Annotated in this window: 93 protein-coding genes, 2 tRNA genes, 1 other RNA gene, 3 pseudogenes and 1 riboswitch (2 of these 100 only partly in view); of the genes and pseudogenes, 42 read left to right on the top strand and 57 right to left on the bottom strand. The window is 70.8% G+C overall.

What is annotated here, in order from left to right; translation table 11 throughout:
* From JW613_RS06015 to topA, 4 genes are all read right to left on the bottom strand, one after another.
* A protein-coding gene (locus JW613_RS06015; protein WP_372447906.1) for an alpha/beta fold hydrolase crosses the window boundary here: on the bottom strand, positions 1-1,233 show its 5' portion. It extends 411 nt beyond the left edge of the window; the window shows 1,233 of its 1,644 coding nt (coding positions 1-1,233); it begins with the start codon at positions 1,231-1,233; the stop codon falls past the left edge of the window.
* 85 nt (positions 1,234-1,318) lie between these two features.
* Positions 1,319-2,530: a DNA polymerase III subunit delta' gene (locus tag JW613_RS06010; RefSeq protein ID WP_209209609.1), complete on the bottom strand. Its 1,212-nt coding sequence runs from the start codon at positions 2,528-2,530 to the stop codon at positions 1,319-1,321.
* 178 nt (positions 2,531-2,708) lie between these two features.
* Positions 2,709-6,164 (bottom strand): dTMP kinase, encoded by a 3,456-nt coding sequence (gene tmk / locus JW613_RS06005; protein ID WP_245225040.1) that lies wholly within the window; start codon positions 6,162-6,164, stop codon positions 2,709-2,711.
* Between the two features lie 86 nt (positions 6,165-6,250).
* Positions 6,251-9,154 carry a type I DNA topoisomerase gene (gene topA, locus JW613_RS06000; protein WP_209209608.1) on the bottom strand — a complete coding sequence of 968 codons (2,904 nt, stop codon included), beginning with the start codon at positions 9,152-9,154 and terminating at the stop codon, positions 6,251-6,253.
* Positions 9,155-9,393: 239 nt separating this feature from the next.
* On the opposite strand from topA, the gene JW613_RS05995 reads away from it, so the two are divergent.
* Positions 9,394-9,789, top strand: a complete 396-nt coding sequence (locus JW613_RS05995; protein ID WP_180289719.1) for a TM2 domain-containing protein — start codon at positions 9,394-9,396, stop codon at positions 9,787-9,789.
* A gap of 54 nt (positions 9,790-9,843) precedes the next feature.
* Positions 9,844-10,269, top strand: coding sequence for a DUF2752 domain-containing protein (locus JW613_RS05990; RefSeq protein ID WP_185017782.1), 426 nt, complete (start codon positions 9,844-9,846; stop codon positions 10,267-10,269).
* A 23-nt stretch (positions 10,270-10,292) separates the two neighbouring features.
* On the opposite strand, the gene JW613_RS05985 is transcribed toward JW613_RS05990, so the two are convergent.
* From JW613_RS05985 to bldG, 5 genes are all read right to left on the bottom strand, one after another.
* Positions 10,293-11,894, bottom strand: a complete 1,602-nt coding sequence (locus tag JW613_RS05985; protein ID WP_209209607.1) for a DUF7059 domain-containing protein — start codon at positions 11,892-11,894, stop codon at positions 10,293-10,295.
* A gap of 168 nt (positions 11,895-12,062) precedes the next feature.
* Entirely contained in the window at positions 12,063-12,635 is a 573-nt protein-coding gene (locus tag JW613_RS05980; protein ID WP_209209606.1) for a small secreted protein, read from the bottom strand.
* Between the two features lie 429 nt (positions 12,636-13,064).
* The gene (locus tag JW613_RS05975; protein ID WP_209209605.1) at positions 13,065-15,500 is read right to left on the bottom strand and encodes a sodium-translocating pyrophosphatase; all 2,436 of its coding nucleotides are present in this window, start codon (positions 15,498-15,500) and stop codon (positions 13,065-13,067) included.
* Between the two features lie 581 nt (positions 15,501-16,081).
* On the bottom strand, positions 16,082-16,669 hold the full coding sequence (locus tag JW613_RS05970) for an ATP-binding protein (protein WP_209209604.1): 588 nt from the start codon (positions 16,667-16,669) through the stop codon (positions 16,082-16,084).
* Between the two features lie 134 nt (positions 16,670-16,803).
* A complete protein-coding gene (gene bldG / locus JW613_RS05965) occupies positions 16,804-17,145 on the bottom strand; it encodes an anti-sigma factor antagonist BldG (protein ID WP_016473000.1) in 342 nt (113 codons plus the stop codon).
* 190 nt (positions 17,146-17,335) lie between these two features.
* Here bldG and JW613_RS05960 point away from each other — a divergent pair, with 190 nt between their 5' ends.
* Positions 17,336-19,933, top strand: a complete 2,598-nt coding sequence (locus JW613_RS05960) for a DEAD/DEAH box helicase (protein ID WP_245225039.1) — start codon at positions 17,336-17,338, stop codon at positions 19,931-19,933.
* Positions 19,934-20,082: 149 nt separating this feature from the next.
* On the opposite strand, the pseudogene JW613_RS36730 reads toward JW613_RS05960, so the two are convergent.
* The 7 genes and pseudogenes from JW613_RS36730 to ssd form a co-directional block, all read right to left on the bottom strand.
* Positions 20,083-20,280 (bottom strand): annotated as a pseudogene (locus JW613_RS36730) (Rv3654c family TadE-like protein); the annotation flags it as partial.
* Between the two features lie 55 nt (positions 20,281-20,335).
* Entirely contained in the window at positions 20,336-20,815 is a 480-nt protein-coding gene (locus JW613_RS05950; protein ID WP_307865800.1) for a TadE family type IV pilus minor pilin, read from the bottom strand.
* 7 nt (positions 20,816-20,822) lie between these two features.
* Positions 20,823-21,020 carry a DUF4244 domain-containing protein gene (locus tag JW613_RS05945; RefSeq protein ID WP_209209682.1) on the bottom strand — a complete coding sequence of 66 codons (198 nt, stop codon included), beginning with the start codon at positions 21,018-21,020 and terminating at the stop codon, positions 20,823-20,825.
* A gap of 135 nt (positions 21,021-21,155) precedes the next feature.
* Positions 21,156-21,827 carry a type II secretion system F family protein gene (locus JW613_RS05940; protein WP_307865799.1) on the bottom strand — a complete coding sequence of 224 codons (672 nt, stop codon included), beginning with the start codon at positions 21,825-21,827 and terminating at the stop codon, positions 21,156-21,158.
* Between the two features lie 179 nt (positions 21,828-22,006).
* Complete coding sequence (locus tag JW613_RS05935; protein WP_372447905.1) at positions 22,007-23,023, bottom strand: type II secretion system F family protein; 1,017 nt, start codon at positions 23,021-23,023, stop codon at positions 22,007-22,009.
* Positions 23,024-23,061: 38 nt separating this feature from the next.
* Positions 23,062-24,462, bottom strand: a complete 1,401-nt coding sequence (locus JW613_RS05930) for a TadA family conjugal transfer-associated ATPase (RefSeq protein WP_307865808.1) — start codon at positions 24,460-24,462, stop codon at positions 23,062-23,064.
* A 35-nt stretch (positions 24,463-24,497) separates the two neighbouring features.
* Entirely contained in the window at positions 24,498-25,715 is a 1,218-nt protein-coding gene (gene ssd, locus JW613_RS05925) for a septum site-determining protein Ssd (RefSeq protein WP_209209600.1), read from the bottom strand.
* A gap of 453 nt (positions 25,716-26,168) precedes the next feature.
* On the opposite strand from ssd, the gene JW613_RS05920 reads away from it, so the two are divergent.
* Positions 26,169-27,014, top strand: a complete 846-nt coding sequence (locus tag JW613_RS05920; protein ID WP_185017777.1) for an HAD family hydrolase — start codon at positions 26,169-26,171, stop codon at positions 27,012-27,014.
* A gap of 535 nt (positions 27,015-27,549) precedes the next feature.
* On the opposite strand, the gene JW613_RS05915 is transcribed toward JW613_RS05920, so the two are convergent.
* Positions 27,550-28,425 carry a Fic family protein gene (locus JW613_RS05915; protein WP_209209599.1) on the bottom strand — a complete coding sequence of 292 codons (876 nt, stop codon included), beginning with the start codon at positions 28,423-28,425 and terminating at the stop codon, positions 27,550-27,552.
* A 106-nt stretch (positions 28,426-28,531) separates the two neighbouring features.
* Here JW613_RS05915 and JW613_RS05910 point away from each other — a divergent pair, with 106 nt between their 5' ends.
* Positions 28,532-29,533 carry an ATP-binding protein gene (locus JW613_RS05910; protein ID WP_209209598.1) on the top strand — a complete coding sequence of 334 codons (1,002 nt, stop codon included), beginning with the start codon at positions 28,532-28,534 and terminating at the stop codon, positions 29,531-29,533.
* A 177-nt stretch (positions 29,534-29,710) separates the two neighbouring features.
* Here the strand turns inward: JW613_RS05910 and JW613_RS05905 are convergent, their stop codons facing one another.
* Entirely contained in the window at positions 29,711-30,952 is a 1,242-nt protein-coding gene (locus JW613_RS05905; protein WP_209209597.1) for a polysaccharide deacetylase family protein, read from the bottom strand.
* A 261-nt stretch (positions 30,953-31,213) separates the two neighbouring features.
* On the opposite strand from JW613_RS05905, the gene JW613_RS05900 reads away from it, so the two are divergent.
* From JW613_RS05900 to JW613_RS05875, 6 genes are all read left to right on the top strand, one after another.
* Positions 31,214-33,871, top strand: coding sequence for a bifunctional SulP family inorganic anion transporter/carbonic anhydrase (locus JW613_RS05900; protein ID WP_209209596.1), 2,658 nt, complete (start codon positions 31,214-31,216; stop codon positions 33,869-33,871).
* 454 nt (positions 33,872-34,325) lie between these two features.
* Positions 34,326-36,293 (top strand): acetate--CoA ligase, encoded by a 1,968-nt coding sequence (gene acs, locus JW613_RS05895; protein ID WP_209209595.1) that lies wholly within the window; start codon positions 34,326-34,328, stop codon positions 36,291-36,293.
* Between the two features lie 247 nt (positions 36,294-36,540).
* On the top strand, positions 36,541-37,956 hold the full coding sequence (gene nhaA / locus JW613_RS05890) for a Na+/H+ antiporter NhaA (protein WP_209209681.1): 1,416 nt from the start codon (positions 36,541-36,543) through the stop codon (positions 37,954-37,956).
* A 237-nt stretch (positions 37,957-38,193) separates the two neighbouring features.
* A complete protein-coding gene (locus JW613_RS05885) occupies positions 38,194-38,664 on the top strand; it encodes a phage holin family protein (RefSeq protein WP_209209594.1) in 471 nt (156 codons plus the stop codon).
* Entirely contained in the window at positions 38,661-39,605 is a 945-nt protein-coding gene (locus tag JW613_RS05880) for an alpha/beta fold hydrolase (RefSeq protein WP_209209593.1), read from the top strand. Before JW613_RS05885 ends, JW613_RS05880 begins: the two co-directional genes overlap by 4 nt.
* Before the next feature lie 167 nt (positions 39,606-39,772).
* Entirely contained in the window at positions 39,773-39,958 is a 186-nt protein-coding gene (locus JW613_RS05875) for a hypothetical protein (protein ID WP_099883217.1), read from the top strand.
* Positions 39,959-40,076: 118 nt separating this feature from the next.
* On the opposite strand, the gene JW613_RS05870 is transcribed toward JW613_RS05875, so the two are convergent.
* The 3 genes from JW613_RS05870 to nth form a co-directional block, all read right to left on the bottom strand.
* Positions 40,077-41,276: a MarP family serine protease gene (locus JW613_RS05870; RefSeq protein WP_209209592.1), complete on the bottom strand. Its 1,200-nt coding sequence runs from the start codon at positions 41,274-41,276 to the stop codon at positions 40,077-40,079.
* Between the two features lie 218 nt (positions 41,277-41,494).
* A complete protein-coding gene (locus JW613_RS05865; RefSeq protein WP_209209680.1) occupies positions 41,495-42,163 on the bottom strand; it encodes an NUDIX hydrolase in 669 nt (222 codons plus the stop codon).
* Positions 42,164-42,294: 131 nt separating this feature from the next.
* Positions 42,295-43,398: an endonuclease III gene (gene nth / locus JW613_RS05860; RefSeq protein ID WP_209209591.1), complete on the bottom strand. Its 1,104-nt coding sequence runs from the start codon at positions 43,396-43,398 to the stop codon at positions 42,295-42,297.
* A gap of 265 nt (positions 43,399-43,663) precedes the next feature.
* On the opposite strand from nth, the gene JW613_RS05855 reads away from it, so the two are divergent.
* The gene (locus JW613_RS05855) at positions 43,664-44,338 is read left to right on the top strand and encodes a Crp/Fnr family transcriptional regulator (RefSeq protein ID WP_019355551.1); all 675 of its coding nucleotides are present in this window, start codon (positions 43,664-43,666) and stop codon (positions 44,336-44,338) included.
* Between the two features lie 28 nt (positions 44,339-44,366).
* Here the strand turns inward: JW613_RS05855 and JW613_RS05850 are convergent, their stop codons facing one another.
* From JW613_RS05850 to sp36, 4 genes are all read right to left on the bottom strand, one after another.
* Positions 44,367-45,197, bottom strand: coding sequence for an MBL fold metallo-hydrolase (locus JW613_RS05850; protein WP_209209590.1), 831 nt, complete (start codon positions 45,195-45,197; stop codon positions 44,367-44,369).
* Positions 45,194-46,075, bottom strand: a complete 882-nt coding sequence (locus JW613_RS05845) for an NUDIX hydrolase (RefSeq protein ID WP_209209589.1) — start codon at positions 46,073-46,075, stop codon at positions 45,194-45,196. The genes JW613_RS05850 and JW613_RS05845 overlap by 4 nt, the downstream gene beginning before the upstream one ends.
* Positions 46,076-46,331: 256 nt before the next feature.
* Positions 46,332-46,796 carry a RidA family protein gene (locus JW613_RS05840; RefSeq protein WP_209209588.1) on the bottom strand — a complete coding sequence of 155 codons (465 nt, stop codon included), beginning with the start codon at positions 46,794-46,796 and terminating at the stop codon, positions 46,332-46,334.
* Positions 46,793-46,954 (bottom strand): Sp36 family protein, encoded by a 162-nt coding sequence (gene sp36, locus JW613_RS05835; RefSeq protein WP_003975360.1) that lies wholly within the window; start codon positions 46,952-46,954, stop codon positions 46,793-46,795. Before sp36 ends, JW613_RS05840 begins: the two co-directional genes overlap by 4 nt.
* A gap of 111 nt (positions 46,955-47,065) precedes the next feature.
* Here sp36 and bagA point away from each other — a divergent pair, with 111 nt between their 5' ends.
* Both bagA and bagB read left to right on the top strand, forming a co-directional pair.
* On the top strand, positions 47,066-48,064 hold the full coding sequence (bagA, locus tag JW613_RS05830) for an ATPase BagA (RefSeq protein WP_209209587.1): 999 nt from the start codon (positions 47,066-47,068) through the stop codon (positions 48,062-48,064).
* Between the two features lie 137 nt (positions 48,065-48,201).
* Complete coding sequence (gene bagB, locus JW613_RS05825; RefSeq protein ID WP_209209586.1) at positions 48,202-49,710, top strand: ATPase BagB; 1,509 nt, start codon at positions 48,202-48,204, stop codon at positions 49,708-49,710.
* Positions 49,711-49,998: 288 nt separating this feature from the next.
* On the opposite strand, the gene JW613_RS05820 is transcribed toward bagB, so the two are convergent.
* Entirely contained in the window at positions 49,999-50,349 is a 351-nt protein-coding gene (locus JW613_RS05820) for a WhiB family transcriptional regulator (protein ID WP_099883209.1), read from the bottom strand.
* Between the two features lie 346 nt (positions 50,350-50,695).
* Here JW613_RS05820 and JW613_RS05815 point away from each other — a divergent pair, with 346 nt between their 5' ends.
* Positions 50,696-53,035: a transglycosylase domain-containing protein gene (locus tag JW613_RS05815; protein ID WP_209209585.1), complete on the top strand. Its 2,340-nt coding sequence runs from the start codon at positions 50,696-50,698 to the stop codon at positions 53,033-53,035.
* A gap of 190 nt (positions 53,036-53,225) precedes the next feature.
* On the opposite strand, the gene JW613_RS05810 is transcribed toward JW613_RS05815, so the two are convergent.
* The gene (locus JW613_RS05810) at positions 53,226-53,690 is read right to left on the bottom strand and encodes a GatB/YqeY domain-containing protein (protein WP_185017766.1); all 465 of its coding nucleotides are present in this window, start codon (positions 53,688-53,690) and stop codon (positions 53,226-53,228) included.
* Positions 53,691-53,865: 175 nt separating this feature from the next.
* Between JW613_RS05810 and JW613_RS05805 the strand changes: the two genes are divergently transcribed.
* The 4 genes from JW613_RS05805 to JW613_RS05790 all read left to right on the top strand — a co-directional run bounded on the left by JW613_RS05805 (position 53,866) and on the right by JW613_RS05790 (position 56,351).
* The gene (locus JW613_RS05805) at positions 53,866-54,810 is read left to right on the top strand and encodes a metallophosphoesterase (protein ID WP_209209584.1); all 945 of its coding nucleotides are present in this window, start codon (positions 53,866-53,868) and stop codon (positions 54,808-54,810) included.
* Positions 54,811-54,901: 91 nt separating this feature from the next.
* Positions 54,902-54,975 (top strand) — tRNA-Pro (locus tag JW613_RS05800).
* A 328-nt stretch (positions 54,976-55,303) separates the two neighbouring features.
* On the top strand, positions 55,304-55,720 hold the full coding sequence (locus JW613_RS05795; RefSeq protein ID WP_209209583.1) for a hypothetical protein: 417 nt from the start codon (positions 55,304-55,306) through the stop codon (positions 55,718-55,720).
* A gap of 274 nt (positions 55,721-55,994) precedes the next feature.
* Positions 55,995-56,351: a hypothetical protein gene (locus tag JW613_RS05790; RefSeq protein WP_209209582.1), complete on the top strand. Its 357-nt coding sequence runs from the start codon at positions 55,995-55,997 to the stop codon at positions 56,349-56,351.
* Between the two features lie 25 nt (positions 56,352-56,376).
* Here the strand turns inward: JW613_RS05790 and JW613_RS05785 are convergent, their stop codons facing one another.
* On the bottom strand, positions 56,377-58,494 hold the full coding sequence (locus JW613_RS05785) for a nuclease-related domain-containing DEAD/DEAH box helicase (protein WP_245225038.1): 2,118 nt from the start codon (positions 58,492-58,494) through the stop codon (positions 56,377-56,379).
* A gap of 340 nt (positions 58,495-58,834) precedes the next feature.
* Between JW613_RS05785 and JW613_RS05780 the strand changes: the two genes are divergently transcribed.
* Positions 58,835-59,326, top strand: coding sequence for a histone deacetylase (locus tag JW613_RS05780; RefSeq protein WP_307865798.1), 492 nt, complete (start codon positions 58,835-58,837; stop codon positions 59,324-59,326).
* A 174-nt stretch (positions 59,327-59,500) separates the two neighbouring features.
* Here the strand turns inward: JW613_RS05780 and JW613_RS05775 are convergent, their stop codons facing one another.
* The gene (locus JW613_RS05775; RefSeq protein WP_209209580.1) at positions 59,501-60,409 is read right to left on the bottom strand and encodes a glycoside hydrolase family 16 protein; all 909 of its coding nucleotides are present in this window, start codon (positions 60,407-60,409) and stop codon (positions 59,501-59,503) included.
* Between the two features lie 91 nt (positions 60,410-60,500).
* On the bottom strand, positions 60,501-64,385 hold the full coding sequence (cobN, locus tag JW613_RS05770) for a cobaltochelatase subunit CobN (protein WP_245225037.1): 3,885 nt from the start codon (positions 64,383-64,385) through the stop codon (positions 60,501-60,503).
* A gap of 116 nt (positions 64,386-64,501) precedes the next feature.
* Positions 64,502-64,579: riboswitch (cobalamin riboswitch) on the bottom strand.
* A gap of 163 nt (positions 64,580-64,742) precedes the next feature.
* On the opposite strand from cobN, the gene cobG reads away from it, so the two are divergent.
* The 3 genes from cobG (at position 64,743) to JW613_RS05755 (ending at position 68,466) form a co-directional block, all read left to right on the top strand.
* Complete coding sequence (cobG, locus tag JW613_RS05765) at positions 64,743-66,146, top strand: precorrin-3B synthase (RefSeq protein WP_372447904.1); 1,404 nt, start codon at positions 64,743-64,745, stop codon at positions 66,144-66,146.
* A 122-nt stretch (positions 66,147-66,268) separates the two neighbouring features.
* Positions 66,269-66,904, top strand: coding sequence for a precorrin-8X methylmutase (locus JW613_RS05760; RefSeq protein ID WP_209209677.1), 636 nt, complete (start codon positions 66,269-66,271; stop codon positions 66,902-66,904).
* Complete coding sequence (locus tag JW613_RS05755) at positions 66,901-68,466, top strand: precorrin-2 C(20)-methyltransferase (RefSeq protein ID WP_209209578.1); 1,566 nt, start codon at positions 66,901-66,903, stop codon at positions 68,464-68,466. The genes JW613_RS05760 and JW613_RS05755 overlap by 4 nt, the downstream gene beginning before the upstream one ends.
* A gap of 39 nt (positions 68,467-68,505) precedes the next feature.
* Here the strand turns inward: JW613_RS05755 and JW613_RS05750 are convergent, their stop codons facing one another.
* The gene (locus JW613_RS05750) at positions 68,506-69,258 is read right to left on the bottom strand and encodes a cobalt-precorrin-6A reductase (protein WP_209209577.1); all 753 of its coding nucleotides are present in this window, start codon (positions 69,256-69,258) and stop codon (positions 68,506-68,508) included.
* A 17-nt stretch (positions 69,259-69,275) separates the two neighbouring features.
* On the opposite strand from JW613_RS05750, the gene JW613_RS05745 reads away from it, so the two are divergent.
* Positions 69,276-70,442, top strand: a complete 1,167-nt coding sequence (locus tag JW613_RS05745) for a cobalt-precorrin-5B (C(1))-methyltransferase (RefSeq protein ID WP_209209576.1) — start codon at positions 69,276-69,278, stop codon at positions 70,440-70,442.
* A gap of 115 nt (positions 70,443-70,557) precedes the next feature.
* Here JW613_RS05745 and cobM read toward each other — a convergent pair whose 3' ends face one another.
* Positions 70,558-71,307, bottom strand: a complete 750-nt coding sequence (cobM, locus tag JW613_RS05740) for a precorrin-4 C(11)-methyltransferase (RefSeq protein ID WP_099883177.1) — start codon at positions 71,305-71,307, stop codon at positions 70,558-70,560.
* Positions 71,304-72,578 (bottom strand): precorrin-6y C5,15-methyltransferase (decarboxylating) subunit CbiE, encoded by a 1,275-nt coding sequence (cbiE, locus tag JW613_RS05735; protein WP_209209575.1) that lies wholly within the window; start codon positions 72,576-72,578, stop codon positions 71,304-71,306. The genes cobM and cbiE overlap by 4 nt, the downstream gene beginning before the upstream one ends.
* Before the next feature lie 101 nt (positions 72,579-72,679).
* Here cbiE and JW613_RS05730 point away from each other — a divergent pair, with 101 nt between their 5' ends.
* Entirely contained in the window at positions 72,680-74,554 is a 1,875-nt protein-coding gene (locus JW613_RS05730; protein WP_209209574.1) for a S9 family peptidase, read from the top strand.
* On the opposite strand, the gene JW613_RS05725 is transcribed toward JW613_RS05730, so the two are convergent.
* The 4 genes from JW613_RS05725 to JW613_RS05710 form a co-directional block, all read right to left on the bottom strand.
* Positions 74,445-75,317 carry an SURF1 family protein gene (locus tag JW613_RS05725; RefSeq protein WP_209209573.1) on the bottom strand — a complete coding sequence of 291 codons (873 nt, stop codon included), beginning with the start codon at positions 75,315-75,317 and terminating at the stop codon, positions 74,445-74,447. The genes JW613_RS05730 and JW613_RS05725 overlap by 110 nt on opposite strands.
* Positions 75,318-75,408: 91 nt before the next feature.
* The gene (locus tag JW613_RS05720) at positions 75,409-76,686 is read right to left on the bottom strand and encodes a hypothetical protein (RefSeq protein ID WP_209209572.1); all 1,278 of its coding nucleotides are present in this window, start codon (positions 76,684-76,686) and stop codon (positions 75,409-75,411) included.
* Complete coding sequence (locus tag JW613_RS05715; protein WP_372447903.1) at positions 76,683-77,336, bottom strand: SigE family RNA polymerase sigma factor; 654 nt, start codon at positions 77,334-77,336, stop codon at positions 76,683-76,685. The genes JW613_RS05720 and JW613_RS05715 overlap by 4 nt, the downstream gene beginning before the upstream one ends.
* 378 nt (positions 77,337-77,714) lie before the next feature.
* On the bottom strand, positions 77,715-78,995 hold the full coding sequence (locus tag JW613_RS05710) for an aspartate kinase (protein WP_099883173.1): 1,281 nt from the start codon (positions 78,993-78,995) through the stop codon (positions 77,715-77,717).
* Positions 78,996-79,310: 315 nt separating this feature from the next.
* Here JW613_RS05710 and JW613_RS05705 point away from each other — a divergent pair, with 315 nt between their 5' ends.
* On the top strand, positions 79,311-80,105 hold the full coding sequence (locus JW613_RS05705; protein WP_209209571.1) for a vWA domain-containing protein: 795 nt from the start codon (positions 79,311-79,313) through the stop codon (positions 80,103-80,105).
* A gap of 33 nt (positions 80,106-80,138) precedes the next feature.
* On the opposite strand, the gene JW613_RS05700 is transcribed toward JW613_RS05705, so the two are convergent.
* The 5 genes from JW613_RS05700 to ffs all read right to left on the bottom strand — a co-directional run bounded on the left by JW613_RS05700 (position 80,139) and on the right by ffs (position 84,917).
* Entirely contained in the window at positions 80,139-80,801 is a 663-nt protein-coding gene (locus tag JW613_RS05700; RefSeq protein ID WP_099883171.1) for a DUF5063 domain-containing protein, read from the bottom strand.
* A gap of 99 nt (positions 80,802-80,900) precedes the next feature.
* Positions 80,901-81,500: a recombination mediator RecR gene (gene recR / locus JW613_RS05695; protein ID WP_099883170.1), complete on the bottom strand. Its 600-nt coding sequence runs from the start codon at positions 81,498-81,500 to the stop codon at positions 80,901-80,903.
* Positions 81,501-81,704: 204 nt separating this feature from the next.
* Complete coding sequence (locus JW613_RS05690) at positions 81,705-82,040, bottom strand: YbaB/EbfC family nucleoid-associated protein (RefSeq protein ID WP_099883169.1); 336 nt, start codon at positions 82,038-82,040, stop codon at positions 81,705-81,707.
* Positions 82,041-82,267: 227 nt separating this feature from the next.
* On the bottom strand, positions 82,268-84,625 hold the full coding sequence (locus JW613_RS05685) for a DNA polymerase III subunit gamma and tau (protein ID WP_209209570.1): 2,358 nt from the start codon (positions 84,623-84,625) through the stop codon (positions 82,268-82,270).
* 197 nt (positions 84,626-84,822) lie between these two features.
* An RNA gene (gene ffs / locus JW613_RS05680) (signal recognition particle sRNA small type) lies at positions 84,823-84,917 on the bottom strand.
* Between the two features lie 120 nt (positions 84,918-85,037).
* Between ffs and JW613_RS05675 the strand changes: the two genes are divergently transcribed.
* Positions 85,038-85,122, top strand: a tRNA-Ser gene (locus tag JW613_RS05675).
* Positions 85,123-85,553: 431 nt separating this feature from the next.
* Here JW613_RS05675 and JW613_RS05670 read toward each other — a convergent pair.
* Complete coding sequence (locus JW613_RS05670) at positions 85,554-85,718, bottom strand: hypothetical protein (RefSeq protein ID WP_209209569.1); 165 nt, start codon at positions 85,716-85,718, stop codon at positions 85,554-85,556.
* A gap of 1,292 nt (positions 85,719-87,010) precedes the next feature.
* Positions 87,011-88,057 (bottom strand): hypothetical protein, encoded by a 1,047-nt coding sequence (locus tag JW613_RS05665; protein ID WP_209209568.1) that lies wholly within the window; start codon positions 88,055-88,057, stop codon positions 87,011-87,013.
* A gap of 208 nt (positions 88,058-88,265) precedes the next feature.
* On the opposite strand from JW613_RS05665, the gene JW613_RS05660 reads away from it, so the two are divergent.
* The gene (locus tag JW613_RS05660) at positions 88,266-88,697 is read left to right on the top strand and encodes a DUF4913 domain-containing protein (RefSeq protein WP_209209567.1); all 432 of its coding nucleotides are present in this window, start codon (positions 88,266-88,268) and stop codon (positions 88,695-88,697) included.
* A gap of 68 nt (positions 88,698-88,765) precedes the next feature.
* On the opposite strand, the gene JW613_RS37100 is transcribed toward JW613_RS05660, so the two are convergent.
* The gene (locus JW613_RS37100) at positions 88,766-89,224 is read right to left on the bottom strand and encodes an RICIN domain-containing protein (protein ID WP_504739754.1); all 459 of its coding nucleotides are present in this window, start codon (positions 89,222-89,224) and stop codon (positions 88,766-88,768) included.
* A 224-nt stretch (positions 89,225-89,448) separates the two neighbouring features.
* Between JW613_RS37100 and JW613_RS05650 the strand changes: the two genes are divergently transcribed.
* The 4 genes and pseudogenes from JW613_RS05650 to JW613_RS05635 form a co-directional block, all read left to right on the top strand.
* A complete protein-coding gene (locus JW613_RS05650) occupies positions 89,449-90,615 on the top strand; it encodes an acyltransferase family protein (RefSeq protein WP_245225036.1) in 1,167 nt (388 codons plus the stop codon).
* A gap of 167 nt (positions 90,616-90,782) precedes the next feature.
* Positions 90,783-91,358 carry a TerD family protein gene (locus JW613_RS05645; RefSeq protein WP_209209565.1) on the top strand — a complete coding sequence of 192 codons (576 nt, stop codon included), beginning with the start codon at positions 90,783-90,785 and terminating at the stop codon, positions 91,356-91,358.
* Positions 91,359-91,457: 99 nt separating this feature from the next.
* Entirely contained in the window at positions 91,458-92,039 is a 582-nt protein-coding gene (locus JW613_RS05640; protein WP_209209564.1) for a TerD family protein, read from the top strand.
* A 97-nt stretch (positions 92,040-92,136) separates the two neighbouring features.
* A pseudogene (locus JW613_RS05635) lies at positions 92,137-92,549 on the top strand (CBS domain-containing protein); the annotation flags it as partial.
* A 37-nt stretch (positions 92,550-92,586) separates the two neighbouring features.
* On the opposite strand, the gene JW613_RS05630 reads toward JW613_RS05635, so the two are convergent.
* Positions 92,587-92,832, bottom strand: a complete 246-nt coding sequence (locus JW613_RS05630; protein WP_209209562.1) for a twin-arginine translocase TatA/TatE family subunit — start codon at positions 92,830-92,832, stop codon at positions 92,587-92,589.
* A 174-nt stretch (positions 92,833-93,006) separates the two neighbouring features.
* On the opposite strand from JW613_RS05630, the gene JW613_RS05625 reads away from it, so the two are divergent.
* The 3 genes from JW613_RS05625 to JW613_RS05615 all read left to right on the top strand — a co-directional run bounded on the left by JW613_RS05625 (position 93,007) and on the right by JW613_RS05615 (position 96,359).
* A complete protein-coding gene (locus JW613_RS05625) occupies positions 93,007-94,005 on the top strand; it encodes a sporulation protein (RefSeq protein ID WP_209209561.1) in 999 nt (332 codons plus the stop codon).
* 191 nt (positions 94,006-94,196) lie between these two features.
* Entirely contained in the window at positions 94,197-94,652 is a 456-nt protein-coding gene (locus JW613_RS05620; RefSeq protein ID WP_209209560.1) for a tellurite resistance TerB family protein, read from the top strand.
* A gap of 198 nt (positions 94,653-94,850) precedes the next feature.
* Positions 94,851-96,359: an LCP family protein gene (locus tag JW613_RS05615; RefSeq protein ID WP_245225034.1), complete on the top strand. Its 1,509-nt coding sequence runs from the start codon at positions 94,851-94,853 to the stop codon at positions 96,357-96,359.
* 140 nt (positions 96,360-96,499) lie between these two features.
* Here JW613_RS05615 and JW613_RS05610 read toward each other — a convergent pair whose 3' ends face one another.
* On the bottom strand, positions 96,500-97,291 hold the full coding sequence (locus JW613_RS05610) for a hypothetical protein (protein ID WP_209209559.1): 792 nt from the start codon (positions 97,289-97,291) through the stop codon (positions 96,500-96,502).
* A 149-nt stretch (positions 97,292-97,440) separates the two neighbouring features.
* Between JW613_RS05610 and JW613_RS05605 the strand changes: the two genes are divergently transcribed.
* The 3 genes and pseudogenes from JW613_RS05605 to JW613_RS36725 all read left to right on the top strand — a co-directional run.
* Positions 97,441-97,893, top strand: a complete 453-nt coding sequence (locus JW613_RS05605) for a BlaI/MecI/CopY family transcriptional regulator (protein WP_209209558.1) — start codon at positions 97,441-97,443, stop codon at positions 97,891-97,893.
* A gap of 3 nt (positions 97,894-97,896) precedes the next feature.
* Positions 97,897-98,835, top strand: coding sequence for a M56 family metallopeptidase (locus tag JW613_RS05600; RefSeq protein ID WP_209209557.1), 939 nt, complete (start codon positions 97,897-97,899; stop codon positions 98,833-98,835).
* A 126-nt stretch (positions 98,836-98,961) separates the two neighbouring features.
* A pseudogene (locus tag JW613_RS36725) lies at positions 98,962-99,174 on the top strand (cation transporter); the annotation flags it as partial.
* Between the two features lie 261 nt (positions 99,175-99,435).
* On the opposite strand, the gene JW613_RS05595 reads toward JW613_RS36725, so the two are convergent.
* Together JW613_RS05595 and JW613_RS05590 are read right to left on the bottom strand one after the other, a co-directional pair.
* A complete protein-coding gene (locus tag JW613_RS05595; protein ID WP_209209556.1) occupies positions 99,436-101,592 on the bottom strand; it encodes a serine/threonine-protein kinase in 2,157 nt (718 codons plus the stop codon).
* A 741-nt stretch (positions 101,593-102,333) separates the two neighbouring features.
* Entirely contained in the window at positions 102,334-103,752 is a 1,419-nt protein-coding gene (locus JW613_RS05590; protein ID WP_209209555.1) for an NAD(P)-binding domain-containing protein, read from the bottom strand.
* Positions 103,753-103,897: 145 nt separating this feature from the next.
* Here JW613_RS05590 and JW613_RS05585 point away from each other — a divergent pair, with 145 nt between their 5' ends.
* The 3 genes from JW613_RS05585 to JW613_RS05575 all read left to right on the top strand — a co-directional run bounded on the left by JW613_RS05585 (position 103,898) and on the right by JW613_RS05575 (position 105,953).
* Entirely contained in the window at positions 103,898-104,974 is a 1,077-nt protein-coding gene (locus JW613_RS05585) for a flavin-containing monooxygenase (protein ID WP_209209554.1), read from the top strand.
* Positions 104,975-105,081: 107 nt separating this feature from the next.
* Positions 105,082-105,438 carry an ArsR/SmtB family transcription factor gene (locus tag JW613_RS05580; RefSeq protein ID WP_209209553.1) on the top strand — a complete coding sequence of 119 codons (357 nt, stop codon included), beginning with the start codon at positions 105,082-105,084 and terminating at the stop codon, positions 105,436-105,438.
* A gap of 2 nt (positions 105,439-105,440) precedes the next feature.
* On the top strand, positions 105,441-105,953 hold the full coding sequence (locus JW613_RS05575) for a GNAT family N-acetyltransferase (RefSeq protein ID WP_209209552.1): 513 nt from the start codon (positions 105,441-105,443) through the stop codon (positions 105,951-105,953).
* Between the two features lie 177 nt (positions 105,954-106,130).
* On the opposite strand, the gene arsB is transcribed toward JW613_RS05575, so the two are convergent.
* Together arsB and JW613_RS05565 are read right to left on the bottom strand one after the other, a co-directional pair.
* Positions 106,131-107,231, bottom strand: coding sequence for an ACR3 family arsenite efflux transporter (arsB, locus tag JW613_RS05570; RefSeq protein WP_209209551.1), 1,101 nt, complete (start codon positions 107,229-107,231; stop codon positions 106,131-106,133).
* The gene (locus JW613_RS05565) at positions 107,228-107,542 is read right to left on the bottom strand and encodes an ArsR/SmtB family transcription factor (RefSeq protein WP_209209550.1); all 315 of its coding nucleotides are present in this window, start codon (positions 107,540-107,542) and stop codon (positions 107,228-107,230) included. Before JW613_RS05565 ends, arsB begins: the two co-directional genes overlap by 4 nt.
* Before the next feature lie 241 nt (positions 107,543-107,783).
* Between JW613_RS05565 and JW613_RS05560 the strand changes: the two genes are divergently transcribed.
* Positions 107,784-108,212 carry an arsenate reductase ArsC gene (locus JW613_RS05560; protein WP_209209549.1) on the top strand — a complete coding sequence of 143 codons (429 nt, stop codon included), beginning with the start codon at positions 107,784-107,786 and terminating at the stop codon, positions 108,210-108,212.
* Positions 108,213-108,612: 400 nt separating this feature from the next.
* Here the strand turns inward: JW613_RS05560 and JW613_RS05555 are convergent, their stop codons facing one another.
* The 6 genes from JW613_RS05555 to JW613_RS05535 form a co-directional block, all read right to left on the bottom strand.
* Positions 108,613-109,230, bottom strand: coding sequence for a restriction endonuclease (locus JW613_RS05555; protein WP_372447902.1), 618 nt, complete (start codon positions 109,228-109,230; stop codon positions 108,613-108,615).
* A 492-nt stretch (positions 109,231-109,722) separates the two neighbouring features.
* Positions 109,723-110,898 (bottom strand): hypothetical protein, encoded by a 1,176-nt coding sequence (locus JW613_RS05550; protein WP_245225033.1) that lies wholly within the window; start codon positions 110,896-110,898, stop codon positions 109,723-109,725.
* 2 nt (positions 110,899-110,900) lie between these two features.
* Entirely contained in the window at positions 110,901-111,206 is a 306-nt protein-coding gene (locus JW613_RS35605; RefSeq protein ID WP_245225032.1) for a helix-turn-helix domain-containing protein, read from the bottom strand.
* Positions 111,203-111,940, bottom strand: a complete 738-nt coding sequence (locus tag JW613_RS05545) for a hypothetical protein (RefSeq protein ID WP_209209547.1) — start codon at positions 111,938-111,940, stop codon at positions 111,203-111,205. The genes JW613_RS35605 and JW613_RS05545 overlap by 4 nt, the downstream gene beginning before the upstream one ends.
* A gap of 1,341 nt (positions 111,941-113,281) precedes the next feature.
* On the bottom strand, positions 113,282-113,908 hold the full coding sequence (locus JW613_RS05540; RefSeq protein ID WP_209209546.1) for a Crp/Fnr family transcriptional regulator: 627 nt from the start codon (positions 113,906-113,908) through the stop codon (positions 113,282-113,284).
* Between the two features lie 815 nt (positions 113,909-114,723).
* Positions 114,724-115,343: the 3' portion of a hypothetical protein gene (locus JW613_RS05535; protein WP_209209545.1), read on the bottom strand. 298 nt of this gene lie beyond the right edge of the window; the window shows 620 of its 918 coding nt (coding positions 299-918); its start codon lies off the right edge, out of view; its stop codon occupies positions 114,724-114,726.

Genomic DNA, 115,343 nt, shown 5'->3' with positions numbered 1-115,343 from the left:
GATGTTGCTGTACGAGCCGTCCGGGCCGCGCTCGTAGTAGTCGTCGGAGAGCGCCAGCAGGGGTGCCCCGTCGCCCTTCTTGGCCGCCGTCAGCGCCTCGCGCAGGCCGGGCCAGGAGCCCTCGTCGTACATGGCGCGGATCACGCCCGTGGTGGCCAGCGACTCGGTCAGGGTGCGCGAGGGGTCGTCGGTCTTGAGGGGCTTGCGGTCCACCCGCGCCAGGAGGGCGCTGAGGTTCTTGCCCGCCTCCTTGACGCCGTCCGTGCCCAGGGGGCAGTCGGACATGGCGACGCAGTCGCGCGCGAACGCCTTGAACGCCGTCTCGAAGCCCGCCGTCTGCTCCCGGTTGACCCGGCGCGCGGAGAGGGAGGGGTCCATGGCGCCGTCCAGGACGAGCCGGCCGGAGCGCTGCGGGAACAGGCCCGCGTAGGTGGCCCCCAGGTAGGTGCCGTAGGAGGCGCCGACGTAGTTGAGCTTCTTGTCGCCGAGCGCCGCACGGAGTACGTCCATGTCGCGTGCCGCCTCGGTCGTCGAGACATGGCCGAGGAGCTTGCCGGTGCGTTTCTCGCAGCCCTCGGCGAAGCGTCCGTACGCGGCGGTGAGCGCGTCGGTCTCCTTCGCGTCGTCCGGTGTCTGGTCGACCCGTGTGTACGCGTCCATCTGCTTGTCGCTCAGGCATGCGACAGGCTCGCTGCGGCCGACGCCGCGCGGGTCCATGCCGACCAGCGAGTAGTGCTCCCGCACCTGCGGCGGATACGCGAGGGCCGCCGACTGCTGCACGTACTCGATCGCCGAGCCGCCCGGACCGCCCGGGTTGACGTGCAGCGAACCGCCCTCGGGTTTGCCCTTTCCGTTCTGCGGTTTGGTGCGGGTCACCGCCAGGCCCACGGTCTCGGCGGCGTCCTTGAGGTCGTCGCCCGGCTTGTCGTAGTCCAGCGGCACCCGCAGCGTCGCGCACTCGAATTCGGCCGGGCCGCAACTGTGCCACGACAGCTTCTGTTCGTAGAAGGGGCGCAGGTCGTCGGGGATCTTCGCGGGCAGCGGCTTGAGCGGAGGTGCGTCGGCGCCCGCGTGGGTGCCCTTCGCGGAGGGGTCGGTGTCCGGCTCCCCGGACGAATCCCCGTTCGAGCAGCCGGCGAGCAGCAGGGCCGTGGCCATGAGCACCGCCGCGCTCCCGTGGCGGACCCGGGACGCGCCCCCGTAGCGGATACGGGAGGCGTGTGACTGACTCATGGGGCATCCCTCCGCCGTCCTGCACGTGCTGGGAGCGTACCCAGCCGGACATCGGCCCGTCGCCCGCGGGGGGCGCTGTGGCGCGTCAGCCCGCGCGCAGCGCCATCGTCATCGCCTCCACCGCCAGCAGCGGGGCGACGTTGCGGTCCAGCGCCCGGCGGCAGTCCAGCACCGCCTCGATGCGGCGCAGCGTCTGCTCCGGGCGCGAGGTCGCGGCCAGTTGCCCGATCGGGCCGGCCGCCTCGTCGTGCGACAGGGCGACGGACGAGCCCAACTGGCGGGCCAGCACGTCACGGTAGTAGGCCGTCAGGTCCGACAGGGCCAACTCCAGCGAGTCGCGCTGGGTGCGGGTGGACCGGCGCTTCTGCTTGTCCTCCAGCTCCTTCATCGCACCCGCCGTACCGCGTGGCAGCCGCTTGCCCTCCGTCGCGCCGAGGGCTGCCCGCAGATTCTCGGTCTCCTTGGCGTCCAGCTCCTCGGCCACCTGCTTGGCGTCCTCCGTCGCGGCGTCGATCAGCTCCTGTGCCGCACGGAGGGCGCTGCCGACATCGTCGACCCGCGTCGGCAGCTTGAGCACCGCCTGCCGTCTGGCGCGGGCCCGTTCGTCCGTCGCCAGCCGCAGCGCCCGGTCGATGTGCCCCTGCGTGGCCCGCGCCGCGAACGCGGCCATCTCCGGCTCGATCCCGTCCCGCCGCACCAGCAGATCCGCCACGGCGTCCACCGGAGGCGTACGCAGCGCCAGGTGCCGACAGCGCGATCGGATGGTCGGCAGCACGTCCTCCGTCGACGGCGCGCACAGCAGCCACACCGTGCGCGACGCGGGCTCCTCGACAGCCTTCAGCAGCACGTTCCCCGCGCCCTCCGTCAGGCGGTCGGCGTCCTCCAGGACGATCACCTGCCAGCGCCCGCCCGACGGCGACATCTGCGCCCCGCGCACCAGCGCGCGCGTCTCCTTCACACCGATGGACAGCAGGTCCGTACGGACGACCTCCACATCCGCGTGGGTGCCGACCATCGTCGTATGACACCCCTCGCAGAAGCCGCACCCCGGGCTGCCGCCCAGCGCCCGGTCCGGACTCACGCACTGGAGCGCCGCCGCGAACGCGCGGGCCGCGTGCTCCCGACCGGCGCCGGGCGGGCCCGTGAAGAGCCAGGCGTGGGTCATCGAGGAGCCGGAGAGGTCGGCGGAGCCGTGTGCCTCGGCCTCCGCCGTCACATACGCGTCGGCATCGCGCGCGGCAGCGACGAGCTGCTGCGCTGCCCTGTCCTGACCCACCAGGTCGTCCCACACCGCCATGGAGACCATTGTCGCGGATACCGGTGACAGCCCGGGACGGACCGGTGAGGGTGCCGTGTGGCGGACACCGGGCGCCCGGTGGCGGGTGGCAGACACCGGGCGCCGGTGGCGGGTGGTGCAAGGTGGCGCGCAGGTGGTCCGGCCAGGTGCTGTGGCGCCTGGCCGGACCGTCGGCGCTCTATCGGCGTCGGTGGTCCTCGCCGCCGTCGCCGTCGTCCTCGCGCGGGCCCAGCAGCTTGTCCGCGAGGGTGGGCGCGTCGTCGAGCGGATCCTCCGCCCAGGAGGGGCGAGGGCGCCGCTCCGTCTCGTCGACCTGCGGCAGTTCGCGCGTGCGGTCGTCGGGATCGGCGGCGGACTCGGGAACCTGCGGGAGAACCGCCGTCTCGCGGGTGTCGTCCGCCTCGGAGACGCGCGGCAGCACCGTCGTCTCGTCCTCGGGCGACGCCACCTCGGGACGCGGCAACTGCGTGGTGTCCTCCGCGTCCGGTCCGGAGTCCGCGTCCGGTCCGGCGGCCTTCTCGTCCTGCGGCCGGACCTGGGGGATCTGCGCCGTGTCGGCCTCCGACCCGTCGGGCGACGGTGCGGCCTCGGGGGCGGCCTCGGATGCGGTCTCCTCGGCAGCACCTCCGGCCTCGGGAGTCTCCGCCCCCTCAGCCGCCTCAGCGAGCTCCGCAGCCCCGACGCCCTCCGCAGCCTGGGCAGCCTCCGCAGCCTTCGCGGCCCCAGCAGCCTTCGCGGCCCCGGCAGTCTTCGTAGCCTTCGACGCCTGCGCGGCCTTCGCGGCCTCCGCTGCTTCCGCAGCCTCCGCCGTCTCCCGCTGCGCCCGCTCGGCAGCCTCTGCCTCGGCCTCCGCCTCGGCCTTGGCCGCCGCCTCCGCGGCAGCCGCCGCCCGCGCCTGCTCGGCCTTCAGCAGCGCTTCCTCGGCCTTGCGCTGCCGTTCCCGACGGCGCTCCTCGGCCTCGGCCCGCAGCCGCTTCTCCTCCTCGGCACGCTTGCGCAGCCGCTCCTGCTCCTCCTCGTAGGCGCGCTGCTCGGCCTCGCGGCGCTCGCGCTCCTCCTCGGCGATCCGGCGGGCTTCCTCGGCCCGCTTACGGGCCTCCTCGGCGCGCCGGGCCTCTTCCAGCTGGCGCGCCAACTCGGCCTCGCGGCGCTTGCGCTCCTCCTCCTCGCGGCGGAGCTTTTCCAGCTGCTCCTTGCGCTCGCGCTCCTTGCGCTCTTCCTCCGCCTTGCGGCGGGCCTCTTCCTCGGCCCGCTTGCGCGCTTCCTCCTCGGCCCGCTTACGGGCCTCCTCCTGGGCCTTCTTCTCGGCCTCGGAGAGCGGAAGCACCTGGTCGAGGCGGTGGCGAACGGCCGTGGTGACGGTCTGCGGCTCCTGCGCGGCGTCGACGACCAGATAGCGGGCCGGGTCGGCGGCGGCGAGGGTGAGGAATCCGGCGCGCACCCGCTGGTGGAACTCGGCCGGCTCGGATTCCAGTCGGTCCGGCGCCTCGGTGAACCGTTCACGCGCCGTCTCGGGCGGTACGTCGAGCAGCACGGTCAGATGCGGCACCAGTCCCTCGGTCGCCCAGCGGTTGATACGGGCGATCTCGCTCGGGGACAGGTCGCGTCCGGCGCCCTGGTAGGCGACGGAGGAGTCGACGTACCGGTCGGAGATCACCACGGCCCCGCGCTCCAGCGCCGGGCGGACCACCGTGTCCACGTGCTCGGCGCGGTCCGCGGCGTACAGCAGTGCCTCCGCGCGGTGCGAGAGCCCGGCCGAGGAGACGTCCAGCAGGATGGAGCGCAGCCGCTTGCCCACCGGTGTGGAGCCGGGCTCCTTGGTGACGACGACCTCGTGCCCCTTGGCCCTGATCCACTCGGCGAGCGCCTCCACCTGTGTGGTCTTGCCCGCGCCGTCGCCGCCCTCCAGTACCAGGAAGAAGCCGTTCTTGGCAGGTGCCTGCCGCAGCGGGCCGCCGCCGAACGCCTCCAGCAGGTCCCGCCGCAGCGGTACGCCCTGCCGGTCGTCGGTGCGGCCGAGCAGGATCGCGCCGACGGGCAGCAGTAGCGCGCCCACCAGCATCAGCGTGAACGAGGCCCCGCCGTGGTCGAAGACGAACGAGCCGTTCTCCACCCGGTGCGGTCCGATCAGCGCGGCCACCACCGGCGCCACGATCGCGCCCACCGCCAGCGACAGCCGTACCACCGCCTGCAGATGCTCGGTCGTACGGACGCGACGGAACTCCTCGGTCTCCTGATCGAGCAGGGTGTGCAGGGTGTTCGCCGCGATGCCGCCGCCCAGCCCGGCCAGCAGTGCCAGCCCGATGACGGTCGCGGTGTCGGGAACGAGTCCGGCCGCCAGCAGCACGATGCCGGTCAGCCCGATGGTGAGCGCGAGGAGCCGGCGCCGGGAGAGCGACGGCACCGTGTACGGCGCCATCCGGATCCCCGCGACGGTGCCGCCGGTCAGCATCAGCGCCAGCAGTCCGAATGCGACGGGGCCACCGCCGAGGTCGGCGGCGTGCAGCGGAGCGAGCGCGACAGCCGCCGCGACGGCGCCGCCGATCGCCCCGCCCGCGGCGACGAGTAGCGGTACGGCTCCGGTGCGGCCCTTGTCCGGTCCACCCTCGGTCGTCCTGGGCCTGCGCAGCCCCTCCAGCGGTGAGCGGGGGCGCGGGGTCCGCCCGTCCGGCAGTTCGAGGAAGTAGACGATGGCGGCAGCGGCCGCGAAGAGCCCGGCCGCCACGTACGAGGCGAGGGCGGCCTGGTGCGAGCCGAACCAGTCGATACCCGTACCGAACAGGTTGCTGATCAGCGTGACGACGACGAGTCCGGCGGCCGCGATCGGCAGCGCGACGAAGCCCGACCGCAGCCACAGCCGGCGCAGCGCCTCGTGGTGGTCCGGCAGCGGCCGTACGGCGGCGCCCTCGGGCGGCGTGGCCGGCAGCAGTGCGGGGGCCGCGCTGTCCCTCGTGACGGTGGAGATCCGCTCGGCCGCACCCGCCACGAAGACGGAGGCGAGGAGTACGAAGAACGCGCTGCCGGGCGTCCAGTCGATCCACAGCGGGGCGACGATCAGCGCGAGCGCGCGCAGCGCGTCGGCTCCGAACAGCGTCCAGCGCCGGTCGAGGACCTTCTTCCCGCTGCCGAGGACCTTCTTCCCGCTGCCGAGGACCTTCTTCCCGCTGCCGCCGTCGCTCGCTGCGGCCTTCTCACCGCTCCCGCTGCGAGCACTCTGCACGCTCTCCGGGGCCTGAGCGCCCTGTGCACTCTGGGGGCTCTTCGGGGTCTTCTCGTCCTTCGCGTTCTTGCCGCTCTCCTGGGCACCGCTGACCAGCGCGGAGATCGGACCCAACAGAACGGCGCCGAACAGCAGCGTGGACAGCAGCCGCAGTCCGAAGACGGCGGCCACGACGAGTGCCATCCCGCGGTACCCGCCGCCGAACACCGGGTCCCCCGCCACGCCACGCACGGCTGCTGCCTGCATCGCCAGCAACAGCAGCACCAGGAGACCAAGCATGTCGCCGATCCCACTGGTGAACTGCGCGGTCCACAGCCGCCGCAGCGGGGGGAAACGCAGCAACGCGGTCACGGCACCCTCGCGGGATTCCGCGGCGAGGGCGTCGTCCGGGGCAGTTGGGGGCGAAGACTTCATCCCGCCAGCGTATAGGGAGTGACCGACACCCCGGCTCCGTACCCGAACATCTGTATGCGCGCCGCTGCTCAGCGGCGCCTTCGGGGTCACTCCGGAGAAGTGTTCTCCGAAGAAGCGGACTTCTCGGCGGCCGACTTCTTGGTGGCGGTCTTCTTGGTGGTGGTCTTCTTCGCAGCCGTCTTCTTGGCCGCCGTCTTCGTCGCCGTGGTTTTCTTCGCCGCGGTCTTCTTCGCAGCCGTCTTCTTGGTGGCCGTCTTCTTCGCGGTGGTCTTCTTGGCGGCGGTCTTCTTCTTCGCGGGGCCCTTCGCCCGCTTGTCGGCCAGCAGTTCGAAGCCCCGCTCCGGGGTGATCGTCTCGACGTCGTCGTCCCGCCGCAGCGTCGCGTTCGTCTCGCCGTCCGTCACATACGGACCGAAACGGCCGTCCTTGACCACCACGGGGCGCTCCGTCTCCGGATCGTTCCCCAGCTCCTTGAGCGGCGGCTTGGCGGCAGCACGGCCGCGCTGCTTCGGCTTGGAGTAGATCTCCAGCGCCTCGTCCAGCGTGATGTTGAAGATCTGCTCCTCGCTCTCCAGCGAGCGCGAGTCGGTGCCCTTCTTCAGATAGGGCCCGTAGCGCCCGTTCTGAGCGGTGATCTCGTTGCCGGACTCGGGGTCGACGCCGACGACACGCGGCAGCGACAGCAGCTTGAGCGCGTCCTGCAGCGTGACGGTGTCCAGCGACATCGAGCGGAACAGGGAGGCGGTCCGCGGCTTGACCGCGTTCTTGCCCGTCTTCGGCGTGCCCTCGGGCAGCACCTCGGTGACGTACGGTCCGTACCGCCCGTCCCGCGCCACGATCGGGCGACCGCTCTCCGGGTCGGTGCCCAGTTCGAAGTCGCCGCTGGGCTTGTCCAGCAGTTCCTTGGCGTAGTCGACCGTCAGCTCGTCCGGGGGCAGGTCGTCGGGGACGTCCGCGCGCCGACCCGGCTCGCCCTCCTTCTCGCTGGGCCCCTCCACATACGGACCGTAGCGGCCGACACGCAGGGTGATGCCTTCGCCGACGGGGAAGGAGGAGACGCCCTTGGCGTCGATCGCGCCGAGGTCGGAGACGAGTTCCTTGAGCCCGCCGAGGTGATCGCCGTCGCCGTTGCCCGCTGCCGCGGCCTCACCGGTCGCGGACTCGCCGCCCTCGCCGAAGTAGAAGCGCCGCAGCCACGGCACGGCCTCGGCGCTGCCCGCCGCGATGCGGTCGAGGTCGTCCTCCATCTTGGCGGTGAAGTCGTAGTCGACGAGCCGGCCGAAGTGCTTCTCCAGCAGTCCGACCACGGCGAAGCTCAGGAAGGACGGCACCAGCGCGGTGCCCTTCTTGAAGACGTAGCGCCGGTCCAGGATGGTGCTGATGATCGAGGCGTAGGTGGACGGGCGCCCGATCTCCCGCTCTTCCAGCTCCTTGACCAGCGTGGCCTCGGTGTAGCGGGCCGGCGGCTTGGTGGCGTGGCCGTCGACGGACATCTCCGCGGCGCGCAGCGGGTCGCCCTCGGCGACCTGGGGCAGCCGCCGCTCGCGGTCGTCGAGCTCGGCGTTGGGGTCGTCGGCGCCTTCCACGTAGGCCTTGAGGAAGCCGTGGAAAGTGATGATCTTGCCGGTGGCGCTGAACTCGGCGTCCCGGCCGTCGGCGGAGCGACCGCCGACCTTCACCGTCACCGACTGGCCGACGGCGTCCTTCATCTGCGAGGCGACGGTCCGCTTCCAGATCAGCTCGTAGAGCTTGAACTGGTCGCCGGTCAGCCCCGTCTCGGCGGGCGTGCGGAAGCGGTCGCCGGAGGGGCGGATCGCCTCGTGCGCCTCCTGCGCGTTCTTGACCTTGCCGGCGTAGGTACGCGGCTTGTCCGGCAGGTAGTCGGCGCCGTAGAGCTGGGTGACCTGCGCGCGGGCCGCGGACACGGCGGTGTCGGAGAGCGTCGTGGAGTCCGTACGCATGTAGGTGATGAAGCCGTTCTCGTACAGCTTCTGCGCCACCTGCATGGTGGACTTCGCGCCGAACCCGAGCTTGCGGCTCGCCTCCTGCTGGAGGGTGGTCGTACGGAAGGGTGCGTACGGGGAGCGGCGGTAGGGCTTGGACTCGACGGAGCGGACCGCGAAGTCGGTGTCCTCCAGCGCGGCGGCCAGGGCGCGGGCGCCCTCCTCGTCCAGGTGGAGCACCGCGGACGGGTCCTTGAGCTGCCCGTCGGAGCCGAAGTCGCGGCCCTGTGCGACACGGCGGCCGTCCACCGTCGTCAGCCGGGCGCCGAACGTGCCCGGGTCGCCCGCGGCACCCGTTCCCGCCGAGGCATCCCCCGCGTGCCCCGTCGCGAACGTGCCGGTCAGGTCCCAGTACTCGGCGGAGCGGAACGCCATGCGCTCGCGCTCCCGCTCCACGACCAGCCGGGTGGCCACGGACTGCACCCGGCCCGCCGACAGCCGCGGCATGACCTTCTTCCACAGCACGGGTGAGACCTCGTACCCGTACAGCCGGTCGAGGATGCGGCGGGTCTCCTGTGCGTCGACCAGCCGCTGGTTGAGGTCGCGGGGGTTGCGGACGGCGTTTTGGATGGCGTCCTTGGTGATCTCGTGGAAGACCATCCGCTTGACCGGGACCTTGGGCTTGAGCACCTCTTGCAGATGCCAGGCGATGGCCTCGCCCTCGCGGTCCTCATCAGTGGCCAGCAGCAGCTCGTCGGATTCGGCCAGCAGCTCCTTGAGCTTCTTGACCTGGTCCTTCTTGTCGCTGTTGACGACGTACAGCGGCTCGAAATCGTGGTCGACATTGACGCCGAGGCGGGCCCAGGGCTCGCCCTTGTACTTCGCGGGAACCTCGGCCGCACCGCCCGGGAGGTCGCGGATGTGCCCGACACTGGCCTCGACAACGTAGCCGGGGCCGAGATAGCCCTTGATCGTCTTGGCCTTGGCAGGCGACTCGACGATCACAAGTCGGCGCCCCCCATTTGCTGTCTCGTGGGTCGGGGACAACTTCTGCTCTTCTCTCCGGTCGGTATCAGGTTCGGTATCAGGTTCGGTATGAGTCGGTATCAATATCGCTGCATTGCTATCGCTGCGGAGTGTGACGGTACCTCCCGCCCCCATGTCAAACGGGAAAAGTCCGCAACGCCACTCGAACGGTAACCCGACAACCAGCCGTCCCGCCGCCGGAAGGCTCTGGCAACATGTCGGGGGCACATCACCAGGTACCGCTCGACCTCGGAGGTCTTGTGTCCGACCCGAATCAGCCCGGTTACGGCTACCCGCAGCAGCCGGGCCAGAACCCGTACAGCCAGCAGCAGCCCGGCCAGCCGGGCTACGGCTACCCGCAGCAGCAGCCGATGGGCGCCGTCCCTCCCGGCCAGTACACCGGAGATCCGAACGCGCCGTACGGTTACGACCCGTACGGGCGTCCGCTCTCCGACAAGTCCAAGATCGTCGCCGGAGTGCTCCAGCTGTTCATCGGCGGTCTGGGCATCGGCCGCTTCTACACCGGTCACATCGGCATGGGCATAGCCCAGCTGTTCACCTGCGGTGGGATGGGCATCTGGGCGCTGGTCGACGGAATCATGTTCCTGACCAGCGACAGCCGCACCGACGCCCAGGGCCGTATTCTGCGTGGCTGAGGCTTCGCACGCCCCGGGGGAGGGCGACGCGACACGAGGGGAGGCACTGGCCACATGGCGATAACCAACGTCCCTGCTGCCGTGGGCCGACTCCGCGCCGCCCTCTCCCACCCGGCCGCCCCGCCGCTCGCCACGGCGGCGGCGGGCCTGGCAGGCGCCTGCTACCTGTGGGGCACCAACCCCCACGAGTCCGGCGCCTGGCTGCCGCGCTGCCCCTTCAACTGGGCCACCGGGCTGCTCTGCCCGGCCTGCGGGGGCACGCGTATGGCCTACGACCTGATGCACGGCGACCTGGCGGCGGCCCTGCACGACAACGCCGCACTGCTCACGGTCGGCCTGCCCGTCGCCTGCTACCTGTCGGGGCGCTGGCTCTACGAAGGGCTGCGCGGACGCCGCTACGCGCCCCGTATGACCACCCGCGGCAAAGTGGCCGTACTGAGTGCGGCCGTCGCCTGGACGGTGGCCCGCAATCTGCTCTGACCCGCACCGCGCTACGGCCGCCGTCAGTCCACCACCGGCGACAGGAACCCCTGCTCGACCAGGAGCCTGATCGACTCCGGCGTACGCGCCCGCAGCTCGGCCGGGTCCTCGCCGAGCAACTGGCCGATGGCGTCCAGGATCCGCCCCGCGCTCAGCGTCCCGTCGCACACCCCGGCGAACCCGGCACCGACCGTGTCCACCGTCGTCGCCCGCCGCATCCCGCGGTTCTGCCGCAGCACCACGTACTCGGGGTCCTCCGCGCCCGGCGCTCCCACCTGTTCCTGCACCACCTCGTCCGCGAGCACGAAGCGGTGCTCCAGCAGCGCCCCGTCGTGCGTACGGCGCAGAAAGTCCTGCCGCTCGAAGTGCTCCCGGATCACCTCGCCGAGAGGCTGCTCGACCGGGTGCGGCCACTCCTCGGCGAGCACCGAGGGGCGCTCGGCGTCCGTGCGCCGCAGCACGACCCAGCCGAAACCGACGGCCTTGGTGCCCCGCGCCGCGAACTCCTCCAGCCAGGCGTCGTAGCGCGCCGCGTACGCGGCCGGATCGCCCTGGTGGTCCCCCGCGTCGCGCAGCCACAGCTCCGCGTACTGGGTGACGTCCTGGACCTCCCGCTGGACGATCCACGCGTCGCACCCGGGCGGCACCCATCCGCAGACGCGCTCGCGCCAGTCCGCACCCTCCTGGTGCTCCCAGTTGGCCAGCAGCTGGCAGTAGCCGCCCGGGGCCAGCTGGCGGGCCGCCTGCTGGACGAGGGTGCGGCACATGTCGTCACCCGCCATGCCACCGTCCCGATAGGTGAGCCGGGCGCCCGGGGAGATCACGAAGGGCGGGTTGGAGACGATGAGATCGTACGGTTCCTCGTCCGCCACCGGCTCGAACAGCGAGCCCTCCCGCAACTCCGGTTCCGGGGCACCCGACAGCGCCAGGGTCAGGCGCGCGAACCGCAGCGCGCGCGCATTGACGTCCGTGGCGGTGACGTGCGTCGCGAAACGACTGGCGTGCAGCGCCTGGATCCCCGACCCGGTGCCGAGGTCGAGCGCGCGGGCGACAGGGGTGGGGACCATCAGCCCGGCAAGGGTCGTGGAAGCGCCTCCGACGCCGAGTACGACGTCCTGGCCGGGACTTCCCTCACCGGCCTCGCGCGGACCGCCCACGCCGCCGGCACCGCCGACTGCGCATACCCGGTCGCTGACGATCCACCAGTCCTCGCCCCCCGGGCCGCTGTAGGGGCGCACATCGACGGTGGCACGTACGGCGGCGGGGGTGTCGGTGGCCGCGGGGGTGTCGGCGGCGGCGTCGCCCTGGAGCGGGTCCGCACCCGGCGCCCGTTCCAGCCAGCGATCGGACAGCGCCTCGTCGACGGGCAGCACGGCCCGCGCGCTGCCGTACGGCACCGCCTGCTGCAGCAGGAAGAGCCGCGTCAGCGTCTCCAACGGGCCCCCGCCGCGGGTGGCGCGCAGCGCCGGGACGGTCTCACCACGGGCGAGCGCCGCGTAGGCGGAGGCGCCCAGTACGTCGAGGAGACCATCGGCGGTGAACCCGGCCGCGGTCAGCGCCTCCCGCAGTCGGCGGGTGCTCTCGGTCGTGGGCTCGGGAAGTGCGTCAGTGCTCACCCGCGCCATTCTCCTTCGCTCCCGGGCCGCCTTGCCTTCGGGGGCATGGGGGATCGCGCTTGCATGGGCATCAGGACCGCGCCTTCGACGGCCTGTGGAGCCTTCGACGACGTAGGGGCCTTCGACGGCGTGAGGGTTCGACGAGGCAGGGATTCGACGGCGTGGGTGACCGCGTCCTCAGGACCCGTCCTTGGTGACGCCCGTCTTCTTGCAGCTCTCCTGCTCGGCCATCGCCTTGCCGACCTCGCCCTTCTGGAGCCGCTGGAGCGCCTTGTCGCCGCTCTGCCCCAGGGACTTGAGTTTGGCCGCCAGCTTGTCGAGGCCCTCGTCGAACTTGTCGCCCGTGGGCAGCTTCTCGGCGGCGACCTTGAGTTCCTGGTACTCGCCGGAGATGCGGTTCAGCTCCTTGACGGCGTCCTTCTGGAGCTTCTCGCCGTCCTCCACGGGCGGAGCACCCGCCTTCTTGACCGCGCGTGCCATCGCCTTGTAGGCGTCGGAGACCTTCTGGAAACCGGCGGCGTCGGCCTTCTTGACCTCCTCGGGCGGCTTGCTCGCCTGTGACGCCTCCGCGATCGAGGCATTGGCCTGATCGATCTTGTTGAGCTGGGGCTGGAGGTCGTCGCAGACCTGCTTGGCCCAGTCGTCCGTCTTGCCACTGTCGTCGCTGCAACCAGTCAGCGCGAGCACGAGCGCCGCACCGCTGGACAGCGCCGCCGCGAGCTTCTTGTTCACCGGATCGGTCCCTTCCATGGCTGTTCGGCCCGGAACATACACGCCAGGGAGGGAGTGACGGCGAGCCGGAAGAACCCTATGTCTACTATTGCAGCCATTTGCACCAACAGTGCGGTGCGACATTGCAGACATTCTTCTGTACCCGGCGGGGGCACGCGGAGCATCCGACGGGGAGCGAACCGGGCGCACACAGCGGCGGGCGGGACGTCAAAACGCCCCGCCCGCCGACCGGTTGACTCTCGCTGTGCCACTTTCGTAGTGCGATTCTCGTTGTGCGGCTTTCGCTGTGCGACGTCCGCTGTGCGGCTTTCGCCGTGTGACTTTTCCTACGTGACTGCCGCTGTGCGATGGCTGCCCGCGTGCGACTGCCGTGCACGGCTGCCGCCACGAGCCGTCGCCGTGCCGGCCCATCGGTGTGAGCGACCGTCAGGTGACGCCGTCAGGTGGCTAGGAGGCAGCCACCGGGTCCACCGGGTCCGCCGGATCGGCCGGAGGCTGAGGCGGCTTGATCGTCCGCTCGGCCGGGCTCTCCTCCGTCACGGCGACACCGCGGCGCTTGGAGATGTAGACGGCGCCGACGATGACCGCCACGGCCACCATCGAGACCACCACCCGCACGCCCACGCTCTTGTCCTGGCCGTAGCTGAACTGCACGACGGCGGGCGCGATCAGCAGGGCCACCAGGTTCATCACCTTCAGCAGCGGGTTGATCGCCGGGCCTGCGGTGTCCTTGAACGGGTCGCCGACCGTGTCGCCGATGATGGTGGCCTCGTGGGCCTCGCTGCCCTTGCCTCCGTGGTGGCCGTCCTCCACCAGCTTCTTCGCGTTGTCCCAGGCGCCGCCCGAGTTCGCGAGGAAGACGGCCATCAGGGTGCCGGCGCCGATCGCGCCCGCCAGGAACGCCGCCAGCGCGCCCACCCCGAAGGTGAAGCCGACCAGGATCGGCGCCATCACGGCCAGCAGCCCCGGCGTCGTCAGCTCGCGCAGCGCGTCCTTGGTGCAGATGTCCACGACCCGGCCGTACTCCGGCTTCTCGGAGTAGTCCATGATCCCGGGGCGCTCCCGGAACTGCCGCCGCACCTCGTAGACGACCGAACCGGCCGAGCGGGAGACGGCGTTGATGGCCAGCCCCGAGAAGAGGAAGACCACCGCGGCCCCGAACATCAGCCCGACGAGCGTGCTGGGCTGTGCGATGTCCACCAGCTCCAGCATCTTGCCCGCTTCCTGGTCCGCGTCGGCCAGTGCGTGGGCCAACTCGGTGCGGTACGAACCGAAGAGCGCGGCGGCGGCGAGCACGGCCGTGGCGATGGCGATGCCCTTGGTGATCGCCTTGGTGGTATTGCCCACCGCGTCCAGGTCGGTGAGCACCTGCGCGCCCGCGCCCTCGACGTCGCCGGACATCTCGGCGATGCCCTGCGCGTTGTCGGAGACGGGACCGAAGGTGTCCATCGCGACGATCACACCGACGGTGGTCAGCAGCCCGGTGCCGGCCAGCGCCACGGCGAACAGCGCCAGCATCACGGTGCCGCCGCCCAGCAGGAAGGCTCCGTAGACGCTCAGGCCGATCAGCAGGGCCGTGTAGACGGCCGACTCCAGGCCCAGCGAGATGCCGGACAGCACGACGGTCGCCGGCCCCGTCAGCGAGGTCCTGCCGATGTCCCGTACGGGCTTGCGGGAGGTCTCGGTGAAGTAACCGGTCAGCTGCTGGATCACGGCGGCGAGCACGATGCCGATGGCGACGGCCACGATGGCCAGGATGCGCGGATCACCGCTGTGTCCGAGGATCTCCTGCGCGTCGTCGCCGGAGACGCCCTTGAGGTCCGCGTAGCTGGAGGGCAGGTACGCGAACGCGGCGATGGCCACCAGCACGAGCGAGATCACGGCCGAGATGAAGAAGCCGCGGTTGATCGCCGTCATCCCGCTGCGGTCGGCGCGGCGCGGCGCCACGGCGAACACCCCGAGCATGGCGGTGATCACGCCGATGGCGGGAACGATCAGCGGGAAGATCAATCCCTCGTTGCCGAAGACGGCCGTGCCCAGAATGAGCGCGGCCACCAGCGTCACCGCGTACGACTCGAACAGGTCGGCCGCCATACCGGCGCAGTCCCCGACGTTGTCGCCGACGTTGTCCGCGATGGTGGCGGCGTTGCGCGGGTCGTCCTCGGGGATCCCCTGTTCGACCTTGCCCACGAGGTCGGCGCCGACATCGGCGGCCTTGGTGAAGATGCCGCCGCCGACTCGCATGAACATCGCGATCAACGCGGCACCGAGACCGAAGCCCTCCAGCACCTTCGGTGCGTCGGCCGCGTAGACGAGCACCACGCACGCGGCACCCAGCAGGCCGAGCCCGACGGTGAACATTCCGACGACACCACCGGTACGAAAAGCGATCTTCATCGCTTTGTGGGAAACAGCGGTGAGATCACCGGACGGTTCCGCCGCACCCGGCGCCGGGGTCGCCTCACGCGCAGCAGCAGCAACACGCACATTGCTGCGTACCGCGAGCCACATGCCGATATAACCCGTGGCCGCCGAGAAACCTGCCCCGACCAGGAAGAACAACGAACGGCCGATCCGCTGTTCCATATCATCGGCCGGCAACAGCATGAGCAGGAAGAAGACAACCACCGCGAATACGCCGAGGGTGCGCAACTGCCGCGCCAGGTAGGCGTTCGCGCCTTCCTGAACGGCGGCAGCGATCTTCTTCATGCTGTCGGTGCCTTCGCCCGCGGCGAGCACTTGTCGTACCAACACCATGGCGACGCCGAGCGCTGCGAGCGCGACAACCGCGATCACGATCGCGAGTCCCCGGTTGCCACTGGTCAGTTCTGCGGCGTCCGCGAGGTGCTGGGGGTGGTGAAGTGGGCTGAGATGCCCCGCCATTCGTCCTCCTTGACGTTTGGCACATGGGCGCGCGCAAGCACGCTCAGGCGTCCTGCTGCAAAGATGTGGACGGATTGTAGGGAGCGCCACTAGATCAAAACAGAGCGCAGCAGCGAGAATTCGCCGGGATCGGCGAAGATCAGCCGTACGGGAAGCGGATAATTCGCTCGCACGAGGGAATGTGCAAATTCAACTGACCCCGGGAAAACGATCTATCGAGTGAACGAAGAAATCCGGTACGACTGGTTTAGGCGCTGGTCAGAAACAGCGAACGAGATCTTACGAAGATCGGAAACAAAGATCGCGGAAAAGCACGCGAAGGGGTGACCGAAGATCCAGAACCCCGCCCAGGCGTCGCCTCGATGTGGCGGGGTATGACGGGTGAGGATGTGGAGCTTCAGGGGGAGTTTTGGGGAGGACGTGCTTCGGGCCCGGCACAGACCGCCGTCCCGAGCTGCAGCCCTACCGCTTCGGGGCGCGCTTGCGGGCCCCGGGGACTCCGGGGCCCCGAGACGAGGACATGGCCCGCCCACGGCCCGGGTACGGGGGCACAGGGCTCCGATACGGGGGCACAGGGGGGCTCAGGGAAGGACGGGCTCCGTCGTGGGCCAGCTCATCCGGATGACGCCGCCGTTCTCGTCGGTCGTCACCTCGACGTCGTCCACCAGCCCGCTGATCACCGCGAGCCCCATCTCGCCGTCACCCTCGTCCTCCTCGGGTACCGGCTCGGGGATCTCGTCCCGCGCTCCGGGCATCAGCGCTCCGTCGGCTTCCACCAGACCGCCGCCGCCCCCGCCGGCGGGACCGTTGCCGTTCCCGTTGGCCGTGGCCTTCGCCTTGGCGTCGGACGTGGCTCCGGCCTGCGGCGGCGCCGAGGCTCCGGCGCCCAGAGTGCCGCCGGGCAGGGTGAAACGCCGGTGCGGCGCCTCGTCCCCCACCTCGATCGAGAACTTCTTCTCGTCCTCGATGAGCGACACCCGCACCGGGCTGCCGATGCCGTGGCTCATGTGCAGCCCCACGGCACGCGTGCACGCCTCGCCGACGGCCAGCCGCACCTCGTCGAGCACGGCTTCGTCGACCCCGGCCCGCCGCGCCACGGCGGCGGCCACCAGCCGCGCCGTACGGACGTGCTCCGGCAGCGCACTGAAGAGCAGCTCAACGGTGGCCATGCCATCCCCCTCGGTCTTCCCTGAGTGTCTGTGTGGTCCGTCCGGGGCTCGGAGCCCGATCCCGACGGCCGCCCACCAGTCAACCGGCAAGCCGCCGGACCACCCCACGCGGGGGCGGACCGACGGCCCGCACATCAGTCAGTGGCCGCTACGGCCTCGTCGACCGAGGAATGGATCGGGAACACCTTCGTCAGACCGGTGATCCGGAAGATCTTGAGAATGCGCTCCTGGTTGCAGACCAGGCGCAGCGAGCCCTCGTGGGCACGCACCCGCTTGAGCCCACCGACGAGCACGCCGAGCCCGGTGGAGTCGAGGAAGTCGACGCCCTCCATGTCCACGACGAGGTGGTAGCTGCCGTCGTTTACGAGCTCGACCAGTTGCTCGCGCAGCTTGGGCGCGGTGTATACATCAATCTCGCCACCGACCTCGACGATCGTGCGATCGCCGACGGTACGGGTCGACAGGGACAGGTCCACGGATCCTCCAGCACCTTGCTATCGAGCGGTCAGCCCCCTCGGTTCTCCCTCCCCCTGCCCTGACGGAGGGAGGTACCCCCAAAGGACAGGGGACGGATCGGCAGCCGCAGAGGCATTCAATCACTTACCAGCAGGCGAGGACGACGCCTTGCGGCCATTGTCCGCCTCGCCAGTGACACACTCGGTACCGATGGCCAACGAACAGCACACCCGGTCCGCGAGCGTACGCCCGCGAGTCGAGCCCCGCCGCTCGGCCTCCAGCGGCGACCCTCGGGATGTGCTGGCTCGTCTTACCAGGGGGCCGGACCGCGCCGGGCGTGTCACCCATACGGAGCACTTGCCCCCGCGAAACGGTCGCCATGCGCAATGGCCCGACCGGATCCGTCCGGAAGTGATCGATGCCGTGCAACACGCGGGCATCGACCGTCCCTGGGAGCACCAGGCCAGCGCCGCCGCGCACGCCCTGGACGGCGAGTCGGTGATCATTGCCACAGGCACCGCCTCCGGGAAATCCCTCTCCTACCTCGTCCCCGTACTGAGCACTCTGCTGGACGGCTCGGAGGCCCCGAACGGCCGCGGCGCCACCGCGCTCTACCTCGCCCCCACCAAGGCGCTCGCCGCCGACCAGCGGCGTGCCGTCACCGATCTGGCCGCCCCCCTGGGCACGGCGGTACGGGCCGCTGTCTTCGACGGGGACACACCGGTCGAAGAGCGCGAATGGGTGCGGCTGTACGCCAACTACGTCCTCACCAATCCCGACATGCTCCACCGCGGCCTGCTGCCCGGCCACACCCGTTGGTCCTCCTTCTTGCGCGCGCTGCGCTACGTCGTCATCGACGAGTGCCACACCTACCGCGGCGTCTTCGGCTCCCACGTGGCCCAGGTGCTGCGCCGACTGCGCCGACTGTGTGCCCGCTACGGCTCCGAGCCCGTCTTCCTGCTCGCCTCCGCCACCTCGGCCGCGCCGGGCGAGGGGGCCGCCCGGCTCACCGGGGTACGGCCCGTCGAGATCACCGAGGACACCTCCCCACGGGGTGAGACGGTCTTCGCGCTGTGGGAGCCGCCGCTGACCGAGCTGGAGGGCGAGCGCGGCGCCCCCGTCCGCCGCACCGCCACCGCCGAGGCCGCCGAGCTCCTCACCGACCTCACCGCCCAGGGCGTACGCACCGTCGCCTTCGTCCGCTCCCGTCGCGGTGCCGAGCTGATCTCCCTCATCGCTCAGGACCGCCTGGCCGCCGTCCCCGCCCCCCGCCGACCCGGCACCGCCGAGGAAGCCCCGACGGGGGCCGACGGGGCCAGCCGGGCCGACGGGGCCGGGCCGGCCGAGGTCACCGCCACGGTGCCGGACGAAGTCGGCGCTGCGGGGCCGGGCGAGGACGGAGCCGAGAGACCGGACAGGGGCGGAGCCGCGGGGTCCGGCCCGGGCGGCGTGGTGTCGGCGGGTGGTCGGCGAGGTGGGCTGTCCTCACGGATCGCGGCCTACCGCGGCGGCTATCTGCCCGAGGAACGGCGCGCCCTGGAGCGGGCACTGCACACCGGCGAGCTGCTGGGGCTCGCCGCCACGAACGCGCTGGAACTCGGCATCGACATCTCAGGGCTGGATGCCGTCCTCATCACCGGTTATCCCGGCACCCGCGCCTCCCTCTGGCAGCAGGCCGGCCGGGCCGGGCGGGCCGGCCAGGGGGCGCTGGCCATCATGATCGCCCGGGACGAACCGCTGGACACCTATCTCGTCCACCACCCCGACTCTGTCTTCCGCACCCCCGTCGAGTCCACCGTCCTGGACCCGCACAACCCCTATGTCCTGGCTCCCCACCTGTGCGCAGCCGCAGCCGAGATCCCGCTCACCGAGGCCGACTTCGACCTCTTCGGTCCCGAGACCGCACAGCTGCTGAGCAAGCTCGAACAGCGCAAGCTGCTCCGCCGCCGCAGCTCCGGCTGGCACTGGACCCGCAAGGAGCGCGCCGCCGATCTGACCGACATCCGCGGCAGCGGCGGAAAGCCGGTGCAGGTCGTGGAGGCCGGTACGGGCCGGCTGCTGGGCACCGTCGACGCCGGCGCCGCGCACACCACCGTCCACGAGGGCGCGGTCCATCTGCACCAGGGCCGTACCTATGTGGTGCGACAGCTCGACCTGGATGACTGCGCCGCGCTCGTCGAGGAAGCCAGCCCGCCCTGGACCACGATGGCCCGCGACACCACCTCGCTCGCCGTGCTGGAGACGGAGGCCGAGGTCCCCTGGGGCGAGGCCCGGCTGTGCTTCGGCTCCGTCGAGGTCACCAACCAGGTCGTCTCCTATCTGCGCCGCCGTCTGATCACCGGAGAGGTGCTCGGCGAGACCAAGCTGGACCTGCCGCCCCGCACCCTGCGCACCCGCGCCGTGTGGTGGACCGTCACCGAGGATCAGCTCGACGCCGCCCGGATCAACCCGGAGATCCTCGCCGGCTCGCTGCACGCCGCGGAGCACGCCGCCATCGGCATGCTGCCGCTGTTCGCCACCTGCGACCGCTGGGACATCGGCGGTGTCTCCATCGCCCTGCATCCCGACACCCTCCTTCCCACCGTCTTCGTCTACGACGGCCAGCCCGGCGGGGCCGGCTTCGCCGAACGGGCCTTCCACACCGCCCGTGCGTGGTTGACCGCCACCCGCGACGCCATCGCCGCCTGCGAGTGCGAGGCGGGCTGCCCCTCCTGCATCCAGTCGCCCAAGTGCGGCAACGCCAACGACCCGCTCCACAAGCGCGGCGCCATCCGGCTCCTCACCGAACTTCTCCGCTCCGCCATCTGACGTCCCTCCTCCACCCCGGCCGAACCGTCCCCGAACTCGCCTTCCGAGCCGTCGCCCCGCTGGGACGGAGGGTCACGCGGGTCGTCGGCCGGGCCCGCGCGGGACCGGACCCGTGAGCTGTACGGGCCCCAGCGCACCCCCGCGTCCAGGTCCGCGACCTCTCCCCGGACCGCGCACCGGGCCACCCGCGCATCCTGTGCCCGCGCCACCCGGCGCGCCGCCGCGCAGGCCCGTGCCGGGCCCGCCGCCGCCCGCTCGGCGGCCGCGAGCGCCGCCAGGTCGGCGACGGCACCCGCCCGGTGCCGTACATACACCGCCTGGCCGAACCCCAGCACCGCCGCGAACACCCCGCACAGCACCACCACGCTCAGCGCCGCCCACACCGAGGCCGACCCCCGGTCGCTACGGAGCCTCGCCACCCCCTGCCCTCCTCTCGTTCAAGGCGACCGCCTCCGACCGCAGCTCCACCGACAGCGGCCCCGGGCCGACCGTTCTCGCCCGCACCGCGACCCTCACCAGTTCGCCCTCCCTCGTCATCTCCACCCGGGCACCGGGCGGCCCCACCGACCGCACAGCTCGCGCCACGGCACCCTCGGGCTCGCCCCGCGCCGCCACCCGGGCCCCGGCCCGCGCGGCGTCCACACACTGGATTCGCGACACCGCGGCCATCAGCCCCCACAGCAGCCCGGCCACCAGCAGCACCAGTGCCGGAATCACCACGGCCGCCTCGGCCGTCACATAGCCCGCGCACGGATCGCTCCCCCGTAACCGTTCGCCCCGCCTCGCGTCCCGGCCCAGGCCCCGGCCCACGTCTCCGGGGCCTACGTCGCCGGGGTCGACGTTGCCGGGGTCGACGTTGCCGGGGCCGACGTCGCCAGCCACGGTCCGCTCAGAACGGCGCACGGAGTGCCCGCTCGACGAGCCCCTGCAACTCGGCACCCACCGGGCCGCTGTTGACGACCTTGTAGAGCACCGCGGCCAAGGCGACTGCCGCGAGCGTGCCCATCGCGTACTCCGCCGTACTCATCCCCCTGTCCCCGCAAGCCCTCCGTACCGCCCGGGCCCTCTCCCGCAACCGCCGCCGCATCTTCCCCAACACCGCCATGTCCTTCCTCACTTCGCACCCGGCTCCGCCGCCGACTCTTCTGCCGCTCTTCTGCTGATCTGCTGTCGGTCCGCCGGCGTCTGCTGCCGTTCTGGTTCCGGCGTTCTTCCGGCGGGCTCACCACAGCGACCGTGCGAGCCCCAGCAGTACGGGCACCACACCGACCGTCAGGAACGCCGGCAGGAAGCACAGCCCCAGCGGCCCGGTGACCAGCACCGCCGCCCGTCGCGCGCGGCTGCCGGCGGCCCGCGCCCGGCTGCCGCGCAGCTCGGCCGCCAGCCGGGTCACGGACTCCACCGCCGGCACCCCGGCCACCCCCGCCCGCTCCATGCACCGGGCGAACTGCACCCCCCACGGCCGTTCCGCGAACCGGCCCCACACCAGCGCCGGTTCGGCTCCCAGCCGCAGCTCCGTCGCGGCCCGCGCCAGCCGATCTCCCAACGGGCCTCCCAGCGAGCCCCCGACAGCCTCCGCCGCACGTTCCGGGCCGGCACCCGCCGCAAGGCAGGCGGCCATCAGCTCCGCGGCCAGCGGCAGCTGCGCCTCGGCGGCCCGCTCCGCCGCGCTCCGGGTGTCCTCCGCATCGGCCTGCCGCCGCAGCCATCGCCAGGTGCCCCAGGCAGCCGCGCCGCCCATCACCCACCCCACCGGGCCGCCGATCAACAACACCCCCAGCACCCCGGCACCAGCGACGCCCGCGCCCTCCCGCACCCGCCTCGCCCCCAGCGCTGCCTCCCACTTCCGTCCGGCCGCCCACCGGCGGCCCCGGCCCGGTGGCTCCCCCGCCACCACGCTTCCCCTCGCGGCGTCCCTCGCCGGACCGCACAACAGATGCGCTCGCCGGCGTACTGCCTTCTCCCGCTGGACCACCTCCACAACTCCCCGCACGCACCAGGCCGTCGCCAGCACCGCCGTTACGGTCGGGCCCCACATCCACACCCTGGGGACAACCTCCGCCCACCCGACACTCACCCCGACCAACTCCCCGTCGGGCCCGCCGCTCGCTCCGTCGGCGCCATCCCGCCCTTCGTCGGTGCCGCCCCGTCCCTCGTCGGTTTCGCGCCGTGGTCCGTCGGCTTCGCCTCGCTCGTCCTTCCGGGTTCCTCGGCGCCTTCGGCGGAGCGCACGATGCGGGCGACCCAGAGCAGCCCGGCCCACTCCAGCAACAGTCCGACCGTCAGACAGAGGAAACCGGCAGGGGTGTGCAGCAGGATCCACAACGGATCGGCCTCCATGGCCGCGCCCATGGCCAGTCCGAAGACGGGCAGCAGCGCGAGCACCAGTGCGGTGGAGCGGGGACCGGCCAGTTGTGTGCGCAACTCTTCGCGCTGCTCCCCTCGGGCGCGCACTGCTGCGGCCACCTTCTCCAGCCCCTCGGCCAGCCCCGCCCCGCCTTCGACCGCCACCTGCCAGCAGGCTGCTGCCCCGGCCAGCCCTTCGGCGCCGGGCAGCAGTGCCGCCTGCCGTAGCGCCCCGGGTACGTCACCGCCGAACCGGGCCGCGGCCAGAACCGCTGCGCCCTCGTCCCCGAAGCGCCACACCACGGTGCGGTCGACTGCCAGCAGCGCGCCGTCGGGCTGCCGTCCCGCTCGCAGTTCCCCCGCCGCTGCCGCACACAGCTCCACCACGGCTCCTTCGCGCTCCTGCGCCGCCCGGTCGGCGGCGCGCCGCCGCAGTCGGCTGCGTACCAGGGGAACAGCGGCCAGCGCGGCCAACAGCGGGATCCACGACCGCCCCAGCAGTGCCACCAGGACTCCTGCCGGCAGGCACCACCACTCGGGACCGGCCCGCTCGCCCAGGCGGCGACGCGCCGCCGCAGTGGCCTGCCGCCACCAGCGGGGCGGCTCGAAGGCCGACCGTCGTGCCGCTGCCTCTCCTCCGCCCGCGAGCAACAGCCTGGCCCGCCGCGCTCCGTTCTGCCGTCCCGTCATCAACCAGGCCGCCGCCCCCGCGCACACCATTGCCGCGTACGCGGCGTATGCCACAGCAGGCTCCGTCCCAGCCGGTCCGCCGGTCGCCCCCGTCATCGAACGCTCCTTTGAGATGGCGCCGCTGCCCACCGCTGCCACGGCCCCGCTGCCGCACCGCTCCGTGCACGGGCCGACTCTCCTGCCACGACCGCAGGCGACCGCCTGTCGGTGCCGCCGTGGGTGGAGTCGCCGGTGGTGCCGTCGTTCGGAGGGAGCACACTCCCCCCGCCGTCGTCGGCGTGGCGCCGTGCGCACAGCTCTTCCAGTTGCCGCCAGCCTCGTTCGGGTACGAATCCGCTCGCTGCGGCTGCGCTCCGACGGTCGTGCGGGCCGCTCCACACGGCGGCCGGTACCGTCGTCACCAGCCCGGCGGCATCCCGCTCCAGCACATGGATCTGTGCGATCCGGCGGGTGCCGTCGCGTCCCCGGACCAGATGCACGATCACATCCAGCGCGGCCGCCAACTGGCTGTGCAGCGCCGCCCTGTCGAGTCCCGCGGTGCTGCCCAGGGCCTCGAGCCGGGCCGGGACATCGGTGGCGGCGTTCGCGTGCACGGTGCCGCAGCCGCCCTCATGACCGGTGTTCAAAGCAGCCAGCAAGTCCGTCACTTCCGGCCCCCGTACCTCTCCCACGACGAGCCTGTCGGGCCGCATGCGCAGCGCCTGCCGTACCAGGTCGCGCAGTTCCACCCGGCCCACGCCCTCCTGGTTGGCCGGGCGTGCCTCCAGTCGCACCACATGGGGGTGGTCGGGGCGCAGCTCCGCCGAGTCCTCGGCGAGGACGATGCGTTCATCCGGGCCGACCAGCCCCAGCAGGGTGGACAGCAGTGTGGTCTTGCCACAGCCCGTTCCGCCGCTGACGACGAAGGAGAGCCGGGCGTCCAGCACGGCCCGCAGCAGCCGCTCTCCGCCGGGTGGCACCGTCCCCGCGGCGACGAGTTCGTCCAGGCCGAACGCCCGGGGGCGCACCACCCGCAGGGACAGACAGGTGGAGCCCACCGCCACCGGAGGCAGCACCGCGTGCAGCCGGGTGCCGTCCGGGAGTCGGGCGTCGACCCAGGGGCGGGCGTCGTCGAGCCGACGTCCTGCCGAGGTCGCCAGCCGCTGCGCGAGTCTGCGGATGGCGGCGGCGTCGGGAAAACGCACCCGGGTGAGCTCCAGGCCGCGCCCCCTGTCGACCCATACCTGGTCGGGAGCGGTCACCAGCACGTCGGTGACCTCCGGGTCCGCCAGCAGTGGTTCCAGCGGGCCGGCTCCGACGAGTTCGGAACGCAGAGCTTCGACGACGCCCAGCACCGCGCTGTCTCCCATCAGCCGGCCCTGTGCCCGCAGTGCGGCCGCCACCCGCGCCGGGGTCGGTTCGGCTCCGGCCTCGGCGAGGCTGCGCCGCACCGAATCCAGCAGCCGAGCGCCCGCTCCGGCGGTGTCGGTGGACGGCGGCGCCGCGCCCGGCACCCTGACGGCGCCCCGCAAGCTCTTGTCCACCCCGGTCACGCCGCCACCCCTCCCCCGCTGAGTACGCGCTCCCAGAACCCGCCGCAGAAGCGGGCCAGCGCGCCGCCCTTCGCGGAGCCGGGCGGCCTGCCCCGGTCGATGTCCTCCAGCAGGCCGCGCTCCCAGGGCAGTTCCCCGGCCAGTGGCAGTCCGAGAAGACCGGCGACCTCCGCGTCGTCCAGCCCGGAGCCGTGGCCGCGGGCTTCCTGCGGGCCGCCGGGGGGACGCACGACTGCCCGCAGATCGCGGACCACCAGTTGCGTCCGGGCCGCCACCCGGTGCGCCGCTGCGACGGCGCGCAGCTCGGCCGGGACGACGGCCAGCCCGAGGTCGAGTTGCACCAGGGCTTCCGCGACGGTCTCGTCCACCTGTCGGGGGAGGTCGACGACGACCACGCCGCCGTGCCGCCGCGCGGCGGAGAGCACCGACTTCATCGCGTCGGCGGGGACCAGGGCACAATCGCTCCGGTCCCAGCTGAGCACGCTCAGGTCGTGCGAGCGCGGCAGGGACTCGGCAAGAGCCGCGCCGCCGACCCGGCCCCGGGACTCCACGAAGTCCGGCCAGCGCATGCCCTGTGTCCGCTCCGCGCCCAGCAGGATGTCCAGGCCGCCGCCGAGCGGATCGGCGTCGATGAGCGTGGTGCGTTCTCCGGCGCGTGCTGCGGTGAGCGCCAGGGCGCAGGCCAGCGTGGAGGCTCCGGCTCCGCCCCGCCCGCCGACGACCCCGACCGTCAGCGCCGCCTGACCGACTCCTTCCAGGGCATCGGCGATGCGGCCGGTCAGCCAGTTCTCCGCGTCGGGCAGCAGGACGACGCTCTCGGCGCCGACGCGGACGCCGCGCTCCCATACGCCGGGGTCGTCCCAGTCCCGTCCCACCAGCAGCACCCCCGGCCGCCTGGGCACCGCTCCACCCGCGCTCGCCGTGCCGTCGCGTCCGGAGCCGGGGGCGTCGCCGGGGGCAGAGGTGTGTGCAGGGCCCGGGGCGTGTCCGGGGCCTGGGGCGTCGCCGAAGCCGGTGGCGCCGGCGCAGTCGTCGCCGACGAGCACCAGGGGTGCCCGCTCCCAGGAGGCAGCGCCGCTCCAGGCCGCCCACCCCGCCCGGCTCGTCGGGCCGCCGTGCGCGACTTGTGGCTCCGTCCCGGCGGCTGCGCACAGTCGCAGTAGGTCATCGAGAAGTTCCTCGTCCTCGGTGACAATCAGAATGTTTTCGGCCATGCTCCGGACCCTCCCCGTCAGTTGGGCACTCGCGACCGCAAACGGCTGCGGACGCCGACGGGATTCACGGTGCAGCGAACCGGAAAAACTTGTGGATCATGGTCGAAATCTGTGGACAACCCTGAGTCTGTGAATAACTCGCTCACCCAAACCAGTGACTATCGGAGAGCAGCCCTTCGATTACACTCTGTTACAGCTTGGAGGAATCGGGGAGTCCGGTACTGGAAGATCAAAAAAGCCCCGGTCCCTGCGGACCGAGGCGGAAAAAGCCCTCCGGACATGCGACGACCCCCGCCGGGGGGGAGAGCGGGGGTCGTCCCCACGGCCGACTCGGGGGGGGAGGAGTCGGGCCGGGTTAGCACGGTCGCGAACGATCCGTGACTTCCATGGTGTACCCGAGAGCCTTCTCAGGCAAACCCACGCGCCCCAGCTTACGCCGAATGGTGGGCGCCTATGCTCAGAGACGTGGAAAATCTCGCGATGCCTCGGACAGCCGCCTTCTTCGATCTGGACAAGACGGTCATTGCGAAGTCGAGCACGCTCACCTTCGGCAAGTCCTTCTACCAAGGTGGCTTGATCAATCGCCGCGCAGTGCTGCGGACTGCCTACGCGCAGTTCGTATATCTCCTCGGAGGTGCCGATCACGACCAGATGGAGCGGATGCGCGAGTACCTGTCCGGGCTGGCCCGCGGCTGGGACGTCGAGCAGGTCAGGGAGATCGTCGCGGAGACCATCCACGACCTGATCGACCCGATCATCTACGACGAGGCGGCCTCCCTCATCGAGAAGCACCACCTGGCAGGGCGTGACGTGGTGATCGTCTCGTCCTCGGGCGCCGAGGTGGTCGAACCGATCGGCCGGATGATCGGCGCCGACCGCGTGGTCGCCACCCGGATGGTCGTCGAGGAGGGCCGCTTCACCGGGGAGATCGAGTACTACGCCTACGGCCCGACCAAGGCGGAGGCCATCCGGGAGCTGGCGGAGTCCGAGGGGTACGACCTTGCGCGCTGCTACGCCTACAGCGACTCGGTCACGGACCTGCCGATGCTGGAGGCCGTCGGCAACCCGCACGCCGTCAATCCGGACCGGGCGCTGCGCAAGGAAGCACTCACCCGGGACTGGCCGGTGCTGACGTTCTCCCGGCCCGTCCGGCTCAAGCAGCGCATCCCGTCGCTCTCGATGCCGTCCCGCCCGGCGCTTGCGCTGACAGCCGTCGCGGTGGGAGCCGCCGCGGCGACAGCCGGGTTCGTCTGGTTCAACAACCGGCGGCGCCCGACCTCCCCCTTCCGCCCCTTCTGACCGCCCCTTCCGACGCCCTCGCCAGGCTCTACTGACGCCACTCGCGGGGCCTCACCCCGATTCGATGAGTGATGTCCGGTTTCAAGGCGTACGCCCGTAGTTGAGGGCAAAAGTAAAGTTCTAAGGACAGGGCTTCCGTTCGACTCCCGCGCGGAGTACAAAGGAGACAACGGCCCGCGAGACCGACGGCATCCGAGAGGATCCCGTTTCACGCATATGGCCCCACGGACCGGATGCATGAATACCGAGTACCCACGCGACGCACAGCCCGCGATCGGGCAGGTCCCGTCAGGGACGGGCAAAGTCCCACCCTGACGTCCGGACGGAATGTGAGAGCACGCACTGGTAACTCGGTGGACATGCCAGTGACGGCCCCGCCCGCTGTGGCGGGGTCGCCGCATTTTTCCGTCGTCCCACTGCCGTGCGGCGTCCGTGCCTTGCTCTGCCGAGGAAGCCCAGCGACCCCTCGGATCCCTATGACTCACAGGGCCTACGGGCCTCCGAGCCTCCCTCCGGACCTCAGGGCACCAGCCCCTCAGGCCGCTCCCCGTTGCATCGCCTCGCAGACCGCTGCGCTCTCCCGCGCGCCGAGCTCGATCGCCCGTCCGCAGTGCGCGATCCACTCGGTCATCCCTTCGGGTGTTCCCGAGGCATAGCCGGCCAATGCCGTCAGATACGCCTCGCGGCCCAGCTCCGCATGGCCCACCTCGGCCGGACAGATGGCCTTCGGGTCCAGGCCGCTGCCGACCAGTGCGACACGCTCGGCGGCCCGCGCGACCTGCCCGTTGTACGAGCCGAACGGGCGCAGCACCTGCAGTTCACCGTGCACCACCGCTGAGGTGACCAGGGCCGGGGCCTTGGTACTGCCCGTGACGAGTTGCGCGAGGCCCTCCAGTCGGGCAGCGACCTCGTCCGCTCCCGGAAGCTCCAGGCCCAGGTCCGGCCCGTCGACCGGCTCTCCGGGCCGCCGCGGGCGGCCGACCGTGTCCTCGGGCGCCACACCGCCGGCCGCCACCAGATGCAGCCGGGCCAGTACCCGAAGCGGTGACTGCTGCCAGATGTCGAGCAGATGCCCCGCCTCGGCCGTGACGCGGAGCGCCGCGCCCACCGTACGGGCCTCGGACTCGGCGCCGAAGTCGCTGCGACGGCGCACCTCTTCGAGTGCCCAGTCGACGCCTTCCACAGCAGCGGTGGCGCGTGCTCCGCGCAGCGCAGCCTCCGCACTGACTTCGCTGCTGCGGCGGCGCATGATGCGGTGCCCGTAGACCCGGTCGACCGACTTGCGGACGGATTCGACGGCCTCCGGAACGCCCGGCAGCGCGGCGAGAGGGGCCAGCGGGTCGGCTGCGGAGGTGCCGGGCGCCGAGGTCTTCGGCGTGTCGCCGTCCTCGGGGCGAGCGGTGCTACTCATGCGTACGACCCTACGCACCCGGCCGGGCGCCCCAACCCCACGATCGAGTGGTCTTCTTCACTCCCTGCCGCCGATCCACCCCCGGCGGCGGCTTACGCTATTGAACATGAAGATCGCTTTCGTAGGGAAGGGCGGCAGCGGCAAGACGACGCTGTCCTCACTGTTCGTTCGCCACCTCGCCGCCCGGGGCACACCCGTGGTGGCCGTCGACGCCGATATCAACCAGCACATGGGCGCAGCGCTCGGGCTGGACGACGCCGAGGCCGCCGGGCTGCCCGCCATGGGTGCCCACCTGCCGCTCATCAAGGAATACCTGCGAGGCAGCAACCCGCGGATCGCTTCCGCCGAGAAGATGATCAAAACGACGCCCCCCGGCGAAGGCTCCCGGCTGCTCCGCCTGCAAGAGGACAACCCGGTTTACGACGCCTGTGCGCGGCCTGTCGCACTGGACGGCGGAAGCGTCCGACTGCTGGCCACGGGGCCGTTCACCGAGTCGGACCTGGGGGTGGCCTGCTACCACTCCAAGACGGGCGCGGTGGAGCTGCTGTTGAACCATCTCGTCGACGGTCGCGAGGAGTACCTGGTCGTCGACATGACGGCGGGCAGCGACTCCTTCGCCTCCGGGATGTTCACCCGCTTCGACATGACGTTCCTGGTGGCCGAGCCGACCCGCAAGGGCGTCTCCGTCTACCGGCAGTACAAGGAGTACGCGCGGGACTTCGGCGTCCTGCTGCGGGTCGTCGGGAACAAGGTGCAGAGCGCGGACGACGTGGATTTCCTGCGCCAGGAAGTGGGCGACGACCTGCTGGCGACCTTCGGCCACTCCGACTGGGTGCGTGCCATGGAGAAGGGTCGCCCCCGACCCTTCTCCGAGTTGGAGGAGGAGAACTCCCGCTCCCTGGCCGCACTCTACGAGACGGCTGACGCCTCCTACGAACTGCGCGACTGGGAGCGCTACACCCGGCAGATGGTCCACTTCCATCTGCGGAACGCGGAGAGCTGGGGCAACGCCAAGACCGGTGCCGACCTCGCCGCCCAGGTGGACCCCTCGTTCGTGCTGAGCGAGGACCACCCGGAAGCCGCGACCGCTGCTGTCCAGCCCGCCTGACCGCTCGACGACCGGCCGACCGCCGGCTGACCTCTCGCTGACCATCCGCCGACCGCTCATGAAACTGCCGCCGGCTGCCTGGCCCCGAGTACAAGTGGGCTCGGCGGCCGGCAGTCATCGCTTCGGCCGCCGGTCCCCGTTCCGGGCCACTCCGGTTGCCCGGAACCGGGACACGGGTCAGCTCGATTTCGCGGCCGTCGAGTTACCTGCGAGGAAGGAACGCCAGCCGCCCGCCGGCTTCTCCCCCACCTCCAGGGTGCGCAGCTTGGCGAGCATGCGCGGGTCCTGGGCGTCCAGCCAGTCGACGAGTTGGCGGAACGAGACGCAGCGGACGCCGTCCTTGCGGCAGACCGTCTTCATGACGTCCTCGACAGCGTCCATGTAGATGCCGCCGTTCCAGTCCTCGAAGTGGTTACCGATGATCATCGGCGCCCGGTTTCCCTCGTAGGCGCGCTGGAAGCCCTGCAACAGGCCGTTCTTCATCTGGCGCTTCCACATGGGCCGCTTCTCCACCGGGCCGTCGACGGTACCGGACTGGTTGGCGAGGAAGTTGTAGTCCATCGCCAGGGTCTCGAACCCCCGCCCGGGGACGGGAACCTGCTGCAGCGGCAGGTCCCACAGGCCGTGCCGCTTGTCCGGCCACACCTGTGTGCCGTTGCCGCTGGAGTCGTAGCGGAAGCCCATCTGGCCGGCTGCCTTCAGCAGGTTCTCCTGGCCCTCCAGACAAGGAGTACGGCCGCCGACCAGTTCCCGCTCGTAGTCGAACGGGAGCGCCCGGGCCTTCTTCCAGCCGGTGGTCGTCTTCCAGTTCTGGACGAACCAGCGGGCCTGCTCGATCTCGCTCTTCCACTGTTCGACGGACCAGGAGTCCACACCGTCCGGACCGCAGAAGTGGCCGTTGAAGTGGGTGCCGATCTCGCTGCCGTCCAGCCAGGCCTTGCGGACCTGGCGGAGCGTGGCGCGCACGTTCCTGTCCTTGAGATAGCCGATGTCGGAAGCACCGGGCGGGTGCCCGGGCGGGGAGTAACGTTTCGCCTCGTCCTCCGGCAGCGTGTAGATGCCGCTGAGGAAGTATGTCTGGGCCGCGCCGTACTTCTTGCCCGCCTTGCGGAAGCGGGAGAAGAGCTTCTTGCTGTCCTCGCCGGCACCGTCCCAGGAGAAGACGACGAACTGCGGGGGCTTCTTGCCCGGCGCCAGCTTGTGCGGGGTCGGCTGGAAGGGCTGGCGCCCCGTCAGCGAGGTCGAACCGTCCCCCAGGAGTTGCGGCTTGACCTGAGGCCGGGCCTGCGGCGCCCCGCCGGGCGACTGCTCCGGCCGCTGCGCATCGCCGCCCCCGGAGCATGCGGCAGCGGCCAGGGACAGCACCAGTGCCGCCGGGACCGCGGTGGTGAGAGCGGGTCTTCTTCGCGTGGCTGCCATCGGCTCACCTCGTCCTCTCGCCTTGTCTCGTCGGTCACCGGGCGGGACCGGCGTTGCCACGCCGATAAAAGTGACATGAGACGTTAATAAGACAAATAGGACAAGCGGCTTTTTCGGCACCGTTCACTCGATGGGTGGAACACCAGCAGCCAGACGCCACTCCGCGCTTCGCCAAGGCTTTACTTGGCATTACTGTTCTTTTACTTCCACCTGGGAGTAATCACACGATCACGAACGGTGCCGACCTCGGGAGGAGTCGCGATGCCCCACCGCACCCCTGTGTGCACCGGACCGACCGCCCGCCCGACCCACTCCGACGCACGTCAGCGCCGGACCGCCGACCTGTCCGCGTCCGTCACGGTGTTCCTGATCGCGCTACCGCTCTCCCTCGGTATCGCGCTGGCCGCCGGGGCCCCGCTCCAGTCCGGCCTGGTGGCGGCGGCGGTGGGCGGGCTGGTCTGCGGCTGGCTCGGCGGAGCTCCGCTGCAGATCACGGGTCCCGCAGCGGGGCTGACCGTGATCTCAGCCGAGCTGATCCAGAGCTACGGATGGCGGACCACCTGTGCGATCACCGTCCTGGCAGGGCTGGCCCAGATCGGTCTCGGCTCCCTGCGGATCGCGCGCTCCGCCCTCGCCGTGAGCCCCGCGGTCGTGCACGGGATGCTGGCCGGGATCGGCGCCACCATCGCGCTCGCGCAGCTCCATGTGATGCTCGGAGGCGATCCGGACAGCTCACCGCTCACCAACGCCCTTGAGCTCCCCGGGCGCATCACCTCTCTCCAGCCGGCCGCTCTGTCGGTCAGCGCGCTGACCGTTGTGGTCCTGCTGGCCTGGCCCCGGTTGAAGAAGCACGGCGGAGCGCTCGGCGCGGTCACCGGAAGAGTGCCGGCCGCGCTCGCGGCGATCGGTCTCGCCACCCTCGCCGCGGTGCTGTCGGACATGCGGCTGCCCCGTGTCGACCTCCCGTCCTGGCGCTCGCACGCGCTGCCCCAGCTGCCGGAGGGCCCGGTGCTCGGACTGGGCACGGCCGTGCTGACGCTCACCCTGGTGGCCAGCGTGCAGGCCCTGTTGTCCGCTGTCGCCGCCGACAAGCTCGCGGCCGCACGCGGCCCCGGGCACCGGGTGCCGCGCAGCGACCTGGACCGGGAACTGCGCGCACACGGCGTGGCGAACGCGGTTTCAGGTGGGTTGGGCGGACTGCCCGTCACCGGCGTCGCGGTGCGGAGCTCGGCGAACATCGCCGCCGGGGCGACCAGCCGGAAGTCAGCACTGCTGCAGGGAGTCTGGGTGCTGCTGGCGGCCGGACTGCTGGTGGGAGTGCTGGAGCTGATCCCGCTCGCGGCGCTGGGGGCACTGGTGATGGTGGTGGGCGTGCGGATGATCAACCCCGGCCACATCAGAACCGTGGTGCGCCACGGTGAGGCCCTGGTGTTCGGCGCGACGGCAGTGGCGGTGGTGCTGCTGGGCGTACTGGAGGGAGTGGGGCTCGGTATCGCGGTGGCGGTGGCCGTGGCGCTGCACCGACTGGCCTGGGCGCGGATCACCGTGGAGCGCACCGTGAGCGACGGGCCCGCCTCCCTCCGGCCCGAGGCCTACCGGGTGGTGGTACGGGGACAGTTGACGTTTCTGGCGGTGCCCCGGCTGAGCCGAGCGCTGGCCCAGGTCCCCGAGGGGGCCGAGGCAGTGGTGGAACTGGAGGGATCGTTCATGGACCACGCCGCGTACGAGGCGCTGGAGGACTGGCGGACCGCCCACGCGGCCACGGGCGGCGATGCGGAGGTCAAAGGTCGCGCGGGGCAGGAGATCGGGGAGCCGTCCAAGGCGCACACCTGCACCCCGTGGACGCCCTGGCGCAACCACCAGTGCACCCGCCCGCCGACCGACGGAACGGACGGCACCCATGGCAGCCCCGCGTCCGACGGGTGCCGGGACGACGATGGCGCCCCCGGCGACGGCCCGCGCGGCCACGGCTTCCCCGCTGTCCCGCCGGCCGATCCCGACTCGCCTGAGGCAATTCGGGCGACTGGACCGGCAGCGAAGGCCGGCACGGACGGCACGGGCGGGGCCGTCGGCACGGCCGGCCCAGCCCACACCGCCGACACGGGCGGCACGGCCAGGACGTCGGGGGCGATCGCGGTCGACGGCGAAGCGGTCGGGGCCGGGACGTTCGAACCAGCCGGGGCGAGGCACCGCACACACGCGCACTCCCCCACCCGCTCCCACTCCCGGCGCGGTCAACTGCTGGGCGGGGTGCGCAACTTCCAGCGCAGCACGGCTCCCCTCGTACGGGACGAACTGGCGAGGCTGGCCCGCGAGGGTCAGCGGCCCTCGCAGCTGTTTCTCGCCTGCGCCGACTCGCGACTGGTCACCAGCATGATCACCTCAAGTGGCCCCGGTGACCTGTTCACCGTCCGCAATGTGGGCAATCTCGTCCCGCCACCCGGTGAGGAGAGCGGCGACCAGTCGGTGGCAGCCGCGATCGAGTACGCCGTGGACGTGCTGCGGGTCGAATCGGTGACCGTGTGCGGGCACTCGGGCTGCGGCGCCATGCAGGCGCTGCGCAGCGGCCCCCCTGCGGCGCGGGACACCGACGCGACCCCGCTCGGCCGCTGGCTGCGGCATGGCCGGCCCAGCCTGGAACGGCAGCAGGCCTCGGGGCAGGCCACGCCGCGCCTCGCCGACCGGGAGACGGCCGACGAGCTGGAGGCGCTCTGTCTGACCAATGTCCTCCAGCAGTTGGAGCATCTGGCAGCTCACTCATGTGTGGACCGACGGCTTCGCGAGGGAACGCTGGAGCTGCACGGTATGTACTTCCACGTCGGGGAGGCGCAGACCTACATGCTGGACACCACGCTTGCCGACGTACGCGGATCCGAGCCGGTGTTCACCGCCGTCAGAGCCGACCCGGTCACCGCCTGAGGGCGGCGGGAGCGGCCCGGTGACGGGCCCGCTCCCGCCGCCCTCACCGGGCCGCTCCCGCCCTGCTGTCGGCGCACAGTCGGCGCGCCCCCGGCCTGCTCCGTCCCCTGCTGCCGCCCTGCTCCCGGCTTGCTCCCGGCGCGCTACCTTCGTTCCCCTCAGCAGGCGCCCGGCACGCTCCCGGCGCGCTCCCGGCGCGGCGCTCCGGGCATGCTGTCCCTCCCATGCTCCCTGCTGCGCGTACCACTGCGGTCGCTCCCATGAACACCGTCGCGCGCCCCGCTGTGCGCCCCAGTTGAGAATTGCGGGAGGCGACACGCAACGACTCCCTGAAGGCGGCTGTACCCAGCAGGGTCAAAGGTGCCAGGATCGCTTGGGGGTTGACCGGGCTCCCGCGATCACTAAGCATGCAGTTACAGGTATTGGTCTACACCACTTGCCGACGGGAGCCGACATGAACGAGAGTCCTTCCCTCTCCAACCTGCTCAAGGAGGAGCGGAGGTTCGCTCCGCCCGCCGAGCTGGCCGCGAACGCCAATGTCACCGCTGCGGCGTACGAGCAGGCGAAAGCCGACCGGTTGGGGTTCTGGGCCGAGCAGGCACGGCGGCTGAGCTGGGGGACCGAGCCCACCGAGACGCTGGACTGGTCGAACCCGCCGTTCGCCAAGTGGTTCAAGGACGGCAAGCTCAACGTCGCCTACAACTGCGTGGACCGCCATGTGGAGGCCGGCAACGGCGACCGCGTCGCCATCAACTTCGAGGGTGAGCCGGGTGACACCCGTACGCTCACCTACGCGGACCTGCAGCGCGAGGTCTCACAGGCGGCCAACGCGCTGACGGAGCTGGGCGTGCAGGCCGGCGACCGGGTCGCCATCTACATGCCGATGATTCCCGAGACGGTCGTCGCGATGCTGGCGTGCGCCCGTATCGGCGCCCCGCACTCGGTCGTCTTCGGCGGCTTCTCGGCGGACGCGCTGGCGACCCGGATCGAGGACGCCGACGCGCGGGTGGTCATCACCTCCGACGGCGGCTACCGCAAGGGCGCGCCGTCCGCGCTCAAGCCGGCCGTCGACGAGGCGCTGACCCGTCCGGGCACCGAGAAGGTACGCAACGTGCTGGTGGTGAAGCGGACCGGGCAGGAGGACATCTCCTGGAACGAGGAGCGCGACCTGTGGTGGCACGAGGTGGTCGGCCGGCAGTCCGAGCAGCACACACCGCAGGACTTCGACGCCGAGCACCCGCTGTTCATCCTGTACACCTCCGGCACCACCGGTAAGCCGAAGGGCATCCTGCACACCACCGGCGGCTACCTCACGCAGGTCGCCTACACCCATCACGCGGTCTTCGACCTCAAGCCGGAGAGCGACGTGTTCTGGTGCACCGCCGACGTCGGCTGGGTGACCGGACACTCGTACATCGTCTACGGACCGCTCGCCAACGGCGCCACGGAGGTGCTCTACGAGGGCACGCCGGACTCGCCGCACAAGGGCCGCTGGTGGGAGATCGTGCAGAAGTACGGCGTCACCATCCTCTACACCGCGCCGACCGCGATCCGCGCGAGCATGAAGTGGGGCGACGACATCCCCGCGAAGTTCGATCTGTCGTCGCTGCGGATCCTCGGTTCGGTGGGCGAGCCCATCAACCCTGAGGCATGGGTGTGGTATCGGCACCACATCGGTGGCGACCGCACCCCCGTGGTCGACACCTGGTGGCAGACGGAGACCGGCGGCATCATGATCAGCCCGCTGCCGGGCGTCACCGAGGCCAAGCCGGGCTCGGCGCAGGTGCCGCTGCCGGGGATCGCCGCGACGGTCGTGGACGACGAGGCGAACGAGGTGCCCAACGGCGCCGGCGGCTACCTGGTGCTGACCGAGCCGTGGCCGTCGATGCTGCGCACGATCTGGGGCGACGACAAGCGCTTCCTGGACACCTACTGGTCGCGGTTCGAGGGCAAGTACTTCGCGGGCGACGGCGCCAAGAAGGACGACGACGGCGATGTGTGGCTGCTCGGCCGGGTGGACGACGTGATGCTCGTCTCCGGGCACAACATCTCCACCACCGAGGTCGAGTCTGCGCTGGTGTCCCACCCGAAGGTGGCCGAGGCGGCCGTCGTGGGGGCGACCGACCCGCAGACGACCCAGGCGATCTGCGCGTTCGTCATCCTGCGCGGCGGCGCGGCGGAGGGCGACGAGCTGGTCGAGGAGCTGCGGGCGCACGTCGCCAAGCAGCTCGGCCCGATCGCCAAGCCGAAGCGCATCCTGCCGGTCGCGGAGCTGCCCAAGACCCGCTCCGGCAAGATCATGCGGAGGCTGCTGCGGGACGTGGCGGAGAACCGGACGCTGGGTGACACCCAGACGCTCACCGACTCCTCGGTGATGGATCTCATCCAGTCCAAGCTGCCGAGCGCGCCCAGCGAGGACTGACGCTCCGGCGCGGGGCGAGCGGCGCCGGCTGGGCGCTCGCCGAGGGCATCCGGTCCGATGGCCGGATGCCCGCTCACGGAGGGGCACCGGCCACCGGCACGGTTGCCCCTCACTCGTTTGGTTAGGCTTGCAGGGGCACGTAAAGAACGTGCCAAGACGTTGGGGCGAGCCGGGAAGTCTGGTCGGCACACACCACAGGTGTGTCCATGCCACCTTCTGGAGGCCCGCCATCACTCCGCCGCACTCCCTGCCCCCGCAGCACGACCGCGACAGCGGCCAGAGCCGCCGCTCCGTCTTTCTCGGCCGGCTTCCGCTGGGCGAACGCAAGTTCCTCGCGGACGCGCTGCGCACCGAGACCGTCGGCGGCACCCTGCTGCTGGCCGCCGCGATCGTCGCCCTGCTGCTCGCCAACACCGGCGCGAGCGGCTTCTACGACGACATCAAGGGCTTCCACTTCGGCCCCGAAGCGCTCCACCTGCATCTCTCGGTCGCCGACTGGGCCAAGGACGGCCTGCTCACCCTCTTCTTCTTCGTCGCGGGGACAGAGCTCAAGCGGGAGCTGGTCGCGGGCGAGCTCCGCGACCCGCGGGCCGCCGCGCTGCCGATCGTCTCGGCGGTGTGCGGGATGGTCGTCCCCGCGCTGGTCTATGTGGCCTTCGCGGCAGGTGGCGGCGGTGACGTGGGCGGCTGGGCGATCCCGATGGCGACCGACATCGCCTTCGCGCTGGGTGTGCTGGCCGTGCTCGGCACCGGGCTGCCCTCCGCGCTGCGTGCCTTTCTGCTGACCCTGGCGGTCGTCGACGACCTGGGCGCCATCGTCATCATCGCCGTCTTCTACTCGGCGGGCATCAGCTTGGGCGCGCTGGCGGGTGCCGTCGCCGGGCTGGCCGTCTTCTGGTTTCTGCACCACCGGGGGGTACGCGGCTGGTACGTGTACGTGCCGCTCGCCCTCGTCATCTGGGGGCTGATGCACGCCAGCGGAGTGCACGCCACGGTCGCCGGGGTCGCGATGGGGCTGATGCTGCGCTGCAGTCTGCGGCCGGACGAGCAGACGTCACCGGCCGCGCATATCGAGCACCTGGTCAGGCCGCTCTCGGCGGGACTCGCCGTGCCCCTCTTCGCGCTCTTCGCGGCGGGCGTGACGGTGTCGGGCGGGGCGCTGACCGACGTGTTCACCCAGCCGGAGACGCTGGGCGTGGTGTTCGGTCTGCTGGCGGGCAAGACGCTCGGTGTCTTCGGCGGCGCGTGGGCGGCGGTGCGCTTCACCAAGGCGGAGCTGAACCGGGAGCTGGGCTGGGCCGACGTACTGGCCATCGCGGCGCTGTCCGGCATCGGCTTCACCGTCTCCCTGCTCATCAGCGAGCTGGCCTTCACCGACGACGCCGTGCTCGCCGACGAGGCCAAGGCAGCCGTACTGGTCGGCTCCCTGCTGGCAGCCGTTTTCGCGGGAATCGTGCTCAAGGTGCGGGCCCGTAAGTACCGTTCGCTGGTGGAGGCCGAGAACCGGGACGAGGACGGCGACGGCGTCCCCGATGTGTACGAGGAGGGCAACCCGGAGTTCCATCTGCGCATGGCGGCGCTGTACGAGGCGAAGGCGGCCGAGCACCGCAGGCTCGCCGAGGTGACCACTCGCCACGACGTGGCGGACGATGGTCCGGCATGATCTGAGGTTGACCGGCTACCGCCAGGGGAAGCTGGGAAGTCCCGAAACCGGGGAAGTTCCTGGAACCAGGAGGGACCGGAGTGATGAAGCTCCGGAACCGGAAGGCTTCGGAGCCGAGCAGTTCCGGAGCCGGAAGGGTCCGGAATCGAAGCTCCGGAGTCAGGAAGTTCCCGAAACCCGGGAAGTCCAGGGCCCGCTCCTCGGCGGGCCCCTCACTACCGCAAGGGAGAGACAGCGATGAGCGCAGCCGACGACGGCCGCAGCCTGGGCCAGTTGGTCGCAGCGGCCACTGCGGAGATGTCCGCGCTGGTGCACGACGAGATCGCACTGGCCAAGGCCGAACTGCGACAGGACGTCAAGCGCGGCGTACTGGGCAGCGGCGCGGCCCTGGTCGCGGGGGTCCTGCTGCTCTTCGCGCTGCCCGTGCTGAGCTTCGCCGCCGCCTTCGGTATCCACAACCTCGGGCTGGGCCTGGCCTGGTCGTTCCTGATCGTCGGTGGTGCCTTCATCGCGCTCGCGCTGCTTCTGCTGCTGCTGGCGCTGGCGAAGTTCAAGAAGGTCTCCAAGAGCAAGAGCCCGCAGAAGTCGGTGGCCTCCGCCAAGCAGAGCGCGGCTGTCCTCTCGCACGCCAAGCCGCACCCCCGCGCGGGGGAGAACGGTGCGAAGGAGCGACCGCAGCTGCAGGGTGTGACACGCTCGTCCGTATGACGCTCGCAGACAGTCCCGCGGCCGTGATCCGTCCTGAGGGCCCCTGGACGCACCGGGATGTGGCCGCCAACGGAGCACGATTCCACATCGCCGAGATGGGCGAGGGCCCGTTGGTGCTGCTGCTGCACGGTTTTCCGCAGTACTGGTGGGCCTGGCGGCACCAGCTGCCCGCGCTGGCCGACGCCGGCTACCGGGCCGTGGCGATGGACCTGCGCGGGGTGGGCGGCAGCGACCGTACGCCGCGCGGCTACGACCCGGCCAACCTCGCGCTCGATGTGACCGGTGTCATCCGCTCACTGGGCGAGCCCGACGCCGCACTGGTCGGACACGACCTGGGCGGCTATCTGGCGTGGACGGCGGCGGTCATGCGGCCCAAGCTGATCCGCCGCCTGGTAGTCGCCTCGATGCCGCACCCCCGCCGCTGGCGGGCCGCCATGCTGGGCGACGTACGGCAGACGGCGGCCAGCTCCTACATCTGGGGCTTCCAGCGGCCGTGGCTGCCGGAGCGTCAGCTCGTGGCGGACGGGGGCGCGCTGGTGGAGCGGCTGGTCCGGGACTGGGCCGGCCCCAAGCCGCCGGGACCCGCGGGGGACGCGGGCGCCCTCGCGGTGGAGAACTACCGGCGCGCGATGTGCGTACCCTCCACCGCCCACTGCTCGGTGGAGCCGTACCGGTGGCTGGTGCGGTCGCTGGCGCGGCCGGACGGGATGCAGTTCTACCGCCGGATGAAGCGGCCGGTGCGGGTGCCGACGTTGCACTTGCACGGTTCGCTCGATCCGGTGATGCGGACGCGGAGCGCGGCGGGTTCGGGTGAGTACGTCGAGGCGCCGTACCGCTGGCGGCTCTTCGACGGGCTGGGGCACTGGCCGCACGAGGAGGACCCGGAGACCTTCACCTCCGAACTGGTGCACTGGCTCAGCGACCCGGAACCGGACCGCTGACCTATCGGGTCGGTCTCCCCGGCCGACCGTCCGACACCGGCCGACACGGACTGCGGGCTGCGGGCCGTCGCGGGCGCCCGGCCGGTCCGTACATGTGCCCGCCGCATAGGCCGATCGAGGCGGTGGCGGGCGATTACTGACCATGAGGTGGGGGCAGGGACCCGGGTATGGGGTTGACGCACGACTTCCGTGACGTGGCACGTAACCGCAGCCATTCGAGGGACCCGCGCGGCCAGGCTTCCCCGCGCGCCATGGCCCGGCTGCATCCCGCCGACGCCGAGCTGGGGATCCCCCGCATTCTGCGTCGCCGCGCACGCTGGGTCGGCGCGAGACTGCGGCACAACCGCTCCTGATCCCGCCCGAGCCCGCTCGGTCACCTGGGCACGTAGCCGCGGCGCCCGCGTACCTGCAGACCCGCGTACCCGCGTCCCGCGCGGTGCGGGGCTCACCCAGCAGCGCTCGCCGGTCCGGTCAGATCGCACAGCCCTGGCTGTTGACCGTGCGCTGGGCGGTGCGCCCACGAGTGATGTCCTGGCGGATCTCATCCACGCTGAGGGCGTAGCCGGTGCGGTCGTTGTCCAGGGACTTGGCGAAGATCACGCCGTAGACGCGGCCGTCCGGGGTGAGCAGCGGGCCACCGGAGTTGCCCTGCCGGATCATGGTGTAGAGCGAGTAGACGTCCCGGTCGACGGTGCCCCGGTGATAGATGTCGGGGCCGCTGGCCTGGATGCGGCCCCGCACCCGGGCCGAACGCACGTCGTAGCCGCCGTTCTCCGGGAATCCGGCCACGATCGCGCCGTCGCCACCGGCCGCGTCCTGCTGGGCGAAGCGCAGCGCGGGAGCCTGCAGCTCGGGGACGTCGAGAACGGCGATGTCGCGCTTCCAGTCGTAGAGCACCACCCGGGCGCGGTAGCGCTGCCCTTCGCCGCCGACCTGCACGGTCGGGTGGCTGACACCCCCGACGACATGCGCGTTCGTCATCACCTTGCCGCGCGAGAAGACGAACCCGGTGCCTTCCAGCTCCTTACCGCAGCTCGGTGCCGTACCGACGACCTTGACGATGCTGCGCTTGGCCCGCTGTGCGACCGGGCTGCCCGCCAGCTCGGGGTCGGGCGGCCGGACGTCGCGGATCGGCTCGTCGGAGAAGGGTGAGAAGACCTGCGGGTAGCCGTTCTTGGCCAGAACGGAGGAAAAGTCGGCGAACCACGTGTTGACCTGCTGCGGCATCACGCGCGAGACGCCGAGCAGGACATTGGAGCCGCGTACCTCCCGGCCCAGTGTCGGCAGCGACGTACCGGCCAGTGCGGAGCCGATCAGCCAGGCCACGACCAGCATCGCGAGGACGTTGACGAGCGCGCCCCCCGTCGCGTCCAGAGCCCGCGCCGGCGTCCAGGTGATGTATTGCCGCAGCTTGTTGCCCAGATGCGTGGTGAGGGCCTGGCCGACGGAGGCGCAGATGATCACAATGATCACGGCGCCGATCGCCAACCCCGTTCCCGGCCGGTCGCCCCCTGTGAACTCGTCCCAGAGCAGCGGCAGCACCAGCAGTGCGACCAGGCCGCCCCCGAGGAATCCGAGAACCGACAGGATGCCGACGACGAAGCCCTGGCGGTAGCCGACGATCGCGAACCATACGGCAGCCACCATCAGCAGTACGTCCAGCACGTTCACCGAATCAGCCTCGCCTCGGGTCCATCTCGGCAGTCCTTTCCAACGCTCTTCGCCAGTGCCCCGCGCGCGGTCCGCGCCGGATCCGGGCAGCGCCCGTGCGGGAGCCGCCCACGCGCTTTGCCCCGGCGGCGCCCGTGCGAGGCCGTCCAGGAGAGCGGAAGAGACACCGTCTCATGTGCGCGCGGGTGCGACGGTCACGCGTGCCACTGATACGAGGATCAAGCGTGCCAGTCGAGCGGGACTCGGCGGTCCCGGTCCCAGGGGCGCTCCCACCCGGCGTAGTGCAGGATCCGGTCGATCAGCCCGGCCGTGAACCCCCACACCAGCGCGGAGCCGACCATGAAGGCGGGCCCCACGTGCCCGGCCGGGTGCACGGCCATGGCGCGGTTGGCCGGGTCCGTCAGGTCCGAGACCGGGACGGTGAAGACGCGGGCCGTCTCCGCCGGGTCGACCGGCGCCACCGGCGTGGGACGGCGCCACCAGCCGAGCACCGGCGTGACGACGAAGCCGCTGATCGGGATGTAGAGGCTGGGCAGTACGCCGAAGATCTGAACGCCCGAGGGGTCGAGCCCCGTCTCCTCCTCGGCCTCGCGCAGCGCGGCCCGCAGCCTGCCGTCCCCCTGCGGATCACCGTCCTCCGGGTCGAGGGCCCCGCCGGGGAACGAGGGCTGTCCGGCATGCGAGCGCAGGCTGGAGGCGCGCTCGATCAGCAGCAGCTCGGGACCGTGCGAGCCCTCCCCGAAGAGCACCAGCACGGCGGAGGGCCGCCCTCCGCCGTCGGGCGGCGGCAGGTACCGGCTGAGCTGGCTCGCCTCGACGGTCTCCACCGCGTCCCGCACGGGGGCCAGCCACTGCGGCAGGCCCCGGCCGCTGACCTCTGTCGACACCGAGGCCGCGCGGCGGCCCACCGCCCAGCCGTCCGCAGCCCAGCCGTCCGCCCCGCGGTCGGCCGTACGACGGTCCGCCGTCTCCGGTGCCGTGCGATCCGCCGCCTGGTCCGAGGACTGGCCGGCACCCGTCACCGGGCCGCTCCGGCAGCGGCGTCGGACCCGGACCCGGATCCGGGCCCGGTCGTCGGCGACTCGGCGCCCGGGTCGCGCGAGGGCAATGGTGGGGCGGGGGTGCCCGGGTAGTTGGCCGGGGGCTTGAGACGCTGCCCGGGCTGACCGCCCATTTCGTATTTGAGCAGCTTCTTCGCCTTCTCCGGGTCCGTCTCGCCCTCGCCGTAGGAGGGGCACAGCTCCGCAATCGGACAGGCGCCGCAGGCGGGCTTACGTGAGTGACAGATGCGGCGGCCGTGGAAGATCGTGCGGTGCGAGAACATCGTCCACTCGCTCTCCGGCAGCAGGTCGTCGATCTCCTGCTCGACCTTCACGGCGTCCGTCTGCTCGGTGAGCTTCCAGCGGCGCACCAGTCGGCCGAAGTGGGTGTCGACAGTGAGCCCCGGAACGCCGAAGGCGTTGCCGAGCACCACGAAGGCCGTCTTACGGCCCACGCCGGGCAGCTTCACCAGCTCGTCTATCGAGCCGGGGACCTTGCCGCCGTGGTCGTCCCGCAGCGCCGCCGAGAGGCCCAGCAGTGACTTCGCCTTGGAGCGGAAGAAGCCGGTGGGACGGATCAGCTCCTCCAGCTCCTCCGGGTTGGCCGCCGCCATGTCCTCGGGAGTGGGGTACGCGGCGAAGAGGGCGGGCGTCGTCTGGTTGACGCGCAGGTCGGTGGTCTGCGCGGAGAGGACGGTGGCCACCAGGAGCTCGAACGGGTTCTCGAAATCCAGCTCGGGGTGCGCGTAGTAGTAGACCTCTGCCAGCGCCTCGTTCAGTTGCGCGGCGCGCTTCGCCTTCGACGCCTGCGACTCGGGCCTGCTCCCGGACGCCGCCTTCTTGGCCGGGGCCTTCTTGGCAGCCGCCGTCCCGGCAGCGGGGGCCTTCTTGGTCGGAGCCTTCTTCGCGGGGCTCTTCTTGGCCAGGGCCTTCTTGGCGGTGGCGGTCTTCTTCGCCGGAGCCTTCTTGGCGGTGGCCGCCTTCTTCGTGGCCGTCTTCTTGGCGGCCGCCTTCTTGGCCGGGGCCTTCTTGGCAGTCGCCTTCGCCGGCGCCTCGGCCGCCTCCGCCTCGTGTTCGCTCACAGCAGAATCCTCTGTTGCCGTCACCCGCCCAGCCCCCTCTCTGTCCGTGCGCTTCCCGGGGTATTGGACACTCGGCCAGCGTAAGGGGGGCCACCGACATTCGTGGCACACGCGGTGGATCCAGGGCCCTAGCGCGCCCCGCGTTGGGAGGCACAGCATGCGTGCGTCAAACTTGTGACTGATTGCTGTGACTGATCGCATGGTTTCACCGTCCGGCATCATGGGTTCCACGGACCCCATGGGCAGGTCGACAAGGAGAGAACTCGTGGACGACGTTCTGCGGCGCGCCCCGCTCTTCGCGGCGCTCGATGAGGAGCAGGCCGCTGAGCTGCGCGCCTCCATGACGGAGACGACGCTTGCTCGCGGCGAGGCCCTCTTCCACGAGGGTGACCCGGGTGACCGCCTCTATGTGGTGACCGAAGGCAAGGTGAAGCTGCACCGCACTTCCCCGGACGGCCGGGAGAACATGCTCGCGGTGCTCGGTCCCGGTGAGCTGATCGGGGAGCTGTCCCTGTTCGACCCGGGCCCGCGTACCGCGACGGCCTCGGCGCTGACCGAGGTCAGGCTGCTGGGGCTGGGCCACGGCGACCTGCAGCCCTGGCTGAACGCCCGTCCCGAGGTGGCCTCGGCACTGCTGCGGGCCATCGCCCGGCGGCTGCGCCGTACCAACGACTCCATGTCCGACCTGGTCTTCTCCGACGTGCCCGGCCGCGTGGCCAAGCAGCTGCTGGATCTGTCGCGCCGCTTCGGCGTGCAGTCCGAGGAGGGCATCCACGTCGTCCACGACCTGACCCAGGAGGAGCTTGCCCAGCTGGTGGGCGCCTCCCGCGAGACGGTGAACAAGGCGCTGGCCGACTTCGCCGGGCGCGGCTGGCTGCGGCTGGAGGCCCGCGCGGTGATCCTGCTGGACATCGAGCGACTGGCGAAGCGCTCGCGCTGAGCACAGCCGGCCCAGCGCCACGGGCAGCTCACACCAGTCCGTGCTCGACCAGATAGTCCAGCTGCGCCCGTACCGACAGCTCGGCTGCGGGCCACAGCGATCTGTCCACGTCCGCGTAGACGTGGGCCACCACGTCGGCCGCCGTCCGGTGCCCCTGTTCGACAGCCGTCTCCACCTGGGCGAGCCGTTTCGCGCGGTGGGCCAGGTAGTACTCGATCGCGCCCGGTGCGTCGTCGAGCACGGGCCCATGGCCGGGCAGTACGCGGGTGACGCCGTCGTCCACGGTCAGGGAGCGCAGCGAGCGCAGGGAGTCGAGATAGTCGCCGAGCCTGCCGTCCGGGTGGGCGACGACCGTGGTGCCGCGCCCCAGCACCGTGTCGCCGGTGAGCACGGCGGCGTCGGCGGGCAGGTGGAAGGAGAGCGAGTCGGCGGTGTGCCCTGGCGTGCGGACGACGCGCAGTTCCAGGCCGCCCGTGGTGATGACGTCCCCGGCACCGAGCCCCTCGTCGCCCAGTCGCAGTGCCGGGTCCAGGGCGCGGACCGGTGAGCCCGTCAGCTCGGCGAAGCGTGCGGCGCCCTCGGCGTGGTCCGGGTGGCCGTGGGTGAGCAGGGTGAGTGCGACCCGTCTGCCCTGCCGTTCGGCGGTGGCGATGACGTTGCGCAGGTGTGCTTCGTCCAGCGGACCGGGGTCGATGACGACGGCGCGGTCGGAACCGGGCTCGGCGACGATCCAGGTGTTGGTGCCGTCCAGCGTCATGGGGGACGGGTTGGGCGCCAGCACGCAGTAGGCGCGGGGGGAGGCCTGGCCGTCGATGGCGCCGCCTCGCGGTCGGCCCGGAAGTGCTGCGGCGTCGGTCATGCGGGATCGATCCTCTTGGTGAACTCGTCGTGTCCTGGCCAGCTGAGCACGATCTCACCGTCTGCCAAGCGGGCCCGCGCCAGTACGGGCGCCATGTCGCGCTCTGCGGCGGCGGCGAGCGCCTCCGCGGCGGTCCCGTACGGCGTCAGCTGGCGCAAGGTGGAGATGGTGGGAGGCATCATCAGCAGTTCTCCCCGGTCGTAGCCCGCCGCGGCGTCCTCGGGACGCACCCAGACGGTGCGGTCGGCCTCGGTGGAGGCGTTGCGGGTGCGCTGGCCCTCCGGGAGGGCGGCGACGAAGAAGTACGTGTCGTAGCGCCGGGCCTCGAACTCCGGCGTGATCCAGCGGGCCCAGGCCCCCAGCAGATCGTCGCGCAGGACGAGCCCTCTGCGGTCGAGGAAGTCGGCGAAGGACAGCTCGCGGGCGACCAGTGCGGCGCGGTCCGCCTCCCAGTCCTCACCGGTGGTGTCGGCGACCACGGTGCGCGGGTCGGAGCCGGCCAGCAGGACGCCGGACTCCTCGAAGGTCTCCCGGACGGCCGCGCACACGATCGCCCGTGCCGTGGCCTCGTCGGTGCCCAGCCGCTCGGCCCACCAGATGGCCGCCGGTCCGGCGGCGTCGACGGCGCGGGCGTCCCGTGGGTCGACGGAGCCGCCCGGATACGCGTACGCACCGCCCGCGAACGCCATGGAGGCACGGCGGCGCAGCATATGGACGGCGGGACCCTCGGGGGAGTCCCGCAGGAGCATCACGGTGGCGGCTCTGCGCGGCGTCACCGGGGTCAGCTCGCCCGCGGCCAGGGCGCGGATGCGCTCGGGCCACTCGGACGGGTACCACTGACCGTTCCCGGCGGGCGGTTCGGACGACGAGGACGACATGGCCGGATGCTACGGCTCACCGTCCCGATGTTCGAGAGGCACTCCTGCCCAGCTGACAACCACCTGACAACCGGCTGACCGGCTGACAACCGGCCGACCGGCGGTACCGGGCACACCCACCTCAGCCGGTGGTGCCCGGTACCGTCACTCATCCCGGCCGTGGCTGAACTCATCCCGGCCGTGGCTGAGCACCTACGGCCGAAGAGTTCGCGGCGGGCAAGCAGGAGTCCCCCTCCATCGAGTCCGGCGGGCCGGCTCAGTCGGTGAGCTCGACCTGCATCTCGACCTCGACCGGCGCGTCCAGCGGCAGCACCGCGACGCCCACCGCGCTGCGGGCGTGCTTGCCGGCGGCGCCCAGCACCTCGCCCAGCAGCTCGCTGGCACCGTTGATGACGCCGGGCTGGCCGGTGAAGTCCGGTGCGGAGGCGACGAAACCGGTGACCTTGACGACGCGTGCGATCCGGTCGAGGTCCCCGGCCACGGACTTGACGGCGGCCAGTGCGTTCAGCGCCGCCGTCCGCGCCAGGTCCTTCGCCTCCTCGGGGGTGACCTCCGCGCCGACCTTGCCGCTGGTCGGAAGGGTGCCGTTCACCAGCGGAACCTGGCCCGCGGTGTACACGTACCGGCCGGTCTGCACCGCCGGTACGTACGCCCCGGCAGGGGTGGCGGTCTCGGGCAGGGCCAGTCCGAGCTGGGCGAGCTTGTCCTCGACCGCGCTCACGCCTGCTTCTCCCGCTTCAGGTAGGCCACCAGCTGTTCGGGGTTGTTCGGCCCGGGTACGACCTGGACCAGTTCCCAGCCGTCCTCGCCCCAGGTGTCGAGGATCTGCTTGGTCGCGTGCACAAGGAGCGGCACGGTTGCGTATTCCCACTTCGTCATGGGGAGACCCTAACGAACACAGCCGCGCGCGGAGCCGCCGCGAGCACCGGGCGGACGGCCGACGACGACCGGTCTCGCCGGAGCCCCGGGCAACGAATTAGGCTCCCAGCCGTGAGCAGGCTTCACGTAGTGACCGGCAAGGGCGGGACCGGTAAGACCACGGTCGCCGCCGCACTCGCGCTGGCCCTGGCACACGGCGGCCGACGGACGCTGCTCGTCGAGGTGGAGGGCCGCCAGGGCGTCGCACAACTCTTCGAGACGGAGCCGCTGCCGTACGAGGAGCGGAAGATCGCCGTCTCCCACGGCAACGGCGAGGTGTACGCACTGGCCATCGACGCCGAGCGGGCGCTGCTGGACTACCTCCAGATGTTCTACAAGCTCGGCAGCGCCGGCCGCGCCCTCAAACGACTGGGGGCCATCGACTTCGCGACCACCATCGCGCCCGGCCTGCGGGACGTACTGCTGACCGGTAAGGCGTGCGAGGCGGTGCGCCGCAGGGACAAGCAGCAGCGGCCCGTCTACGACGCCGTGGTGATGGACGCGCCGCCCACCGGCCGCATCGCGCGCTTCCTCGGCGTCAACGAGGAGGTGGCGGGGCTCGCCAAGGTGGGCCCCGTGCACAACCAGGCGCAGGCCGTCATGCGCCTCCTCAAGTCGCCGGAGACGGCAGTGCACCTGGTGACGCTGCTGGAGGAGATGCCGGTCCAGGAGACGGTCGACGGCATCGCCGAGCTACGGGCCACGGGGCTGCCCGCCACCTCCGTCGTGGTCAACATGGTGCGCCCCCAGCTGCCGGGCGAGGAGCAGCTGCTGTCGGCTCAGGAGCGCACGGACGAGATAGCGCGCGCCTTCGCACGCGCCGGGCTCGGGGGCGCGCGCCGTGGAGGACGTGCCGAACGTCTCGTAGCCCCACTGCTGGAGCAGGGCAGGGAGCACGCCGAGCGGGTGGAGCTGGAGCGCGGACTGCGCGCGGAGCTGTCCGCGCAGGGGCTGCCGGTACGGGAACTCGGCCTGCTCAGCGAGGGCGTCGAGCTCGCGGGCCTGTACGGGCTCGCCCGCGAGCTGCGCGGCCAATGGCTGACGTCCGGGACGGACGGCGCGCGCCCGTGAGCCCAGACCCCGCGCAGACCCCGCGGAAGCGGCCCTCCAAGCCACCGCGGCCACCGCGGACCGCCGAGACACCGCGAACTCCCAAGGCGCAGCAGACGCCCGTGCCACCCGCGACCTTCGGGGAAGGAGAGGCATCCATGGCCACGCCGCTGGACGCCGAAGCGCTGGACGCCGACGTTTCGGACGCCGACACTCCGGACACCGGCGCACCGGACACCGACGCACCGAGCGCCGACGTACCGAGCTCGGACGTGTTGGACGCCGAAGCGCTGGAGATCGACCCTCTGCTGGACGACCCGACGACACGGATCGTCGTCTGCTGCGGCTCCGGAGGCGTCGGCAAGACCACCACGGCCGCGGCCCTGGGCGTACGCGCCGCCGAGCGCGGCCGCCGGACCGTCGTACTGACCATCGACCCCGCACGGCGGCTCGCACAGTCCATGGGCCTGTCCGAACTGGACAACACCCCGCGCGAGGTCCCCGGCATCGACAAGGCGGCAGGCGGCGAACTGCACGCCATGATGCTCGACATGAAGCGCACGTTCGACGAGATCGTCGAGACGCACGCCGACCCCGACCGCGCCAAGGCGATCCTGGAGAACCCGTTCTACCAGTCGCTCTCCACCGGGTTCGCCGGTACGCAGGAGTACATGGCGATGGAGAAACTCGGCCAACTGCGCGCCGGGGACGAGTGGGACCTGATCGTCGTGGACACCCCGCCCTCCCGTTCCGCACTGGACTTCCTGGACGCGCCCAAGCGCCTCGGCTCGTTCCTGGACGGGAAGTTCATCAAGCTGATGATGGCGCCGGCCCGGGTCGGCGGCCGAGCCGGAATGAAGGTGGTGAACCTCGGCATGGCCGGGCTCTCCCTCTTCACCGGCGCCCTCAACAAGCTGCTGGGTGCGGGCCTGCTGCGGGACGTGCAGACCTTCGTGGCCGCCATGGACACCATGTTCGGCGGCTTCCGCACCCGCGCGGACGCGACCTACCGGCTGCTGCAGGCCCCCGGCACCGCCTTCCTCGTCGTCGCGGCGCCGGAACGGGACGCCCTGCGCGAGGCCGCCTATTTCGTGGAACGGCTGGCCGCGGACCGGATGCCGTTGGCCGGGCTGGTGCTCAACCGGGTGCACGACAGCGACGCGGCGGGACTGAGCGCCGAGCGGGCCGTCGCGGCGGCCGAAAATCTTGAAGAAGGCGGCATTGTGGATCGCCGGCGGGGGAAGATTCTGCATCGCGACGCTCCATCGGCCGGTCCAGCGGATCCCGAGGACGGCTCCCCCGCCTCCGAGAGTCCCGGTCCAGCCCGGTCCGTCACCACACTTGGGGGGAACGAGACGACCGAGACGACAGAGCGAACGATCCCTGACGCGCGGTCGGCGGCCGACCGCGCGTCCGCTCCGGATGCCACCGGCGACGACGAAGACGTCGCCGTGCTGGCTGCGGGGCTGCTGCGGTTGCACGCCGACCGCATGCGGCTGCTGGCGCGCGAGCGGCGCACCCGTGACCGCTTCACGGCGCTGCACCCGGACGTGCCGCTGGCCCAGGTGGCCGCGCTGCCCGGTGACGTACACGATCTGGACAGCCTGCGCACCATCGGCGGGCGGCTCGCCGACCAGCACCGCCGTGCCTCCACAGGCACGGACTGACCGCGCACTGCGCCGCCCGGACCGCACTCGTCCGCCGGGTCGCACTCGTCCGCCGGGCCGCCCGGGCACACGGCAGCACCTACGCGGCGCATGAGACGGCAGCCCGGCCGCCGGCCACAGGAGCCCGAGGCCGTCAGGCCAGGCCCCGGCGTGGCGCCTCCGTTCCCGCGGTACCGCTCCGCATGCGCGGTACGGCTCCACCTACCGCAGTACCGTTCGGCGTACCGCAGCACCGCTCGGCGTACCGCAACACCCTTCGGCGTACCGCAGTACCGTTCCGCCAGATGGTCAGCCCACCGCGGCGTACCGTTCGTGCTCGTCCGCCTCGAGCTCCACATCGACCGGCAGCACCACTCCGGTGCTGCGCTCGTACTCCGAGCGCGCCGTCTCCAACAGGCGTCGCCAGGAGGTGACCGTCGGGCGGCGGCGCAGCAAGGCTCTCCGCTCACGCTCGGTCATTCCTCCCCACACTCCGAACTCCACGCGGTTGTCCAGAGCGTCGGCGAGACATTCCGTGCGGACCGGGCAGCCCGTGCACACGGCCTTCGCGCGGTTCTGCGCGGCGCCCTGCACAAACAGTTCGTCCGGATCCGTGGAGCGGCAGGCAGCCTGCGCGCTCCAGTCTGTTACCCAGCTCATTGCCGGTGCCGTCCTCTCCCGAATCGAGGCTCCCCCACGGCGGCGAACGGCATATTCACCGTTGCCAGTTGAGGACGTTACGGAAGAGCGCACAGCACGCAACACCCCCTTCGGGCCCAATCTTGCATGGCCCGAACGGACTATGCGTGCGCGCCACATCACCCAACGGAGTGAGTCGGAAGCACTGAGGAGACTCTGAGTGGAGGAAGCGGGGGGGTGATGAGGGGTGATGGGAGGTGTCAGAGTGACAACGACCGCAGCTTAGGCGACCCCGCGCGGCCCTGTCCGGCGTTTGCCACGCTTCCCCGCCGGTGCCCTGACACCGTCACGTCGTACGCTCTTACTCATGGCTAAGAAGCGCGCGGGCAGCGGAGTCGGCAAGCCCCAGCAGATCGCCAAGTTCGTCGGCGTGAGTGTGCTGGCGGGGATGGTGATGGCCGGGCTCGCGCTGCCCGCTGTCGGGACGCTCGGCCTGGCGACCAAAGGCACCGTCGAGGGCTTCGACGAGCTGCCGGTCAATCTCAAGCGCCCGCCGCTCAGCCAGCGCACGACGATACTGGACAACGAGGGCGGCGAGATCGCCAAGGTCTACTCCCGCGACCGCACGGTCGTCGACCTCAAGGACATCTCGCCGTACATGCGCAAGGCCATCGTCGCCATCGAGGACGCGCGCTTCTACCAGCACGGCGCCGTCGACCTCAAGGGCGTACTGCGGGCGCTCAACCGCAACGCGCAGTCGGGCCAGGTCTCCCAGGGTGCCTCGACGCTCACCCAGCAGTACGTCAAGAACGTCTTCGTCGAGGAGGCCGGCAACGACCCGGAGAAGGTCGCGCAGGCCACCCAGCAGACCATCGGCCGCAAGATCAAGGAGCTGAAGTACGCGATCCAGGTCGAGGAGGAGCTGGGCAAGAAGAAGATCCTGGAGAACTACCTCAACATCACCTTCTTCGGCCAGCAGGCGTACGGCGTCGAAGCGGCCGCACAGCGCTATTTCTCCAAGTCGGCCAAGGATCTGAACCTGGAGCAGTCCGCGCTGCTGGCGGGCATCGTCCAGTCGCCGAGCCGGTACGACCCGGTCATCCATGAGGACGAGGCGACCAAGCGGCGCAACACCGTGCTCAACAAGATGGCCTTGCACAAGGACATCACCCGCAAGGAGGCCGAGGCCGCGAAGAAGAAGCCTCTCGGGCTGGATGTCAGCCGCCCCAAGAACGGCTGTATCACCGCCACCATGGGCGCGGGCTTCTTCTGCGACTACGTACGCGAGGTCTTCCTGAACGACGAGACGTTCGGCAAGACCCGCAAAGAGCGCGCCAAGCGGTGGAACCGGGGCGGTCTGACCATCAAGACCACGCTCGACCCGAAGGCGCAGCGGTCGGTGCAGAAGTCGATCGAGTCCCATGTGAACAAGTCGGACAAGGTCGCCACCGCCGCGACGATAGTGCAGCCGGGCACCGGAAAGATCCTGGGCATGGGGCAGTCGCGCCCGTACGGCTTCCAGAAGCACGAGACGCAGATAAACCTCTCGGTGGACAGGTCCATGGGGGGCGGCGCCGGCTACCAGCCGGGGTCGACGTTCAAACCCGTGATCGCCGCGGCCGCGCTGGACAAGGGGATGAGCCCCTACAAGTCCTACTCCTCCCCGTACCGCATGCAGTACCCCTCGCCGGTCGACAGGTGCAAGGGCAAGTGGCGCGGCAAGGCCCCGGTGGAGAACGAGAACAGCAGCGAGGTCGGCCCCTACCGGATGAAGGAGGCGACCGCGAAGTCGGTCAACACCTACTTCGTCCAGCTGATAAGCGACATCGGCATCTGCCCGGTGACGAACATGGCGCAGAAGATGGGCATCGAGCGCGCCGACGGCAAGAAGATCGACCAGGTGCCGTCGATCTCGCTCGGCACCCAGGAGATGTCGCCGCTGACGATGGCCGAGGGGTACGCCACCTTCGCCAACCGCGGCGTGCACTGCACCCCCGTCGCCATCGAGTCGATCACCGACGCGCAGGGCAAGAAGCTGGATGTCCCCAAGACGTCGTGCAAGCGCGCGATGAAGACCAAGACGGCCGACACGGTCAACTCGCTGCTGCGCGGCGTGGTCGAGGACGGCACCGGTAAGAAGGCGGGCCTCAGCGGCCGCGACAGCGCCGGCAAGACGGGTACCACCGACCAGCGGTACGCCGCCTGGTTCGTGGGCTACACCCCGAACATGTCCGGCGCCGTCTGGGTCGGCGACCCGGAGCACCGGGTGCGGATGGTCGACATCACCATCGGCGGACGCCCCTACGACAAGGTCTTCGGTGGCGAGGTGCCCGGTCCGATCTGGCGGGACGCGATGGCGGGCGCACTGGCCGGCGAGGCCGCACCGGACTTCCACCACGTACCCATCCGGGACGGCGGCAAGAAGCCCCGCACGCCCTCCAAGCCGCCGTCCCCGCCGAAACCGGACGACGACGCCGGAGACAACAAGCCGCCCGACCCGTGGCCGGACGTGACCGTACCGCCGGACGTGATCGGCGGCGGCGACGCCATCGGGGGAGGCGGCGGCACCGGTGACCCCGGCGGCATCGGGGGCGGCGGCTGGCCCGGTGGCAACGGGAACGGAGGCGGCAACGGAGGCGGCGGTGCCGACGGTGGTGGCGCCGACGGGGGAGGCGGCTGGGACGCGGGTGCCGGCGGCTTCCCGTAGCACGCGCACAGGGCCGACGGCCCACGTGTAAGGGGCGCCCTCCTTGGGAGGGCGCCCCTTACACATCTCGTACGGTCGTCTCCACGGTCGCCCCGAACGGCTCGGACCCCGCGGCCCCTCATGGCCCCCGGGCCCACTGTGAGCGGCCGGGACGACCAGAACGGCCGGCCGTCCCGCCGACCGGGGCCCGTCAGCCCGCCAGCCGCTTCTTGACGGCTGCCGCCACCCGGCCGCCCTCCGCGCGGCCCGCGACCTTCGGATTCACGATCTTCATGACGGCACCCATCGCCTTCGGCCCCTCGGCACCGGATGCGCGGGCCTCCTCGACGGCCTCGGTGACCAGCGCGTCCAGCTCCTCGTCCGTCAGCTGCTTGGGCAGGTAGTCCGCCAGCACCTCACCCTCGGCCCGCTCCCGCTCCGCCTGCTCGGTACGGCCCCCGCCCGCGAACGCCTCCGCCGCCTCACGCCGCTTCTTGGCCTCGCGCGTGATCACCTTCTGCACCTCGTCGTCGGAGAGCTCGCGCGCGCTGGTGCCCGCGACCTCCTCCTTCGTGATCGCGGCAAGGGTCATCCGGAGAGTGGCGGAACGGAGCTCGTCGCGCTCCTTGATCGCTGCGGTCAGGTCGTCCTGCAGCCGGGACTTGAGCGTGGTCATGGGAGTCAGTGTGCCAGGATCGCCCCGCCGACCGCCCCCCCATATCCGTGCCGAGCGGCTCTCCGGCCCTGCCCCCCGGCAAGGCTTCAAAGGCCTGCGCCGGCGCCTCCACAGGGGCCTGCGGGGCCAGCTCCCAGGTCTGCGACCGGCCTTCCGCTTCTGCGACCATGGGGCCATGCGCGCGCGATACCGGATCCCCTTGAAGACAGCTGTCGGCATCACAGCGCTCGGCGCGGCCTGCGTCGGGTACGCGGCGGGTGTCGAAGTACGTTCGTTCCGCTTGCGACGGGTCTCGGTGCCCGTACTGCCTCCCGGTATGCACCCGCTGCGCGTCCTGCAGATCTCCGACATCCACATGGTCTGCGGCCAGCGCAAGAAGCGGCGGTGGCTGCAGGAGCTGGCCGGACTGCGGCCCGACTTCGTGATCAACACCGGGGACAACCTCTCCGACCCCGAGGGCGTCCCCGAAGTCCTCGACGCCCTCGGCCCGTTGATGGAGTACCCGGGCGCCTACGTCTTCGGCTCGAACGACTACTACGGGCCCAAGCTGCGCAACCCCGCCAAGTACCTCAAGGAGAAGGCGACCGGCAAGCACGGCCTGAACGGGAATCCCCCGGCCGTCGGCGTCGTCCACAACCCGTGGGAAGAACTGCGGGACGCCTTCGACTCCGCCGGCTGGGTCGGCCTGACCAACACCAGGGGCCGCCTCAAGCTGGACGGCGGCCAGGAGATCGCCCTGACCGGACTGGACGACCCGCACATCAAGCGGGACCGCTACGGCGAGGTCGCCGGCGGCCCCGACGCCGACGCGGACCTCTCCCTCGCCGTCGTACACGCTCCGTACCTGCGCGTACTCGACGCGTTCACCGCCGACCGCTACCCACTGATCCTGGCCGGCCACACCCACGGCGGCCAGCTCTGCATCCCCTTCTACGGCGCCCTCGTCACCAACTGCGACATCGACACCGACCGCGTAAAGGGCCTCTCCACCCACCGCGCGGGCGGCCGCGAGTCCTACCTCCACGTCAGCGCGGGCTGCGGCACCAACCGCTACACCCCCGTCCGCTTCGCCTGCCCCCCGGAGGCCACCCTCCTCACCCTCACCCCCCGCGAGACCTGACCCCCACCCCCTCCCCTCCGGCCCTCCCCCACCCCCTCGAAACCCGATTTCGCCTCAGCGCCCACCTGGGCTAAAGTAGTCGTCGTTGCTTCGGGGTGTAGCGCAGCTTGGCAGCGCGCTTCGTTCGGGACGAAGAGGTCGTGGGTTCAAATCCCGCCACCCCGACAGAGAAGAAACAGATCAGGGCCGGTTTTCCGAGAGGGAGACCGGCCCTGAGTCGTGTGTGGGATGACCGACTGGGGGGGGTGGAGAACTGCGCCCCGAACGGCTCTGGTCTGGTTGCGGAGAGCGCGTGGTCGATTACAGGGGCCACTCCGTGTCCTGGGGGTCTTGGGCGCGCCCCTCGCTCGGTGCGGCCGCCATTGGGGGGCTGACGGGGACGAGTGTCACCGCCGTGTCACGACTTCTCGGCGCGCTCGTCCGGTGAGGGCTTCCGGTGCGGTTCCCGCGGTTAGCCTCATGCGGCTGAAACCGCGAAAGCTAGGAGATCGGGTTGCGCATCAAGCGAATCGTTCAGGGCGGGATATCCGCACTGGCCATGGGGGCGTTCGTTGTGGCCATGTCGCCGGGCTCTGCTCAGGCGATCAACTGGGACCACGGGCCGATGTACTCGGGGGACAAGGGTGACAAGGCCGCGTCGGCGTACTTCGAAGAGCACGGCGACCATGTGAAGGTCTGCGACATCGACAGTGACGGCAAGAAGGCGTGGGTCAACGTCTACGACGAGATGACCAACGACTTCCTGTACAGCCTCACCGACACCAAGAACGACGGGAAGTGCAGCTACCGCCACGCGTCGGACGGCGGCAAGTACAACCTCCCGGAGAACCACGACATCGGCTTCACGGTCTCGTACGAGCCGTCGAACAACCCGAACCCGGGGTACTACATCTATTTCAACGACCACTAAGAGCCGGCAGCGGATTGTCGCTGGGGCGTTCGGAGCATGACTTGTGGCCTGCCTGGGCTGGCAGGTAGGCCACTCCTCCGGGGCCCGCCTGAGGAGCAGAGGCTCTATCACCCGTTCCTGAAGCGGCGGCGTCATTGAGACACCCGGTCAGGGGAGGTGTTTCGGTGGGGTTGTGGGCAGAGTGGGCTGTTCGTGAGGGAGGGCGGGAGTCCGGGTGGGGTCGGGGTTGGCTCGAAGAGGTCTTGAGGCGGGCCGGCGTCCGTAGGGTGCCCGCATGTCGATCCCTCGCCAGTCCAACGGGCGGCCGTTGACCTTCTACACGCTGGATCTCGACGCGGCTGTGGCCTATGCCAGGAAAGCCATCGCCGAGGGGCTGAATGTGGAGATCACCGATCGGGATCTGCGCGATACGAAGACCTACCGCTCCTTCCAGCGGTCCCCGGTTCTGGTGAAGTACTGGGGAGTGACCGTCACCGAGGGCACCAGCGCGATGGGGTATCGGTCGGCCTCGGCGCATCAGATCATCGAGGTCGTCGAGAGCTCGTCGCCGTCGGAGTACGGCGCCACTCACGCCGACGACCTGGTGGCTTTCTGCCGCGACTACTACAAGAGCTCCGAGGCGGCGGGATAGTCCGGTCCTTCTCGCCTCACGGGCGTCAGCGAGCGCAGCCTGGGCGGTGCCTCACGCTTCCCAGCCACAGCACATCGCGGGCGCGGGTCATGGCGACGAAGAGCTGGCTGCGGGCGAGTTCGCTGCGTTCCATGGCTGTCTCGTACGAAGGCCGACGGTTCGCATCCGGGCCCGGGAGCGAAACCGATTCCGGGGCCTGCGGGACTGCCGCGTCGTGGTCCGGCAGGAAGACCCGTTTGAACTCGAGTCCCTTCGCTCGCAGATAGCTGCCGATTTTGACGGCGTCGACCGGGTGGCCGTCGTACCGGTCCAGCGGGCATACCGGAATGCCCTCCCGTTCGAGGAGCCGGTGGTAGTGGTCGATTGCGCGTATGGAGGGGCACAGGACGGCGGTGTCGGGGAGCGCTCCGGGTGGGAGGGCGTGCAGGGCCTGGACGAGCGCCTGGTCGTGTGCCGCCTGCGTCGGTTCGACGACGCGGATCACTTCGCCGTCGTGGTAGGTCAAATCGACGTTGCGACGGCCTGGTGTGCGCAGTCCGTCGATGTCCTCGAAGGTGTCGTCGGCGACCACCTCCAGCGCTGCCTCCAGAATTTCGCGGCGGTTGCGGTAGTTGGTGTGCAGCACCTGTCCACGGTCGCCACGGATGTCGATCCCGGCATCGGAGAGCCGAAAGCCCCCCGGGTAGACGGCTTGCTGACCGTCGCCGACCAGGAGCAGGCCGTTGGGGGCGTCACCGACGAGGGTGTGAAGGAGTTGCACGCCGACCAGTGTCAGGTCCTGCACCTCGTCCACGACCACGGCCGCGTACGGGCGCTGTCCTTCTTCCGTACGGCGGCGGGCTTCTGCCAGGGCGAGGGAGAGCACGTCGTTGAAGTCGTGGAAACCACGTTCGGTGCGGTGCTGCTCGTACGCCTCGTACAGGCGCCAGACGGCTTGGCGGTGAACCCGGCGGAGGCTCGAGCGGCGGCGTCGGCGCGGGACGGTGGCGTACTCCTCGAATGAAGTGATGCCCCGGCCCTTGATGACGTGGTCTATCTCCTCCTTCCAGTACCGGTGGTCCGGGTCGATTTCGGTCAGCACGCTCTCCCTGCCCGTCCATTTCCACGCGAGGTTGAAGGCGGTCAGAGCCTTGCCGCGATCCAGCCGAACGGGAATTCCGCCCTCCTGCAGAAACTCCTTCGCCCAGGAGTGCAGGCTGCGGAAGTCCACCCGGTCGGCGACAGAGGGGGACATGGTTCTGAGAAAGGTGGCCTGTACTCGCGGAAGGTTGTTGGCGAAGGTGACGTACAACACACGGCCCGTGGTGTGCCTGGCGAGCCTGGCTGTACGGTGCAGGCCGACAACCGTCTTGCCGGTGCCCGCCGGGCCGCTGATCCGCGCTGGGCCTGTCCAGTTGCGGCGTACGAGGGCGACCTGGTCGGGGTGGAGGAAGGACATCCACTGCTCGATGGGGGCGCGCAGCGCGGCGTCGACGGCTGCTTCGCGGAGTCCTTCGAGGTCGAAGAGGCCGTCGGGCTGCTCCGACCGAGGTGCGGCCGCCTTACCGGCGGCGCCCGGCTCGGCGAGCGACGACGGATCGGCTCCCGAGGGGGTTACGGAGGGGTTCACCGAGGAGCCTTCGTACTCCGGGAAGACCCGGTCCAGGTGATCCGCTATGGCCCGCACGGACTCCGCGCGCAGCCGGTGCCGTTCCGACAGCAACGTTGGGCCCACCTCGCGCTCCCCCAGCAGCCGGACCCGGCCCACCTCGGCGTCGAGACGGTGCCCGGCGAAGACCATCAGCGGCTGGACCGCCACGGGCGACATACCCAACGACGCCACTGCTCCCTCGGCCGCCTTTGTCACGGCCAACAGTTTCGTCACGTGGGGGTCGCGCTGCTCGCCCCCAGCGCGGAGTTTCCCGCCGGTGGTCTCCGGTGCGGTGCGCCAGTTCTTGACGTCGATGACGAATACCCCGCCGGGACCGACCAGCAGCATGTCCACGTTCGCAGCACGGGTTCCCGGCCACTTGCGGTCCACCAGCAGCCGCCATCCGCGCGCTGTAAGCACCAACAGCTGGGCGGCGATCCGGCGTTCCCCTTCGCTGGCGGCCTCCCACCTACGGGCCTCCTCGCGGGCCGCCTGCCACTGCTCCCGGAGCAAACGCTCCTGTCGCCGTGCTTCCTGCGCCCGCCGCGACGCCGATCCACCAGCCGCCATACACGCCCCCCCCATGCGACACCGCCCGGAGCGGCGGCCTCCTTCCGGCCCGCCCCTCGTACACGGAGTAGCGATCATAGAACGGTCAGCGACAGTGACGGCAGGGCGCGTGGAGGAAGCGGTGCGGGTGGTGCGGCCGGCGGAGACTCGGGTGGAGGTGCCGGAGAGGATCTGGTACGCCGCCTACGGGTCCAATGCGCATCGGGAGCGGTTGCGGGCGTATATCTGCGGGGGGCGGCCGGAGGGGGCTGCGCGGAGTTATCCGGGGTGCCGGGACGGGCGGATGCCGACGCGGTCGGTGCCCGTCGAGCTGCCGGGGGTGCTGTACTTCGCGACGACCTCGCCCGTGTGGGGCGGTGGGCGGGCTTTCCACGATCCCGATGCGCAGGGAACGACCCTCGCGGTCGCCCATCTACTGACGCCCGCCCAGTTCTCCGATGTCGCGGCCCAGGAGATGGGCCGCGAGCCGGGTGCCGACCTGGACCTCGCCGAGGTGCTCGGCCGCGGTCGGGCGTCGCTGGGAGAGGGCCGGTACGAGACGCTGGTGAGCCCCGGGGAGCTGGATGGTTATCCGGTCGTGACGTTCACCGCACCGTGGACGGTGGCGGAGGTGACCCATGTGGTTCCGGTGGCCAGGTATCTCCGGTACCTGGCCACCGGGTTGTGCGAGACCGGCGCCTGGAGCATCGGCACGGTGGCCGCGTACCTCGCCGGGGCGCCGGGGGCGGCCGGGAGTTGGTCGGCCGCGCGGGTGCGGGAGCTGATCGACGGATAGCCGATCAGCCGGGCCGCCGAGCGGGGACAGCCGGACCGCCGAGCCGCCAAACCGCCGAGAAAGGGTGGCCGTACCGCCGTACCGACAACCGCCGTACCGCCGCACCGCCGCACCGCCGAGCAGGGCTGACCCGTAGTCGAGTGGCCGGCTACCGGCCGCCACCCCCTCCAGCCGTCAGGGGTTGTACGTGTAGCACGTCACCCACGTCGTCTCGATCGTGGCGTGGGCGCCGGGGGCCGCGTAGGGGCCGGAGAGGGCCGACTCGTTCTGGAGGGCCCAGTCCATCGGTGAGGAGGAGATGTCGCGGGTGGCGGTCTTGACCAGCTTGCCGTCGAGGAAGTACTTGACCTTGCCCGGGGTCCACTCGATGGAGGTGGTGTGCGGGGTGGTCCAGGAGGCGCCGGTGTCGACGTTCTCCTCGCTGGGGTGGGTGAAGGCGGAGATGGTGTCGTCGTTGAAGTTGCCGCCCGCCTCGGGGAAGTCCATCTCGTGGGGCTCCTCGTAGAAGAGGTGCGCCGCCTTGAAGCCGGGGTCCATCCGGGTGACCTTGAAGCGCTCGGTGTACTTGCCGTACGCGCGGTCCATGCACTTGCGGGGGACCACGGTGGCGACGTAGTTGTCGTCGCCGGTCTGCGGCCGGTACATGTCGACCTTCATGGTGCCGGTGCCGTCGTAGCCGGAGGGGGAGACGGAGACGGTCTTGTCGGCGCGGTACTCGCCGCCCCTCTCGCGGTCGTTGCCGTTGCTGTGGTTGTTCGGGTGGGCTGTGTCGTACCACCCGGTCGGGTACGCCCACCAGTTGGCGCGGTATTCACCGCTGAGGCCGCCGCAGTAGGCGTCGGCCGTGTCGACGTTGTGGTCGCAGTCGGAGAACGAGCCGACCGGCACGGTGTCGCCGTTGAAGTTCTCCGCGAACACCTGACGGAAGTCTCCGCAGTCCCCGGTCGGCATGGTGTAGTCCGTCACCCGGCATGCGTCTTCCGAGGGCGTCTCGTCGGCCGGGGCCGATCCGGCCGCCATCCATACGCAGGCGAGGGCGGCCGCCACCGCGGTGACGGCCTTGTACCCGAGTTTCCGTCTCATGGGCGGAGAGTATGCCTCCGACGCCCGACTGACGCACTCCTTTCACACGAGTAACTCGCCTACCAGAGAAGGGAGTTGAGGGATCGAGAAGTCACTCGTCCTGTTCCAGTTCGCCTTCCGTCTCCAGGTAGATCTGGCGCAGCGCGTCGAGGGTGGCCGGGTCGGGCTTGGACCACATGCCGCGGGACTCGGCCTCCAGCAGGCGCTCGGCGATGCCGTGCAGGGCCCAGGGGTTGGACTCCTGGAGGAAGGCGCGGTTGGTCTCGTCCAGGACGTAGGTCTCGGTGAGTTTGTCGTACATCCAGTCGGCGACCACGCCGGTGGTGGCGTCGTAGCCGAAGAGGTAGTCGACGGTGGCGGCCAGTTCGAAGGCGCCCTTGTAGCCGTGGCGGCGCATCGCCTCGATCCACTTGGGGTTGACCACCCGGGCGCGGAAGACGCGGGAGGTCTCCTCCACGAGGGTGCGGGTGCGCACCGTCTCGGGGCGGGTGGAGTCGCCGATGTACGCCTCGGGCGCGGTGCCGCGCAGCGCCCGCACGGTGGCGACCATGCCGCCGTGGTACTGGAAGTAGTCGTCGGAGTCGGCGATGTCGTGTTCGCGGGTGTCGGTGTTCTTGGCGGCGACGGCGATGCGCTTGTACGCCGTCTCCATCTCGCCCCGCGCGGGGCGGCCGTCGAGGTCGCGTCCGTAGGCGTAGCCGCCCCAGACGGTGTAGACCTCGGCGAGGTCGGCGTCGGTGCGCCAGTCGCGGGAGTCGATCAGCTGGAGCAGGCCCGCGCCGTAGGTGCCGGGGCGGGAGCCGAAGATGCGGGTGGTGGCGCGGCGTTCGTCGCCGTGTTCGCGCAGGTCCTGCTGGGTGTGGGCGCGTACGTGGTTGGCCTCGTCCGGCTCGTCGAGCGAGGCGGCCAGCCGGACCGCGTCGTCCAGCAGCGCCACGGCGTGCGGGAACGCGTCGCGGAAGAAGCCGGAGATGCGGAGGGTGACGTCGATACGGGGGCGGCCCAGTTCCTCGTACGGGATGGGCTCCAGGCCCGTGACGCGGCGGGAGGCGTCGTCCCACACCGGGCGGACGCCCAGCAGCGCGAGGGCCTCGGCGATGTCGTCGCCCGCGGTGCGCATGGCGCTGGTGCCCCACAGGGAGAGGCCGACGGAGGTGGGCCAGGTCCCGTTGTCCGTGCGGTAGCGCTCCAGGAGGGAGTCGGCCAGTGCCTGGCCCGTCTCCCACGCGAGGCGGGAGGGGACGGCCTTGGGGTCGACGGAGTAGAAGTTGCGCCCCGTCGGCAGCACGTTGACCAGTCCGCGCAGGGGCGAGCCGGACGGGCCCGCCGGTACGAAGCCGCCGTTCAGCGCGTGGACGGTGTGGTCCAGCTCGGCGGTGGTGGCGGCGAGCCGGGGTACGACCTCGCGGGCTGCGAAGTCGAGGATGTCGGCCACCTGCTGCGGGTGGCCGGCGGCTGCGCGGGACACCGCCTGCGGGTCCCAGTCCGCGGCCTCCATCGCCTCGACCAGCGCGCGGGCCTTCGCCTCCGCCTCGTCGGAGGTGGTGCGGGTGGCGGCGGACTCGTCCAGGCCGAGGGCCTCGCGCAGACCGGGCAGGGTGCTTTGGCCGCCCCAGATCTGGCGGGCGCGCAGGATGGCCAGAACCAGGTTGACGCGGTCCTCGCCGGCCGGAGCGGCGCCCAGGACGTGCAGCCCGTCGCGGATCTGCGCGTCCTTGACCTCGCACAGCCAGCCGTCGACGTGGAGGAGGAAGTCGTCGAAGCCGTCGTCGTCGGGGCGCTCCTCCAGGCCGAGGTCGTGGTCGAGCCTGGCCGCCTGGATGAGCGTCCAGATCTGGGCGCGGATCGCCGGCAGCTTGGCCGGGTCCATGGAGCTGATCTGGGCGTACTCGTCCAGGAGTTGTTCGAGCCGGGCGATGTCGCCGTAGGAGTCGGCGCGGGCCATCGGCGGCACCAGGTGGTCGACGAGGGTGGCGTGCACCCGGCGCTTGGCCTGCGTGCCCTCGCCCGGGTCGTTGACCAGGAACGGGTAGACCAGCGGCAGATCGCCCAGCGCGGCGTCCGGGGCGCAGGCCGCGGACAGGCCCGCGTTCTTGCCGGGCAGCCACTCCAGGTTGCCGTGCTTGCCCAGGTGGATCATCGCGTCGGCGCCGAAGCCCCCGTCGGACCGGGGGGCGGCGATCCAGCGGTAGGCCGCCAAGTAGTGGTGCGAGGGCGGCAGGTCCGGGTCGTGGTAGATGGCGATGGGGTTCTCGCCGAAGCCGCGGGGCGGCTGGATGAGGACGAGCAGGTTGCCGTGGCGCAGGGCCGCCAGGACGATGTCGCCTTCGGGGTTGTGCGTACGGTCGACGAACATCTCGCCCGGCGGCGGGCCCCAGTGCTCCTCCACGGCGTCGCGCAGCTCCTGCGGGAGGGTGGCGTACCAGCGGCGGTAGTCGGCCGCCGGGATGCGGACCGGGTTCTTGGCCAGCTGCTCCTCGGTGAGCCAGTCCTGGTCGTGGCCGCCCGCCTCGATGAGGGCCCTGATGAGGGCGTCACCGGTGTGCTCCCCGTCCTCGGGGACGAGGCCGGGGATGTCGGCGGCGCCGAAGTCGTAGCCCTCCGCCCGGAGGCGGTGCAGCAGCGCCACCGCGCTGGCCGGGGTGTCGAGACCGACCGCGTTGCCGATCCGGGAGTGCTTGGTCGGGTACGCCGACAGCACGAGGGCCAGCCGCTTCTCGGACGCCGGGATACGGCGCAGCCGGGCATGGCGGACGGCGATGCCCGCGACGCGCGCCGCGCGCTCCGGGTCCGCCACATAGGACGGCAGGCCGTCGGCGTCGATCTCCTTGAAGGAGAACGGGACGGTGATGAGCCGCCCGTCGAACTCCGGAACGGCGATCTGGCTGGCCGCGTCCAGCGGCGAGACCCCCTCGTCGTTCTGCTCCCAGTCGGAGCGGGGCGCCGTCAGACACAGCGCCTGGATGATCGGTACGTCCAGGTCGGTGAGGGCGCCCGCGTCCCACGCCTCGTCGTCGCCGCCCGCGCCCGCATCGGCCGGCTTGGCGCCGCCGGCGCCGCCCGCCGCCAGCACCGTCGTCACGATGACGTCCGCGGCGCGGAGCTCCTCGATGAGTTCGGGCTCGGGGGCGCGGAGGGACGCCACGTAGAGGGGCAGGGGCCTGCCGCCGGCCGCCTCGATGGCGTCGCAGAGCGCGGCGGCGAACGCCGTGTTGCCGCTCATGTGGTGCGCGCGGTAGTAGAGGACGGCGATGGTGGGGGCGGCCGTGTCCGTCGGTGCGGGTGTCTTGGATGTCTTCGGTGCGGGCTCGCGGTCCAGGTGGCCCCAGGAGGGGGCCGGGGCCGGGGGCTCGAAGCCGTGCCCGGTGAGCAGCACCGTGTCGGAGAGGAAGCGGGCCAGCTGGACGAGGTTCGCCGGGCCGCCGTGCGCGAGGTACGCGTGCGCTTCGGCGGCCACCCCGATCGGGACCGTGGAGGCCGCCATCAGCTGGGCGTCCGGAGCCTGTTCGCCCGTCAGCACGACGAGCGGGACGTCGGCCGCGCGGAGCAGGTCGATGCCCTCCTGCCAGGCCCGGATGCCGCCGAGCAGTCGGACGACGACGAGGTCGACGCCTTCGAGGAGAGCGTCGAGTTCGGTGGTGAGGGCGTCGGTGTCCTCGGGGATGCGGCTCGGGTTGGCGTAGCGGTAGGTGAGGGGCGCGGAGGTGCCACCTTGCGCCGCGTCCGTCGCATTCGCCGGGACCGTCGCACTCACCGGGCCCGTCACATTTGCCGCGTCCGTCGTATTCGCCGCGTCTGCCGCGCCCGCCGCCTGCGCCGCGTTCGCCGCACGGGCGCTGAGCAGGTCCGTGTCGGAGGTCGACAGGAGGAGGATCACCCGAGGCGTGTCGTCGGGGGTGGCGACGGGAGCGTCGACGGCGGCGGTGACTTCGGCGCCGGTGGGGGAGTCGGCGTTGTCACGTGACGAGAGCGGCATGCTGCGATCGGCCCTTCCTCGGGGTGTCCACGCCCCGGGCGGTCTCGGACTGGTCTCCCCTGCTCCGGAGACCTTCCGGCCGAAGACCGGGTGAGGTGCGAAGAGCGTGGGGAAGGGAGTTCCTGGCTCACCCGGCCGCGCCGGCGGCTGGGCTCACAGTGGCGGGACCGCGCCGGATTCGCACCGGCTTCCTCCCTGTCGCCGTCGCCGGCGATGAGGCGGACCGGGTGGTCCGCCGTCAGCATCGTACGGGGGCCGGGTGCGCGGCGGGAGGGCGCCCGGTGTGGAGGGCCGCGCCCCTGGGGCGGGGGCGGCGCTTCGGAAGGGGGGTGGTGGGGGGTCGGTATGCTCGCCGACATGGTCATGCCCTCCGCTCGTTCGTCCGCGTATGCCGCTGCGCCGGTTGCTGGTGCAACCAACTGCGCGGCTTCCCGGGCGCGGGAGGACGCGTGCCCGGGGGCGTTGCGGCTGCACCAGGCCGACGACGGCGGGCTGGCCCGGGTGCGGGTGCCCGGCGGTGTGCTCGACGTCGCGCAGGCCACGGCCCTGCACGCGGCGGCTTCCCGGCTCGGGGACGGCGATGTGCATCTGACCTCGCGCGGCAATGTTCAACTCCGCGGGCTCGGTGCCGACTCCGGTGTCGAACTGGCACGCATGCTGGGCGGCGCGGGGCTGCTGCCCTCCGTCGCGCACGAGCGCGTCCGCAACATCGTGGCCTCGCCGCTGTCGGGCCTGGACGGGTCCGGACACCTGGACATCCGCGGCCGGCTCACCGAGTTGGACCGGTTGGTGTGCGAGAGCGAAGAGTTGCGCGAGCTGTCGGGGCGTTTCCTGTTCGCGGTGGACGACGGCCGCGGTGATGTCGCCGCGCTCGATGCCGATGTGACCTTGGTCGCCGAGTCCGAGGGGTGCGCGCTGCTGCGGATCGGTGCGGGCCGCGGCGCCTCGGCGCTCCGCGTCGCGAGCGAGCGCGCCGCTGCCGGCGCGGTGGCCGCCGCAGAGGTCTTTCTGGAGGCCGCACGGGAGTGCGGCGTCCGCGCGTGGCGGGTGGCCGATCTCCCCATGGCGGGCGGGGAGCTGGCCCGTAGGACCGCGCAACGACTGAGGGGGGCCGCCCGAGTTGTTCCGGTTCCTGCGGAATCCGGGGTGACCGGCGACGGGCCCGCGCCCGGGTTGGTCACCGGGTCGTCGGGGACGGTCGCGCTCTGTCTGCTCGCTCCCCTCGGGCGGCTGACCGGCCGGCAGTGGGAGCTGCTCGTCCGCACCGCCGAGCGGGCCGGGAGCGGCGAGCTGCGGCTGACCCCGTGGCGCGGTGTCGTCGTACCCGGTCTCGCACCCGGGCGCGCGCCGGAGGCGCTGGCGGCGCTGGGTGCCGCGGGACTGGTCGTGGACCGAGCGTCCCCGTGGCGGGGTGTCGGGGCCTGCGCCGGACGGCCGGGCTGCGCCAAGTCCCTGACGGACGTACGCGCGGACGCCGCCACGGCGGTGGCGGGTGACGGCGCCGCGGGCGGACCGCGTGCGCTGCCCGTGTACTGGGCGGGATGCGAGCGCCGGTGCGGGCATCCGCGCGGCGACCGGGTGGAGGTCGTCGCCGGTGCGGACGGCTACCAGGTGTCCGTCATCGGGGGCAGCGGCGCGGTGCGCCCGGTACCCCGCGCCCCGCGCTCCGAGCTCGCCGCCATCGTGGCGGCTGCCCGCACCGGCGCGGGCGAGGCGGCGCACGGTCCGGTGCGCGACAACCCGGCGACGACATCCCCATGACGCGACAGCCCCAGAACGCACGACAGTCCCAGGACCAACAGCAGTCCCAGGACCAACGGCAGCCGCAGCACGAACGGCAGCTCAAGGACGAACGGCAGCCCATGACGATGAGCGGGAGCACAGTGTTCGAGTACGAGAAGGACGGCGCTGCCATCTACCGGCAGTCCTTTGCCACCATCCGCGCCGAGGCGGATCTGGCGGGGCTGCCCGCCGATGTCGGTCAGGTGGTGGTGCGGATGATCCACGCCTGCGGCATGGTCGATCTCGTACGGGACCTCGCCTACACCCCGCGCGTCGTCGAGAAGGCGCGCGCGGCCCTGCGCGCGGGGGCACCCATCCTCTGCGACGTCGCCATGATCGCCAGCGGCGTCACCCGTCGGCGGCTTCCCGCCGACAACGAGGTGGTCTGCACGCTCGCCGACCCCGCCGTTCCCCAACTCGCCGCCGAACTGGGGACGACCCGTACGGCCGCCGCGCTCGAACTGTGGCGCGACCGCCTGGAGGGTTCGGTCGTCGCGATCGGCAACGCGCCCACCGCGCTGTTCCGACTGCTGGAGATGATCGAGGAAGGCGGGGCGGACGCGCCGAGGCCGGCCGCCGTGATCGGGGTGCCGGTCGGGTTCGTCGGGGCCGTGGAGTCGAAGCAGGCGCTGGCCGAGCACTCTTCCGGGCTGGAGCACCTGGTCGTCCACGGGCGTCGGGGCGGCAGCGCCCTGGCCGTTTCGGCGCTCAACGCCATCGCGAGTGAGGAGGAATGAGCCAGGTGACCGGCACCGACCGAGTGAGGGGCGACGACGTGACCGAGAGCGCGGGCGCCGGGCGGCTGCTCGGCGTGGGGCTGGGGCCCGGTGACCCTTCGTTGATGACCGTACGTGCGGTGGAGGCGATAGCGGAGGCGGACGTGGTGGCGTACCACAGCGCCCGGCACGGCCGTTCGATCGCGCGTTCCATCGCGGCCCGCCATCTGCGCGCCGACCACATCGAGGAAGCGCTGGTCTACCCCGTCACCACGGAGTCCACCGATCATCCCGGCGGCTACCGGGGCGCGCTGGAGGAGTTCTACGCGCAGGCCGCGGCGCGGCTGGCGGCGCATCTGGACGCGGGCCGTACCGTCGCCGTGCTCGCCGAGGGCGATCCGCTCTTCTACGGCTCGTACATGCATATGCACAAGCGGCTGGCACACCGGTACCCCACGGAGGTCATTCCCGGCGTCACGTCGGTGAGTGCCGCCGCGGCCCGGCTCGGCACCCCGCTGTCCGAGGCGGAGGAGGCGCTGACCGTACTGCCCGGCACGCTGCCGGAGGAGGAACTGACGGCGCGGCTGGCCTCCAGCGACGCGGTGGCCGTGATGAAGCTGGGGCGTACGTTCCCCAAGGTGCGCCGCGCGCTGGAGCGGTCGGGGCGGCTGGCCGAGGCCCGCTACGTCGAACGCGCCACCATGGAGGGCGAGCGCACCGGACGGGTGGCCGACATCGACCCGGACTCGGTGCCGTACTTCTCGGTCGCCGTACTGCCGAGCAAGGTGGGCAAGGCGGGCAGGGCGACCGCCGCCGCGAACCCCGCCGGCTCCCTTGGCGAAGTCGTCGTCGTCGGAACCGGACCGGCCGGGCCGCTGTGGCTCACGCCCGAGACGCGGGGCGCGCTGGCCGCGGCCGACGACCTGGTCGGCTACACCACCTATCTGGACCGGGTGCCGCCGCGTGACGGACAGCGGCGGCACGGCTCCGACAACCGGGTGGAGACGGAGCGCGCCGAGTTCGCACTGGAGTTGGCGCGGCGCGGGCGACGGGTGGCCGTCGTCTCGGGCGGCGATCCGGGGGTGTTCGCGATGGCCACCGCCGTGGTGGAAGCCGCTGCCCAGGAGGCGTACGCGGACGTACCCGTTCGGGTGCTGCCCGGGGTGACGGCCGCCAACGCCGCGGCAGCCCGCGCCGGTGCGCCGCTGGGCCACGACTACGCGGTGCTCTCCCTCTCCGACCGCCTCAAGCCGTGGGAGGTCATCGCCGAACGGCTGCGCGCCGCCGCCGCGGCCGATCTGGTGCTCGCCCTCTACAACCCCGGCTCGCGCAGCCGTACCTGGCAGGTCGGCAAGGCCCGCGAGGTGTTGCTGGAGCACCGCGCGCCGGACACACCCGTCGTGCTGGCGCGTGATGTGGGCGGCGACGAGGAGCGGGTACGGGTCGTCCCGCTGGCCGAGTTGGACCCGGCCCAGGTGGACATGCGCACGCTCCTGCTCGTCGGCTCCTCCCAGACCCAGGTGTCGCGGCGGCCGGACGGCACGGAGCGCGTGTGGACCCCGAGGCGGTACCCGGAGGACTGAGCCCGAGTCCCCCGGTGCCGCGCGGCCCCGCGCCGACGGTCACAGTTCCCGTACCGCCCGCGCCGCCTCCTGGGGGTCGGTGACCACCCGTACTCCCTCCGGGACCGGGGGGCGGCGGACGACCACGACGGGGATGCCCGCCTCCCGTGCCGCCGTGAGCTTGGGCGCGGTGGCCGCACCGCCGCTGTCCTTCGTGACCAGTACGTCGATGCGGTGGCTGCGCAGCAGCTCGCGTTCGCCCTCCAGCGAGAACGGGCCCCGGTCCAGGAGGAGCTCCGTACGGGCGGGGGTCGGCGTGCCCGGTTCCGGGGGGTCGACGGAGCGGGAGAGGAACCACAGGCCGTCGCTTTCGGGCCCCGCGAAGGCGGCCAGTCCCATCCGCCCCGTCGTCAGGAAGATCCGCCGTCCCAGACGAGGCAACAACTGCGCGGCCTCCGGCAAAGAGTCCACCATGTGCCATTTGTCCCCCGCTTCCGGCACCCAGCCGGGGCGGCGGAGGGCGAGCAGGGGAACATGGGCTCCGGCCGCGGCCTCGGCGGCGTGGAAACTGATCGTCTCGGCGAAGGGATGGGTGGCGTCGATGAGTACGTCCACATGGTGTGCACGCAGCCATTCCGTCAGCCCCGCCACACCCCCGAAGCCGCCCACCCGCACCTCGCCCACCGGCAGCCGCGGACCGGCCACCCGTCCGGCCAGCGAGCTGGTGACCCGCAGGCCCGGGGTGCCGTCGCCGTCCAGCAGCTCGGCCAGGCGGCGGCCCTCCGTCGTACCGCCGAGAATCAGCACGTGCACGGCGTTCGGTTCCTTCCATGAGTGACGCGGCAGGGGGCGGGGCCAAGGGCGGGCGCGAGGCCGCAAGCGGGCACGAGGCCGCAGGCGGGCGCGACGCCCAACTCAAGCACACCGGGCTGCGGCCCGGCTGGACGACCGGAGCCTGTGCGACGGCGGCGACGACCGCCGCCTACACCGCGCTGCTGACCGGCGACTTCCCCGACCCGGTGACGATCACCCTGCCCAAGGGACAGACCCCCGCCTTCGCCCTCGCCTACGAGGAGGCGCAGCCCGGGTACGCCACCGCCGCCGTGGTCAAGGACGCGGGCGACGACCCCGACGTCACCCACGGCGCCCTCGTGCGCGCCACCGTGCGCCCCCTCGCGCCGGGCGCGGGCGTCGTCTTCCGGGCCGGGCCCGGTGTGGGTACCGTCACCCGCGCCGGACTGCCCCTGGAGGTGGGCGAGCCCGCCGTCAATCCGGTGCCGCGCCAGATGATGCGCGAGCACGTCACCCGCGTCGCGGAGCAGTACGGCGGCAGCGGCGATATGGAGATCACGCTCTCGGTCGACAACGGGGAGGAGATCGCCCGCTCCACCTGGAACCCGCGGCTGGGCATCGTCGGCGGGCTGTCGATCCTGGGGACGACCGGCATCGTCGTCCCCTACTCGTGCTCCGCCTGGATCGACTCGATCCGGCGCGGAGTGGATGTGGCACGTGCGGCAGGGCGTACCCATGTGGCCGGGTGTACGGGCTCGACCTCGGAGCGCACGGTCGTCGCCGAGTACGGGCTGCCGGAGGACGCGCTGCTGGACATGGGGGACTTCGCCGGCGCCGTCCTGAAGTACGTACGCCGCCACCCCGTGGAGCGGCTCACCATCTGCGGCGGCTTCGCCAAACTGTCGAAGCTGGCGGCCGGGCACATGGATCTGCACTCCAAGCGCTCCCAGGTCGACAAGGGCTTCCTCGCCTCCCTCGCCCGCGCGGGAGGCGCCGACGAAGAGCTCGCCGAGCGGGTCGCGGGCGCCAACACGGGGCTGGCGGCACTCCAGTTGTGTGCCGCCGCCGATGTCCCCCTCGGCGACCTGGTGGCCGAGACCGCCCGCGACGAAGCCCTCGCGGTGCTGCGCGGGGCACCCGTCGCCGTTGATGTCCTCTGCATCGACCGCGCCGGAACCATTGTGGGCCGCAGCACGGTGCGCTGAGCGCTGCGCTTCTGAGCAGGGGCTGCCCCTGTCTGCCGTCCGCAGGCTGCGGCTCCGTTGTGGCCGGTCGCGCCGTTCCCCGCGCCCCTTCGGGGCGCGGCCCGCAAGCGAGGGATCAACAAACGTGCCGCTCGCGCTCCGCCGAGTACAGGTGGCTGTCGCGGAAGTGCGAAGCCCCCAGCGTGCGGCCCACCAGGATGACCGCGGTCTTGCTGATGCCCGCGGCCTTCACCTGCTCGGCGATGTCCTCCAGCGTGCCCCGCAGCACCGTCTCGTCCGGGCGGCTGGCGAAGGCCACGACCGCCGCCGGACAGTCGGCACCGTAGGAGGGAACGAGCTCCGCGACGAGTTCGTCCACGTACCGCACCGCCAGGTGCAGTACGAGGAGCGCGCCGCTGCGTCCCAGGGTGGCCAGGTCCTCGCCCTCCGGCATGGGGGTGGCCTGGCGGGCGATCCGGGTCAGTACGACGGTCTGGCCGACGGTGGGCACCGTCAGCTCCCGTTTCAGCGCGGCAGCCGCCGCAGCGAACGCGGGCACACCCGGTACCACCTCGTACGGCACCCCCGCCGCGTCTAGGCGCCGCATCTGTTCGGCGACGGCGCTGAAGACGGACGGGTCGCCGGAGTGCAGCCGCGCCACGTCCAGCCCTTCGCCGTGCGCGCGCACCAACTCCTCCGTGATGGCGTCCAGATCGAGCTGGGCCGTGTCGACCAGCCGCGCTTCGGGCGGGCACTCGGCGAGCAGTTCGCGGGGTACCAGGCTGCCCGCGTACAGGCACACCTGGCAGGCGGCGAGCGTCCGGGCGCCGCGCACCGTGATCAGATCGGCGGCGCCGGGACCGGCACCGATGAAGTACACCGTCATCTCTCGTCCCCTCCCTCTGCCGAGTCGGTGCCCTTGCACACCGCCCACTGCGTCACCGGCATGGCCTGCCGCCAGCCCGTGAAGCCGCCCACCGGCACCCCGTGCGCCACCGAGAGCCGCACCAACTCGCCGCCGTGCCGCCGGTACCACTCCACCAACAGCGCCTCCGATTCCAGGGTGACGGTGTTGGCGACCAGCCTGCCGCCCACCGGCAGCGCCGCCCAGCAGGCGTCCAGCAGACCGGGCGCGGTCAGCCCGCCGCCGACGAACACGGCGTCGGGCGTGGGCAGTCCGGCCAGCGCGTCCGGCGCCGTGCCGGTCACCACCCGCAGCCCCGGAACCCCCAGCCGGTCCGCGTTGCGGACGATCCGCGCGGCCCGCTCCGGGTCGCGCTCCACCGTGAGCGCCCGGCAGGCCGGGTGCGTGCGCAGCCACTCCACCGCGATCGAGCCCGCGCCGCCGCCCACGTCCCACAGCAGTTCGCCGGGCGCGGGCGCCAGCGCCGCGAGCGTCGCGGCCCGTACATGGCGCTTGGTGAGTTGTCCGTCGTGCTCGTAGGCGGCGTCCGGCAAGCCGGGCACGGCGCCGAGCCGCAGCCCGTCGGCCGCCGCCGCGCATTCGACGGCGACGATGTTGAGGGGGTCGCCCGGCGGGTGCGGCCAGCCGTCCGCCGTCCCCTCGTAGCTGCGTTCGTGTGCGCCGCCGAGCTGCTCCAGCACCCGTACCCGGCTCGGCCCGAAGCCGCGCTCCCGCAGCAGCGCCGCGACCTGGCCGGGGGTGCCGGCCCCCGCGCCGAGCACCAGCAGCCGCCGCCCGTGGTGCAGCGCGGCGGCGATCCGGGCGAGCGGCCGGCCGACGACGCTGACGACCTCGCACTCCTCCAGCGCCCAGCCGAGCCGCGCGCAGGCGTGGCTGACGGACGAGGGGTGCGGCAGCACCCGGAGCGGGAGGTGCGGCAGCACGTCGGTGAGGGTGCGGCCGATCCCGTAGAAGTACGGGTCGCCGCTGGCCAGCACCGCGATCCGACGCCCCGCATGCGCCGCGAGCAGCCCGGGGACGGCGGGCCGCAGCGGGGAGGGCCACGCCACCCGCTGCCCCGCGCACTCCCGCCCCGGCAGCAGGTCGAGCTGCCGGCCACCGCCGATGATCACCTCGGCCGCGCGCAGCGCCTCCCGCGCCGGCTCGGTCAGGCCCGGCCAGCCGTCGGCCCCGATGCCGACGACGGTCACCGGCGCCGCCGCCTGGGGCGGGCCGGCGGCGGACGGGGACATCACGGGCACCTCACAGCACGGGCGGCTCGAACACGGACGGCTCGAACTGTACTGTTCGGGACCCCGCGCCCCGACCACCGGTCCCGGTCCACAATGGGCGCATGGATCAGAACGCACTGCCCGACCACGCCATGCCCGACTGGGAGAAGCGGTTCAGGGCGCCGCGCGTCTCACTGCCCGAGTGGGCCGAGGACGCACCCGCCCGGTCGCTGTTCGTATCGAACGCGACGGGCACGTTCGAGCTGTACGCCTGGGACCGGACGACCGGCGAACAGCGGCAGGTCACCGACCGGCCGAACGGCACCACGGACGGCACCCTCTCCCCGGACGGCGAGTGGATCTGGTGGTTCTCCGACACCGACGGCGACGAGTTCGGCGTCTGGATGCGCCAGCCCTTCGAGGGCGGCCCCGACGTCCGCGCCGTCGAGGGCCTGGACCCCGCCTACCCTGCGGGACTGGCGATCGGCAGGGACGGCACCGTGGTGGTCGGCCGCTCCACGGACGAGGACGGCTCCACCATCCATGTGCTGCGCCCCGGCTCCGGCGCGCCCAAACCGCCCGTCGAGATCTACCGGCACAGCGAGTCGGCCGGTGTGGGCGATCTCTCCCACGACAGCACGCTGCTGGTGATCGAGCACACCGAACACGGTGACGCCATGCACTCGGCGCTGCGCGTCGTACGGCCCGACGGATCGACCGTCGCGGAGTTGGACGACAGCGAGGGCGGCACCAAGGAGCTCGGCCTGACCGTGCTCGGCTTCGCCCCCGTCGACGGCGACCCGCGGCTGCTGATCGGCCACCAGCGGCGCGGCCGGTGGGAGCCGATGATCTGGGACCCGCTCGCGGGCACCACCACCGAGCTGGACCTGGACCTGCCGGGCGATGTCGCCGCCGAGTGGTATCCGGACGCCTCCGCACTGCTGATCGCACACAGCCACCAGGCCCGCGACGAGCTCTTCCGCTACGACCTGGCGAGCGGCGAACGCACCCGCATCGACGCGCCCGCCGGCTCCGTCATGGGCGCCACGGCGCGGCCCGACGGCACGGTGGAGTTCCTGTGGTCGTCCGCCGCCGAACCGCCGCAGGTACGTTCCACCACCGGCTCCACCGTGCTCGACCCTCCCGGGATGAAGGCACCGCGCTCGGTGCCCGTCGAGGACGCCTGGGTCGAGGGCCCCGGCGGAACCGTGCACGCACTGGTGCAGAAGCCCGCCGGGGAGGGCCCCTTCCCCACCGTCTTCGAGGTGCACGGCGGCCCCACCCACCACGACAGCGACTCCTTCGCCGGTCAGCCCGCCGCCTGGGTCGACCACGGCTTCGCCGTCGTACGGGTCAACTACCGCGGCTCCACCGGATACGGCCGCGCCTGGACCGACGCGCTCAAGCACCGCGTCGGACTGATCGAGCTGGAGGACATCGACGCCGTCCGCGCCTGGGCCGTCGACTCCGGCCTCGCCGACCCGGACCGGCTCGTCCTGGCCGGCGGCTCCTGGGGCGGCTACCTCACCCTCCTCGGCGTCGGCACCCAGCCGGAGGTGTGGGCGCTCGGGCTGGCCGCCGTGCCGGTCGCCGACTACGTCACCGCCTACCACGACGAGATGGAGGCGCTGAAGTCCATGGACCGCACGCTGCTCGGCGGCACCCCGGAGGAGGTGCCCGAGCGCTTCGAGGCGTCGTCACCGCTGACGTACGTCGACAAGGTGCGCGCGCCCGTCTACATCTCGGCGGGTGTCAACGACCCCCGGTGCCCCATCCGGCAGGTCGAGAACTATGTCGCCAGGCTGGAGGCGCGCGGCCACCCGCACGAGGTCTACCGCTACGACGCGGGGCACGGCTCGCTCGTCGTCGAGGAGCGGATCAAGCAGATCAGGCTGGAGATCGACTTCGCGTTGCGGCATCTTCCGAAGACGGACCGGGAGGGCCGGCACCCGCTTCCGGACCGTCCGGCCGGCTCTCCGACTGCTCGTCCGGAATAAGGCCCAGGGCGGCGTCCTTGGCCAGCTCCGCCTCGCGGCGGAAGAAGCGGAACCACATGAAGACCACGAATCCGGCGAACACGAACCACTGCGCCGTGTAGCCCAGATTCTGGAAGGCCTTCATGTCGAGGCCGGTGTTGTCGGGCGCGACCGGCGGCACCGGCCTCAGCGGCGCCTGCGTGCGCTGCTCGGTGAGCCAGGCGTCCTCCACGCCGTACGGGACGACGTTGACGAGCGCCGCGGCACTGATGAAACCGAGTTGCCCGTCCGGCAGCCCGCCGGTCGCCCCCGAACCGGCGTCGGTGTGCGACTCCGACGCCTGCAGCACACCCGTAACGGTGACCTCGCCCTTCGGCGGCGCCGGCACCCGGTCCGGATCCGCTTTGCCGGGCAGCCAGCCGCGTACGACCGGGACGGCCTTGTCGCCGTCGGTGGCGTCGGTCCGCAGCAGGGACAGCACGTAGAAGCCCCGCTCGTCCTCGACCGTACGGTCGGGCACGAGAAGCGGATGCGCCGTGTCGAAGCGGCCCGTCACCTCGGCCGTGCGGCCCACCGTCTCCTGGGTCAGCGGCAACAGCTCCCGCAACGGCCGCGCCTCGGCGTGGGACTGAGCAGTCGACTGCTCCTGCTGCTCCTGGTGACGGTCGACCCGGTCGTCGAAACGGCTGAGCTGCCAGCTGCCCATCAGCACGCAGACCGGGATCGCCAACACGGCGAAGATGTTGATCGCCCACCATCGCGGGGTCACCAAAAACCGGTACACGCCCCCACAGTACGACCAGCCGGGGACACCGCCGCCAACGGGCACCCCTCAGCCGACGCGGGGCACCCCCTCGCGCCCGGTGCCAAGGGGGTCAGCCCTGGGGGATGACGCCGGTGCGGTAGATCGTTCCGCTGCCGCAGGCGCCGGGTACCCGGGTGCCCGCCACGGGAGCGCCGCTCTCGGGAGTGTGCGAGACCACGACCTCGGCGTCGCCCCCGCCCGGGTCGCCGCTGCCGCCGTTGCTCTCGCCGGGCGTCCCGGTGCCGCCGCCGGCGCTGTCGCCGCCGCCGTCCGCCGAACCCTCACCGGCCCCGGCGCTGGGACCGGAGGTCTCGCCGTCGTACCGGCCGCCCTGCGGTGTGGGCGAGCTGCAGCCGCTGGGCACGAAGGCGAACTTCACCACGTACGCCTGACCGGGCCGCAGCACCACCTCGTCCCGCGAGGCAGCCGGGTCACCGAGGCCCGGGGCCGGGTCGCCGCGGGCGTGGTCGACGACCACCACCTGTCCGCCACCGCTGCCCTGCACCGAGGCGCCCACGATGCCCTCGCCCTCGACCGTGCACGCGTTGCCGGAGACATTGGCGACACGGAAACTGCCGTAGACCGTGCCGCTGCTGTCGGGCACCCCCGACTGCGCCGAACCGGCACCGAGCTGATCGCTGCCGCAGCTGGGCGCGCTGGCGCTGAGGCTCTCATTGGGGTCGGCGCTGTCACCGGGCCCCCCGGAGGGCGCCGGATGGGCGCTCCCGCCGCCCTTGTCACCCTTGTCCTTGTCCTTGTCCTTGCCGCCGGCGTGCTTGTCCTCGTCCTTGCCGCCGCTCCCACCGGAACCGGCGTCGGGGCCGCGGGTCTGCCCATGGGTGCTGGCGGCCGTCACCGGGTGGTCGTCGCCGCCGACACCGGGCACGACACCGCCGTAGAAGAGCGCGGGCACGCCGACGACGGCCACCAGCGTCGCCGCCACTCCGCCGACCATCGCCTGACGACGGTGCGCGCGGCGCGCGGGCACCGCCCGGTGCAGATGATCGAGCGTACGGTCGAGGCTGTCGGCCGGCGGCTCGATGCCGCGGACGCTGCTGTGCAGGAGCTCCCGGAGCGTCTCCTCCTCCGAGGTGAGCGCGGACTCGTCGAAGAGGTCCAGCGACATCTCCTTCGGCGCGGAGTCGTCGCCGCCGGAGCCGCCCTCCTCGGGGCCGTCCGCGGCGCGGTCGTCCGGCTCGGCGCTCTCGGTGGTCTCGTCGCTCCCGGCCCGCTCGGCGCTCTCGGTCGCCTCGTCCGTCCCGTCAGGTGTCCCGTCAGGCGTCTCGTCGCGCGGCACCCGCCGCTGACGCGGCTCCTCCCCGCCGGGGAGCCCCAGTCCCTCACTCATGACGTCGTCTCCATGGCGGTGCGCAGCGCTGCGATACCGCGCGACCCGTACGCCTTCACGGAGCCGAGGGAGAGTCCGAGCACCTCGGCCACCTGAGCCTCGGTCATATCGGCGAAGTACCGCAGCACCAGCACTTCGCGCTGGCGCCGCTGCAAGCCGCGCATCGCCTGTATCAACTGATCCCGTTCGAGCTGTTCGTAGGCCCCCTCCTCGGCGCTCGCCATGTCGGGCATCGGCTTGGAGAGCAACTTCAGCCCGAGGATGCGGCGGCGCAGTGCGGAGCGGGAGAGGTTCACGACCGTCTGCCTGAGGTAGGCGAGGGTCTTCTCGGGATCGCGCACACGCTTGCGTGCCGAGTGGACGCGGATGAACGCCTCCTGGACGACGTCCTCGCACGAGGCGGTGTCGTCGAGCAGGAGCGCCGCGAGCCCGAGCAGGGACTTGTAGTGGGCGCGGTAGGTCTCGGTCAGGTGGTCGACTGTGGTGCCATGTGCCATCGCCTCGTCAGCGTCCCCATGCTGTGTGAGCGGACGCGAGGGGCGCGCGGCGGGCCACGGCGCGATCACAGGCATGCCTCCGGCCACCGGGAGCTTTCCAGCTCCGGGGCCGGGACGACCAGGGGCCGTTGCGATTCCGAGTACCTCTGCCACGCCTGTTTGACACGTTTCCCCCCGTCAGGGTTGTACGCGACAGGCACTGTGCGCGAAAACACACCACATGCCGTCATACACACATCTCTCAGTCTCCATTCGGGGCACCTCCCGGCCGTGGGCCGCCAGAACCCCGTGTCGCCGCCCAGGCCGTCGACCGCGCTCCCCCTGCGCGTCAGGCTCTGGAGGCACAAAGACGCTCCCCGCCTGCCTGCCGGTTGCAGGGGCGGGGAGCGCCATTGTCCGTCAGTGAGCACCGCTGTGGCCAGTGGGTCCCGCAGACGCGATCCGAAGAGTCGCGGGAAACCGCGCGATCAACCACGGCCGACCCGCAGCCCGCGGGGCGTCGGGCGAGGGCACAGGTCCGTGGGGCGAGCCCTAACGGCCGGTGCCCCCGTAGACCACGGCCTCGTCCGACTCGCTGTCCAGCCCGAAGGCCGAGTGGACGGCGCGGACCGCGTCGCCCACGGCCTCCTCGCGGGTGACGACCGAGATGCGGATCTCCGAGGTGGAGATCAGCTCGATGTTGACCCCGGCGTTGGACAGCGCCTCGAAGAAGGTCGCCGTGACACCCGGATTGGTCTTCATCCCCGCACCGACGAGGGAGATCTTCGCGATCTGGTCGTCGTAGCGCAGCGAGTCGAAGCCGACGGTGCCCTGCACCTTCTCCAGCGCGGCGATGGCCTTCTTGCCCTCGGCCTTGGGGAGCGTGAAGGAGATGTCGGTCAGGCCCGTGGAAGCTGCGGAGACGTTCTGGACCACCATGTCGAGGTTGATCTCGGCCTCCGCGACGGCACGGAAGAGCGCCGCGGCCTCGCCCGGCTTGTCCGGCACCCCCACGACCGTGACCTTGGCCTCGGACGTGTCGTGTGCCACACCCGAGATGATCGCCTGCTCCATCGACTCTTCCCCTTGCCCGTCCGGCTGCTCGTTCGTGACCCACGTACCCTTCAGGCCGGAGAAGGACGACCGCACGTGGATCGGGATGTTGTAGCGGCGCGCGTACTCGACACAGCGGTGCAGCAGCACCTTGGAGCCGGACGACGCCAGCTCCAGCATGTCCTCGAAGGAGATCCGGTCGATCTTCCGCGCCTTCTTCACCACCCGCGGGTCGGCGGTGAAGACACCATCGACGTCGGTGTAGATCTCGCAGACCTCGGCGCCCAGCGCCGCGGCCAGCGCGACGGCCGTGGTGTCGGAACCGCCCCGGCCCAGGGTGGTGATGTCCTTGCTGTCCTGGGAGACGCCCTGGAAGCCGGCGACGATCGCGATGTTGCCCTCGTCGACCGAGTCCTGGATCCGGCCGGGGGTGACGTCGATGATCCGCGCCTTGTTGTGCGCGGAGTCGGTGATCAGACCCGCCTGGCTGCCGGTGAACGACTGCGCCTCGTGGCCGAGGGATTTGATCGCCATCGCCAGCAGGGCCATGGAGATCCGCTCTCCTGCGGTCAGCAGCATGTCGAACTCACGGCCGGAGGCGACCGGAGACACCTCTGAGGCAAGATCGATCAGCTCGTCCGTCGTGTCACCCATCGCCGAGACCACGACGACAACCTGGTTGCCGTTCTTCTTGGCTTCGACGATTCGCTTGGCAACGCGCTTGATGCCCTCGGCATCGGCAACGGAGGAGCCGCCGTACTTCTGCACGACAAGGCCCACGTGTGCTCGCTCCTCGAAATCATTTCCCGGGACCCCGGCGCTCCGCGCGACGCTGCCCGGAAGGATGGGATCCACTGGTCGGCTCAGTCTAACGACCGGACGGAACCGGGTCCCGTCCGCGAAGGCCCCTGCCCACCCGGGGCGAAATGACACGGAAACGTGAGCCTGTTCACGATGCGGCACGGCTCGGCCGCCCCGGTCGTCGCGTCCGCCCCGTCCGCGCAGCAGTCGTCCGCGCAGCAGTGCGGGAACGGTGCGACGGAAACAGTGTGACGGGAGTCACCCGTGCGACCCAGGAGTCCGTAGGCTGCCGGAATGGCCATCGACTACGTCAAACGCACGCCGGGACAACGCTCGTCGGCGTCACCGGGGCACCGCTCATCGAAGCAGGGCCCCGCCGTCGATCTGCAGAAGGTCGCCTCCCTGGCGCCCGGCCTGGTGAGCCTCTACAAGAGTGCCCGCCACTCCCTGGAGAGCGCCGGACTGGGGGACCAGCGGGCCGCGGTCTATCTGGTCCTGGACCGCTCGGGGAGCATGCGCCCGTACTACAAGGACGGCACGGTGCAGCACCTCGCGGAGCAGGCACTGGGGCTGTCCGCGAACCTCGACGACGACGGCGTCGTCCCCGTGGTCTTCTTCTCCACCGAGGTGGACGGCACGGCCGAGGTCAGCCTGGACGCCTACCAGCACCGCGTCGGCGCACTGCACGAAAGCCTCGGGCACATGGGCAGGACCAACTACCACCTCGCCATGCAGGCGGTCATCGACCACTACACCGCCTCGGGCGCCACCGACCCGGGCCTGGTGATCTTCCAGACGGACGGCGGCCCGACCTCACGCACCGCCGCCGAGCACGTGCTGTGCACGGCCGCGCGGCTCCCGCTGTTCTGGCAGTTCGTCGGGTTCGGCGACCCAGACAGCAAGCAGTTCGACTTCCTGCGCAAGCTCGACGAACTCCCGGTCCCGGCCAAGCGCGTGGTGGACAACGCCGGCTTCTTCCCGGCGGGCCCCGCCCCGCGCGACCTGTCCGACGACGCCCTCTACCGCAGCGTGGTGAGCGAGTTCCCCTCCTGGTTGAAGGCCGCGCGCCGAGCGGGACTCCTGGCCTAGGTGCCTTCCGGGCGGCGCTGCTGCGGCGTGCCCTCAGGCGTTCTTGAGGCCCAGCGGTTCGGCGATCTCGGCGGCCATGACGGCGCCGGCCTCGGCCTCCAGGGAGCCGTCCTCGTCCCCGGCGTCGCTGTCGGTGTCGAGGCCGTCGAGCTCTTCCAAGGGCTTGTCCAGCCGGACGTGCGCCACCAACGACTGCAGGGCGCGCAGCGCCGCGGAGGCGGTCGGGCCCCAGTTGGAGAGGTAGGAGAACTGCCACCACCACAGGGCCTCGCTCACCCTGCCCGCGCGGTAGTGGGCCATGCCGTGCCGCAGGTCGGTGAGGACGTCCGAGAGGTCGTCGGAGATCCGGCAGGCGACGGGCGCCGAGCGCGGCACGTACGGGTCGAAGACCTCCGAGTAGACGTCGACCGGGTCCAGCAGCGCCGCGAGCCGCTCACGCAGCTCGTCGACGTCCGGCTCCGGGCCGACATCCGGTTCATATCGTTCGTCCGGAACGATGTCCTCGTGCGCACCCAGCCGGCCGCCCGCGAGGAGCAGCTGCGAGACCTCCAGCAGGAGGTAGGGGACAGCACTGTCCGGGTCGTCGCCCTTGGCGACCTCCGTGACCGAGACGATGAAGCTCTCGATCTGGTCGCTGATCTGGACCGCGAAGTCGTCGGGACTGTTCTTGATGGAGTTCAGCGTCGCATCAGACATCGGGCAACCTCTCCCCTGTGGGCTTTTGTGGCCCTCGGCTCGCACAGGCTCGCACGGGCTCACACATCATGGGCTCACACATCGCGGGCTCGCACCGGCTCACACATCAAGGAGCCGTCTTCCCTCGAAGGCCCGCCCCAGAGTGACCTCGTCCGCGTACTCCAGGTCTCCCCCGACGGGAAGCCCGCTCGCCAGCCGCGTCACCTTCAGCCCCATCGCGGAGACCATCCGCGCGAGATACGTGGCCGTCGCCTCGCCCTCGAGGTTGGGGTCCGTGGCGAGGATCAGCTCGGTGACCGTCCCGTCGGCGAGGCGGGAGAGCAGTTCCCTTATCCGCAGATCGTCGGGACCGACGCCCTCGATGGGGCTGATCGCCCCGCCCAGCACGTGGTAGCGGCCCCGGAACTCGCGGGTCCGCTCGATCGCCACGACGTCCTTGGGCTCCTCGACCACGCAGATGACCGACGGGTCACGGCGCGGATCCAGGCAGACCCGGCACTGCTCCTCCTGCGCGACATTGCCGCACACCGCGCAGAACCTGACCTTGTCCTTGACCTCGGTCAGCGCACTGGCGAGCCTGCGTACGTCGGCGGGCTCGGCCTGCAGGATGTGGAAAGCGATCCGCTGCGCGCTCTTGGGACCGACGCCGGGCAGCCTGCCCAACTCGTCGATGAGGTCCTGGACCACGCCTTCGTACACGGATGGCTCCCGCCTGCTCTTCGTTCGTCTCTGAGTACGTTAGTGGTCCTTACGAGCCACCACTAGCCGCTGACCAGCCCTCGTCGGCCCTTGCCGACCCCACGCCCGACACCGGCCGACGCCGCTCGCCCCCGACCCCGTGCCCCCGCCGGGCGCCGGGAGCGGGCGGGAGCGGGCCGGGAACGCGAGCGGCTGAAACCGTCGTCAGAACGGCAGGCCGGGCATGCCGCCCATGCCCTGCGCCAGCGGGCCGAGCTTCTCCTGCTGCAGCGCGGCAGCCGCGCTGTTCGCGTCGCGGACCGCCGCGAGCACCATGTCCGCGAGGGTCTCGGTGTCCTCCGGGTCCACGGCCTTCGGGTCGATGACCAGCCCCTGGAGCTCACCGGAACCATTGACGGTCGCCTTCACCAGACCACCGCCCGCCGTGCCCTCGACGGATGCCTCGGCCAGCTCCTGCTGCGCCGCGGCCAGATCCTGCTGCATCTTCTGCGCCTGCTGCAGCAACTGCTGCATGTCAGGCTGCCCACCACCGGGAATCACGATTGCTCCTGGCTCACTAGACGCCTCTTCACCGCCCCGAGCCTACGTGCTCGGCCCTGGCCCGGCCGCCCCTCCCCGACAGACCGCGCCTTCCGGGTCCGACGCCACGGACCGGGCTTCCCCTCCGCCCGCGCGGCGCCCCGGGCGCGGCGGGGGACGCCGCGCGCCCGCCGACCGCACGCGCCGACCGGATCGGTCGCCGGCCGGATCGATCGTGCTCAGGGGCGTCAGTCGTGCTGGAACTCCTCGATCACCGTCGCGCCGAGCTCGCGGACGATGAGGTCGTGACCGGAGAGGGCAGCCGATTCGTCGAGATCGGGGTCGTCCTCGGCGGGCATGTCGTCCTCCGGCCCGAAGTGCGAGGGCGGGGGTGCCGAGCGAGTGGCTTCGCGTACCGGTGCCTGCGCCGATGCCGCCGAGGCCTGTGCTTGTGCCTGGGAAGGAACCGGCGCGGGTTCGGCCGCCGCGCGCTGGCCGCTCCCACCGGGCGCCCCCGACAAAGTGGCGGGCGCCTCGGGCGCGGGCGCGGACCACTGCTGGGGCGGGGCCTGGGCGGGAGCAGGCGCCGTCATCACACTCCGCGCACCTGCCCCGCCGCCTCCCACGGCACCGGCACCGGACCCGGACCCCGCGCCGTACCCGGAGCCCGGCCCGCTAGGGCCCCCGGCACCACCGCCGTTGCCCCCGCCACCGCCGCCACCCGACGGGTCGACGATGGCCTCGACCTGCCACTGCACTCCCAGCGCGTCGCCAAGAGCCTGCCGCAGCACCTCGTCACTGCCACCGTTGGCGAAGCTGTCACGCGCGCCCGCGTTGGGGAAGCCGATCTGGAGTGTCTTGCCGTCGAAGCCGACGATCTGCGCGTTCTGGCTGAGCAGGATCCACGTGAAACGCCGCCGGTTCTTGACGGCCTCCAGGATCTGCGGCCACATCTGTCGCACCTGTGCGGGGTCACCGCCGCCGCTCGCGGGGGCTGACGCGGGTGCTCCGTTCGCCGGAGGTGCGGACGGAGCCGGTGCAGGGGCCGGTGTCGGTGGTGCGGGAGTGGGGGCGGAGGCGGGAGGGGTGGCGGTCGAGGCGGGGCCACCGCCCGACGGGCCGGCCGTCCCCGGCCAGGCGCCGGGACGCCGCCCGGCGTCCCCCGTACCGCTCCCGCCGCCGGAGCCGGTCCCACCGGGCCAGGCACCGGGCCGTCGCGGCGACTCAGCGGCAGCGCCGACGCCTTCGCCGGCGTCGGCGGACGAAGGCGCCTCCGGAGCCGGCGCCGGGTCCGGAGCCGGGGACGCAGGCGGCGAGGCAGGTGCGGGCGCAGGCGCGGGCGGCGGCCCCGCAGCCGCGGCACCGGGCGTACCGCCACCGACTCCCCCGCTGACACCACCGACGCCACCAGCACCACCGACCCCGGGAGCACCCAGCGCAGCACCGGCGGCGCCCCGCTCCAACCGGTCCAGCCGGGCCTGCACGGAGCGCTCGTCCCCGTACGTGGCGGGCAGCAGCACACGGGCGCAGATCAGCTCCAGCTGCAGCCGGGGCGCTGTGGCCCCCCGCATCTCGGTCAGCCCCGTGTTGACGATGTCGGCGGCACGGCTCAACTCCGCCGCACCGAAGACCGACGCCTGGGCCTGCATCCGCTCGACCACATCTCCCGGCGCGTCGATCAGTGACTTCTCGACGGCGTCCGGCACGGCGGCCAGGATCACCAGATCCCGCAGCCGCTCCAACAGGTCGGTGACGAACCGGCGCGGATCGTGCCCGCCCTCGATGACGCGATCGACGATCTCGAAAGCGCGCGCCCCGTCGCCCGCGGCGAAGGCGTCCACGATGTCGTCGAGCAGCGCGCTGTCGGTGTAGCCGAGCAGGGAGGTCGCCATGGCATATGTCACACCGTCCTCACCGGCCCCGGCGAGCAACTGGTCCATCACCGACATCGAGTCCCGGACGGAGCCGGCTCCGGCCCGTACGGCCAGCGGCAGCACCGCGTCGTCGACGGGGATCTGCTCGCGCTCGCACACCTCGGACAGATAGTCACGCAACGTACCCGGCGGGACGAGCCGGAACGGGTAGTGGTGCGTACGCGAGCGAATGGTCCCGATGACCTTCTCGGGCTCCGTCGTCGCGAAGATGAACTTCAGATGCTCGGGCGGTTCCTCGACGACCTTCAGCAGCGCGTTGAAACCGGCCGGGGTCACCATGTGCGCCTCGTCGACGATATAGATCTTGTACCGGCTCGAGGCGGGGCCGAAGAACGCCTTCTCCCGCAGCTCACGGGCGTCGTCCACACCCCCGTGCGAGGCGGCGTCGATCTCGATGACGTCGATCGAACCGGGCCCGTTCCGCGCCAGATCACGGCACGACTGGCACTCCCCGCAGGGCGTGGGCGTAGGCCCCTGCTCGCAGTTGAGGCACCGGGCCAGGATGCGCGCGCTGGTCGTCTTCCCGCAGCCGCGCGGGCCACTGAAGAGGTACGCGTGGTTGACCCGGTTGTTGCGCAGGGCCTGCTGCAGCGGGTCGGTCACATGCTGTTGCCCGATGACTTCGGCGAAGGTCTCGGGGCGATAGCGGCGGTACAGAGCGAGGGACGACACACCCCCGACGATATAGGCCACCACCGACATGTGGCCCGCCCCCAGAAACAGCTCACCCGCGGTGACCCACACCCCAGGACCACGCCCGACCCCGCGCCCCGGACCACGCTCGGCCCGGACCCGAGAACCAGCCCCGTGACCGGCCTCACGACCCCCGCCGGGACCCGCGGAACCCGTTCCGCAGGAACCCCGTCCACGCAAACGCCCCTCACGCACCCGCCAGAGCCGACCTACCCTTGCTGCCTTCCGGCCCTGGGGGAGTTCAGTCAGTTAGCGCCACGTGAGGGGCTGTCGCCAGCCTACCCGATCCCCCGCCCCCTCATCGACCTCCCTCCACGCCCCCACCACCCCCCGACCCCCGACCCGGATACGAGTTCGCGAGCACTCCCCAAGGTCTTGTACAGTTTGCGGCGGAGGATTCGCCTAGTGGCCTAGGGCGCACGCTTGGAAAGCGTGTTGGGGGCAACCCCTCACGAGTTCGAATCTCGTATCCTCCGCCCAGCTCTCACCGGGCTGAACGTAGGGCCCCACCGCCTCGGCGGTGGGGCCCTACGTAGTTCGTGGTTGCAGTTGCCGGGTAAGCCCGAACACGATCCAGCGCGTCCGACGGCCGAGTCCACGGTGACGGGCGAGTTCTCCGCCAGTTCCCGATCCCGGCCGCGCTGCTTCACAGCTCCGCGCCGCGGACCTCGTGCCACAGGCCGGCCGCTGCGTTCCTCCACTGGTCCGGCACGAAGTCGGTCGGCGGCGGTGAGGGTCCGACTCGGGCCGACGGTCCGGACACGGAACGGTGTCCGGGCCGCTGGCCGCCTCCTCTGGAGGAGGCGGCCAGCGGCCCGGGTCAGCCGATCTCAACGGCACTCATCCGGCGAACGCCGAGCACCGGCAGGCGGCGCGGAGGCAACGGGCCACCTCCGCGGGGCGCTCGCTACCTGCCACCGCCCTGGCCGCCGCCACGCCTGCGCGTGGTGTTTTCCTGGTTGTTGTAGGCCGACATACCGCTCGTGTTGGAGCGGCGCAGGGCCGGGCGGTTGTCGCTGGCCCGCGGCGGCCCCTCGCCGACGGGTTGCCGCGAGCGGACGGGCATGCTCATGGTCGGGTTCGCGACCGGTTCGGGGCGGGCCAGCCGCGCCTCGGGAGCCCGGCTGGAACGCCGCTCACGCCGCTCGGCCTCCGGCGCACGGCTGGACTCACGCCGGGAACGCCGCTCCTCCGGCGCACGACTGGACTCGCGCCCGGAACGACGCTCACCCCCCGGCGCACGACTGGACTCGCGCCGGGAGCGACGTTCCTCGGACGAACTGCTGGAACCACTCGTCGACCGGGGAGCCGCAGACTGCGGAAGAGTACCGTTCCAACTCGGCGGCGGACGGCGGTCGCGCTCCGCACGGGGAGGCCGCACCGCGCGGGGCCGCTCCTGCGGAGCCGCACTCGAATCCCGCCTGCGCCGCTCACCCTCGGGAGCCCGGCTTGACTCCCGCCGGGAACGCCGCTCGCTCTCAGGAGCCCGGCTTGACTCCCGCCGGGAACGCCGCTCCTCCGGCGCACGGCTGGAAGTCCGCCTGCGCAACTCGCTGGCCTCAGAGCCCCGGCCCCGCTCGGATCCGCTGGCGCGTTCCCGCACAGGCATCTCGTAAGAAGCGCTGAACGGATCGCCGAAGCTCGGGCGTTCGATCTGCGGCGCCGGCTCCGCCGCGCGACGCGCGCGCTCGGCCTCCGCCGCACGGGCCTGATTGGCGGCGTAACGATTCCTGAGGTAGTCGCCGGCCATTCCCGCGCCTTGCAGCGCGGCACCGGCCGTCCTGGTCGCGGGGTCGGGGCCGAAGCCGTACATCGAAGCACCGGCGAACCTTGCGGCACCGAGTGCGGCGGCGAAGATGTCCGGCGGATCGTTGGGGTGAGGCCGCAGCGCCCTGCGGCCCTCCAGGAAGACCGTCCGCGCTCCGGCGGCGCCAGTGAAAGCGACGCCCCAGTTGTAGGTGGAAGCCCAGCCCTGGTCCGCATCGTTTCGGGCGGTTCCGGTGGCCTGCAGGGCCAGCCCGGCGGATTCCAGGGAGTCGACGGCCGTGTCCACGACGGCGGGCGTCCTGTCGACCACCCACTGACCCGTCCGTCCCGCACGGGTCAGAAGCTCGGATCCGCGGATCTGGTGCGCCAAGTTGTACACGGTGTTGTACCACGTTTCCGACTGGTATTCGTCGGGTGGTGGTGAGGGCGATCGGGATTCACCACGTTCGGGGTCGGGCTCACGACCGCGCCGGCTGCGTCGGTCCGGAGGGGTTGTCATGGTGTGCTCTCCGTCCTCTGTATGAGGTTCACCTCCTTACTACGGGGGTTGGGCCCCGGTGGTTCACGGTGCTGCCCGGTGCCGGAGCCGGCACGCTGTCACTTCATCCCTGTGGACCGGGTCTGCTTCTGCGAGGCCGCCGCCTCCCAGTGCCGCTTCGGGGGCCGGCTGCGTGGGGGGTTGCCGTTGGGCGTCGGTCCTGCCGCGCGTGACTCCCGTGCGGCGGCCGAGACGGCGTTCTGGTCGAAACCCGGCGTGCCGGGTCGGCCGGCCACGAGCGCGTCCGTGCTCGCCAACGAGGTGCGGCGCGCGTTCGGCTCGCTCTCCGAGCCGCGCTTCAACGTCGCCTCGTCGGTACGGACGGCCAGGGCAGGTCGCCGGAAGCGCTCCGACGACGCTTCGGCGCTCCGGGCCTCCTGGCCCTGGACGGGCGCGGCGCCTGGGGCCTGAGCAGGTGCGGCGTTACGTGCCTGTACGGGTGCGGCATCCCGGAACAGGGTGGGGTCGGTCTCCCGTCCCAGGCCCGACTGCGCGCCCTGCGCCGGGGCGGCGCGCCGCCCCGCCTCCTCGACCGCCTTCAGATACCGGGCCTGGGCCTCGCCCGCGATCGCCCCCATCACGGGCAGCTCCCCGCGGTCGTACGCCGCGGCGTACTGCGGGTTCTGGGTGATCATCTGAAGCGCGGCCACCTCGACCAGTTGCTTCTCGAACGCGCCGAGTTGCTGGTACCGCTCGAATGCGGACCGCTGGTCGGGCTGGTGCGCAGCCCGTTGCGCGTACCGCTGCTGGGCCGCCTGCTGTTCGTAGCGCGGGTCGCACTGCTGCCCGAGGTGCTGGCCCGGCTGCTGCTCGTGACCCTGCTCGGGCGGCCCGGGACGGTGCTCCTCGCCGTCGGCGCCGCGCAGCATGACCCGCAGCTTGCGCACGGCGCGGACCATCCGGCTCACGGCGCCGCTGCGCCGGCGTTCGGTACTGGCCCGCGGCGGGGCGGGGCGGCCCTGCCGTCCGGCCGCCGCCTGGTCCCGCGCGGCCATAGCGCGCGCCCCGTCGCGGTCGGCGCTGATCTGCCGGGCCGCGAGCTGGTCGGCCACGGCGAGCTCATGGGCCAGCTCGTAGGGGTCGAGCTGGTCGGTGGGTTCGGACATGGTCGCGTCCTTCGGTCGGGTGCGGCGTGGACAGCGGTACGGCGGCGGCTGAGCGGTGTGACCGGCGGAGGGCCCGAACAGGGCTGCGTGGCGGCCCTGTGTCCCGGTGTCCCTGCCCGGGGGCGGGGCCGATAGTGAACCGAGCCCCCCGCGCGCACGTGGTGGTGGCGTGGGGACTTCCATGACGACAGCGGCAGGAGAACAGACGATGATCGATCCCGAGCCCGAGGAGAACTCCGGTACGGAAGAGGGCGCACCGCCCGCCCCCCGGCCCGAGTTCATCCTCTATCTGGGCGGGCACGACTACGAGGACGCACTCTTCCAGTTGGTGGAGTGGACGCACAACGTGCTGCTGCCCGTCTACGGCAGGGAGATCACCTCCACAGCGCTCTGGTGCTCGCGCTGGTGGGAGCACCCGGAGGCGGTCGCACAACTCCACGGCCTGTGGCTGGCCTGGGCGGAACTTTCCAACCCGGCGCAGGACATGACGGGCCCGGCCGCGTGGCACCGCGACTTCCTGGGCCCCGTGATGGCCACCCTGCGCGACCCCATGGGGCCCTTCGCCGGATGCAAGCCAGGCAACCACCGGCCGAAGGAGGTCCCGCAGATGGAGTCGCCCTTCGTGGCCGTCGGTGCCTGAGCGGCCGTCCGGTTCGTCAGGGCGGGCGTCGGCTGCTCCGCGCGGCCGGCGCCGGTGGTGACGCGGGTTCATGCCTTCCGGAAACGCCCCTGGTGGTCGTTCTCGTCGTCACAGCCGATGATCGTCAGCACGGCGTGCGGGTCCTTGCCGTCGGCCTGCGCGTTGAGGCAGAGGTTTCCGCTCATGAGGTTGCGGATCAGGTAGAGGCCCAAGCCGCCCGGCCCGCCGCCCTTCTCTGTACGGTCCAGCAGCCAGCGCTGGTTGTCGTCCTTCGTGGAGTCGCAGGGCGCCTGGTGGACGGTATCGTTCCGCTTCCCCTCGCCGGGGAGGTCCACGCCCTTCGCGGTCTTGACGTCGAAGATGGTGACCGGGCCAACGCCTCCTCGCCCTCGCAGCCGGAATCCGGCACAACCAAAACATCGGCGCCGAGACCGAACGATTCTTGATCGCCTTCCAAGGCATCTGGCCAGGCCGAACCATGCCGCACCGTGGTTGCAGTTCTGGTTGCGTTCACCAACGTACGGCACCGTTCGCGGCCCTCACCCGCCACGGCTGCTCGGGTCCCTTGTCGTTGGCTGGTCTCCCCTGTCGCTGGGGCGGAGGCCGCGGCACAGAGGATCGGACCGGCTCCGGTGGAGCGACCGCGGTGGCAGCCGGGCGGAAGCGCGAAGACACGGGCATATCAGCCGAACCTCACCCGCTGCCCGCTCGAACATGTTCCTACACAGCGGTGACCGCTATCGTGCTCTTAATGTTGCAGGCTGGTTATACGCGAGCGCCGCTGCCCTCCGCCCGCCGGGCATCACCCGCACCACCGGCGGCGAGACCGTCAGCGCCACCTGCACCTGCGAAGGCCGGTCGGCCGCCCGCTCGCCGCGATCCGTTCCTCGACAACGCGAAGTACCTCACCATCGTGCTGGTCGGGGTCGGGCATCTATGGGCGCCCATGCAGGGCGACAGCCGCACCGTCAGCGCCCTGTACGCCACGCTCTACGCCTTCCACATGCCGGCCTTCATCATCATCTCCGGCTATCTGTCCCGGAGTTACGAGGGCACCCCACGCCAGATCAAGCGGCTCGTGACGGGCGTCCTTGTGCCGTATCTGGCATTTCAGACGGTCTACACGCTGTTCATGCGGTGGCTCGACGACCCGCAGCGGGAGTTCCACTACCAGGAGCCGGGGTTCGCGCTCTGGTTCCTCGTCGCCCTGTTCGTGTGGCGACTGACCACGCCGGTGTGGAAGAACCTGCGCCGGCCGCTGCCTGTGGCCCTGGCGATCGCCGTGGGTGCGAGTGTCACGCCGAGCATCGGCAACGACCTGGACCTGATGCGCATCGCCCAGTTCCTGCCCTTCTTCGTCCTGGGGCTGCAACTGCGGCCGGAGCACTTCGAACTCGTACAGCGTCGTGCGGCCCGCCGGCTCGCGGTGCCGGTGACGGCCTGCGCCCTGCTGTTGGCCTACTGGGCGGTGCCCCGGATGTCTTCCGACTGGTTCCTGCGGGAGAAGTCCGCAGCGGAGATGGGGGTTCCTGCCTGGGTCGACGCGACGATGGTGCTGGCCGTCTTCGGCTGCGGTCTGGTGCTGACCGTGTGCTTCCTGGCCTGGGTTCCCCGTCGGCACATGTGGTTCACCACCCTGGGCGCGGGCACGCTGTGCGCCTACCTGCTGCATGTGTATCCGATCAAGCTCTCCCGCGAGCTGGACTGGTACAGCCTGGACTGGGTCGGCCACCCGGCGAGCCGTGTCGCCCTGACGGTGCTCGTCGCAGCGACGATGACGCTCCTGTGCACGCCTCCTGTACGCAAGCTGTTCCGGCCCCTGATGGAACCGGACATGCCCTGGTTCTTCCGGGACGGCCGACAGGCAGGAGGAGCGGGTCACGGCAGGCGGCCGAAGCGGGACCGCTCGGGGCGCTGAGCAGTTCGCTCGCCGTCCACAGCATGCCGACGGCTGAAGTGCCCCTCGCTCGTCGGAACGTGGTTGCCCGATCGCCCCGACATCTCTTTCTACAGTGCTGTAGTTTTTTCGTCGGGGCCTCAAGCCGAGGCCGCCGGATCCGCCATCGGCACGGAATGGAGAAGAACGTGGGAGTTTCCCTGGCCAAGGGTGGGAACGTCTCGCTCAGCAAGGAGGCACCTGGACTGAGCGCGGTTCTGGTCGGTCTGGGCTGGGACGTGCGGAGCACCACCGGCACCGACTACGACCTCGACGCCTCGGCCCTGCTGTGCGACGAGGCGGGCAAGGTCGTCTCCGACCAGCACTTCGTCTTCTACAACAACCTCAAGAGCCCGGACGGTTCCGTCGAGCACACCGGTGACAACCTCACCGGCGAGGGGGAGGGTGACGACGAAGCCATCAAGGTGAACCTGGCTGCCGTTCCCGCCGAGATCGCCAAGATCGTCTTCCCCGTCTCCATCCACGACGCCGAGGCGCGCTCGCAGAACTTCGGGCAGGTGCGCAACGCCTTCATCCGGGTCGTCAACCAGGCGGACAACCAGGAGATCGCCCGCTACGACCTGACCGAGGACGCCGCGACGGAGACGGCGATGGTCTTCGGCGAGCTGTACCGGCACGGCGCCGAGTGGAAATTCCGCGCCGTCGGCCAGGGCTACGCGTCCGGACTGGCCGGGATCGCGGCCGACTTCGGCGTCAACGTCTGATACCGCCGCACGGGACCGCTGCTGCCCCGCGGCGGCGGTTGTGGCGCGGGGCGCTCCCTTGATCCGTGACCCACTGCGACTCGAACCGAGGACCCTGAGATGTCCGTGAACCTGTCCAAAGGCCAGCAGATCAGCCTGACCAAGTCCGGCGGCGGCTCGCTCGCCAACGTTCGAATGGGGCTGGGCTGGCAGGCCGCACCGCGCAAGGGATTCCTTGCCAAGCTCGCCGGGGCCCGCGAGATCGATCTCGACGCCTCTGCCGTACTGTTCGCGGCCGGTGAGCCGGTCGACGTCGTGTTCTTCCAGCATCTGGTCAGCGACGACGGCTCGGTCCGGCACAGTGGTGACAACCTCGTCGGCGGCACCGGCGTGGGCGATGACGAGTCCATCGGTGTGGCACTCGAACGTGTCCCGTCCCGGGTGGACCAGATCATCTTCACGGTGAACTCCTTCACCGGTCAGACCTTCGAGGAAGTGCAGAACGCCTACTGCCGCCTCATCGACGAGGACTCCGGCCAGGAGCTCGCGCGCTACACCCTCACCGGAGGCGGGCCGCACACGGCGCAGATCATGGCGAAGGTCCATCGGTCGGGCGAAGGGTGGCAGATGGCCGCCATCGGCGAGCCGGCACAAGGACGCACCTTCCAGGACCTGCTGCCCGCCATCGCCCGTCACCTGTGACGTCCACATCGCTGTGGCGTCACAGGGCTGGTGAGTCGCGGCCGGCCCCGCGTTTGAGCCGCCTGGGAACCCGGTGTCCGACACGGTCGTTTCGAGTTCCGGGCTGATCACCCGGTCACTGACCGAGCCGCAGAGCCCGGTCGCGGGGCTCCAGGTTCCCGCCGCACGCCTCGCTTCCGTACCAGCCGACGCGGGATTGGAGGACATTCTGCGAGCAGCTGCCGACAGCGACCGCACACGTTGCTCGTCCGCGACGGCGAGACCGTTCCGGGCTCCCTCCACGCTCGTGGCGCCCTGGTCGCTCGGGCGGGCGATCGTCCGCACCTGGCACGCGACCCGGCCGGGCCCGTTCCTGAGCTCTCCGGAGGCGACACGGTCGCCGACGCCGTCGAGCGACTACGGCACAAGCGTGCGTCGTTGGCCCTCGTACGGGACGTGCCCGGCCGGCTCACCGGAATGGTCGGCCTCGATGATCTGCTCGCCCGTCTTCCGCACCCCGCGGCCTCCTGAGCAGCCGAGTTCTTCCGGACACGTTGAGGGTCGGGTGTCAGGGCCGCTCGTGCGGGGTCGTGTCACGCTCGACGGCCTCGCCGGGGACGACGCGTGCGGCCCCGTGCCGCTCCCGGTCTCCAGCCGCGTCGTGCTGCCGTGTGTCGTCCTTCAACGCCTTCTTCTCGCTCTTGAGGATGCGTGCCGCCTTGCCCGCCGAGCGGGCGAGTTCCGGCAGCTTCTTCGCCCCGACCACCACCAGAACGACGATGAGCAGCAGGGCCAGTTCACTCAACCCGAACATGCGATCCACTCCCTGGGCCGGGCGACACAAAACGTCGACAGCGGTGGCGACTTGAAAACTACACCGCTGTAGAAGCCTGGCGTAGCGTAGGGCCCGCGGCAAGTACGCCTCGTGACAGGGGCGGGACTGCACGCACACAAGCGCTGGCACGGCATACGAAGGAGAACGCCCGCGATGGTGTTCAAACGGCTTCTCGGGGCTCTCGGGGTGGGCGGCCCCTCGGTGGACACGGTCCTGGACGACGGACCGGTACGGCCGGGCGGCCCGCTCTCCGGCCAGGTGCACCTCGAAGGGGGCTCCGCCGACTGCGAGATCGAGCAGATCACTCTCGAACTCGTCGCCCGGGTAGAGGCGGAACACGGTGGCGAGGAGCACGAGGGCGTGATCGCCTTCGACCGCCTCACCGTCGGCGGCGGGTTCCGCCTCACCGAAGGGGAGCGCCGCAACGTGCCGTTCACGGTCACCGTCCCGTGGGAGACACCGATCACGGAGCTGCACGGCCAGCCCCTCGGCGTGATTCTCGGCGTCCGTACGGAGCTGGCCGTGGCGGGAGCCAAGGACAAGGGCGATCTCGATCCCCTGCGCGTGACACCGCTTCCCGCGCAGGAAGCCGTACTGGAAGCCCTGGGGCAGCTCGGATTCGGCTTCAAGTCCGCGGACCTGGAGCTCGGCCACATCCACGGCACAGGACAGACGCTGCCCTTCTACCAGGAGATCGAACTCTCCCCGGCCCCGCAGTACGCACCCGCCGTCAACGAGGTGGAAGTGACCTTCCTCGCCACCCCGGGCGGCATGGAGGTCGTCCTTGAGGCCGACAAGCGCGGCGGCCTCTTCTCCGTGGGACACGACGCCGTCAACCGCTTCACCGTCAGCCACGAGGGCGTCGAGCACCTCGACTGGAACACCGAAGTCGACTCCTGGGTACGGCGGGTGGTCGAGCACCATGGCAGCTACGCCGCAGACCACGCCGGCCCGTACCCGCCCCACCAGGGCCATGGATTCCACCACCACGACGACTCCCATGGCAGCCACCACCGCTCGGGTCCGAGCACCGGTGCTGTCGTCGCCGGCGCGGCGGCCGGTGTCGCCGTCGGCGTGGCCGGGGGATTTGTCGCCGCCGAGGTCATCGACGAGGTCTTCGACGACGATGACGAGGAGGAAGAAGAGGACTGAGCACCGGCGGGGCTCGGGGCACCCCTTGCACGGGAGGGCGCCCCCCGGCCCTCGATGCCTCGGATGCCTCGGATGCCTCGGATGCCTCGGAAGAAGAACGCGAACCCGGTCTGGTAACTTCTACAGCCTGTAGAGTTCCCTTCCCCGGTGCCGGTAGGCGACCGGGGCCGACAAGGGAGAACGGAGTTCGTATGGCCCTCTGGGACCGCATCAAGGAATCGGCGCAGACGATGCAGAGCCAGCTGGAGGCGAAGAAGAACGACCTCAAGAGCGGAGCTTTCCGGGACGCGAGCATGGCGATGTGCGCCCTGGTCGCCGCAGCCGACGGCAGCATCGACCCGGACGAGAGGCGCAAGGTCGCCCAGCTCATCGCGACCAACGAGGTACTGCAGAACTTCCCCGCCGAGGACCTGCAGGCCCGATTCGAGGCCAACTGCGACAAGCTGACCGCCGACTTCGACTTCGGCAAGGTCAGTGTGATGCAGGAGGTCGGCAAGGCCAAGAAGAAGGCTGCCGAGGCGCGCGCCGTCATCCAGATCGGCATCGTCATCGGCGGCGCCGACGGCGACTTCGACAAGGACGAACAGGCCGTCGTCCGCGAAGCGTGCTACGCGCTCGGGTTGCCGCCCCACGAGTTCGACCTCTGACCGCAAAGACGCGCCCCTGACCTCAAGGACGCATACAGCGGTCCCGGCTGCCATCGCCGCTCCCTGGTCCCTCGGGAAGGCGAAGGCGATCACGGCGGCCGGCAGGAGACCGATGGGCGGTGCGCGCCAGGCCGCGTGCCGCCTTCCGCCTTCCTTTCGTCTCTCCCCTTCGCCAGTCACGCCCGACCAGGAGCCCACATGCCGAAACACAGCATGCGGGGCGAGGACGCCCCCGAAGGGAAGGGGAAAGCGGCTCACCGACAGCGCACTGTGCGCAAAAAGAGCCGGACAGCGGGCGTCGTACTGCTGTCCCTCCTGGTGCTTCTGACGTCAGGTGCTGCTTGGCTCTGTCTTCAACTGAACGGCAACATCAGCACCTTCGGATCCGACGGACTGAGCAAGAACCGCCCGGACGCCGGCGCAGGCGGACAGAACGTCCTGGTCATCGGTTCGGATGCGCGCACTGACGGCAACGACCGGCTGGGCGGTGGCCGCAAGGACGACATAGGGCGCTCCGACACAGCCTTCCTGCTCCACGTATACGGCGACAGCGAACACGCTGTCGCCGTCTCCTTTCCCCGGGACGCACTGGTGGACGTTCCGCCCTGCAAACTGCCCGACGGCAACTGGAGCCGCACCCGGCACAACGCGATGTTCAACGCGGCCTTCTCGGTCGGACAGACCAAGGAGGGCAACCCCGCCTGCACTCAGAACACGGTCGAGAAGCTGACCGGGCTGCGGGTGGACCACACCGTCGTCGTCGACTTCAAAGGCTTCTCCGCGGTGACCGAAGCCGTGGGCGGTGTGCCGGTCTGTGTGCCCAAGGACGTCTACCAGAACGACCTGAACCCCAACCGGCGTTTCCGCGGCAAGCTCCTCTTCCACGCCGGCGAGCAGACGGTCTCCGGCCGGCGGGCGCTGGACTACGTACGTATCCGGCACGGCATAGGGGATGGATCCGACATAGGCCGCATCAAGCGCCAGCAGGCTTTCGTCGGCTCCCTGATAAAGAAGATCAAGCAGCAGGGCTTCAGCCCGACAACTCTGCTCCCCCTCGCAAACGCCGCCACCAAGTCCATGACGGTGGATGAAGCTCTGGGCACGCCGAAGAAGATGGTCGACTTCGCCATGTCCCTCAAGGGAATCGACCTGGACAACACCCGATTCGTCACCGTCCCATGGCGCTACCAGGGCAACAGAGTCGCCATCGTGCAGCCGGACGCGAACCAACTGTGGGCGGACATCAAAGCCGATCGCACGCTGAGCGGAGCCGACGCCGGTGGCGGACCGCCCGAAGGGCAGAAAGACTCCGCACGCCCCTCCCCGGACTCCGACTCGGTCCAAGGTGACGGCATCAGCGTCTCGGTCTACAACGGCACCACCACGTCCGGTCTCGCCGCAGCCGCAGCCGATGTGCTGCGTGAGCATCACTTCTCGGTGACCGGCAGCGGGAATGCCGCCACCCGGAACCACACCGGAACCGTCATCACCTATGGGCCGGGAGAGCGTTCCCAAGCGGCCCAACTGGCCAAGCTCTTCCCCGGCGCAACAACCGAGCCGGGCACAGGTCAGGGCCTGAGCGTGACCCTGGGAGCCGACTACGAGCCTCACCGCGCCGAGGACGACGGTGGAGCGGGTGGCAAGGAGCAGAACGACAAGGGACGCTCAGCAGCGGACAACCCCTGCGACGACCTCTCCTACGGGTGAGCCCTCGGGCGCTTGAGCCGCTGCCGGCGGCAGGAAGTGACCCTCTGGACGCCTGCCCGCCTGCTCCGCGCACACTCACGGCACACTCACGCAGCCGAGTGCTAGTCCCTCGGACACGTCTCCCGGACGGCTCCACCGGTTCACTCCGCACTTGGGCCCGCCGAATCCCCGAACTCAGGACTGCCGAAGCCAGGTGCCTCGTAACCAGGGCTGAAGCCGAGTGACGAGCGCGGCGCTGCCGTCCGCGCGTTCGACCGGTCCGGCTGCTCACCGCCGGCCTCAAGCAGCCGAGAACGAAGGCAGGGCAGCACGGCGCGCTCCAAGAGCGCCGTCCGCCAGGCGGCGTGCGCCTCCTCCACCCTGCGCTCCCCTGTCGGGTTCGGCCGCGAACCGTCCCGGAGGCGGGAGCTGGGCCGAGAATGGCTGCGCGCGGCGACGAAGACCGTGCCGAGGCCGAGAGCCCCCGTAACAGCTGCGACGCCGGCGCCCGACCAGCCGGTCAGCACCAGAGAGGTGCCGACATCCTGCTGGGAGTCGATGAGCATCAGCAGGTGGCCGAGCAGCAGGAAGATCACAGCTGCCGCACCGGAGATCAAGGGAACGAGGACCGCGAAGGCAGCAAGCAGTCCTCCGCCGTGCTCACGAGCGAGCCCAGACGCCGACTGTGACGGTTCTCCGCCGGAGCGAGCCATCTCCCGGGCCCGCTTCAGCGTCTGGTACTCCTCAGCCGCCACCTGAGCCAGGTCGGCGGCGGAGTCACGCGCTGCCTGCCGCAGACGCTCCGCCGTCCCCGCCGGGGAGTTGCGGAGAGCTTCATGGAACGGCTCGGTGCGAAGGGCCTCCTCGACCAGTTCCTCGACCTCCCGCAGATCTTGCGGAGAGAAGGATCGGAAGGACGGGCCGCTCCCGTCACCGACCGGCAAAGCTCCCACTGCTCTTCCCTCCAGGCGCACACCAACAGCGAATTTCTACAGACATGTAGAAGATACTGGAGGTGTCACCATGCCAACCACGACTGCATGGAAGTCGGCTCACGCGGCGGATTGGCTAACGTAGGTCACCGGGCAGTGAGGGAGGAGCCATGGACAGAGCAGGGCAGGAACCGGGGCGACGGCGCGGGCAGGGGCAGCTCGAAGCCATGGTGCTCACGGCGCTGCACGAAGCGGAGGAACCGGTGACCGCCGCATGGGTGCGGGACCGGATGGGTGGCGGCCTCGCCTACACCACCGTGATCACCATCCTCTCCCGCCTGCTCGCCAAGGGCGCGGTGACGCGGGAGAAGGCCGGACGCTCCTTCGTATGGACACCCTCCGCCGATGCGGCGGGCCTCGCGGCGAACCGTATGCGCCAGCTCCTCGACAAGGAGAACGACCGGGGAACCGTCCTGACCCGCTTCGTCTCCGGGCTGACCGGCGAGGACGAGCAACTGCTGCGGGACCTGCTGACCAAAAGCCATAACGGGTCTGCGGCGGACGGCGCCCAGCGAAGCGGCACCGGCCCGGGATCGGACGGCACCCGAAGGAAGCGCGACTGAGCCGTGGGCCTGTTCGTCCTCCTCCCCCTCGTGCTGCCCCTGACGTCCTGGCCGGTGGCCCGGCTCGCGGAGCGACGTCTGCACCCGCGAACGGCGACCCTCCTGCTGGCCGCGGTCGGCGCGGTCCTCGCTGCGTGCAGCACCCTGTGCCTCGTGCTCCTGGTCGTCGTCGGCACCGCGCAGTTGCCGGGCAACCCGCTGCCCGATGCCTGGTCGGACCCGGAAGTACGGCAGGCCGTCCCCTACGACGAGGTCCTGGGCCAAGCCTCCATTCCGGCGCTCGCCGCCCTCCTCGCCACGTGTGGCGGCACCCTCGTCCGCCACCGGCGCGACCACCGAAGGGCTTTACTGGCGCTTGAGGGGGTGCGGAACTCCTCTGTCGCGGTCCTTCCCGACGAGGCTCCCTACGCCTTCGCTCTGCCCGGCACCAGGCGCAGCCGGAAACGAATCGTCGTGTCCACCGGCATGCTCGACGCCCTGGAGCCCGCCGAACGGCGCGCGCTCTTCGCTCATGAGCGGGCACACCTGGCCGCCCGCCACCATCGCCTTCTGCTGCTCGCGCGGCTGTCCGCCAACGCCCACCCGTTCCTGCGGCCGCTGCGAACGGCGGTCGAATTCGGCGTCGAGCGCTGGGCCGACGAAGAGGCGGCACAGTACGTCGGCGACCGGCGCCTGACAGCCCGCGCCGTGGGCAAGGCCGCACTCATCGCCGCAGCAGGTCCGCTGAGTGGTGTTCTCGCCTTCGCGGCCGCAGGCCAGGTTCCTCGCCGCGTTCAGGCCCTGCTCGCCCCCGCGCCCACCACCCGCTTGTGGCGACCTCCCGTCACCGCCCCCGCGTTCGCCACCTGGCTGGCAGCGGCCGGCGCCGCGGCCTCTGCCCTGTCCTCCGCGAACGCCGCCATCACCCTGGCATTGATCCTCCAGGCAGCCACACCTTTGTGACCTTCGGAGTTCGGGGCCCGGCGTCAGGGCAACGCTTGCAGCTCCACACCCGCTCCTGGCCGCCTCCCGCTGCCGCGCTGCCGAAAGCCGCGCAAGACCGCTCTCCAACGAGTCCAGCAGAACGAATGCCTGGACGCCCTCAACCTGGCCATCGGTGACGTCGTCTACCATGCCGCCAACCCGGACGAACTCTTCCTCACCGCAGGCGCCTTGCTGATGACCACCGTTCTCCTCGGCGGCCTGCTCGTTCGGCAACAACGAGGCTGGTGGCGACTTGGATTCGACGGCATTCTACTGATCGGCATTTATGCTTCCGCTACCGTGACCCTTGCCTTCTGAGCCCTCCATCCAGGAGACGCTTCAAGGCGCCTGCGGGTTTGCGTTGTCGAAAACGAACCCACCTCCCGAGAAAAGCCGCACTGCCGGGCCGTCCGACAAACCCAGCGCCTCCCGTGAGGCGGTCTTCCACCCAAGCCCACGCCGCCACATCGCCCGAACAGGCACCACGAGCCGTCCTTGCATCGCCAGGCGGTTTTCGTTCAGGTGGTCGTGAAGAAGCCACAGGCCCGTTCGCCGCCGGCAGTGCGTACCTTCTTGGTCTCAGAGCCGACTGGCGTGCAGCTTTCGGTCGCCGTAATAGACCACACCGTCCTTCAGGGTCGCGGGGGCGGTTTCCCACGCCGCCACACGGCCGTACCGGCGAGGTGCGCACTTCCACCGGCAGGCGCCGGTACGGGTGTCGAGGGCATAGAGGTTGCCTCCTCGCCCCTGCAGATGAAGCGCGCCTCCCTCGACGCCCAGCGGTTGCAAGCTTCCCTCCACGCCACTCTCGTCCACACCCACCGAACCAGGAATCCTCCGCTGCCAGACCTCGTCGCCGGTCTCAACCGTGAAGGAGTGCACACGGTCGTGTCCGCTCCAGTGGACCAGGCCACCGGCTACCAGCGGTCGGGCAGGCGGCGCCCACGTGCCGCGTTTCTGCGGAAAGGACGCGCTCCAGATCTTCTTACCGGTGCCGGAGTCCCGAGCCTCCACCGCGAATTCGCGTTCGCCGCTGTCCCGGCCGTCGCCGCCCAGGTGCACGAGCCCACCGTTCACCGCCAGCGTGTCCACCGAGGCGATGTCGGTCTTGGCCTCCCACCGGGTGGAGCCGTCCTTGCCGCGCAGGGCGGTCACTCTGTCGTCGAGGCTGTAGTAGAGCGTTCCCCCCGCGGCGACCAGGTTGCCGACCGACCGCTCCTCGGTCCACAACTTGTGACCCGTACGGGCGTTCCTCGCGTGCAGAACAGAATAGTCCGCCGCCCCGTCACTCACGGCGATTGCGTCGTACACCCGCCCGTCGGCGATCGTGAGGGAGGAGACGGAGGACTCGTATTCCGCCTCCCACCGGGTTCGGCCGCTGCGCGCGTCCAAGGCGTACAAGTGATGGTTGTCGCCGGCGAAATAGACCACGCCGTCGAAGACGAGGGGGCCCGCTGTGACCTTGTTTCCCGTCTGCCGGAACTTCCACAGCTTCGCGCCGGTACTGGCCTTGACCGCGTACAAGGTGCCGTTGCCGTCGGCGGCGTAGATCCGTCCGTCCGCGTGGACGGGCGTGGTCATGACCTCCTTGTCCGGCTGGAACGACCAGGTCTGGGACACCTTGGGCCCCCGGGGGCCGGGCAAAGCAGACTTGGCCGGGCCGTCAGAGCCGTGGGAGTCATCGGGGAGCTGCAGAAACAGTAGTGAGAGCAGGATCGCCAGGCCGACGGCACCTGCTACGCCCAGCACGCCTCGGCGGGAGGCCAGCGACCAGGGGCGCGACCGGTCGGTCCGCTTGGCTCGGTCGGCCCGATCGCGGCGGGTGGGCGCGTTCGGCTGTCGGTCCTCGGGTGGCTCCGGGGTTGCGGCGCCTTGCCGGTCGATCGCCTCCGTAACAGCCGGGGGCAGCCAGTCGACCTCGGTGAGCGCATCGCCGTCCGCGCTCTCGGTCATGTGACCGAGTTCGGCAACCAGTTGGGAAGCTGTGGGCCGCCGCGTGGGCTCCTTGTCCAGGCATCGCGCCACCACCCCGGCCAAGTCGTCCGGCAGCGCGGTCAGATCCGGCTTCTCGTGGGCCACCCGGTAGTTCACGGCATGCGCGGAGCCCTGCCCGTAGGGACCTGAGCCAGTCGCGGTCCAGGCCAGAACGGCGCCGAGCGCGAAGATGTCACTGGCTGCGGTGGTGGCGTCACCCACCAACTGTTCGGGGGAGATGAAGCCAGGGGTACCGATGAGCATGCCGGTCTGGGTGAGCTGAGTGTCGTCGGCCGCCAGCGAGATCCCGAAGTCGATCACCCGCGGGCCGTCCGCGGCCAGCAGCACGTTCGACGGTTTCAGGTCCCGGTGGACCAGGCCAACGTGGTGGATTCCCTCCAGCGCCTCCGCCAACGCGGCACCCAACGCGCGCACAGCTCGCCCGGACCAGGCCCCGTACTCCGCAACCGCCGTACTCAGCGGCAACCCGGGCACGTACGCGGTGGCCAGCCAGGCCGGATCGCCCTCCGGGTCGGCGTCCACCACCGCCGCGGTGAAGAACCCGGTCACGCGGCGCGCCGCCGCCACCTCACGCACGAAACGACGCCGGAGGCCGGGATCGTGGTCCAGCTCCGCTCGCACCACCTTCACCGCGACCAACCGACCGCTCGCGGACCGCCCCAGGTACACCTGGCCCATCCCGCCCCGCCCCAGCCGACCGATGAGCCGGTACTGCCCCACCTGCTCCGGGTCTTCTGCCACCAGCGGCGTGTACGACGGTGCCACAGCGCCCTCTCCCCCTACGGTGCCCGGCCGACTCCCCAGTACGCCGTCGGCGCGGGATCCTCCCCACAGCGGCGGCCCGTTCGGAGGACGGTGCGCAACGCTTCAACTGCCGCAGATGCTAGCGCGGTTGCGCAACAACCGACCACGGACCGCACCGCAGCACCCGCTGCCGGGCGGCCGGGGTACCCAGTGGGCTGAGGGTCGCGCGCATGCGTCGCCTCGTGATCGTGAGCGGCGCTCTCCCTGAGCCTGTCCGGGCCACTAGCTGATAGGCCGGACGGGGCCAGGGCCCCTCAGGCGGGGGAATTGCGCGTCGGAGCGCTGCGGAGCACCGCCGGGGGCGCAGGCGCGTGTTCGACCAACACGCATCGGGGGCCCATCGGAGACCCGAGGGAGAAACCGGGAGCCGAGCCGCCCTCCGTCCAGGACCGCGACATGCTGCATACGCGCCTGCTGGAAGGCCCGTGGAAACTCGACCCCACCTCCGCCGAGTGGATCGTGGATACCGGTACCGGCTACCTGATCCCCGAGACAGAGCTGTCGACCGAGACCGGATCCGATGAGAAGTCTGCAGCAGCCACGGAGGCTCGGGGGTGTTCGTAATACGCCTCCCGCGCAAGGTTCGAGGCAGGCAATGAAAGATCCAGACGCCCACGACCGGTGATCGCGACCACCTCCACTCCAGCAGCCCCACGGGCTTCGGCGTTCCGGCGTCGGTCATGAACTGCAGCATCCGCCTGACGGTGCTTGCGCGACGGCCGCCCGTGACGGGGCCGGGGCGGGCGCCGGGGTCGGGGCCGGGGTGCCCAGTCGGGTCGGCTCGGGGGTCGGAGCGCAGCAGCCGGCATCGGTGGTCGGATCGGATTCGGCGGTGTCGAAGAGTCCGGCGCCGCCGCACACGCCGGTTTCCGGGAGGGTGAGCTCGACGCGGTCCGCCGATTCGAGGTCACCGGCGATGGCGGCGGCCACGGAGCGGACCTGCTCGTAACCGGTCATGGCCAGGAAGGTGGGGGCGCGGCCGTAGGACTTCATGCCGACCAGGTAGACGCCCTTTTCGGGGTGGGACAACTCGCGGTGGCCGTGCGGGTAGACGGTGCCGCAGGAGTGGACGTTGGGGTCGATCAGCGGGGCGAGTGCGACCGGTGCCTGGAGGCGCTCGTCCAGGCCGAGGCGGAGCTCGGAGAGGAAGGACAGGTCCGGGCGGAAGCCGGTGAGCGCGATCACCTCGTCCACCGGGTCGAGGCGGCGTCCGTTCTCGGAGACCAGCACCGGGCGACCGTCGGTGTCCTGCTCGATCGCGTCGGTGCGGAATCCGGTGACCGCGTCGGCGTGACCGCCGTCCACGGCGGCCTTCGCCGCGAGGCCGAGGGCGCCGCGGGCGGGGAGTTGGTCGGCTTCGCCGCCGCCGAAGGTGGAGCCGGAGATGCCCCGGCGCAGGATCCACACCGCCTTCGTGCCGACACCTTCGTTCGTCTTGGCGAGGTCGGCCAGGTGGGCGAGGGCGGTGAAGGCGGAGGCGCCCGAGCCGATGACGGCGGTGCGCTTGCCCGCGTAACGGGCCCGTACGGCAGGGTCCTTGAGGTCGGGGACGCGGTACGTGATGCGGTCGGCCGCCGTTTTCTCGCCGAGCGCGGGCAGGCCGCTGCCGCCTGCCGGGCCGGGGGTGCTCCAGGTGCCGGAGGCGTCGATCACCGCGCGGGCCGTGACGCGCTCCTCGCGTCCGTCGGCGTACCGGAGGTGGACGACGTAGGGCTGTGCCTCGCGGTCGGCGTCCACGACGCGGTCGCGTCCGGCGCGGGAGACGCCGGTGACCGTGGCGGCGAGGCGGACCCGCTCCCCGAGGGCGTCGGCGAGCGGCTGGAGGTACTGCTCCGCCCAGTCACCACCCGAGGGGTAGGTGGCCGCGTCGGGCCTGGTCCAGCCGGTGGGGGCCAGCAGCTTCTCGGCCGCAGGGTCGATCACCTCGCCCCAGGGTGAGAACAGCTTGACGTGGGACCACTCGCGTACGGCCGCCCCGGCGACCGGGCCGGCCTCCAGGACGAGGGGTTCGATGTCCTGCTCGATCAGGTGCGCGGCGGCGGCCAGGCCGATCGGGCCGGCTCCGATCACCACGACGGGAAGCTGCTGGCTGGTCATGACGGGGATCCCTCCAGGGCGGAAGCGAGCGGAAGCGACGCGGCGGCCCCTTGTTTCGATGTGTGTCTATGTCTTGTGCTGCCAGCATGGCAACTGATTCGATACGCGTCAACATAGATGCCTGCCGAATCCAGGAGCCTCGCACATGGAACACGTGGACGTCGCGGTCATCGGCGGAGGCCAGTCCGGACTGGCCGCAGCCCAGGCACTGCTCGCGGAGGGGATCAGACCTCTCGTACTGGAGGCCTCCGACCGGGCGGCCGGATCCTGGCCCCGGTACTACGACAGCCTCACGCTCTTCTCGCCGGCCCGCTTCAGCGCGATACCCGGCACGCCGTTCCCCGGGGAGGGGGACCACTACCCCCACCGGGACGAGGTGACCGACTACCTGACGAGAGTGGCCGCCGGGCTGGATGCCGAGATCCGGCTCGGCACCCGCGTGGAGAGCGTCACGGCGAGCGGCGACGGCGGCTTCCTGGTGCGCACCGGGCCGGGCACCGTACTCCGTGCGGCCGGCGTCGTCGCGGCCAGCGGCTCGTTCGGCAATCCGCACCGGCCCCGGCTTCCCGGCCAGGACAGCTTCGCCGGTGAACTGCTGCACGTTGCCGACTATCGCGCCCCCGAGCCGTACGCCGGAAAGCGCGTGGTCGTGGTCGGCGGCGGCAACTCCGCCGTCCAGGTCGGCCACGAACTCGCCCGGATCGCCCAGGTCACGCTCGCCACTCGCGCCCCGATCCGGTTCCTGCCGCAGATCAGGGACGGCAAGGACATCCACCACTGGACGACCACCAGCGGCTTCGACCAACTGCCGCCCGCCTGGCTTGCCCGAGCCGTTCCCGGCACGCTCGTCATGGACACCGGCGACTACCGCCGCGCCCTGGAGAAGGGCCTGCTAGAGCGGCGGGAGATGTTCGCGGCCCTGGACGGGGAACACGTCGTCTGGGCGGACGGGGAGCGCGAACGCGTCGATGTGGTCCTGCTGGCCACCGGATACCGGCCCGACCTGCCCTACCTGCACCCGCTCGGCGCCCTGGACGAGAGCGGCATGCCACTGCACAGCGACGGTCTCTCCCTGACCCACCCCGGCCTGGTGCACCTCGGTCTGGAATTCCAGCGCTCCTTCGCCTCCAACACACTGCGCGGCGTCGCCCGGGACGCGGAGCACGTGACTCCACCGCTCGTCGCCCACGTCCGCAAGGCCCCTGCGGCGGTCGGCCTGTAAGCAGGGCACGCCTGGGGCACGCGTCCAGGGGTACGGCATCAGTGGCTGTCGAGCAGCGGCGGTCCGTACCCCTGGCCTACTGTTTCGATTCATGTCAAAATAGGGGTATGTCGAAGACGAGTCCGCCGTCGGCCGAGGTGGTGCCGTGCTGCCCGCCGCTGACCGAGCGCCCCATGACCGCGGAGGAGGCCGAGACCGCCGCGCGGATGTTCAAGGCGCTCAGCGACCCGGTACGGCTGCGGCTGTTCTCCGCGGTCGCCTCCCACGCGGGGGGCGAGGCGTGCGTGTGCGACATCTCCGACGTCGGCGTCTCCCAGCCGACCGTCTCCCACCACTTGAAGAAGCTGAAGGAGGCCGGGCTGCTGCTCTCCGAGCGGCGCGGGACCTGGGTCTACTACAGCGTCGCCCCCTCCGTGCTCGCCGCGATGGGCCAGATCCTGACGACAGCCCCCGCAGCCGCCTGACGATGAGCCGCCCCGACCCTTCGAGCACGCGCGTCGTCCCACTGACCCGTGAGCACGCCGACGACGTACTGGCGATCTACCAGGCGGGCATCGACGAGGGCGACGCCACCTTCGAGACCACCGCCCCCACCTGGGACGCCTTCGACGCGGCCAAGCTGCCCGACCACCGCTTCGCCGCCCTCGACGCGAACGGAACGGTCCTCGGGTGGATCGCGGCCACCAAGGTCTCCGACCGCTGCGCCTACGCCGGTGTGGTCGAGCACTCCGTCTACGTCCACCCTGGCGCACGCGGCAGGGGCATCGCCTCCGCGCTGCTCAAGGCACTGGTCGACTCCACCGAGGCCGCCGGGATCTGGACCATCCAGTCGGGCATCTTCCCGGAGAACACCGCCAGCCTCGCCGTCCACCAGCGCGCCGGATTCCGCGTCATCGGCACCCGCGAGCGCATCGGCCGCCACCACGGCCACTGGCGCGACGTCGTCCTGGTCGAGCGCCGCAGCCCCGCGATCGTCTGACCCGCGCAGCACGGAACCGGGCCGGCTGTCGGCTGCGGTCGGCCATCGTCGCCCGCGCCCATGTCGTGGAGACGATGCTCGACCGGTTCTGCCCGTTGGCGAACGAGAGCCCCTTCCGAGCGCACCCGGCGGCGAGCCCTGCCTGGCCGCCGCCGACCACCACGTCGACCTGCTGCGTCACCGCGCGGCGAACTTCCTGCGCCAGGCCAGGGATACGTAGACCAGCGCCACCAGCACCGGGACCTCGATCAGCGGGCCGACGACGCCGGAGAGGGCCTGGCCCGAGGTGACACCGAAGGTGGCGATGGCCACCGCGATGGCCAGCTCGAAGTTGTTCCCGGCGGCGGTGAAGGCCAGGGTGGCGGTGCGGTCGTAGGCCAGGCCGATCGCCTTGCCGAGGGCGAAGGTGCCGAACCACATCAGCGCGAAGTACACCAGCAGCGGCAGCGCGATACGGGCCACGTCCAGGGGCTGCGAGGTGATCGTCTTCCCCTGGAGGGCGAAGAGCAGCACGATGGTGAACAGCAGGCCGTAGAGGGCCCACGGTCCGATCTTGGGCAGGAACTTCTGCTCGTAGGGTTCGCGGCCCATCTTCTTCTCGCCCAGGCGGCGGGTGAGGAACCCGGCCAGCAGCGGGACGCCGAGGAAGACGACGACGTTCAGCGCGATGTGCCATACGGACACGTCCAGGCCCTGCCCGTCGCCGAGGTTCAGCCACCGGGGCAGCAGGTCGAGGTAGAACCAGCCGAGCAGGCCGAAGGCGAGGACCTGGAAGACGGAGTTGAGGGCGACGAGTACGGCGGCGGCTTCCCGGTCGCCACAGGCCAGGTCGTTCCAGATGATCACCATGGCGATACAGCGGGCCAGGCCGACGATGATCAGACCGGTGCGGTACTCCGGCAGGTCGGGCAGGAAGAGCCAGGCGAGGGCGAACATCACGGCCGGACCGAGGACCCAGTTGATGACCAGGGACGAGATCATCAGCTTCTTGTCGCCGGTGACCGCGTCGAGCTTGTCGTAGCGGACCTTGGCCAGGACCGGATACATCATGACCAGCAGGCCGATGGCGATCGGCAGCGAGATGCCGCCGATCTCGACCTTGGACAGCGCGTCGTTCAGACCGGGAATCGCCCGGCCCAGGCCCAGCCCGACGGCCATGGCGGCCAGGATCCACACGGCCAGAAAGCGGTCGAGGGTGGAGAGCTTGCCGACGACACCCCCGACTGCGGCGGGGGCCTCGTCCGCAGGTGGGCTGGTGGTCTCTTCGGTGGTGCTCATGGGCAGGCCCTCTTGATGTCGGCAGCGGCGGTGGCACGGGCGGTCTCGGCCAGCTCGGTGAACTGCCCGGCCAATACGGCGATGACGTCGGACCGCAGGCGGTAGTAGGTGAAGCGGCCGCACGGCTCGGTCTCCACCACCCCGGCCTCGCGCAGCACCCGCAGATGGTTGGACAGGTTGGTCTGGCGCGCGCCGGTCTCCTCGACCAGATGCGTGGTGCACAAGGTCTCACGCGCCAGCAGATGCACGATCTTCATCCTGAGCGGGTCGGCCAGCACCCGGATCAGGTCAGCGTCGACTGACGTCAGCATGGACTGATACTGTCACATCATTCGAAGCTGACGCCAACCCGGCCCTGGCCGCCGCCCGGGGCGGCCGGCGCCCACCCGAGCGCCCGGACGCGCTCGCCCGGAGGCGCTCCCGGGCGGTCCCGGACGCCGCGATGACCCGGGCGCTGTTCGTGTGCAGCCACGACGCGGGCCGCTCCCAGCCGGCCGCAGCCCCGCCGAACCGCACCGCGAAGCTGCTGAACCGACCGCGAAGGATGAACTGATGCCCTCCACCCCAGCCGCGTCCGTGCTGTTCGTCTGCCTCCACAACGCCGGACGCTCCCAGATGGCAGCCGGATTCCTCACCCACCTCGCGGGCGACCGCGTCGAGGTCCGCTCAGCGGGCTCGATCCCTGGCGACCAGGTCAACCCGGCGGCCATCGAGGCGATGAGGGAGGTCGGCATCGACATCTCCGGCCGGCAGCCGAAGGTGCTCACCACGGAGGCCGTCCAGGCGTCCGACTACGTCATCACCATGGGCTGCGGCGACGCCTGCCCCGTCTTCCCCGGCAAGAAGTACCTCGACTGGGCACTGGAAGACCCGGCAGGCAAGGGCGTGGAAGCCGTACGCCCCATCCGCGACGAGATCAAGACCCGCGTCGAGGCACTCGTCGCCGAGATCGACGCGGCGGGCCCCGCGAGCACCAGGTGAAAGGGGAAAGGTGAAAGCCCCAGCAGCTCCACCGTCCCCGCCCGCAACTGCCCCCGGGACACCCTGGGACGGCCCGGACTCGGCTGCCGATACCCGGGACGTGCTGGAGTTGGGGCCGGTCACGGCCGCGACGCGCTGTTCTTCGCCGACGACGGCTTCATCGCACAGACCACCGATTCCAGCCCCATCGGCCTCGACCAGCTGCGCCAGGCCGCGCAGACCGCCGGCCTCGTCGAGCGCCTGACCACCACCGTGCACGACACACGGCACGGGACCCGCAGCACGGCACTGGGCGGACGGCGCGGACGGCGGCAGGCCGGAGCCCGGCAGCCGTTGACGATCCGTACGCGGCGGCCACCGGCCGACCTCCGGGGCCGCGACACCGCGCAACCCTTGGGCGTCATGCCCGGTAGGTCTTCTTCCACCGGGCGCGGTGCCGTCCATCGCCCTGCCCCGCGCCGTTGACGCCGATCAGCGACTCCAGTGAAGCACCGTTGTTCCACATGCCCAGATGGTCGCGGTGGACGGCGAGAATGCCGTGCTCCACGGCGAACGCCTCGGAGGGGCGGCTGAAACGCGTGGTCGTCACGAAGACGGCCACATCCGCGGCGAAGTGCACCTTGGCCCCCAGAAGGTCCCTCATCTCCCGGCTGGCGATCGAACTGCTCGGCGCGTAGCGCTTGCACTGGATCACCATGGAGCGGCCGTCCGGCAGACGCCCCACGACATCGGCACCGTTGTCGTGGGAGCCGCCCACCCGGCGCACTGCCGTACACCCGTCCCTGCGGCACAGGTCGGCGACCAACTCCTCGAAGTCCCTCCCCGTCATCACGTCCACCTCGGCGAGAGTGCGACGGCCCGCCTTCACGGCCTCCTCCGCCCGCCAGCGACGGTCACTGCCCCGTGCGGCGCGGTCCTTGCGCCACAGCCACCAGCCGGCAGCACCGACGCCACCCGCGAGCGCGGTTCCGGCGAGATACGGCCAGATCGTCGACCAGAAGGCCACCAGGAGAACCAACGACAGTCCTGCTGCGATCGCGGCTGCTTTCAGCCGCGCCGCACGCCGCTTCCGTCCAACCGATCGCCGACCCCGCCGTCGAGCAGCCATCCCGGTCCCCCTCGCCCCGCACCTCGCCCCTCGCCTCCGCAGCAGTCTGGGCAACACTCGGCAGGCTGGGAAGAGCGCCTGTTCGGTTACGGCCAGCAGGAGGGATGAACAGGCGTTTCTCTACGGATCAGTGGTTGCAGTTCTGGTTGCAATCAGCACCGCGCAGTGCCGTTCGAGTAGCTGCCAGCGGGCCACTCCGCCAGCGCCCAGGACGACCTCGCCGCCCCGAACCCCCGGGCGAACAGCTGGAGAACGTGTGGGGCGCCCCCTCACGAATTCGCATCTTGTACCCTTCGCCCTTCGCTCAGCTCTCACCGGGCAGGACGTAGGGCCTCACCGGCGAGACGGTGGGGCCCTACGAAGTTCTCCTTTTACCAGGCGGCCAGGGGGCGCGTCCGTCTTTCACTCAGATGCACAGGAGAGGTCCGGAGTGGGCTCGGAAACGAGTGCGCGAGCAGTACTTGCCCACTCGTCGATGCAGGTCATCGCGGAAGTCACCCGCTTTATAGCGGAGCCGATGCGTTTGATCGGGACCCGCAGGTTCCGGCTGAGGCCACCCAGTTCCTCAGCCGCCCCGCCGAAGACGGTAAGGCCCTCCAGCCCTCCCTGAGCGGACTGGGCCAGGTCCACGAGTTGTTCGAGAAACTCGGCTGCCCCCTCATCCCGTTCGTCGGGCGGTGTGGCTTCGATAAGGCCCAGCGCGGCCCGGACCCCACTGTCGAGGGTGACCATGCGTCGGGAGAACGCCTGAGCTGACCGGTCCATGTTCTCCGCAGGAGCGCTGAGGCCCTTCCCATACTGGTGCACCAGAGAGAGACGAGCGCTCATGGGGGCGTTGGACTGGTTCAGCTTCTCAAACTCTGGAGCGAACTGCTCCGTCATCGCAGCGATCGCCTCAATCGCTGCGGTGATCGCATCCATGTCCCCGGCCATCGCTTCCAGACCAACCTCGATGGCGGCGAAGTCGTCGAGCAGGCCCGGGGCGTCATCGGCCTGGTCTGTTTCCCCCGACCCCGACGACCTAACGACGTCTGTGGTCTGCACGCCGCGCAGAACTCTGGCCGGAGTCAGGAGGTCGAAACCCTCCTGGAGTCCGTCCGCCAAAGTCCCCTCAATTTCCGCCCGGGCATCTGCGAATCCGCTGAGCGAACGATTGTACCGGATCGTCCTGATCGGCGCGATATCGAACGGAAGTTGACCGTACTCCCCGATATGGATCGTCGGCTTACCGGTGATATGCCGGAGCCCCAACTCGTACATCACGTTGGGGTTGCCACCACTCACGTCCGCGATGACGAGGTCAGCCTGGAGGACGTACCGGCAGATCTGCTCGTTGATGTCTCCCGCGCGACTGATACGGTCCGCCCTGAGCGCCTCGATTTCGAACCGGGCACAAGCAGGGACGATCACCTTCTCGAAAATGCGCAGATGGTCCTCCCAGGCACGGTGCTCATCGGAGTTGTGTGGCGCGTGAGCATCCCCGATGGGGCCGATTACGAAGCAGGTTCGGACATTAGCCCCTTGTGAGACCGCGTCACCGGGCTGGCGCTGGGTCTCGATGGTGCCAGAAGCGGTCATGTTTAGACCTCCGTTCCATGATGGGATGGTGCATGAGGAACGCTGACGTGCTCCGCGCCGGCTTCGAGATCGACGGCGTACACGGGCCTCTCCTCGATACCGAGGGCTCGCAGCATGAACGCCGTCGGGACCCTGTAACGTCCACCCACTCGCAGCACAAAGCAGGGAAAAGAGCCGAGACCGACAAGCCGGTAGGCCGTCCCCAAGCTGATGCCGAAGGCACGCGCCGCAGTCCGCAGGTCGACGCAGAGCGGGAGGTCGAAGACCTCCGCGAAACCCAGCGGAGGCAGACCGGATCGGCCGCTCATCGCCCGGCTCCCGCCGGGCGCAGCGCAAGGGTTCCGATCCGGACACCGGCCCTGGGGCGCCGCGCACGGAGGACGATATCCGTCAACCCGATGCTCTGGGCCAAGGCTCCGAGCCGTGCCCCTTCGCGGCAGGTCGCTGACTCGGTGAACCGCAGCGTCGCAGCCAGGCCAGCGACATCGCCAGGAGGCGTGACATGCAGTTCCCAGCTCTCCCGGGGCATGTCGTCGAGCGCGTCGGCCACTGCGCCATGGCGGGCAACCGCCAAGCTCGTGATGTCCACGACCGGCACCTCACGCCTTGTACGGGCCGCGTAACCCCACATCCGTCCCGCCGCTCCCCTGACCACCTGAGAACCCACACCCGGGCGGCTTAGATCGACAGTCTCGATCTCGTCAAGCAGGGCGAGCACCGCTTCGGCTTCGACATCCTCACGGTCGATCCGGAACCGGTCCGTGATGCGGCGGACTGTCCGGTACAAGCCGGGAATTGCAAGCCAGATGAGAAACAGCTGCCAGTAGTCCGTCATTTGATCGGTTGGGTCGGCTCCTTGATAAGAGGTGTCGGCCTGACCGTTCCGGGCTTCAGCGACCGCGTGACGCCATACGGCTTCCCCTACCCGTTCCTCAGGACGAGCCCCATAGACAGCGTGCCGGGCTTCACGAAGCGTAAGGCGCAGAGTCTCGTCACCAAGCCGCACGACGAGGAGTGGGGCCGTACCGTCAGGCAGGGCCATGAGTTGCCTCCCTACCTGGGAGAAAATGCCTTCGTATACGTGTGCAGTCATGGATCTACTACCTCCTCAGGCTTTGCTGGCAGGTTCTTCTCCGCCATGGAGATCGCTTCGGCCACCCGCTCGCATGCACTGACCAGGCGCTTCAGCGAAACGCACACGAAATCGCACGAACCGCCTGCGAGTGGTCTAGCCAGGTCGGGTCTGCACATGGCGAGGTGGGGCCCGTTGCACGGCCGGTTGATGAGCGGCCCGTTGAGAACGCCAAGAAAGTTCAGCCCCTGCCCCAGGTGCTGGCAGAACGATCCGCTCAGGTGAGAGGAGGGGCTTGGCCACTCCGCAGTGCTCATCGGCGCCTCGGCGGTGGGCTCTGGCAATCAGCGCCGGTCGTGACACTGAGTCCGCCGGTGAGGTTCCCCACGATCGCGGCACCCTCTCGGACTCGCTGACTGACGTGCGCGCGAGAGGCACCTAACGGCTCGGCGTGTCCCGTCTCCCCCGAACTCCCGGCTCCCTTGTGTTCGGGCCCTCCGGAGCCTTCCTCCCCACTTCCTGTGGAGGCGAGCAGATTGCCGGACGGCGAGGGGATGTACAGCCAGGCCGGCTGCGCGAAATCCTTGCCACTCACGGTGGCCATGACCTTGACGCACCTGTGTGGATGGAGCCCTGCGTACCCGGAAAGGATGACGTCCTCATAGACCCGCTGGGAGATGATCGCGGCTACAGAAGTTGACCTTTCGCAGGACTCAGCTAGATACTGCCGGACCGGTCGCGAGTCGAGTAAGCGGTGGGCTTCGTTCCGTGCAGCACCGTTGCCCGCTTCACACCCCCTACCGTTCGGAAGCGGGCCCAGATGAAGAACGACACGGAGACGGACGCGAGGGCGGGCGCCTGATGAGTTGTGCCGCCCGACAACGTCGTTGAACACATCCAGAAAGGGCCACACCGCATAGGGGAGCAGGGCAGGCGGAAAGCCAAAGACCACACCGTCCCCAGTATGCGCCGGGAACGCCTTCCGGTCTTTTACCTCACACAGGTTGGCCTCGGTCAGTGCGGTGTCGATCAGAGCTGGAATCAGTCGGCTAACCTGAGTTTGCTGAACGGACGGGAGGCTGGTGAAGCGTTCTGCGTCGACTGCCAGCAATGCGTGGTAGTCGGGCAGGGGGCAGCTTCCCACCCCCTGCGCGCGCGATGGTGCAAACATATTTCTCCTGACACTCGGCGACAATCGGAGGCCGCGAATGCGGTTGTCTCCGAGCATGGGCAAGCGCCAGGACGGATTTTGTGCAACAGCTGCACACTTGACTTGTGACCTGGGCCACATCTTATGCACAGCGAGTGAACCTAGAAGCTGGCCAGCCCGCGCAGGGCTACAGGGTCCCTGATCTCGATGAGCCGGTGACTCCAGCAGCGCCCCTCCAGCAGTCCCTCGTCGCGCAGTTCACGCACCACACCGCAACAGGTCCGGAGCGAGACCCCGAACATTTCGGCCAGATCCTGTTGAGACCACCCGCGGACCCTCAGTGTTTCCCCGTTCTCCGACATCGCGAGGAGAAACCGAGCCATTCGAACTTTGAGCGGGAGCGCGCGTGCACCGCCGAGCCGTAGGTCTGACTCGTGTTGCCGTTCGTGTGATCTCTGAAGCAGATCCAGCAGCAGTTCCTTCTGCATGAGCAACTGCTTGAAACGGGAAGCGGACAAGCGAACGGCCGTGACCGTACTGGCGGCAACGACATTGGCGTTCCGCGGCCTCCCGCTGAGGACGGCCATATCGCCGACAAGGTCCCCGGGGACGCGGAGCGCCAGCGGAATCTTATCCCCTCCTTCTGTCAACCTGACGACACTCACCACGCCGGATGTCAGCCGCAGGATTGATTCCCCAGCTTCTCCTTGCCATAGCAGGAACTCGCCTTTCAGGAACCGTAACGGTGTCCCTTGGCGGAATACTTCACCCCACAACGCAGATTGCATGCCAAGACCTCCATACGGAATCGACCGAGTCGTCTTTCCGACGTTTGTAGCTCGGCAGCCCTCTCGGTTCCATATCGGAGCGACGCTCTTCGGAAGCCGCCTGGATCACAGACGGGCGCGGAGGACTCCGCCATGCCTACTTGCGTGCCCCCCGATCGAGGACAGCTTCGTTGTCCGGACCGCGCCGTCTGCGGGACGTCTGGCTTCGCGCCCCGGGAGAACTGCTCCGCACGACCCGCGAGAACCCATGAGTAGAAATCGAGCAAGCGAGCGGAGCGCCCAAATCCACTCAAAATAGGCTTCGAAACAGAGATCAAAGCCTGCACCTCGCGAGGTATGTTTGACGATCTCGCAGGCATCGCGGCCTTGAACTTATGCAATGTGACCGTCCGCCTGGGCCTACTCGCCCGGTTATGCTGCCACTGCCCACGGTCGGACGTATCGCAGCTGATCGTTCCATCTGCAGAGTCAAGGGCAGGAACTTCCCGTAGTTCCGGCGCAAGGTGGTGGTCACTATTAGTACCGTGAGCGTTGTTCCCAATGTGCGACCAAGGCGACCGTGACAAACCGCCGAGGAGCTCCTTGACGAGATCCACACAGCCAGACCTTCACCGGTTTGGCCTCACCGCTTCGGTGGTGGAGCCCTATTGACCCCATGGGCCGGCTTCCCTCAGCCGGGCGGTCCGAGACCGGAAGGCAGCCACCAGAGAGCGCCATCGACCTGCCCGGCGACATGCCGCAGCGGAGGGCCGATCACGTACCCGGCCGCATCCAACCCGCACAATCCGACTCGCGGCAAGTGGGGCGACGCCCGTTCAGCGCGGCCATTGCACGGCGTCCTGATCGTAGGGGACCCTACGGCCCAGTGCGAGGAGTCGGTCGCGTAGCAGTTCCGAAAGTTCCTGGCGTTCCTCAACCGACAGGCAGCTCAGCAGGCCGACTACCTGGTCCTCCCAGCCCACTTCCTCGCGTATCAGGTTTCTGTTGCTGACCGACCAGTCGAGTACGGCGCGCACTTGGTCGGGCTGACGGAGGAGCCACAGGGCAGCAAGCGAGACGGGGCCGTTGCGGACTGCTTGGAGGCAGAAGTCGTACTCCTCACGCCGCGTTGCGGTCCACGTGTACGGGAAGCTGCCCGCGTCGGGCCCGGAAAGCAGCAGTTCATCGTCTGCTTCACGGGACGAGGTGCCGGTGACCTCGTAGCTGATTCCGCAGTGGTCCATCCTGCGCACAGCACCCAGGTGATGTGTCAACTCGTCGGCCTTCACAGCCTGGGAGTCCACCGCATATGTCTTCTCCAGATCGCGGAGCCGGAGGTCGAGGTCTCTGCGGACGGCATTCCAGCCGTGCGTGGTCTGTGTGCCGACCACCTGCGCAGGGTCATGAACCCACCAGGAGACGCGGAGTGAGACGGGCTCGGGTGGACCATACTGGT

Origin of the sequence: Streptomyces smyrnaeus (assembly GCF_017676345.1) — a bacterium.
Classification (GTDB): domain Bacteria; phylum Actinomycetota; class Actinomycetes; order Streptomycetales; family Streptomycetaceae; genus Streptomyces; species Streptomyces smyrnaeus.
This window is presented reverse-complemented; position numbering and strand designations above follow the sequence as displayed.

Bases quoted from the DNA above. Each gene is read 5' to 3' on its own strand.
- JW613_RS06010 (WP_209209609.1), bottom strand. From the start codon at position 2,530: ATGGCGGTGTGGGACGACCTGGTGGGTCAGGACAGGGCAGCGCAGCAG.
- tmk (WP_245225040.1), bottom strand. From the start codon at position 6,164: ATGAAGTCTTCGCCCCCAACTGCCCCGGACGACGCCCTCGCCGCGGAA.
- JW613_RS05990 (WP_185017782.1), top strand. From the start codon at position 9,844: ATGGCGATAACCAACGTCCCTGCTGCCGTGGGCCGACTCCGCGCCGCC.
- JW613_RS05985 (WP_209209607.1), bottom strand. From the start codon at position 11,894: ATGGCGCGGGTGAGCACTGACGCACTTCCCGAGCCCACGACCGAGAGC.
- JW613_RS05980 (WP_209209606.1), bottom strand. From the start codon at position 12,635: ATGGAAGGGACCGATCCGGTGAACAAGAAGCTCGCGGCGGCGCTGTCC.
- JW613_RS05975 (WP_209209605.1), bottom strand. From the start codon at position 15,500: ATGGCGGGGCATCTCAGCCCACTTCACCACCCCCAGCACCTCGCGGAC.
- JW613_RS05970 (WP_209209604.1), bottom strand. From the start codon at position 16,669: ATGGCCACCGTTGAGCTGCTCTTCAGTGCGCTGCCGGAGCACGTCCGT.
- JW613_RS05960 (WP_245225039.1), top strand. From the start codon at position 17,336: ATGGCCAACGAACAGCACACCCGGTCCGCGAGCGTACGCCCGCGAGTC.
- JW613_RS05945 (WP_209209682.1), bottom strand. From the start codon at position 21,020: ATGCGGCGGCGGTTGCGGGAGAGGGCCCGGGCGGTACGGAGGGCTTGC.
- ssd (WP_209209600.1), bottom strand. From the start codon at position 25,715: ATGGCCGAAAACATTCTGATTGTCACCGAGGACGAGGAACTTCTCGAT.
- JW613_RS05920 (WP_185017777.1), top strand. From the start codon at position 26,169: ATGCTCAGAGACGTGGAAAATCTCGCGATGCCTCGGACAGCCGCCTTC.
- JW613_RS05915 (WP_209209599.1), bottom strand. From the start codon at position 28,425: ATGAGTAGCACCGCTCGCCCCGAGGACGGCGACACGCCGAAGACCTCG.
- JW613_RS05910 (WP_209209598.1), top strand. From the start codon at position 28,532: ATGAAGATCGCTTTCGTAGGGAAGGGCGGCAGCGGCAAGACGACGCTG.
- JW613_RS05905 (WP_209209597.1), bottom strand. From the start codon at position 30,952: ATGGCAGCCACGCGAAGAAGACCCGCTCTCACCACCGCGGTCCCGGCG.
- JW613_RS05900 (WP_209209596.1), top strand. From the start codon at position 31,214: ATGCCCCACCGCACCCCTGTGTGCACCGGACCGACCGCCCGCCCGACC.
- acs (WP_209209595.1), top strand. From the start codon at position 34,326: ATGAACGAGAGTCCTTCCCTCTCCAACCTGCTCAAGGAGGAGCGGAGG.
- JW613_RS05885 (WP_209209594.1), top strand. From the start codon at position 38,194: ATGAGCGCAGCCGACGACGGCCGCAGCCTGGGCCAGTTGGTCGCAGCG.
- JW613_RS05880 (WP_209209593.1), top strand. From the start codon at position 38,661: ATGACGCTCGCAGACAGTCCCGCGGCCGTGATCCGTCCTGAGGGCCCC.
- JW613_RS05875 (WP_099883217.1), top strand. From the start codon at position 39,773: ATGGGGTTGACGCACGACTTCCGTGACGTGGCACGTAACCGCAGCCAT.
- JW613_RS05850 (WP_209209590.1), bottom strand. From the start codon at position 45,197: ATGACCGACGCCGCAGCACTTCCGGGCCGACCGCGAGGCGGCGCCATC.
- JW613_RS05845 (WP_209209589.1), bottom strand. From the start codon at position 46,075: ATGTCGTCCTCGTCGTCCGAACCGCCCGCCGGGAACGGTCAGTGGTAC.
- sp36 (WP_003975360.1), bottom strand. From the start codon at position 46,954: ATGACGAAGTGGGAATACGCAACCGTGCCGCTCCTTGTGCACGCGACC.
- bagB (WP_209209586.1), top strand. From the start codon at position 48,202: ATGGCCACGCCGCTGGACGCCGAAGCGCTGGACGCCGACGTTTCGGAC.
- JW613_RS05820 (WP_099883209.1), bottom strand. From the start codon at position 50,349: ATGAGCTGGGTAACAGACTGGAGCGCGCAGGCTGCCTGCCGCTCCACG.
- JW613_RS05815 (WP_209209585.1), top strand. From the start codon at position 50,696: ATGGCTAAGAAGCGCGCGGGCAGCGGAGTCGGCAAGCCCCAGCAGATC.
- JW613_RS05810 (WP_185017766.1), bottom strand. From the start codon at position 53,690: ATGACCACGCTCAAGTCCCGGCTGCAGGACGACCTGACCGCAGCGATC.
- JW613_RS05805 (WP_209209584.1), top strand. From the start codon at position 53,866: ATGCGCGCGCGATACCGGATCCCCTTGAAGACAGCTGTCGGCATCACA.
- JW613_RS05790 (WP_209209582.1), top strand. From the start codon at position 55,995: ATGTCGATCCCTCGCCAGTCCAACGGGCGGCCGTTGACCTTCTACACG.
- JW613_RS05780 (WP_307865798.1), top strand. From the start codon at position 58,835: ATGCCGACGCGGTCGGTGCCCGTCGAGCTGCCGGGGGTGCTGTACTTC.
- JW613_RS05775 (WP_209209580.1), bottom strand. From the start codon at position 60,409: ATGAGACGGAAACTCGGGTACAAGGCCGTCACCGCGGTGGCGGCCGCC.
- cobN (WP_245225037.1), bottom strand. From the start codon at position 64,385: ATGCCGCTCTCGTCACGTGACAACGCCGACTCCCCCACCGGCGCCGAA.
- cobG (WP_372447904.1), top strand. From the start codon at position 64,743: ATGGTCATGCCCTCCGCTCGTTCGTCCGCGTATGCCGCTGCGCCGGTT.
- JW613_RS05755 (WP_209209578.1), top strand. From the start codon at position 66,901: ATGAGCCAGGTGACCGGCACCGACCGAGTGAGGGGCGACGACGTGACC.
- JW613_RS05745 (WP_209209576.1), top strand. From the start codon at position 69,276: ATGAGTGACGCGGCAGGGGGCGGGGCCAAGGGCGGGCGCGAGGCCGCA.
- cobM (WP_099883177.1), bottom strand. From the start codon at position 71,307: ATGACGGTGTACTTCATCGGTGCCGGTCCCGGCGCCGCCGATCTGATC.
- cbiE (WP_209209575.1), bottom strand. From the start codon at position 72,578: ATGTCCCCGTCCGCCGCCGGCCCGCCCCAGGCGGCGGCGCCGGTGACC.
- JW613_RS05730 (WP_209209574.1), top strand. From the start codon at position 72,680: ATGGATCAGAACGCACTGCCCGACCACGCCATGCCCGACTGGGAGAAG.
- JW613_RS05720 (WP_209209572.1), bottom strand. From the start codon at position 76,686: ATGAGTGAGGGACTGGGGCTCCCCGGCGGGGAGGAGCCGCGTCAGCGG.
- JW613_RS05705 (WP_209209571.1), top strand. From the start codon at position 79,311: ATGGCCATCGACTACGTCAAACGCACGCCGGGACAACGCTCGTCGGCG.
- JW613_RS05700 (WP_099883171.1), bottom strand. From the start codon at position 80,801: ATGTCTGATGCGACGCTGAACTCCATCAAGAACAGTCCCGACGACTTC.
- JW613_RS05670 (WP_209209569.1), bottom strand. From the start codon at position 85,718: ATGAGCATGCCCGTCCGCTCGCGGCAACCCGTCGGCGAGGGGCCGCCG.
- JW613_RS05665 (WP_209209568.1), bottom strand. From the start codon at position 88,057: ATGTCCGAACCCACCGACCAGCTCGACCCCTACGAGCTGGCCCATGAG.
- JW613_RS05660 (WP_209209567.1), top strand. From the start codon at position 88,266: ATGATCGATCCCGAGCCCGAGGAGAACTCCGGTACGGAAGAGGGCGCA.
- JW613_RS05650 (WP_245225036.1), top strand. From the start codon at position 89,449: ATGTTGCAGGCTGGTTATACGCGAGCGCCGCTGCCCTCCGCCCGCCGG.
- JW613_RS05640 (WP_209209564.1), top strand. From the start codon at position 91,458: ATGTCCGTGAACCTGTCCAAAGGCCAGCAGATCAGCCTGACCAAGTCC.
- JW613_RS05630 (WP_209209562.1), bottom strand. From the start codon at position 92,832: ATGTTCGGGTTGAGTGAACTGGCCCTGCTGCTCATCGTCGTTCTGGTG.
- JW613_RS05625 (WP_209209561.1), top strand. From the start codon at position 93,007: ATGGTGTTCAAACGGCTTCTCGGGGCTCTCGGGGTGGGCGGCCCCTCG.
- JW613_RS05620 (WP_209209560.1), top strand. From the start codon at position 94,197: ATGGCCCTCTGGGACCGCATCAAGGAATCGGCGCAGACGATGCAGAGC.
- JW613_RS05615 (WP_245225034.1), top strand. From the start codon at position 94,851: ATGCCGAAACACAGCATGCGGGGCGAGGACGCCCCCGAAGGGAAGGGG.
- JW613_RS05605 (WP_209209558.1), top strand. From the start codon at position 97,441: ATGGACAGAGCAGGGCAGGAACCGGGGCGACGGCGCGGGCAGGGGCAG.
- JW613_RS05590 (WP_209209555.1), bottom strand. From the start codon at position 103,752: ATGACCAGCCAGCAGCTTCCCGTCGTGGTGATCGGAGCCGGCCCGATC.
- JW613_RS05585 (WP_209209554.1), top strand. From the start codon at position 103,898: ATGGAACACGTGGACGTCGCGGTCATCGGCGGAGGCCAGTCCGGACTG.
- JW613_RS05580 (WP_209209553.1), top strand. From the start codon at position 105,082: ATGTCGAAGACGAGTCCGCCGTCGGCCGAGGTGGTGCCGTGCTGCCCG.
- JW613_RS05575 (WP_209209552.1), top strand. From the start codon at position 105,441: ATGAGCCGCCCCGACCCTTCGAGCACGCGCGTCGTCCCACTGACCCGT.
- arsB (WP_209209551.1), bottom strand. From the start codon at position 107,231: ATGAGCACCACCGAAGAGACCACCAGCCCACCTGCGGACGAGGCCCCC.
- JW613_RS05565 (WP_209209550.1), bottom strand. From the start codon at position 107,542: ATGCTGACGTCAGTCGACGCTGACCTGATCCGGGTGCTGGCCGACCCG.
- JW613_RS05560 (WP_209209549.1), top strand. From the start codon at position 107,784: ATGCCCTCCACCCCAGCCGCGTCCGTGCTGTTCGTCTGCCTCCACAAC.
- JW613_RS05550 (WP_245225033.1), bottom strand. From the start codon at position 110,898: ATGACCGCTTCTGGCACCATCGAGACCCAGCGCCAGCCCGGTGACGCG.
- JW613_RS35605 (WP_245225032.1), bottom strand. From the start codon at position 111,206: ATGAGCGGCCGATCCGGTCTGCCTCCGCTGGGTTTCGCGGAGGTCTTC.
- JW613_RS05545 (WP_209209547.1), bottom strand. From the start codon at position 111,940: ATGGCCCTGCCTGACGGTACGGCCCCACTCCTCGTCGTGCGGCTTGGT.
- JW613_RS05540 (WP_209209546.1), bottom strand. From the start codon at position 113,908: ATGCAATCTGCGTTGTGGGGTGAAGTATTCCGCCAAGGGACACCGTTA.